Annotated in this window: 116 protein-coding genes (1 of these 116 cut by a window edge); 63 read left to right on the top strand and 53 right to left on the bottom strand. The window is 62.4% G+C overall.

Going from position 1 to position 111932, the window contains the following annotated elements; all coding sequences use genetic code 11:
• Positions 1-10, top strand: the 3' end of a protein-coding gene (locus O0882_RS09725; protein ID WP_289947427.1) for a 6,7-dimethyl-8-ribityllumazine synthase. The gene continues 494 nt to the left of window position 1, outside the view; only the last 10 of its 504 coding nucleotides appear in the window; its start codon lies beyond the left edge, outside the window; its stop codon occupies positions 8-10.
• A gap of 68 nt (positions 11-78) precedes the next feature.
• Here the strand turns inward: O0882_RS09725 and O0882_RS09720 are convergent, their stop codons facing one another.
• Complete coding sequence (locus O0882_RS09720; protein WP_289947425.1) at positions 79-1131, bottom strand: ABC transporter substrate-binding protein; 1053 nt, start codon at positions 1129-1131, stop codon at positions 79-81.
• Positions 1132-1356: 225 nt separating this feature from the next.
• Here O0882_RS09720 and O0882_RS09715 point away from each other — a divergent pair, with 225 nt between their 5' ends.
• The 8 genes from O0882_RS09715 to O0882_RS09680 are packed head-to-tail and all read left to right on the top strand — an operon-like array spanning position 1357 to position 9134.
• Positions 1357-2106, top strand: a complete 750-nt coding sequence (locus O0882_RS09715) for a class II aldolase/adducin family protein (RefSeq protein WP_289947423.1) — start codon at positions 1357-1359, stop codon at positions 2104-2106.
• Between the two features lie 22 nt (positions 2107-2128).
• Positions 2129-3202: a PhnD/SsuA/transferrin family substrate-binding protein gene (locus O0882_RS09710; RefSeq protein ID WP_289947420.1), complete on the top strand. Its 1074-nt coding sequence runs from the start codon at positions 2129-2131 to the stop codon at positions 3200-3202.
• Entirely contained in the window at positions 3199-4035 is an 837-nt protein-coding gene (locus O0882_RS09705) for an ABC transporter permease (RefSeq protein WP_289947418.1), read from the top strand. Before O0882_RS09710 ends, O0882_RS09705 begins: the two co-directional genes overlap by 4 nt.
• Positions 4032-4796, top strand: a complete 765-nt coding sequence (locus tag O0882_RS09700; RefSeq protein WP_289947417.1) for an ABC transporter permease subunit — start codon at positions 4032-4034, stop codon at positions 4794-4796. Before O0882_RS09705 ends, O0882_RS09700 begins: the two co-directional genes overlap by 4 nt.
• Before the next feature lie 4 nt (positions 4797-4800).
• Positions 4801-6054: an MFS transporter gene (locus tag O0882_RS09695; RefSeq protein ID WP_289947416.1), complete on the top strand. Its 1254-nt coding sequence runs from the start codon at positions 4801-4803 to the stop codon at positions 6052-6054.
• On the top strand, positions 6051-6932 hold the full coding sequence (locus O0882_RS09690) for an ABC transporter ATP-binding protein (RefSeq protein ID WP_289947415.1): 882 nt from the start codon (positions 6051-6053) through the stop codon (positions 6930-6932). The genes O0882_RS09695 and O0882_RS09690 overlap by 4 nt, the downstream gene beginning before the upstream one ends.
• Positions 6933-6971: 39 nt before the next feature.
• A complete protein-coding gene (locus O0882_RS09685) occupies positions 6972-8033 on the top strand; it encodes an ABC transporter substrate-binding protein (RefSeq protein ID WP_289947414.1) in 1062 nt (353 codons plus the stop codon).
• A gap of 48 nt (positions 8034-8081) precedes the next feature.
• Positions 8082-9134 carry an ABC transporter substrate-binding protein gene (locus tag O0882_RS09680; RefSeq protein ID WP_289947413.1) on the top strand — a complete coding sequence of 351 codons (1053 nt, stop codon included), beginning with the start codon at positions 8082-8084 and terminating at the stop codon, positions 9132-9134.
• Between the two features lie 18 nt (positions 9135-9152).
• Here O0882_RS09680 and O0882_RS09675 read toward each other — a convergent pair whose 3' ends face one another.
• Positions 9153-9275: a hypothetical protein gene (locus tag O0882_RS09675; RefSeq protein ID WP_289947412.1), complete on the bottom strand. Its 123-nt coding sequence runs from the start codon at positions 9273-9275 to the stop codon at positions 9153-9155.
• A gap of 161 nt (positions 9276-9436) precedes the next feature.
• Here O0882_RS09675 and O0882_RS09670 point away from each other — a divergent pair, with 161 nt between their 5' ends.
• Complete coding sequence (locus tag O0882_RS09670) at positions 9437-12130, top strand: polysaccharide deacetylase family protein (protein WP_289947411.1); 2694 nt, start codon at positions 9437-9439, stop codon at positions 12128-12130.
• Between the two features lie 2 nt (positions 12131-12132).
• On the top strand, positions 12133-12513 hold the full coding sequence (locus O0882_RS09665) for an immunity 22 family protein (RefSeq protein ID WP_289947410.1): 381 nt from the start codon (positions 12133-12135) through the stop codon (positions 12511-12513).
• On the opposite strand, the gene O0882_RS09660 is transcribed toward O0882_RS09665, so the two are convergent.
• Positions 12498-13712: a response regulator gene (locus O0882_RS09660; protein ID WP_289947409.1), complete on the bottom strand. Its 1215-nt coding sequence runs from the start codon at positions 13710-13712 to the stop codon at positions 12498-12500. The two genes, O0882_RS09665 and O0882_RS09660, sit on opposite strands and share 16 nt — an antisense overlap.
• A gap of 95 nt (positions 13713-13807) precedes the next feature.
• Between O0882_RS09660 and O0882_RS09655 the strand changes: the two genes are divergently transcribed.
• Positions 13808-13960, top strand: coding sequence for a hypothetical protein (locus O0882_RS09655; RefSeq protein WP_289947407.1), 153 nt, complete (start codon positions 13808-13810; stop codon positions 13958-13960).
• Between the two features lie 303 nt (positions 13961-14263).
• Entirely contained in the window at positions 14264-15217 is a 954-nt protein-coding gene (locus O0882_RS09650; protein WP_289947406.1) for a hypothetical protein, read from the top strand.
• A 296-nt stretch (positions 15218-15513) separates the two neighbouring features.
• Here the strand turns inward: O0882_RS09650 and O0882_RS09645 are convergent, their stop codons facing one another.
• A complete protein-coding gene (locus O0882_RS09645; protein WP_289947405.1) occupies positions 15514-16404 on the bottom strand; it encodes a LysR substrate-binding domain-containing protein in 891 nt (296 codons plus the stop codon).
• Positions 16405-16531: 127 nt separating this feature from the next.
• On the opposite strand from O0882_RS09645, the gene O0882_RS09640 reads away from it, so the two are divergent.
• Positions 16532-17929: an MFS transporter gene (locus O0882_RS09640; protein ID WP_289947403.1), complete on the top strand. Its 1398-nt coding sequence runs from the start codon at positions 16532-16534 to the stop codon at positions 17927-17929.
• Positions 17926-18549, top strand: a complete 624-nt coding sequence (locus O0882_RS09635; RefSeq protein WP_289947402.1) for a glutathione S-transferase family protein — start codon at positions 17926-17928, stop codon at positions 18547-18549. Before O0882_RS09640 ends, O0882_RS09635 begins: the two co-directional genes overlap by 4 nt.
• Positions 18550-18930: 381 nt before the next feature.
• On the opposite strand, the gene O0882_RS09630 is transcribed toward O0882_RS09635, so the two are convergent.
• The 6 genes from O0882_RS09630 to O0882_RS09605 all read right to left on the bottom strand — a co-directional run bounded on the left by O0882_RS09630 (position 18931) and on the right by O0882_RS09605 (position 24458).
• Positions 18931-20067: a HupE/UreJ family protein gene (locus O0882_RS09630; protein WP_289947400.1), complete on the bottom strand. Its 1137-nt coding sequence runs from the start codon at positions 20065-20067 to the stop codon at positions 18931-18933.
• Positions 20064-21275, bottom strand: a complete 1212-nt coding sequence (locus tag O0882_RS09625; RefSeq protein WP_289947397.1) for a hypothetical protein — start codon at positions 21273-21275, stop codon at positions 20064-20066. Before O0882_RS09625 ends, O0882_RS09630 begins: the two co-directional genes overlap by 4 nt.
• A gap of 68 nt (positions 21276-21343) precedes the next feature.
• Complete coding sequence (locus O0882_RS09620; RefSeq protein WP_289947396.1) at positions 21344-21592, bottom strand: hypothetical protein; 249 nt, start codon at positions 21590-21592, stop codon at positions 21344-21346.
• A 13-nt stretch (positions 21593-21605) separates the two neighbouring features.
• On the bottom strand, positions 21606-23105 hold the full coding sequence (locus tag O0882_RS09615; RefSeq protein WP_289947394.1) for a DUF4331 domain-containing protein: 1500 nt from the start codon (positions 23103-23105) through the stop codon (positions 21606-21608).
• Positions 23106-23223: 118 nt separating this feature from the next.
• Positions 23224-23871 carry a DUF1109 domain-containing protein gene (locus O0882_RS09610; RefSeq protein WP_289947393.1) on the bottom strand — a complete coding sequence of 216 codons (648 nt, stop codon included), beginning with the start codon at positions 23869-23871 and terminating at the stop codon, positions 23224-23226.
• Positions 23868-24458, bottom strand: coding sequence for a sigma-70 family RNA polymerase sigma factor (locus tag O0882_RS09605; protein ID WP_289947389.1), 591 nt, complete (start codon positions 24456-24458; stop codon positions 23868-23870). The genes O0882_RS09610 and O0882_RS09605 overlap by 4 nt, the downstream gene beginning before the upstream one ends.
• A 145-nt stretch (positions 24459-24603) precedes the next feature.
• On the opposite strand from O0882_RS09605, the gene O0882_RS09600 reads away from it, so the two are divergent.
• The 4 genes from O0882_RS09600 (at position 24604) to O0882_RS09585 (ending at position 27142) form a co-directional block, all read left to right on the top strand.
• Positions 24604-25386, top strand: coding sequence for a DUF1223 domain-containing protein (locus O0882_RS09600; RefSeq protein WP_289947388.1), 783 nt, complete (start codon positions 24604-24606; stop codon positions 25384-25386).
• On the top strand, positions 25386-25982 hold the full coding sequence (locus O0882_RS09595; protein ID WP_289947386.1) for a cytochrome b/b6 domain-containing protein: 597 nt from the start codon (positions 25386-25388) through the stop codon (positions 25980-25982). Before O0882_RS09600 ends, O0882_RS09595 begins: the two co-directional genes overlap by 1 nt.
• An 11-nt stretch (positions 25983-25993) precedes the next feature.
• The gene (locus O0882_RS09590; protein ID WP_289947384.1) at positions 25994-26764 is read left to right on the top strand and encodes a molybdopterin-dependent oxidoreductase; all 771 of its coding nucleotides are present in this window, start codon (positions 25994-25996) and stop codon (positions 26762-26764) included.
• 81 nt (positions 26765-26845) lie between these two features.
• Complete coding sequence (locus O0882_RS09585) at positions 26846-27142, top strand: pentapeptide MXKDX repeat protein (protein WP_289947382.1); 297 nt, start codon at positions 26846-26848, stop codon at positions 27140-27142.
• A 33-nt stretch (positions 27143-27175) separates the two neighbouring features.
• Here O0882_RS09585 and O0882_RS09580 read toward each other — a convergent pair whose 3' ends face one another.
• Positions 27176-27955 (bottom strand): EAL domain-containing protein, encoded by a 780-nt coding sequence (locus O0882_RS09580; protein ID WP_289947380.1) that lies wholly within the window; start codon positions 27953-27955, stop codon positions 27176-27178.
• Positions 27956-28445: 490 nt separating this feature from the next.
• On the opposite strand from O0882_RS09580, the gene O0882_RS09575 reads away from it, so the two are divergent.
• From O0882_RS09575 to O0882_RS09555, 5 genes are all read left to right on the top strand, one after another.
• Positions 28446-29471: an ice-binding family protein gene (locus O0882_RS09575; RefSeq protein WP_289947378.1), complete on the top strand. Its 1026-nt coding sequence runs from the start codon at positions 28446-28448 to the stop codon at positions 29469-29471.
• A 77-nt stretch (positions 29472-29548) separates the two neighbouring features.
• Complete coding sequence (locus O0882_RS09570; protein ID WP_289947376.1) at positions 29549-30769, top strand: MFS transporter; 1221 nt, start codon at positions 29549-29551, stop codon at positions 30767-30769.
• Between the two features lie 234 nt (positions 30770-31003).
• A complete protein-coding gene (locus O0882_RS09565) occupies positions 31004-31876 on the top strand; it encodes a hypothetical protein (protein WP_289947374.1) in 873 nt (290 codons plus the stop codon).
• A 79-nt stretch (positions 31877-31955) separates the two neighbouring features.
• Positions 31956-32285 (top strand): hypothetical protein, encoded by a 330-nt coding sequence (locus tag O0882_RS09560; RefSeq protein WP_289947373.1) that lies wholly within the window; start codon positions 31956-31958, stop codon positions 32283-32285.
• 73 nt (positions 32286-32358) lie between these two features.
• On the top strand, positions 32359-33003 hold the full coding sequence (locus O0882_RS09555; RefSeq protein WP_289947371.1) for a CatA-like O-acetyltransferase: 645 nt from the start codon (positions 32359-32361) through the stop codon (positions 33001-33003).
• Between the two features lie 25 nt (positions 33004-33028).
• Here the strand turns inward: O0882_RS09555 and O0882_RS09550 are convergent, their stop codons facing one another.
• Complete coding sequence (locus O0882_RS09550; protein WP_289947369.1) at positions 33029-35536, bottom strand: UvrD-helicase domain-containing protein; 2508 nt, start codon at positions 35534-35536, stop codon at positions 33029-33031.
• A 199-nt stretch (positions 35537-35735) separates the two neighbouring features.
• Positions 35736-36503, bottom strand: coding sequence for a helix-turn-helix transcriptional regulator (locus O0882_RS09545; protein WP_289947368.1), 768 nt, complete (start codon positions 36501-36503; stop codon positions 35736-35738).
• 86 nt (positions 36504-36589) lie between these two features.
• Here O0882_RS09545 and O0882_RS09540 point away from each other — a divergent pair, with 86 nt between their 5' ends.
• Positions 36590-37354 (top strand): alpha/beta hydrolase, encoded by a 765-nt coding sequence (locus tag O0882_RS09540; protein ID WP_289947367.1) that lies wholly within the window; start codon positions 36590-36592, stop codon positions 37352-37354.
• Between the two features lie 2 nt (positions 37355-37356).
• Here O0882_RS09540 and O0882_RS09535 read toward each other — a convergent pair whose 3' ends face one another.
• Together O0882_RS09535 and O0882_RS09530 are read right to left on the bottom strand one after the other, a co-directional pair.
• Positions 37357-37998 carry a LysE family translocator gene (locus O0882_RS09535; RefSeq protein ID WP_289947366.1) on the bottom strand — a complete coding sequence of 214 codons (642 nt, stop codon included), beginning with the start codon at positions 37996-37998 and terminating at the stop codon, positions 37357-37359.
• A 106-nt stretch (positions 37999-38104) separates the two neighbouring features.
• Positions 38105-39181: a YeiH family protein gene (locus tag O0882_RS09530; RefSeq protein WP_289947365.1), complete on the bottom strand. Its 1077-nt coding sequence runs from the start codon at positions 39179-39181 to the stop codon at positions 38105-38107.
• 105 nt (positions 39182-39286) lie between these two features.
• Here O0882_RS09530 and O0882_RS09525 point away from each other — a divergent pair, with 105 nt between their 5' ends.
• From O0882_RS09525 to O0882_RS09510, 4 genes are all read left to right on the top strand, one after another.
• Positions 39287-40189, top strand: coding sequence for a LysR family transcriptional regulator (locus tag O0882_RS09525; RefSeq protein WP_289947363.1), 903 nt, complete (start codon positions 39287-39289; stop codon positions 40187-40189).
• Between the two features lie 73 nt (positions 40190-40262).
• Complete coding sequence (locus O0882_RS09520) at positions 40263-40637, top strand: hypothetical protein (RefSeq protein ID WP_289947361.1); 375 nt, start codon at positions 40263-40265, stop codon at positions 40635-40637.
• 139 nt (positions 40638-40776) lie between these two features.
• Complete coding sequence (locus O0882_RS09515; protein WP_289947359.1) at positions 40777-41349, top strand: helix-turn-helix transcriptional regulator; 573 nt, start codon at positions 40777-40779, stop codon at positions 41347-41349.
• Positions 41350-41356: 7 nt separating this feature from the next.
• The gene (locus tag O0882_RS09510; protein ID WP_289947357.1) at positions 41357-41881 is read left to right on the top strand and encodes a GNAT family N-acetyltransferase; all 525 of its coding nucleotides are present in this window, start codon (positions 41357-41359) and stop codon (positions 41879-41881) included.
• Between the two features lie 21 nt (positions 41882-41902).
• Here the strand turns inward: O0882_RS09510 and O0882_RS09505 are convergent, their stop codons facing one another.
• Positions 41903-43312 carry a methyl-accepting chemotaxis protein gene (locus O0882_RS09505; protein WP_289947354.1) on the bottom strand — a complete coding sequence of 470 codons (1410 nt, stop codon included), beginning with the start codon at positions 43310-43312 and terminating at the stop codon, positions 41903-41905.
• 329 nt (positions 43313-43641) lie between these two features.
• Between O0882_RS09505 and O0882_RS09500 the strand changes: the two genes are divergently transcribed.
• The gene (locus tag O0882_RS09500) at positions 43642-43905 is read left to right on the top strand and encodes a DUF378 domain-containing protein (RefSeq protein ID WP_197678713.1); all 264 of its coding nucleotides are present in this window, start codon (positions 43642-43644) and stop codon (positions 43903-43905) included.
• A 221-nt stretch (positions 43906-44126) separates the two neighbouring features.
• On the opposite strand, the gene O0882_RS09495 is transcribed toward O0882_RS09500, so the two are convergent.
• Both O0882_RS09495 and O0882_RS09490 read right to left on the bottom strand, forming a co-directional pair.
• Positions 44127-44432, bottom strand: a complete 306-nt coding sequence (locus tag O0882_RS09495; protein ID WP_289947343.1) for a cytochrome c family protein — start codon at positions 44430-44432, stop codon at positions 44127-44129.
• Positions 44433-44681: 249 nt separating this feature from the next.
• Positions 44682-45560, bottom strand: coding sequence for an EamA family transporter (locus O0882_RS09490; protein WP_289947342.1), 879 nt, complete (start codon positions 45558-45560; stop codon positions 44682-44684).
• Positions 45561-45759: 199 nt separating this feature from the next.
• Between O0882_RS09490 and O0882_RS09485 the strand changes: the two genes are divergently transcribed.
• From O0882_RS09485 to O0882_RS09475, 3 genes are all read left to right on the top strand, one after another.
• On the top strand, positions 45760-46260 hold the full coding sequence (locus tag O0882_RS09485) for a hypothetical protein (RefSeq protein WP_289947340.1): 501 nt from the start codon (positions 45760-45762) through the stop codon (positions 46258-46260).
• Between the two features lie 80 nt (positions 46261-46340).
• Positions 46341-47021, top strand: coding sequence for a hypothetical protein (locus tag O0882_RS09480; protein ID WP_289947338.1), 681 nt, complete (start codon positions 46341-46343; stop codon positions 47019-47021).
• Positions 47022-47045: 24 nt separating this feature from the next.
• On the top strand, positions 47046-47462 hold the full coding sequence (locus tag O0882_RS09475; protein WP_289947336.1) for a hypothetical protein: 417 nt from the start codon (positions 47046-47048) through the stop codon (positions 47460-47462).
• A 54-nt stretch (positions 47463-47516) separates the two neighbouring features.
• On the opposite strand, the gene O0882_RS09470 is transcribed toward O0882_RS09475, so the two are convergent.
• Positions 47517-49379: a phytase gene (locus tag O0882_RS09470; RefSeq protein ID WP_289947335.1), complete on the bottom strand. Its 1863-nt coding sequence runs from the start codon at positions 49377-49379 to the stop codon at positions 47517-47519.
• A gap of 17 nt (positions 49380-49396) precedes the next feature.
• Positions 49397-51925, bottom strand: coding sequence for a TonB-dependent receptor (locus O0882_RS09465; protein ID WP_289947332.1), 2529 nt, complete (start codon positions 51923-51925; stop codon positions 49397-49399).
• A gap of 315 nt (positions 51926-52240) precedes the next feature.
• Here O0882_RS09465 and O0882_RS09460 point away from each other — a divergent pair, with 315 nt between their 5' ends.
• The 6 genes from O0882_RS09460 to O0882_RS09435 all read left to right on the top strand — a co-directional run bounded on the left by O0882_RS09460 (position 52241) and on the right by O0882_RS09435 (position 59228).
• The gene (locus tag O0882_RS09460) at positions 52241-53143 is read left to right on the top strand and encodes a GGDEF domain-containing protein (RefSeq protein WP_141169429.1); all 903 of its coding nucleotides are present in this window, start codon (positions 52241-52243) and stop codon (positions 53141-53143) included.
• Positions 53143-54168 carry an AraC family transcriptional regulator gene (locus tag O0882_RS09455; RefSeq protein ID WP_289947327.1) on the top strand — a complete coding sequence of 342 codons (1026 nt, stop codon included), beginning with the start codon at positions 53143-53145 and terminating at the stop codon, positions 54166-54168. The genes O0882_RS09460 and O0882_RS09455 overlap by 1 nt, the downstream gene beginning before the upstream one ends.
• A 219-nt stretch (positions 54169-54387) precedes the next feature.
• A complete protein-coding gene (locus O0882_RS09450; RefSeq protein WP_289947326.1) occupies positions 54388-55782 on the top strand; it encodes a class I SAM-dependent methyltransferase in 1395 nt (464 codons plus the stop codon).
• Complete coding sequence (locus tag O0882_RS09445) at positions 55782-57125, top strand: HAMP domain-containing sensor histidine kinase (RefSeq protein WP_289947324.1); 1344 nt, start codon at positions 55782-55784, stop codon at positions 57123-57125. The genes O0882_RS09450 and O0882_RS09445 overlap by 1 nt, the downstream gene beginning before the upstream one ends.
• Positions 57125-58222 carry a hybrid sensor histidine kinase/response regulator gene (locus tag O0882_RS09440; RefSeq protein WP_289947323.1) on the top strand — a complete coding sequence of 366 codons (1098 nt, stop codon included), beginning with the start codon at positions 57125-57127 and terminating at the stop codon, positions 58220-58222. The genes O0882_RS09445 and O0882_RS09440 overlap by 1 nt, the downstream gene beginning before the upstream one ends.
• Complete coding sequence (locus O0882_RS09435; RefSeq protein ID WP_289947320.1) at positions 58215-59228, top strand: response regulator; 1014 nt, start codon at positions 58215-58217, stop codon at positions 59226-59228. Before O0882_RS09440 ends, O0882_RS09435 begins: the two co-directional genes overlap by 8 nt.
• An 11-nt stretch (positions 59229-59239) precedes the next feature.
• On the opposite strand, the gene O0882_RS09430 is transcribed toward O0882_RS09435, so the two are convergent.
• Together O0882_RS09430 and O0882_RS09425 are read right to left on the bottom strand one after the other, a co-directional pair.
• Entirely contained in the window at positions 59240-59653 is a 414-nt protein-coding gene (locus tag O0882_RS09430) for an energy transducer TonB (protein WP_289947319.1), read from the bottom strand.
• A gap of 72 nt (positions 59654-59725) precedes the next feature.
• The gene (locus tag O0882_RS09425; RefSeq protein ID WP_289947317.1) at positions 59726-60253 is read right to left on the bottom strand and encodes an SRPBCC family protein; all 528 of its coding nucleotides are present in this window, start codon (positions 60251-60253) and stop codon (positions 59726-59728) included.
• Positions 60254-60437: 184 nt separating this feature from the next.
• Between O0882_RS09425 and O0882_RS09420 the strand changes: the two genes are divergently transcribed.
• Both O0882_RS09420 and O0882_RS09415 read left to right on the top strand, forming a co-directional pair.
• Positions 60438-61223: a DNA/RNA non-specific endonuclease gene (locus O0882_RS09420; protein ID WP_289947315.1), complete on the top strand. Its 786-nt coding sequence runs from the start codon at positions 60438-60440 to the stop codon at positions 61221-61223.
• Between the two features lie 21 nt (positions 61224-61244).
• On the top strand, positions 61245-61499 hold the full coding sequence (locus O0882_RS09415) for a hypothetical protein (protein ID WP_289947313.1): 255 nt from the start codon (positions 61245-61247) through the stop codon (positions 61497-61499).
• A 15-nt stretch (positions 61500-61514) separates the two neighbouring features.
• Here O0882_RS09415 and O0882_RS09410 read toward each other — a convergent pair whose 3' ends face one another.
• The 6 genes from O0882_RS09410 to O0882_RS09385 all read right to left on the bottom strand — a co-directional run bounded on the left by O0882_RS09410 (position 61515) and on the right by O0882_RS09385 (position 69703).
• On the bottom strand, positions 61515-63869 hold the full coding sequence (locus O0882_RS09410; protein WP_289947312.1) for a M20/M25/M40 family metallo-hydrolase: 2355 nt from the start codon (positions 63867-63869) through the stop codon (positions 61515-61517).
• Positions 63870-64054: 185 nt separating this feature from the next.
• Positions 64055-66919: a pitrilysin family protein gene (locus O0882_RS09405; RefSeq protein ID WP_289947311.1), complete on the bottom strand. Its 2865-nt coding sequence runs from the start codon at positions 66917-66919 to the stop codon at positions 64055-64057.
• A 114-nt stretch (positions 66920-67033) separates the two neighbouring features.
• Positions 67034-67408, bottom strand: a complete 375-nt coding sequence (locus O0882_RS09400) for a type II toxin-antitoxin system RelE/ParE family toxin (RefSeq protein WP_289947310.1) — start codon at positions 67406-67408, stop codon at positions 67034-67036.
• Complete coding sequence (locus tag O0882_RS09395) at positions 67368-67655, bottom strand: type II toxin-antitoxin system Phd/YefM family antitoxin (RefSeq protein WP_289947308.1); 288 nt, start codon at positions 67653-67655, stop codon at positions 67368-67370. Before O0882_RS09395 ends, O0882_RS09400 begins: the two co-directional genes overlap by 41 nt.
• 77 nt (positions 67656-67732) lie before the next feature.
• Entirely contained in the window at positions 67733-68719 is a 987-nt protein-coding gene (locus O0882_RS09390) for a diguanylate cyclase (RefSeq protein ID WP_289947306.1), read from the bottom strand.
• A gap of 93 nt (positions 68720-68812) precedes the next feature.
• On the bottom strand, positions 68813-69703 hold the full coding sequence (locus O0882_RS09385) for a sensor histidine kinase (RefSeq protein WP_289947304.1): 891 nt from the start codon (positions 69701-69703) through the stop codon (positions 68813-68815).
• A gap of 289 nt (positions 69704-69992) precedes the next feature.
• On the opposite strand from O0882_RS09385, the gene queE reads away from it, so the two are divergent.
• The 8 genes from queE (at position 69993) to O0882_RS09345 (ending at position 78586) form a co-directional block, all read left to right on the top strand.
• Positions 69993-70628: a 7-carboxy-7-deazaguanine synthase gene (gene queE / locus O0882_RS09380; RefSeq protein WP_289947302.1), complete on the top strand. Its 636-nt coding sequence runs from the start codon at positions 69993-69995 to the stop codon at positions 70626-70628.
• 9 nt (positions 70629-70637) lie between these two features.
• Positions 70638-71084 (top strand): 6-carboxytetrahydropterin synthase QueD, encoded by a 447-nt coding sequence (gene queD, locus O0882_RS09375; protein WP_035819191.1) that lies wholly within the window; start codon positions 70638-70640, stop codon positions 71082-71084.
• Positions 71077-71586: a tRNA adenosine(34) deaminase TadA gene (gene tadA, locus O0882_RS09370; protein ID WP_289947300.1), complete on the top strand. Its 510-nt coding sequence runs from the start codon at positions 71077-71079 to the stop codon at positions 71584-71586. The genes queD and tadA overlap by 8 nt, the downstream gene beginning before the upstream one ends.
• A gap of 196 nt (positions 71587-71782) precedes the next feature.
• Complete coding sequence (locus tag O0882_RS09365) at positions 71783-74143, top strand: TonB-dependent hemoglobin/transferrin/lactoferrin family receptor (RefSeq protein ID WP_289947298.1); 2361 nt, start codon at positions 71783-71785, stop codon at positions 74141-74143.
• Positions 74144-74204: 61 nt separating this feature from the next.
• Positions 74205-75362 carry a ChuX/HutX family heme-like substrate-binding protein gene (locus O0882_RS09360; RefSeq protein ID WP_289947296.1) on the top strand — a complete coding sequence of 386 codons (1158 nt, stop codon included), beginning with the start codon at positions 74205-74207 and terminating at the stop codon, positions 75360-75362.
• 152 nt (positions 75363-75514) lie between these two features.
• Entirely contained in the window at positions 75515-76432 is a 918-nt protein-coding gene (locus O0882_RS09355) for an alpha/beta hydrolase (protein ID WP_289947295.1), read from the top strand.
• Positions 76433-76475: 43 nt separating this feature from the next.
• Positions 76476-77393, top strand: coding sequence for a muramoyltetrapeptide carboxypeptidase (ldcA, locus tag O0882_RS09350; RefSeq protein ID WP_289947293.1), 918 nt, complete (start codon positions 76476-76478; stop codon positions 77391-77393).
• A gap of 14 nt (positions 77394-77407) precedes the next feature.
• Positions 77408-78586, top strand: a complete 1179-nt coding sequence (locus tag O0882_RS09345; RefSeq protein WP_289947291.1) for a DUF418 domain-containing protein — start codon at positions 77408-77410, stop codon at positions 78584-78586.
• On the opposite strand, the gene O0882_RS09340 is transcribed toward O0882_RS09345, so the two are convergent.
• Complete coding sequence (locus O0882_RS09340; protein WP_289947289.1) at positions 78583-79299, bottom strand: SOS response-associated peptidase family protein; 717 nt, start codon at positions 79297-79299, stop codon at positions 78583-78585. The two genes, O0882_RS09345 and O0882_RS09340, sit on opposite strands and share 4 nt — an antisense overlap.
• A 142-nt stretch (positions 79300-79441) precedes the next feature.
• Here O0882_RS09340 and O0882_RS09335 point away from each other — a divergent pair, with 142 nt between their 5' ends.
• Complete coding sequence (locus O0882_RS09335) at positions 79442-79663, top strand: hypothetical protein (protein ID WP_096235591.1); 222 nt, start codon at positions 79442-79444, stop codon at positions 79661-79663.
• A 13-nt stretch (positions 79664-79676) separates the two neighbouring features.
• On the opposite strand, the gene O0882_RS09330 is transcribed toward O0882_RS09335, so the two are convergent.
• The 10 genes from O0882_RS09330 to O0882_RS09285 all read right to left on the bottom strand — a co-directional run bounded on the left by O0882_RS09330 (position 79677) and on the right by O0882_RS09285 (position 86902).
• On the bottom strand, positions 79677-79922 hold the full coding sequence (locus O0882_RS09330) for a hypothetical protein (protein ID WP_289947285.1): 246 nt from the start codon (positions 79920-79922) through the stop codon (positions 79677-79679).
• A gap of 73 nt (positions 79923-79995) precedes the next feature.
• A complete protein-coding gene (locus tag O0882_RS09325) occupies positions 79996-80301 on the bottom strand; it encodes a hypothetical protein (RefSeq protein ID WP_289947283.1) in 306 nt (101 codons plus the stop codon).
• Between the two features lie 232 nt (positions 80302-80533).
• Entirely contained in the window at positions 80534-80740 is a 207-nt protein-coding gene (locus tag O0882_RS09320; RefSeq protein ID WP_096235588.1) for a hypothetical protein, read from the bottom strand.
• Positions 80741-80846: 106 nt separating this feature from the next.
• Positions 80847-81416, bottom strand: a complete 570-nt coding sequence (mntP, locus tag O0882_RS09315; RefSeq protein WP_289947280.1) for a manganese efflux pump MntP — start codon at positions 81414-81416, stop codon at positions 80847-80849.
• A 58-nt stretch (positions 81417-81474) separates the two neighbouring features.
• Entirely contained in the window at positions 81475-82329 is an 855-nt protein-coding gene (locus O0882_RS09310; protein ID WP_289947278.1) for an undecaprenyl-diphosphate phosphatase, read from the bottom strand.
• A gap of 94 nt (positions 82330-82423) precedes the next feature.
• On the bottom strand, positions 82424-83284 hold the full coding sequence (locus tag O0882_RS09305; protein WP_289947277.1) for an alpha/beta hydrolase-fold protein: 861 nt from the start codon (positions 83282-83284) through the stop codon (positions 82424-82426).
• An 85-nt stretch (positions 83285-83369) separates the two neighbouring features.
• A complete protein-coding gene (locus tag O0882_RS09300) occupies positions 83370-84011 on the bottom strand; it encodes a hypothetical protein (protein ID WP_289947276.1) in 642 nt (213 codons plus the stop codon).
• An 84-nt stretch (positions 84012-84095) separates the two neighbouring features.
• Positions 84096-84422: a hypothetical protein gene (locus tag O0882_RS09295; protein ID WP_289947274.1), complete on the bottom strand. Its 327-nt coding sequence runs from the start codon at positions 84420-84422 to the stop codon at positions 84096-84098.
• Between the two features lie 25 nt (positions 84423-84447).
• A complete protein-coding gene (locus tag O0882_RS09290; RefSeq protein ID WP_289947273.1) occupies positions 84448-85134 on the bottom strand; it encodes a hypothetical protein in 687 nt (228 codons plus the stop codon).
• 97 nt (positions 85135-85231) lie between these two features.
• Positions 85232-86902, bottom strand: coding sequence for a DUF6138 family protein (locus O0882_RS09285; RefSeq protein WP_289947271.1), 1671 nt, complete (start codon positions 86900-86902; stop codon positions 85232-85234).
• A gap of 408 nt (positions 86903-87310) precedes the next feature.
• Here O0882_RS09285 and O0882_RS09280 point away from each other — a divergent pair, with 408 nt between their 5' ends.
• Together O0882_RS09280 and O0882_RS09275 are read left to right on the top strand one after the other, a co-directional pair.
• Positions 87311-87568, top strand: a complete 258-nt coding sequence (locus tag O0882_RS09280; RefSeq protein WP_289947270.1) for a DUF1488 family protein — start codon at positions 87311-87313, stop codon at positions 87566-87568.
• Positions 87569-87868: 300 nt separating this feature from the next.
• Positions 87869-88561, top strand: a complete 693-nt coding sequence (locus O0882_RS09275; protein ID WP_289947268.1) for a DUF3334 family protein — start codon at positions 87869-87871, stop codon at positions 88559-88561.
• A gap of 103 nt (positions 88562-88664) precedes the next feature.
• Here the strand turns inward: O0882_RS09275 and O0882_RS09270 are convergent, their stop codons facing one another.
• Together O0882_RS09270 and O0882_RS09265 are read right to left on the bottom strand one after the other, a co-directional pair.
• Positions 88665-89324 carry a hypothetical protein gene (locus tag O0882_RS09270; RefSeq protein ID WP_289947266.1) on the bottom strand — a complete coding sequence of 220 codons (660 nt, stop codon included), beginning with the start codon at positions 89322-89324 and terminating at the stop codon, positions 88665-88667.
• Positions 89325-89394: 70 nt separating this feature from the next.
• Positions 89395-89943, bottom strand: coding sequence for a DUF2939 domain-containing protein (locus tag O0882_RS09265; RefSeq protein ID WP_289947264.1), 549 nt, complete (start codon positions 89941-89943; stop codon positions 89395-89397).
• Between the two features lie 225 nt (positions 89944-90168).
• Between O0882_RS09265 and O0882_RS09260 the strand changes: the two genes are divergently transcribed.
• The 5 genes from O0882_RS09260 to O0882_RS09240 all read left to right on the top strand — a co-directional run bounded on the left by O0882_RS09260 (position 90169) and on the right by O0882_RS09240 (position 95821).
• A complete protein-coding gene (locus tag O0882_RS09260) occupies positions 90169-91767 on the top strand; it encodes an ABC-F family ATPase (protein ID WP_099763667.1) in 1599 nt (532 codons plus the stop codon).
• 111 nt (positions 91768-91878) lie between these two features.
• Complete coding sequence (gene nadA, locus O0882_RS09255) at positions 91879-93012, top strand: quinolinate synthase NadA (RefSeq protein WP_289947261.1); 1134 nt, start codon at positions 91879-91881, stop codon at positions 93010-93012.
• Positions 93009-93875 (top strand): carboxylating nicotinate-nucleotide diphosphorylase, encoded by an 867-nt coding sequence (nadC, locus tag O0882_RS09250; protein WP_289947260.1) that lies wholly within the window; start codon positions 93009-93011, stop codon positions 93873-93875. The genes nadA and nadC overlap by 4 nt, the downstream gene beginning before the upstream one ends.
• Positions 93875-94633, top strand: a complete 759-nt coding sequence (locus O0882_RS09245) for a transporter substrate-binding domain-containing protein (protein ID WP_289947259.1) — start codon at positions 93875-93877, stop codon at positions 94631-94633. The genes nadC and O0882_RS09245 overlap by 1 nt, the downstream gene beginning before the upstream one ends.
• Before the next feature lie 108 nt (positions 94634-94741).
• Positions 94742-95821, top strand: coding sequence for a TIGR03118 family protein (locus O0882_RS09240; protein WP_289947257.1), 1080 nt, complete (start codon positions 94742-94744; stop codon positions 95819-95821).
• A gap of 48 nt (positions 95822-95869) precedes the next feature.
• On the opposite strand, the gene O0882_RS09235 is transcribed toward O0882_RS09240, so the two are convergent.
• Positions 95870-96754, bottom strand: a complete 885-nt coding sequence (locus O0882_RS09235; RefSeq protein ID WP_289947255.1) for a neutral zinc metallopeptidase — start codon at positions 96752-96754, stop codon at positions 95870-95872.
• Between the two features lie 154 nt (positions 96755-96908).
• On the opposite strand from O0882_RS09235, the gene O0882_RS09230 reads away from it, so the two are divergent.
• Entirely contained in the window at positions 96909-97802 is an 894-nt protein-coding gene (locus O0882_RS09230; RefSeq protein ID WP_289947253.1) for a GNAT family N-acetyltransferase, read from the top strand.
• Between the two features lie 6 nt (positions 97803-97808).
• Here O0882_RS09230 and O0882_RS09225 read toward each other — a convergent pair whose 3' ends face one another.
• On the bottom strand, positions 97809-98507 hold the full coding sequence (locus O0882_RS09225) for a hydrolase (protein ID WP_289947251.1): 699 nt from the start codon (positions 98505-98507) through the stop codon (positions 97809-97811).
• A gap of 107 nt (positions 98508-98614) precedes the next feature.
• Here O0882_RS09225 and O0882_RS09220 point away from each other — a divergent pair, with 107 nt between their 5' ends.
• Positions 98615-99301 carry a TetR/AcrR family transcriptional regulator gene (locus O0882_RS09220; RefSeq protein WP_289947249.1) on the top strand — a complete coding sequence of 229 codons (687 nt, stop codon included), beginning with the start codon at positions 98615-98617 and terminating at the stop codon, positions 99299-99301.
• On the opposite strand, the gene O0882_RS09215 is transcribed toward O0882_RS09220, so the two are convergent.
• From O0882_RS09215 to O0882_RS09185, 7 genes are all read right to left on the bottom strand, one after another.
• Positions 99264-99944: a DNA alkylation repair protein gene (locus O0882_RS09215; RefSeq protein WP_289947248.1), complete on the bottom strand. Its 681-nt coding sequence runs from the start codon at positions 99942-99944 to the stop codon at positions 99264-99266. The two genes, O0882_RS09220 and O0882_RS09215, sit on opposite strands and share 38 nt — an antisense overlap.
• 58 nt (positions 99945-100002) lie before the next feature.
• Entirely contained in the window at positions 100003-100779 is a 777-nt protein-coding gene (locus O0882_RS09210) for a peptidylprolyl isomerase (RefSeq protein ID WP_289947246.1), read from the bottom strand.
• Positions 100780-100890: 111 nt separating this feature from the next.
• Complete coding sequence (locus O0882_RS09205) at positions 100891-101670, bottom strand: peptidyl-prolyl cis-trans isomerase (protein ID WP_289947244.1); 780 nt, start codon at positions 101668-101670, stop codon at positions 100891-100893.
• An 84-nt stretch (positions 101671-101754) separates the two neighbouring features.
• Positions 101755-102057: a BolA family protein gene (locus O0882_RS09200; RefSeq protein WP_289947242.1), complete on the bottom strand. Its 303-nt coding sequence runs from the start codon at positions 102055-102057 to the stop codon at positions 101755-101757.
• Entirely contained in the window at positions 102054-102683 is a 630-nt protein-coding gene (locus tag O0882_RS09195; RefSeq protein ID WP_046682773.1) for a septation protein A, read from the bottom strand. Before O0882_RS09195 ends, O0882_RS09200 begins: the two co-directional genes overlap by 4 nt.
• A gap of 84 nt (positions 102684-102767) precedes the next feature.
• Positions 102768-103169: a peptide-methionine (R)-S-oxide reductase MsrB gene (gene msrB / locus O0882_RS09190; RefSeq protein WP_289947238.1), complete on the bottom strand. Its 402-nt coding sequence runs from the start codon at positions 103167-103169 to the stop codon at positions 102768-102770.
• Positions 103170-103178: 9 nt separating this feature from the next.
• The gene (locus O0882_RS09185; protein ID WP_289947235.1) at positions 103179-104657 is read right to left on the bottom strand and encodes a protein adenylyltransferase SelO; all 1479 of its coding nucleotides are present in this window, start codon (positions 104655-104657) and stop codon (positions 103179-103181) included.
• Positions 104658-104870: 213 nt separating this feature from the next.
• On the opposite strand from O0882_RS09185, the gene O0882_RS09180 reads away from it, so the two are divergent.
• A complete protein-coding gene (locus tag O0882_RS09180) occupies positions 104871-106523 on the top strand; it encodes a 3-(methylthio)propionyl-CoA ligase (RefSeq protein ID WP_289947233.1) in 1653 nt (550 codons plus the stop codon).
• Positions 106524-106694: 171 nt separating this feature from the next.
• Positions 106695-108782, top strand: a complete 2088-nt coding sequence (locus O0882_RS09175; RefSeq protein WP_289947231.1) for a 3-hydroxyacyl-CoA dehydrogenase NAD-binding domain-containing protein — start codon at positions 106695-106697, stop codon at positions 108780-108782.
• A 45-nt stretch (positions 108783-108827) separates the two neighbouring features.
• On the opposite strand, the gene O0882_RS09170 is transcribed toward O0882_RS09175, so the two are convergent.
• The 3 genes from O0882_RS09170 to O0882_RS09160 form a co-directional block, all read right to left on the bottom strand.
• Positions 108828-109676 carry an alpha/beta fold hydrolase gene (locus O0882_RS09170; RefSeq protein WP_289947230.1) on the bottom strand — a complete coding sequence of 283 codons (849 nt, stop codon included), beginning with the start codon at positions 109674-109676 and terminating at the stop codon, positions 108828-108830.
• A 107-nt stretch (positions 109677-109783) separates the two neighbouring features.
• Entirely contained in the window at positions 109784-110188 is a 405-nt protein-coding gene (locus O0882_RS09165) for a VOC family protein (RefSeq protein WP_207781011.1), read from the bottom strand.
• A 95-nt stretch (positions 110189-110283) separates the two neighbouring features.
• A complete protein-coding gene (locus tag O0882_RS09160; protein WP_289947225.1) occupies positions 110284-110523 on the bottom strand; it encodes a DUF2798 domain-containing protein in 240 nt (79 codons plus the stop codon).
• A gap of 111 nt (positions 110524-110634) precedes the next feature.
• Here O0882_RS09160 and O0882_RS09155 point away from each other — a divergent pair, with 111 nt between their 5' ends.
• Positions 110635-111558 (top strand): LysR family transcriptional regulator, encoded by a 924-nt coding sequence (locus O0882_RS09155; RefSeq protein ID WP_289947223.1) that lies wholly within the window; start codon positions 110635-110637, stop codon positions 111556-111558.
• Between the two features lie 127 nt (positions 111559-111685).
• Complete coding sequence (locus tag O0882_RS09150) at positions 111686-111886, top strand: hypothetical protein (RefSeq protein ID WP_289947222.1); 201 nt, start codon at positions 111686-111688, stop codon at positions 111884-111886.
• Positions 111887-111932 lie beyond the last annotated feature (46 nt).

Raw genomic sequence — 111932 nt, 5'->3', positions numbered from 1 at the left:
GGCCGCCTAGGGCGCCGTTTGCCTTGATGCCGTAGTACCCGGGGCCAGCACATGTTGCCATGTGCTGGCCCCGTTTCTTTATGCGGCTTGCCGCAGCAGCGCGTCGAGGCGTCGCTGCGCTTCCTCCAGCGGCCGGCGGTCGATCCAGGCGTCGATATCCACGTCGCGGTCCAGGAAACCGTGCTGCAGCTGGAAATCCTTTTGCTGACGGAACAGCGCCACTTTTTCCTCTGACAGGTCGGGCGCCAGGGTCAAATGAAAACCGTCGCGGTAGGCTTCGGCCACGGCGTCGGCGCCGGCCCGCGTTTCGCCCTGCAGGATGGCCAGCACGTCGGCCTGGTGGCTGAGCGCCCAGTGGGCGGCGCGCAGCGTTTGCGTCAAAAAGCGCACGACCAGCTCGAAATGCTGTTCCAGCATCGTTTCATGCACGGTGATCGGGCGTGGCGTGCCGTTATTCACGCGGAAGCGCCGGTCGGGCAGGGCGTCGATGTCTATGCCCACTTCCAGCCCCGCCGCGCGGGCCGCTTCGGCCGCCGCCGCGCCTTTCACGTAGACGGCATCGACTTCGCCGCGCAAGAGCGGCGCGATGCCTTGCCACAGGCCCGCGCCCAGATTTGCCTGCGTTGGCGCCTCGCCCCCCACTTCCACCAGCCGCACATCGTCCAGCGTCAAGCCGGCCGACGCCAGCACGCCCTTGTAACCGGCAAGGCTCATGCCGCGCGCGATGCTGCGCCCGCGCCGGTTCTCGCGCAAGTCATCGGCGCGGAACACGGGCAGCGCCAGCCGCTTGCCCTGCAGCTGCGCGGGCGTGGTGATGCCGGAACCGGGGCGCACGAGGATGGCTTGCCACTCGTCGATCCAGGTCAGGCCGATCAGGCGCGTGGGCGCCCCTTGCGCGCGGGCGGGCAGGGCAAGCAGGTTGCCCCCTTCGCGCACGAGCGTGGACAGGCCGTGGTCGTAATGGTGGCGCGCCAGTTCGCCAGCAACTTCCTGCAGGGTTTTCAGGGCGATGCCGTCGCGGGCGAATTCCTCGTCCAGCCAGCCCAGTTTATACGCGAGGCCCGTGGCCGTGGGCACGGGGCAGCGCGTGAACCAGACGGTATCGACTTCAGGGGATGGTGCGGTAGTCATGGGATTCCTTCGTGGTGGGTGGAGCCTTGAACTGTGCAGGAAACGTGCCCGCGCCGCTTGCTGGCTTGGCGACAGCGCCTGCGTCCAGCGCTGCTGCCACGCCAGCAGCCGCTGTTGCGCAGGCAGCAGCCTTCCACCATTTCTGCGGCCCCGGCGCTGGCACGCGTCTTGCGAAAGTAGAGGCATGACTGATTCGTACCTCAACCTCAAAGAATGGAGCATGACATGACGGACGTGGCACAAGCGCAAGCACAACAAGTACAGGTGCAGGAGTTGACGGTAGCCGAACTGGCCTTCGTGGAACAGGTGCGGCGCGATGCGCAGACGGCCTTCGACGGCTTGCGCGAGACAGGCAGCCTGACGGCCAACGGCACGGTGGGCTTTGTCGAGCGCACCCCTGCCGGCGACAAGGTGGTGGTGGTCAACGACCCGGGCCCGTTCCGCCGCGGCCAGCCCTTGAAGGCGGCCGTGCTGGCGCTCGATGGCACGGTGATTGTGGGCGACGCGAACAACGGCGGCGCGCGCTATCTGAAACTGTTCCGCGAGCGGTCCGAGGTCACGTCGATCTCGCATGTGCATTCGCCGTCCCTGGGCGCGTGGGCGCAGACGCACCGCACCCTGCCCATCCGCTACGTGCCCGTGCAGCGCTTCCAGCTGATCCGCGAAATTCCCATCTATATCGACCGCCGCCAGCCGGAAGTTGATTTCATCCTCGGTGAAATCGCCCGCAACACGCACGCCACGGCCATCCTGGAAGCGAATGGCGGCGCCACCGTGTGGGGCAAGCAGGGCTTGCTGAAGCTGGCCGAGTTCATCCTGCTGCTGGAAGAGGGCGCCAAGATCCAGATCGCGGCCGAAGCCATCGGCGGTTCGCGCGACTTCGGTCCCGGCGTGCTGCTGCAGCAATGGAAGATGAGCAAGCTGATCGACACGGCGCGCGCGCTGTCGTTATTGCCTGCCACCGATTTGATTTAAATCTTTCAAGAACAGGCCCGAGATGTCATTGAAATTCTTACGTTTGACCTGGCGCAAAGTCGTCTTCACCGCCCTGGCGGTCAGCCTGCTGGCGCCAGCCATCGCGGCCGCCGCCGATCCCTTGCCGGCCGCCGTGCGCATCGCCGTCGTGGCCCGCACGGCGCCATCCGGCAAGACCGTGTTTGCCGGTTCGGCCGCCCAGGTGGCCGCGCAGGGCTGGCTGGCGGCCGAACTGGGCAAGCTGGGCGTGAAGCTGGAATGGGTGCCCGTCACCACCAATTCCGTGGCGACGCAAGTCAACGAGGCGTTTGCCAACCACTCGATCGACCTGGCCCAGTATGGCGATTTGCCGTCGATAATCGCCAATGCCTCGGGCTTGCAGACGCGGCTGATCTTGCCGGGCGGCAGTTTCAGCAACACTTACCTGGTGGTGCCGAACGGTTCCACGGCCCGCTCGATCAGGGACTTGAAGGGCAAGAAGATCGCTCTGCACCGTGGGCGGCCGTGGGAATATCCATTTGCGCGCCTGCTGGAAGCGAATGGCATGACCTTGCGCGACGTCAAGATCCTCAACCTCAATCCGCAGGCGGGCGCGGCGGCCGTGGCCACGGGTGGCGCGGACGCCTTCTTCACCCTCAGCGATGCCTTCCTGCTGGAAGATAAAAAAGTGGGCAAGATCATCTGGTCCAGCAAGGCACCGCCGCAGGATTGGAAGATGCGCGCGGAACTGTGGGCCGACAGCGGCTTCCTGCAACGCTGGCCGCAGCTGGCCCAGCTGGTGGTGACGGCGTATGTGCGCGAGCACCACCGGGCCGCCGGCGCCGGTGGCGAAGACGAATACGTGCGCACCGAGGCGGCCGCGGGCCAGGTGGAAAGCGTGGTGCGGCGCGAACTGGCGGGTGACCACACGCCGTGGCAGGCGCGCTGGTCGCCGTTGTTTACGGCCAGCTTGCGCCAGCACTACATGGGAGAGGCGGCGTATGCGAAGAGCGCGGGCCTGATAGGGCGGCCCCTGCAAGTCGACAGCCTGTTCGCGCCCCAGTTCGTCAACCAGGCGCTGGCGCAGCTGAAGCTGCAAACCTACTGGTCGCCATGACTTCCCTCTCCATCGCCTTGCCGCGCGCGTCTGCGCCTGCGCGCGCAGCCTCTGTCCCCTGGCTGCAACGCTTCGTGCGCTCGCGCTGGTCCGTGTGGGCATCGCCGCTCGCCTTGCTGCTGTTGTGGACGGCCGCCACCACGTTCGAATGGATGCCTGCGCACATCTTGATGTCGCCATGGCAAGTACTGCTGACGGCCCGCGACCTGGCCGAAAGCGGCGAACTGGGCCAGCACCTGGGCATCAGCCTGTTCCGCCTGCTGGCCGGCTTTGGCCTGGGCGCCAGCGCGGGCCTGGCGTTTGGCGTCGTGCTGGGCCTGTCGCCGGCCTTGCGCAGCTACGTCGACCCCACGTTCAACGTCTTGCGCCAGCTGCCCACGGTGGCGCTGATCCCTTTGTTTATCTTGCTGTTCGGCATAGGCGAGAGTTTTAAAGTGTTTATCGTGGCCAAGGCCAGCTTCTTCATCGTCGCGCTGGCCGTGCATGACGCCATCCGCAACCTGTCGCCGCGCTACTTTGAGGTGGCGCACGTGTATTGTTTCTCGCGCTGGCGGCGCATCCGCCTGATCGTCTTGCCCGCCATCGTGCCGGCCGCGCTGACGGGCATGCGCATCGCCCTGTCGCGCTCGTGGATGGTGCTGGTGGGCGCGGAATTGCTGGCCGCCGACAGCGGCCTGGGCCAGATGATGGAAATGGGCAGGCAAATGTTCCGCCTCGACGTGGTGATGGTAGGCGTGGTGCTGACGGGCGTGATCGGCTTCGGCCTGGACCGGGCTTGTCATGCGCTGGAATCGCGGCTGATGCGCTGGAAGCGTAATGGGGAGTCCACATGAAACAACGTTTGATCCAGATCATCAAGGGCGCGCTGTTGCCACTGGCCTTGCTGGGCGCCTGGCAATGGGCCTCCGGCCAGGGTGCGGCGGCTGCCTACATCTTCGTCTCGCTGGGTGACCTGGCGCACAGCTTGCGCGACCTGCTCGTCACGGGCGAACTATGGGTGCATTTGCGCGCCAGCCTGGGCCGCACGTTGGCGGGCTTGCTGCTGGGCGGCAGCGCCGGCATCCTCACGGGCGCGCTGATGGCGCAGTCGCCGCTGGCTGACCGATTGATTGGCCCGCTGTTCCACAGCATCCGGCAAGTACCGTTGCTGGGCCTGATTCCTCTGCTGGGCCTGTGGGTGGGCAATGGCGATGGCGCCAAGCTGCTGGTGATCGCCATCGCCGCCTTTTATCCTACCGTGCTCAACACGCAGGCGGGCATGCGCCAGGTGGAAGGAAGATTGCGCGAAGTGGGGCAGGTGCTGACCCTGACGCGCTGGCAAACCTTGCGCCAGATTTTGCTGCCGGGCGCCATGCCGGCCATCGTCACGGGTATCACGCATGCGCTGGCGTTCGCCTGGCTCGCGTGCCTGGGCGGCGAACTGCTGTTTGCGGCCGGGCCCGGCATGGGTTCATTGCTGCTCAACGGCGAAGTGTCGGGCCGCATGGACGTCGTCTTGCTGGCTGTGCTCGTGATCGCCTTGCTGGCGCAAGCGATGAACGTGGCGTTCGCGCGGCTGGCGCGTTTGCTGGTGAAGGGGCGCAGCAGTGAGTGACTCGATGCCTTTACAATCGGATGCGGCTGTCAGCGCCCGCGACGGCGAGCTGCGCGCCTTCCTGCTGCGCTTCATCGGCCTGACTTTGCTGTCGGGCGTGACCATCGGCATGAACAAGGTGCTGGCCACCTTGCTGGGTTTACATTTGCACGTGAGCAATTTCCAGCTGGCAGCGATCAGCAGCGCGGAAACCCTGGCCATGGCGCTGGGCACCATACCGGCCGGCTACATCTTGTCGCGCGGCAATCCGAAGCACTTGTACGCGGGCGTCAGCCTGAGCCTGGCGCTGGCTTTTTGCGTGCTGCCGTGGCTGCCCGGCTGGCAGTGGGTGGCCTTGCTGATGTTCCTCGTCGGCCTGTGCATCTCGCTGCGTATCGTGGCCATGAGCACCGTGTTTCTCGTGCGCTTGCCGGAACTGGGGCAGGGCAAGGCGGGCTGGTACAAGGGAACGTTGATCCTTGGCATGCAGTTCCTCGGGCCTTTGTGCGGCAATTATCTGATCGCGCAACTGGGGCTGAAGGCAGGCTTTTTGATTTCCGCCCTGATGTTCGCCATGTTGGCCGTGCTGGGCTGGCAAGTGTTGCCTGACAACACGGCGCCGCCCAAGCAGGCCGGACCTGCTGCGCTGCCCGGCGCGGCCAGCCTGCGCGAGCTGCTGCGCCTGCCCGTCGTGCGCGTCACTTACCTGTTTGAGATCCTGGCCAGCTTCACGGCGTCCAGCGTGGGCGTGTTTTCCATCTTGCTGGCCATCCGCGTGCTGCACTGGCCTGCGCATCACTCCGTCTGGCTGATGGCCGTGCAGGGACTCAGCTGCGTGCTGGTGCTGTTGTTCCTGGGGCGCTTCGTGCTGGCCAGCCGTCACCGCGAGCAACTGTATGGCGGCGCCCACCTGGCCATCATGGCCGCCTTGCTGATCCTGGGCTTGTGGCCCTCCAGCATCGCTTACCTGGGCGCGTCCGTGCTGCTGGGCCTGGGCCTGGGCGTGAATAACCTCGTCAATACGGACAATATCGCCCGCGCGCCCGTCGACAAGGCCCGCGTTTCCGCCCATTTGACCCTGTTCGGCATGGTGGGCGGCACGGCTGGCGCGCTGGCGGCGGGCCGCCTGGCTGACCTGACGGGCTTGCGCAATGTCTTCCTGATCTGGCTGGCTCCATGGCTGGCCGCCTGGCTGGTTTTCCACGGCAGCCGCTGGCTGCGCCGGGCGCCGCCCGCCGCCATTCCTTCCTTCGATCACACTGCAGAGAGTGCGCCATGAATGATTTCGTTTCCCCTTCGACCTTGCTGCCGCAGCGGCAGCACCTGAGCGGCGGCTTGCAAGTGCAGCATGTGAGCAAGTCGTTTTCGCTGAAAGGCGCACCGCTGCTGGTGCTCGACGATATTTCCCTGACAATTGCGCCCGGTGAATTCGTCGCCATCGTGGGCGCGTCCGGTTGCGGCAAGTCAACCCTGCTGCGCCTGCTGGCGGGCCTCGATACGGAATACACGGGCTTGCTGCTGCACGATGGCGTACCGATACGCGGCACGGATTTGCACCGGGGCCTCGTGTTCCAGGACCACCGCCTGTTTCCGTGGCTGACGGTGCAGCAGAACGTGGCCGTGGCGTTCAGCAATACCCGTGTGCCGCTGGCCGAGCGCACCGCCCGCGTGGCGGCGGAAATCGCGCGCGTGGGCCTCGATGGCTATGCAGATGCGTATCCGCATCAGTTGTCGGGTGGCATGTCGCAGCGGGCGGCGATTGCCCGCGCCCTTGTGGGGCGGCCCGACGTGCTGTTGCTGGACGAACCGCTGGGTGCGCTCGATGCGCTGACCCGCTTGCGTTTGCAGCAAGAGCTGCGCCGCCTGTGGCAAGACGAGGGCATCACCATGGTGATGGTCACGCATGACATCGATGAAGCCGTCTACCTGGCCGACCGCATCGTCGTGCTCGATGCGCGCCCGGGCAAGGTGCGCCGCGTGCAGGACGTGCCGCTGGCCCACCCGCGCCAGCGCGGTTCGGCCGGCTTTGTCGCCATCCGCGATGGCTTGCATGCGGATTTCAGCGACCTTGACGACACGCACGCGCCCGTGGCGCAGGATGTAGATCCCAGCAGCTCATGGGATGGCAATGAATGGGCGCGCAGGATGGCGCTGTAGTTTCCTTTTTGAACGGTCCACCCACCCTGGAGAAAAAAGATGAGTAATGAAAACCAAGCACTCGACACCCTGTGGTACACGCGCTGCCCCGTCCCGACGGGGTTGGGGATAGCCCTGCAGCAAGGCTGGCTGGAAGAAGCCTTGCGCGCCGACGGCACCAGCTTGCGCTCGCTGCGCGAATCGGACCAGGAAGCCGTGCGCGAATCGCATTTCGACCATACCCTGCAAAATTCCGTGCGCCACGGCGGCAACATCCCCGCCCTGTGGGCGCGCGCGGCGGGGCGCGATACGCGCGTGATCGGCCTGTCGTGGTCGGACGAGACGCAGTTGATCCTGACTCTGCCCGGCAGCGGCATCCAGACGGTGCGCGACTTGAAGGGACGGCGCTTCGGCCTGCCATTGTGGGCCAAGGCGCAGATCGACTTTGCGCGCGCGCAAGCCTTGCGGGGGCTGGAAAATGCGCTGAGCCTGGAAGGGCTGGCTGTTGCCGACGTGGAACTGGTCGATTATGTGGTCAACACGGGCCAGAGCGAAGCGCCGCCGGAACAGGGCGCGGCAACGAATCTGTTCAGCGGCGCGCGGCGCGGCGGACAGAGTCCGGAGCTGCTGGGACTGCTGCGGGGCGAGGTGGATGCCATTTTCCTGAAGGGCGCTTCGGCCGCCCAGCTGGCGCAGCAGTTCGGCTTGCACACGGTGATCGACACGGGCAACCATCCGGAACCCTTGATCCGCGCCAACAACGGCACGCCGCGCACCTTGAGCGTCGATGCGCACTTGCTCGACAACCATTTCAGCTCGGCCGTGACCCTGGTCGAGCAGGTGCTGCGGGCCGAAGCGTGGGCGCGTGGTCATGCGGATGAGACGCGGCGTTTCCTCGCGCGCGAATCGAATGCCAGCGAGCACTGGGTGCAAGTGGCTTACGGCAAGGATGCCCATCTGCGCCTGGACACGGACCTGGCGGAAACGTCGATCGCGGGATTGCAGGATTTCAGTGACTTTTTGTTCCGCTGGAACTTCCTGCCCAGCAAGGTCGATGTGCGCGCGTGGATCGACCCCCGTCCTTTCGAAGCGGCGCTGGCGCAAACGCGCCGGGCGGCTTGAGCGGGAAGCGCGTCAACGGTGGCCATGTTCGATGATGAGGAGAATGCGATGCGGCGACGCACGGTGATGGGCGGGCTGGCGCTGCTGCCCCTGGCGGGACAGGCGGTGTCGGCGGCGAAAGCGGGGGCACTACCGGCGGCCCTGCGCATCGCCTCGACGGGTTTTGCGGAAAACGGCAGGGCGGAACTGGGCGGTATCGCTTACCGGGTGCAGCAGGAAGGCTGGCTGGCGCGCGAACTCAGGCAGCGCGGCGTGCGGCTGGAATGGCTGCCCGTCACGGGTGACACGGGCGCGACCATGAACGAGGCGTTCGCCAGCGGGCGCATCGACATGGCCGCGTATGGCGACTTGCCCTCCGTCATACTCAACGCGGGCGGCGTGCGCACGCAGGTGATCGTGCCGGCGGGGCGGGGCACGGACCAGTTCTTGCTGGTGCCCACCAGTTCGCGCGCCACGTCATTGGCCGACCTGAAGGGCAAGCGCATCAGCGTGCACCGGGGCCGGCCGTGGGAACTGGGCTTGCGCCAGCTGATCGCGGACCAGCGCATGTCGCCCACGGATTTTCGCCTGATTAATATGGATTTGAAGCCGGGCACGGCCGCGCTCGCCACGGGCGCCGTGGACGCCTTGTTCATGATCAATGGCTATCCGCTGGAAGACAAGGGCATCGGCCGCATCATCTGGTCCAGCAAGGGCTTGCCGGAACGCAAGATGCGCGCGGAACTGTGGGCGCGGCGCGATTTTACGCAAGCCCATCCCGATATCGCGGAACTCGTGGCCACGGCCTGGTTGCGGGCCCAGCACTGGGCGGCGCTGGACGGCAACCGCGAAGCCGTGATCAAGGATGGCACGCGCAATGGCACGCCCGACAGCGTGGTGCGGCGCAGCTACGACGATCCTGGCTTGCAGTGGAAGGAGCGCTGGTCACCCCTGTACGATGATGCCGTGTACCGGCATTACCGCAGGGTGCTGGCGTTTGCGCAGGAACAAAAGCTGATCCGTCTACCGTTGACGGCGGAGGAATTGCTGGAGCCGCGTTTCGTCGCGGCCGGCCTGAAAAAGCTGGGCCTGGCCAATTACTGGGAACCGGCCAAGGTGTAGTGGTGGCTGGGGCGCGCTTCAGTGCGGCAGGCACACGCGCCCGACCAGCTTTGCCACGCCATCGCCCGCATGCGCGCGCAATTGCAGCAGCATCAGCGCCACGCCCAGCATCAGCGCCGCCGCGCAGAGTTTCTTGTGCATCGTCTTTTCCGTTTTCACTATCTATGAATGTGTGCAGCGATATTATTGCCGAAATTCAGCGTGCGGGCTGAGCTTGTGCTGAGCGTGCTTTACAATTATGCATCGTGCGCATCCGCGCCATCTGAATGTTATGCATAGTATGTGAAGGGAATGACAAGCCTGTGACTTCCAAACCGATCAAGATCGCCGCCACCGTCGTCGTGGCTCTCGCCGCTGGGGCCGGCATTTATACCTATACCCGTCCCGCCGCCACCGCCACGCCGGGCGCTCCCGCCTCGGGCAGTCCGGCCGCCGCGTCCCAATCCACCGTTGACACGGCCGCCGTGGCCGCCCAGTTCCGCGACTTGCTGGGCAATTTCCGCAAGATCATCGTGCTGCTGGCCGACGAGCAAAGCTTGCCGGAAGGCGCGCGCGACGAAGCGAGAAAAGTGGGGCAGGCGCTGTTCCATGAAAACCAGGAACGCATCGCCAAGCTCGATCTTGCGCTGGATCAATTGACGGCGCCCACGAATCCGGGCCGCTTCGAAGCGCTCGACAGTCTGCTGACGTATATCGAATCCGACCCCGGCCTGTACGACGCGGACCGCCTGGCCTTCCGCGAGCTGCTGCAAGGCATGCTGGCCGACGTGGCCAAGGATTCCTCCTTGCCGGCGATCAAGCTGCACAAACGCATTTCGGAAGACCTCGATGCGCTGGGCGAGATCGAGCGCAACTACGAGAAGGAAATCCGGCAAATCTTCGGCAACCTGGGCCAGCGGTCCATCGAACTCAAGCGCGAACGCTGGGACGATTACGTGGCGCAGCTGAAAAAGCTCTACAGCCGCGAGCAGATTCTGAAGGAAAACGGCATCGTCGTGCCGTATGCGGTACCGCCAGCAGGTTCCGTCCCGGAAGCCAAGCCGGCGCCAAAAAAAGATGAGGCGGAAATCTTTGGCCTGGGCTTGCCGAAGAAGACCATCGTGCTGACCTTCGACGACGGCCCGCACCGCCGCTACACGGAAGAGATCAGCGCCATCCTGAAACAGTATGGCGTGCCGGCCGTGTTCTTCAACGTGGGGCGCAACCTGGGTTCGCTGGATGCGGAAGGCCACGCCAAGCTGGGTGCGGGCGCGGAAGTGAGCCGCAAGCTGATGAAAGAGGGCTATGCCGTGGGCAACCACAGTTTCAGCCATGCACAGTTGTCGAAACAGACGGGCGACAAGCTGAAAGGCGAAATCCTCGGCACCGATACCTTGTTGAAAGCCATCAGCCCCGAGCGGGCCGCGCTGTTCCGCTTTCCGTATGGCGCGCGCAATAGCGAAGGCATGGCCGCGCTGGCCGATGCGCATTTGAAGTCCGTGATGTGGAATATCGATTCGCTGGACTGGGCCGACCCCGTGCCCAGCTCGATCACGAACCGTGTGCTGGCCTCCGTCGACAAGGCGGGGCGCGGCATCGTCCTGTTCCACGACATCCATGAGCGCACGGTCAAAGCCTTGCCGGCCGTGCTCGACAAGCTGATCGCCGAAGGCTACCAATTCGCGGGCTGGGATGGCACAAGCTTCCAGGTGGCGAAAAGCACGGCGCCAGCACCGGAAAAAGTGCCCGTCACCACGGGCTATGCGAATTCCTGGGCCGTGGTGATCGGCATCGACGATTACGCGAAATGGCCGAAATTGCAATATGCGGTGCGCGACGCGCAAGGCATCCGCGAAACCCTGATCGAAAAATTCGCGTTTGCGCCCGAACGTGTCGTGACCCTGAAAAATGGCGAAGCGACGCGCAACAACATCCTGGCCGCCTTCCACGACAAGCTGGCGCATGGCGGCGTGCAAAAGAATGACCGCATCTTCGTCTTTTTTGCCGGTCACGGCGCCACGCGCAAGCTCAGTTCGGGGCGCGACCTGGGCTATATCGTGCCCGTCGATTCCGACCCGGCGCAATTCGCCACGGACGCGATTCCAATGACGGAAATCCAGAATATCGCGGAAAGCCTGACGGCCAAGCATGCGTTCTTCGTCATGGATGCCTGCTACAGCGGCCTGGGCCTGACCCGCGGCGCCGGTTCCAGCTCTTTCCTGCGCGACAACGCCAGGCGCATCGGCCGGCAAATGCTGACGGCCGGCGGCGGCGACCAGCTGGTGGCCGACGGCGGACCGAACGGGCACTCCGTGTTCACCTGGACCCTGCTGCAAGGCTTGGCGGGCAAGGGCGACCTGAACGGCGACGGCTTGATTACTGCCACGGAACTGGCGGCGTATGTGGCGCCGGCCGTCTCCAGCGTATCGAACCAGACGCCCGCGTTTGGCAGCCTGCCCGGCTCGGAAGGGGGTGATTTCGTCTTTGAATTGCCGGGAGAAACAGAATTCCTCAGCCCGAACACGACGCAGTTGTCGACGGAAGCCATCGCCCTGAACAGCAAGCTCGACGCCAAGCCGCAAGCGGCCAGCGTCACGGTGAAGGATTTGCAGGGCGGCGAACAGAAGATCGTCACGCCGGGCGCCGTGCCCACCTCCACGCGCCAGCTGGCACAACGCGCCAACGACCGTGGCTTGCAGCTGTACAAGGAGAAACAGTATGCGGCGGCGGAAGCGCAATTTACGGAAGCGCTGAAATTGCGTCCCGACTTCGCGCTGGCGGCCAACAACCTGGGCTTTGTCTTCTACAAGCAGGAAAAATACCGCGAAGCGGCGCGCTGGTTTGAAAACACGGTCAGGATGGACCCGTCGCGCGCCATCGCCTATTTGAACCTGGGCGACGCGTATGCCAAGGCTGGCGATGCCGCCAAGGCCAAGGCCGCGTACAAAACTTATCTGGAACTGGCGCCAACGGCCTCGATGGCGCCGGCCGTGCGGCAAAAGATGGAGAAACTGTAAGCGTGTCCGACAGCGAGCCCATCGTCCACGTGTTTGCCTGCAGCGGTCGCTTCCCCAGTTGGGAAGCGCTACAGGTCTACCTGGCGCCCACGTACACGGAGGATGGCGATGAAGTACCGTCGCCATTCTTCCTGGAAACGGGCCTCACGCAGTACGAGCCAGCCTGTTTTGAAAGCGTGCTGTTGCCGTCGCCCGCGCCGCTGGCGCGGTTGCTCGACGGCGTGTCATATGGCGACAGCTGGCTGGCGCAGGCCTGCGCGGATGCGGATGCGCAGGGTGTGCAGGCCGATACTTGTGTGTGCGTGTTTGCGCCGAATCAACTGGCGCACCCTCAGCGCAGTTTGCTCCATTACGTGGGCAGCTACGCCTACGGCGGTGGCTGAGCGTCATCTTCGCGTTCTTCGTGCAATAGCTTGTTGATTGCCGCCAGCAAGCTGGTGCCCGAGGTGGTGATGAAACGGGCGCCCGCCGCTTCCGCTTCCGTGCCGTAGCTGGCGACCGTATCCTTACTGCAATACACGATGATGGGCAGCGCCGGCTGCACTTGCCGAACCTCGCGCACCGTGCGCACGCCCGCATCCTTGATGCGGCGGCGGTTTTCCACCCGTGCCATGTCCGTGATCAGCAGCGCATAGTGTCTCTGTTGCAGCATGGCCAGCGCCTGCCGCATCGACACGGCCTGGTCCACCTTGATGTTTTCCCGTTCCAGTTGTTCCACCAACAAGGTATTGTTGCGCGGATGGTCATCCAGCCACAGCACCAGGCTGGACGGCTTTTGCGCCGTCGGCATGCCGGCCAGGGCCGTGACGGCGGCGCGGCCATCGGGCGGGTGGGCCAGCAGCAGCTGCGTGATGGCTTCCTGCATGTCGTCGAGCGACTTTTGCTGCAAACGGCTCAGCTCCGTCACTTCGATTTCCTTGCCGCTTTCCAGGCGCACGGATTCATTTTTGACGAGACTGTCGGCGCGCTTGATCATGATGGACAGGTAAATGCGCGTGAGCAGGTAGCCGATCAGGAAACCATGCACGGAAAAGAACAGCATGATGCCGCCCACCACCGCCATCGCCGTGGGCGTGTCCGTGGCCAGGCTGGGCGCAATGAAGGCGGCCATGCTGCGCGCGCTGCCGGGCAGGCTTTTGAGCTCGATCAAACCCACGCCCACGATGATTTTCGTCAGCCAGTCCGACACTTCCACCAGATTCGAATTGATTTCCATGGGCGTGGGCGTGCCCAAAAACAGGGTATTGCTGGCCACCGTATCGGCCCCCGCGGCCGGTGGCTCGTCCGTGGGGCGGCCCTTGCTATTGGCCCGCTCGTCGGCCGGCGCGGCGTTGACGGTGCCCGATGGCAGGCTGCGCGGGATGCCGAACAGAAAGCCCAGCAGCATGCCGCTGACGCAAAAGCCCAGGCTCCACAGCATGGCAGGCACGGCGTGGTAGTACGGCGGCAGGAGGGCGCCCGCCAGCACGGCCAGCAAGCCCGCCAGCAAGATGAACAGCAGGATATACGGCAGCACGTCGCGCTTGCGCACGGCCGCCGTGGCGTTTTTGCTCGCCTTGCCGGTGCTGTCGCTCAGGTCCACGGACGCTCCTTGAAAATTGCTGAATCCAGGCAGCCTGTCAGCCGCGTATATATCCCGCAGGAGCCTGTACGGACATCATAAAAAGGGGAGACGCCATGCCATTGATAAAACGCAAACAGCTGGCAGCTTGTGTGCTGGCATTGTTGAGCATGGGGCGCCAGGCGCCGATAGCGCTAGCCGAGGCAGTCACCGTGCGCACCGTGCGCGTGACGGGCTACTGCGACAGAGCAGGACGGAGTTTTTCGTGAACTCTGCAAAAGGATTCCATGGCAATGATGCCCGGGGCGCGACGCAGATGCGCTTGCCCGATGGCGTGGCCGCCACGTCCGTGACGCCATGGTACCGGCCCGTGGCATTTGGTTGCATCCGGTAGAAATTTCCATTCGCCATTTGAGGAATATCATCTCTTCCTATTTAATTTTTATTGCCTAATTAATAGCGCTTGCCAACAATGCAATTCTGGATAAAGATGAATTGATGACAATCTTCAGGGGCTGAATTGATTTTTAAATTCATAAATTTCATAACCAAAAAATTGAAAGGGATTTGCCATGAGCAACGATTGTGAAAAACTTATCCAGTTTGATACGACAATTATTCAAAATGACATTACCTCAAGGTATTCTTTGTTCAGTTATATTAATCGTGATAATTATGATGAAATGAAGAAAAATTATTCTGCATCGATTCCTGAATATTTCACTGGTGACTATGATGAGTTCAAGCAAAAACGGAGTGTATTCACATCACTTTTTGTTTCCTCTGGACTCAGTGAACAGAGTCAAAGCTACTATCATCATGCCTTGTCACATGAAAGTTCGCAAAATTATGCGGCTTGCCTGGCCAAGGTCGGCTCCAAGCCCATCAGTCTTTGGGTCGATTCTTTCGGTGAGGAGACGATAAATATTTCCTTCCGGAGCGGCTTATTGGGCGCGGCCAAACTGAACTACACTGTGACAGGCGCGGAAGCAGTTTTGGATGCCTCCGGAAAAAAACAGGAGTTTGGCGAGTTGGTCGGCGCTGGCAGCGAAACAGTGATGTTCAAGTATGATAAAACCAAGAAGTTTAGTATCGTGGTCAATGCAAAGACGGAAAATCAAGGCAAGGATTCCATGAGTCTTGAAGTTCCCGTCGTTAGAAACCTGGTGATCAAATCCGAATTCAGAGACATCGATATCACTCTGTGGTGCGCAGCGGGTGCTGATGGAAATACAGCGGGGCGGCCTACGTGGGCGGACGGAGAATTTGTTGCACCCGCCGGTTTTGTCTTGCTGCCCGATACGATTTGCGAACTTTCACGCGAAATGAGCTGGCCGGGCATTGCTCATTTCCAAGTTTCAAAGACCCCCAATGCCGCAGCGCCGATCACGCGAGTACTCATGCATCCCTACGATTTTGAGGGAACCAACGGTGATACGCAGGGAAAGGTGACGTTGAGATACAGAATTACGGCAGAGCGAAAATATTTGGTCGATGCATCCGCGACGGCTGCGGCGGCGGGTTAGTAGTGTGCTGGGGGGCGGCAGGTTTTCCTGCCTGTCGTAGATCATGCCGGTCCTGGAAATGGCTATCCTCACAAAGCGTGTGCCAGAGAAACAGACGTCTCCGTAGGCGGTCAAGTCCGCCTGATATCGTTTTCGATGGTCGATCCCATGGCCAAAGCACTTCTTCCTGTTCGCTGTGGGCGCTCATTAAACTAATTCCATCGCTTTATAGCGAGGGGTGTTGCATAAAAGATCTCGAATACTTTTGGCGCGGCAGCAAAAAGGCATTGCATGGGCGAAAGGCCAGCAAGGTTTTGTCATCCCAGGTCTTGTGCCTCTTCCGTGATCCATTCCACGAACGCATTCACCGCTGGCCTCTGCATGGCATCCGGCTTCGTCAACACATAGTAGGCAAATCGCGCAGGCCAGGGCTTGTCCAGAACCTGCACCAGACGCCCTGCAACGATTTCTGCTTGCGCGTATTCGATCGGCACCAGCGCTATCCCCTGACCGGCTTCGGCTGCGCGTATCAACAGAAAGTCATCTTCAAACGCAGACCCGCGTTCGGCGCGCGGGTCTGCGGCATCCCCATGCGCCGTGAACCACAGCGGCCAATCCGCGCGCTCACAGTCGTGCAGCAGCGGGTAATTCAGGCAATCTTCAGGTTCCTGAAGTACGGCGCCGGCGGCAACTAAGCCAGGACAAGCCACCGGGACCAGCACGGGCGCCATCAAGCGGGTAACGTTCAAGCCAGGATAGACACCCAGCCCATGCCGTAGCGCCACATCAATCCGATCCCGACGTATGTCCACCAGGGCTGACGTTGCCTCGACCCGTATCTCGATGTGCGGATGCCGCAGATTGAACCGCCCCAGGCGTGGAACCAGCCAGGAAGCGGCGAAAGTCGCGACGGTGCTGACCGTCAAGGTCTGCCTGCCTTTGATGTCTTCCAAGGTCTGCACGGTCCTTTCGATCTGCTCGAAAGCCTGACGCAATGAGGGGTGAACGCTGGTTCCTGCCGCGGTCAAGCGCAGGCCATGCCGTTCCCGGGTAAAGAGCGCGACGCCAATCCGGTCTTCCAGCAACCGTATCTGCTGGCTGACCGCGCCGGAGGTGACGTTTAGCGCTTCAGCTGCGGACTTGATACTACCCCGTTGCCCGACCTCGACGAAAGTGCGCAGAGCCAGCAAGGGGAGTGATGTCGTCATTGTATTTAGTTTTTCTAAATTATATTGGAAGAAATGATCGTTTCCGATGCCAGATATTTATAGGCATCATACACATTGTTTAGTCGTTCAACACATTTAGATAAACTATATCAACCGAGGTGACCATATGAATGCTCCGCGCTGGCGGCTTTGCCTGATTTTGCTTTGCACGACGCAATTCGTCGCCTTGCTCGATTTCTCCATCACCATGATTCCCTTACCCCAGATACAGGAAAGCCTGGGCTTCACGCCAGGAGCCTTGCAATGGGTTATCAATGCCTATGGCGTCGCTATCGCGGGATTCTTGTTGCTGGGCGGTCGCGCCGCCGATATGTTTGGCCGCCGACGCGTGTTCCTGACCGGACTAATGCTGTTTACCGCAGGATCATTGCTCGGAGGCTTCTCGCAGAGTCCTGCCATGCTGATCGCCACGCGGGCCGTACAGGGTTTTGGTGCTGCGCTGTTTTCCCCCGCAGCCTTTTCATTGTTGCTGACCGTGTTTCCCGAGCAAAAGGAGCGCAACCGAGCACTCGGTGCGTGGACTGCTGTGGCCGCCAGCGGTTTTGTCGGCGGCCTGATTCTGGGCGGCATGATCACCGACTTGATGGGCTGGCGCTGGGTATTGTGGATCAACGTGCCGGTTGGCGTACTGGTCATGGTTTCGGCCGGGCACTTGCCTCATGGCCGGCCCGATACCAAGACTGCGGCTCGACGCCTTGACGTATGGGGGGCACTGCTGGTGGCCGCGGGCGCCGCGATACTGGTCTTCGCTTTTGCCAATAGCGAGCATGTGGGCCTGTCTTCTCCCACCACATTCGCGTTGGTCGCCCTGGCCATCGGCCTGCTGGCCTTGTTTGTCTGGGTAGAAAGCATGGTGGAGTCACCGTTGATGCCCATTCCCATCTTCTGGCGGCGCATGACAGGTGGTGCCAACCTGGTCTCGCTGCTGGCCAATACGGCCCTGGGCCCAACCTTCGTCGTCGTGTCGCTGTATATGCAGGAAATCCTTGGCTTCACCGCCACGCAGACAGGATGGGGGCTGTTGCCAATGGCTACGGCCTTCACGCTGTCCAGTGCCTGGCTGGGGCCGTTCCTGATTGCCAGGATAGGCACCAAACCAGTCATCCTGGGTGGCATGGCGCTGTTTGTCGTGGGACTGGCCATGCTGGGAATATCCCTGACGTCGGACGCCTCATGGGCCGCATCTATCCTGCCGGGCACCCTGATCGCCGGGATGGGTTACGGGGCAGCTTTTCCAGCATGGACCGTGGCTGGCATCGAGGGAATCGATGCTGCCGATCATGGCCTGGCCGGCGGCATGCTCACGACGACCCAGGAAGTTGGCTCCGCAGTTGGCCTGGCTGCCGGTGTCGCCGTCAGCATCGCTGTAGTCGCTGGCGGAGGAAGCGCGGCGCAAGGCTTCAGCTACGCCATTTTGGTTTCCACTTGTATGGTGGCGGCTGGGCTGGCATGTGCTGCGCTAATCCTGCCGGGAAAGGCGCCTGTCGTGGAGATCGCGCCATGATCCAGCTCCATACCGATAGTTCGCCCAATGGCTTCAAGATCACCATTGCATTGGAAGAACTGGGCCTGCCGTACACGCTGCGGCACGTTCGGATCGACAAAGGAGAGAACCTGCAAGCAGGTTTCCTGCGCCTCAACCCACACGGACGCATTCCAGTGCTGGTGGACGACAGCACAGGCATCACGCTGTTTGAGTCCGCCGCCATCCTGCTCTACCTGGCGGAAAAGACCGATCGGCTTCTTCCGAACGCCCCCAAGGCTCGGTGGCAGGCGATTCAATGGCTGGTGTTCCATGCGTCGAGCGTTGGGCCGCTCATTGGCCAACTCGTGCATTTCGAGCTTTTCTCCGCGAACAAGAATCTTGACGCCATCGAGCACTACCGCCGCCTGACGAAAGAGGCCTTTACCACTTTGGACAAGCGCCTGGCCGGGCATCCCTATCTGGCGGGCGATGACTATTCTATTGCCGATATTGCGCATTTCGGCTGGACTCACATCGCGCGCCTCATTGGCGTCGATTTCAGCGCACACCAACACATGAGCGCCTGGCACGAGCGCGTAGCGGCAAGGCCGGCAGTGCAGCGGGGTATCGCTCTGCCGGCTCCCGCGACTGGCGCTTGATCCGGACGCTTGATCGGGAATATCACAGGAGATGAAAGTGGAATATACAACACAGCACGCCTGCGGAGCATCGTCGCCAGCCTTCGCCTCTCACCCAGGCTCGATACTTCCGGCGTGCCCAGCTGGTGGCGGCCCGTGGGGGTAGCGTATTCGTTTGTCATGGATCCCCCCTCAGATAGCTAGCTTGCGTTCGGCCATCCACTGGACGATGGCCGCGTCGCGGTGCGAAAAGAAGCTGCTGCCCGTTTCCAAGGGGCGATGACGTCGATCACGCTGGGTTCCTTCAGTCATAGACAGGAGCTACTCTAAGCCGCCATCGACCCTGTGATAAGCCGCTGGAATCGGCATGGTCTTGTTAACCGGGCGAATGAATGCCTGCGCTCATGCGCTGATGAGCTTGATATCGGCTAGCCGTTCGACCAGCCACACGCACGCCACCAGGGCAATCGCCAGCGAACCGAGCGTCAGCACTTGCCGGTACAGCCAGGTCTTGCGCAGCAGCCAGGCGACGGGTAAAAAGGCGGCGACGATGGCCAGCTGGCCGATTTCAACGCCGACGTTGAAGCCCAGCAGGCTGGCCAGCAAGGAACCTTGCGGCAAGCCCAGGTCGCGCAGCACGCTGGCAAAGCCGAAGCCGTGGATCAGGCCGAAGGCAAAGGCAGCCACAGGGCGCTTGCCGGGGAACAGCGGCAGCAGATTGTTCAGCGCGGCCAGGATCACGGACGCGGCGATGGCCGACTCCACCCAGCGCGAGGGCAGGGACACGAGCGACAGGCTGGCCAGGCTCAGTGTGAGGGAATGCGCCAGGGTAAACGCCGTGACGACTTTCAGCACATCGACAAACGCCGCCTTCAAGCCGTGCTGCTGCTCGCGCAAGCCGGGCAGCAGCACGGCCGGCAGCAGCACGGCCGGCAGCAGCAGGGACAGCAGAAATAAAATATGGTCGTAGCCGATCCAGATATGCCAGATGCCGTGTTTCACGTAGGCGCCGAACTGCGCCAGGCGGTCCGGCGCGGCCAGCGAAATCGTCTGGCGGGGGCTGTCCGGGTCGAAGATGGCCGTTTGCGTGGTGCCGCCGCTATTGATTTTTACTAGGCCCTTGTGCTGCGGGTCGAGGTCGGCGAACAGGGTGTAGCCGATGGTCACACTGGCTGGCGCGGCGCCGCCGGGACAGTCGGCGCGAAAGCGCAGCACGTTGTAGGCGCCGTCCGTGTGGCTGTCGATCAGCTGTTCGACGGCCTTCAAGGGGCAGACGCCCTGGTCGCTGGCCACCTGCAGGCGCTGCAGCGCATAGGCGACAATCGCCGCGTGGCGCGCGCGGATTTCATCCCAGGTCAGCTCGCCGTCGCCATTGCCATCGAGGCCGATGGCAAAATCGAGGTCGCGTAGGGCGATATCCCATTGTCCCTCGATCTGCCGGTCGTGCACCGCCAGGCTCAGATAACTGTCGCTGGGCTTGTGCGCCTGCGCGGGGGCCAGCCAGGCGCACAGCAGCAGGATGAAAAGGCAGCGCTTCACAGTACTCCCGCTTTCCTGATAAAACTGACTTTCTGCCCATTCTGCGGCCCCAGCTGCCTGACGAGCCGTTGCAGGACCACGTCCTCCACGCCATTGGCCGCGATCCAGGCCAGCACCGGCTGCGCGGCGCCGTCATTGCGTGCGGCCAGGGCCGCTTCGAGCACGATGCGCATGTCGGGCACTTCCTTCTGGATGGCCCAGTTCTGCTGCGCCAGTTGCAGGGCCGCGGGCGCATCCTGTTGCAAGAACAGGGCGAAACGCGCTTGCTCGCGCTGGTGTACGGTGTCGCCCCGTTGCATGGCGGCGTGGAAGCGGGCCGCCAGTTCCGCTTTGGCCGCCTGGAATGCCGTCTGCTGGCCGGGCAGCGATTGCAGGGCCAGCGCGTAACGCAGCAGAAGGGCGTCGATGCGCTGCTGCTCTTTGAGTAACTTGACGACTTCCTGCGGGCGCTGCCGGTCGAGCAGGAAATCCGCGTAGGCGCCCAGCAGGTAGCTGTCGCGCGGCTGCCGCGCCAGCGCTGTTTTGTAGCGCGCCTCGGCCAGCGTCAATTCTCCGCGCCGCGTGGCCATTTCCGCCAGCAGGGTCAGGGCCCAGCTATCGAGTTCGGGCGCCGCGCCGGCGCTCCTTTGCCGTGTCAGTTCCAGCAAGCGCTCGCTGCTGGCGGCGCGGCCCGTGACGCTGGCCACGTTCGCGATGCAGGTGACGGTGACCAGCTGCGTCGTCAGGGTGGAGAGGCGGGCGCAGGCCGCGGTTGCTTTTGTGTAGTCGCCCTGCACCGTGAGCACTGTGGCGCGCGTCAGCCAGGCCTGGGCGTTTTGCGGCTGCTGGATGATGACGGCATCGAGATCCTGCAAGGCGGGACCAAACTGGTGGATGCTTTGCAGGATGGTGGCGCGCAGCAGGCGCACGGGGACGGGCGCCGCCGTTTGCCGCCACCAGGGCGCCAGCGCCGCCTGCGCATAGCCCAGGTAGCGCGGGTCCGTGTCGCTGCGTGCCAGTGCAATGTAGCGCTGCGCCAAGCCGGTGGCCAGGGCCAGGTCGTCCGGCGTGGCGTTGAGTTGCTGGCGCAGGCCGCGCAAGGCGAGCTGCGTGGCGTCGGCGCGGCGCGGCAGCTGTTCGATGACGGCGCCGCCGTCTTTCGGCGTGTAGGGTGCGGCCCATGCCAGCAGGGGCAGGCAGGCGCACAGCAGGGAAAACGGTGTTTTCATCGTGGATGCCCATCAACAGTCATTGATACGGGCGCCGGAGAGCTGACTCCCAGGCGCTCGCAGGGGGCTTACAGCGGCACCGGTTCCGTGTCTTCCGGCGACGTCGCCATGATGGCGTCGATGCCCACGCCATCCTTGTCATCGCTGGTGGTCACGATGACGTTGCTGACGGCTACATAAAACGCATCGAGCAAGACCACGGGCGGCGGCGTGGTGCCGCCGTTGCCGTTATCGTCGCCGTGGCTGCTGCTACCGCCACCGCAGCCGGCCAGCAAGGCCGTGAGCGCCAGGGCGCTGCATGCATAGAGCTTTTTCATCGCGTTCTCCTCGTTACAGCTGCGGCGAACCGGCCACGGGCGTTTTCAGGTAGGGGAAACCCGCCGTGAAGAAGGTTTCATCCAGGAAAGCGCCATCCGTGAAGTGCAGGGCGCCGGCGGGCGCGTCGGCCGGGGCGCAGCCGATGTTCAGCGTGCACAGCGTGCCCATGGCCACGCGCAGCACCACGTCGACCACGTCGTCCCCAGGGCGGCGGCCGTTCGGGAAGCCCGCGTTGTCGCCATCGATCACGCCCAGGCGCTTTTGCGATCCAACTGCGGTGGGCGCGATGGAGGTATTCAGACGCAGCATTTCAGAGGCGACGACCGTCGCTGGCTGGTTCACGCCCTTGATGCCCGTCAAGAAGGTGGCCACCAGGTCGTTGCGGGGGAAGTTGGTGGGCGCCTTGGCGCCTGCCGAGCCGAACAGCACTTCCACCAGCGCAGGCGCCGTTGGGTTGGTAACGTAGTCGGCAAATTGCGCATCGCCGGACGGCTTGCTTGCATTGAAGCGGTCCTTGTCCTTCAGGCCGATGACCAGTTCATTCACCAGCGGCATGCCCAAACGCGACACCTGCACCCACGCGCCGCCTTCCTTCGACGCCGTGGTGGCCGTGCCCGGTGCCGGGTTCAGCAAGCGTCCCTGGCGCAGGCTGGCCGTGGTCCAGCCGCCGATGACGGGATCGCTACCCGCCGTCAGGCAGGCGGTCGGCACTTCCATCTCGATGGCCGTGACGTTTTTGCGCGCAAGGTCATCCCGGGCAGCGGATTCCGCATTCGCGGCAAACTCCGTGGCGGGCGCCTTGATGTTGATCAAATCGAACGTTTCGCCCAGATTCACGACGAACGGGTCCTTGCGCTGGCCGACGAACAGGCGCGCCGGCGTGGCGCAGCCGGGAATGTTGACGGCGTACACGTGCTGCGCGGCATACGCGGCGTAGTTGGGGATGGACTTGGTGCCGATATTGTCCACGGGCTTGTCGAAGGTCGTGCCGCCGCCCGTGGCATTGGTCACGCTGCTGCGCGTACCCGTGCGGCGGTCGCCCCGCACCACCGTCACGCTATAGGTTTCGCGCACGTTCAGGCCGGCCGGGTTGACGCTATCGATGGCGCCGCCGTTGATGACGAGCGGAATCGAGACTTTCTTGCCGCCCACGGTGAACTGGCCATCCTTGATGGTGTTGCTGAAGCGGAACTGGAAGGTGAGGTCTTCCTTGCCGTCGCCATTGTTGTCGATATGGATTTCATACAGGGCATTGGGGTCCATGGCGAAATAATTCGGGCCGCCGTAGGCGTCTTGCAGGGGAATATAGTCGGCCACCAGGGTAGTGTAGGCGCCGCGGCCCATTTCATAGCTGCGGAACATATAGAAGTCGGTGGCGTCGACTTTGGGGTTTTGCGTGATGAACGGCGCTTCGCGGTGGCTGGAAGCAAAAGCGGGCGGGGCAATGGCCGCCGCCAGAAAATTGCCCAGGATGGCCGCGCCAAGCGCGGTTTTCGATATTGACAAAGACATTTCGATTCTCCCGATTTTTGTTAGCGTTGACAGACAAGTCCAGGAAACTGCAGGCTGCCTGACTTATACGCACGGGAGAAGAAAACGGATTCACTGCTTCAAAAAGGATGATATCGGCTTACCAGGCCAGCACTTTAGGGCCAAGGGCCGCGCCGATGGCGGTCGGCACCAGCATGCCCAGCACGTACCAGAAGCCGACGAAGCTGGCCGCCAGTTCCGGGCAGTGCAGGCAGTACACGAGCGCGGCCATGGCGCCGGCGGCAAAGCCGGCGGCCGCGCCCGCCAGGCGCAGGCGCGTGGGTGCCAGCTGGCGCATCAGGCGCAGCACGGCGGCCAGGATGGGCAAGGAGAGGGTGGCGATCAGCAAGGGGCAGCTGCGCCAGGTGGCGCCCCAGAACAGTTCGACCCGCTGTTCGGGCGGCGCTTCGTTCAGGATGATGGCGCCCAGCGCCCACATCAGCAGCAGGGGCATGGCGATCAGCAGGGGCAGGGTGCGTGTGCTGGCGCCCGGCACGCACAGGCGGCGGCTGACGTGCCAGGCCGCCAGGCACAGGCACACGACAAAGCCCACCTTGATCCAGAAGTCGGGCAGCAGGGCCAGCTGTTCCAGGTTGGGGCGCACGCCCAGCAGCATGGCCATCAGGGCCACGCTGGCCACCAGGCCGGCGCCCACAGTGCCTGCGGCGCGCCAGTGCGTGCCGGGCGGGGCCGCGGCGGCCACGTCGGGGCCACTGGCCAGCATGGTGATCAAGTCATCGGTTTTCATGGTGTGTTTCCTTCCATCCTTAAATTGGCCGCCAGCGCCTTCAAGCCACGATGCACGGCCACCTTGACGCTGGCTTCCGAAATGTCCATGGCGGCGGCCGTGTCGCGCACGGACCAGCCGTCGAGCTTGGTATGCACGATGGCGTCGCGCTGCTGCGCCGGCAAGGTGGCCAGCAGCTTGCCCAGGTCGCGGCTGGCTTCGGCCGCCTCGGCATCGGCGCTGGAAAACAGTTCCTGCGCACTATCTTCTTCGTCGTACGGCAAGTGCTGCGCCTCGCGCCGCCCATGCCGGCGCAGCCAGTCGATCCATTTGTAGCGCGCGATCGCATGAATCCACGACGTCAGCGGCACGCCCGTGTCATACGTCAGGCGCTGGTTGTGGATGGCCAACAAACATTCCTGCACCAGGTCTTCCACCTCGTCCGGCCAGCGTTGCAGGCGTCGCCGGAAAAACGCGCGCAAATGGCTGCTGGTGGCCTGCAAGAAACTGCGATACGCCGTCGCATCGCCATCGAGCCCGCGCAACATCAAGCCGTGCAGCCGCAATTCCGTGCCATGCAGGTGTTCGCTTACAGGTATTCGTTGCATGCAGGCCTTTGGTGACAGGCGTTGAAAAAAATAAATCTTAAATTATTTGATGGTGGCTGTAACCAATCCGCATGCTGCGGCGAATTGACAGGCAAGCACGCTTCTTCATTCAACGCTTCTTAATTTAATATACCGGTGAAAGACCATGGACATCAAGCACCGCCTTGCAATACTTCTACTTCCCGTCCTGAGCATGAGCGTGGCAGCGGGCCAGCGCTGCGCCGTGCAAAGCGGTCCGCAGACGGCGGCGCTGGTGGAACTGTACAGCAGCGAAGGCTGCTCCAGCTGCCCGCCCGCCGACCAGCGTCTGAACGCCTTGCGCAAGGAAGCGGGCGCGGCCAGCCTGATCGTGCCGCTGGCCTTGCACGTCACTTACTGGGACCAGATTGGCTGGACGGACCCGCTGGCGCAGCCGCAATTCGATGCGCGCCAGGCCGAGCTGCTGCGCCTCCAGCCGCGCCATGTGGCTTACACGCCCCAATTCTTTGTGGGTGGCACGGAGTTGCGCAGCTGGGATACGCAACTGCCGGCCGCCATCCGCCGCATCAATGCGACCGCCGCGCCCGTCGCTATCGGCCTGTCCGCCACGCCGGGGCCGGGCGGAAAACTAGTGATTGAAGCCGATGCCAGCGCACCGGACGCGCAGACGAGCGGCCAGCTGTATGTGGCCATCAGCGAAAGCGCCATCGTCTCGACCGTCCTGCGCGGCGAAAACCGGGGCGCCACCCTGCATCACGATGCGGCCGTGCGCCTGTGGCTGGGGCCGGTTGCGCTGGCGCAAGGCAGCGCCCGGCTGCGCCGCGAAGTCAAGCTGCCCGTTAGCTGGCGCCCCGAGCAGCTGCAAGTGGTGGCCTTCGTGCAGCGGGCCGACAGCAGCGCCATCCTGCAAGCCGTCAGCACGGCATCGTGCGCGAAAGGAGTGATGTGATGAGCCGACCAGCGAGCGTGATCCACCCCGCCTGGCTGCGCCTGACGCACTGGCTCAATGCCGTGGCCGTGGTGGTGCTGGCCACCAGCGGCTGGCGCATCTACAACGCGGCGCCCTTCTTCCCCTTCGAGCTGCCGCGCGCGCTGACCCTGGGCGGCTGGCTGGGCGGCGCCTTGCAATGGCATTTCGCCGCCATGTGGCTGCTGGTGGGCAATGGTTTGCTGTATCTCATCATCAATATCGTCTCGGGACGGCTGCGGCGCCAGTTCTTTCCCCTCTCGCCGCGCCTGCTGCTGGCCGATTTCCTTGCCGCGCTGAAGGGCAAGCTGGCCCATGCGGACCCGCGCCGCTACAACATGGTGCAGCGCGCCGCCTATCTGTTCGTCATGCTCGACTGCATCGTGCTGGTGCTGTCCGGTCTGGTGCTGTGGAAATCCGTGCAGTTTCCCATCTTGCGCGAGCTGCTGGGCGGCTACGAAAGCGCGCGCAGAGTCCACTTCATCGCCATGGCGCTGCTGACGGGCTTTGTCGGCGTGCACCTGCTGATGGTGGCGCTGGTGCCGCGCACACTGCTCGCCATGCTGCGCGGACGTTAAAGGAGAGCATCATGAAAAAAACCATCATCGTGCCAGAGCAGGGCCAGGCCATGCTGGCCGACGCCTTGCGCCAGATCAAACAGCCGTCGCGGCGCCTGTTCCTGCAGCGCGGCCTGACCCTGGGCGGCCTGTCGCTGCTGACCGGTTGCAACATCAATGACCCATCCAGCATTGAAACGGCGCTGACGGCCGTCTCGCGCTTCAACGACCGGGTACAGGGCTGGCTGTTTGACCCGAATAAACTGGCGCCCACGTATCCCGATTCCATGATCACGCGGCCGTTTCCCTTCAACGCGTATTACGGCGAGGACGAGGTGGAAGAGGTCGATGGTGACGCCTGGCGCCTGGAATTGAGTGGCTTGATCGCCGACAAGAAGCCGTGGACCTTGCCGCAGCTGCGCGCCCTGCCACAGGAAACGCAGGTCACGCGCCACATCTGCGTGGAAGGCTGGAGCGCCATCGGCAAGTGGGGCGGCGTGCCGTTTTCCCACTTCCTCAAGCGGGTGGGCGCCGACACGACGGCCAGATACATCGGCTTCAAGTGCGCCGACGATTATTTTACAAGCATCGACATGGCCACGGCCCTGCATCCGCAAACCATCATGGCCCTCACGTATGACGGCCAGGAATTGCCGCCGAAATACGGCTACCCGATGAAACTGCGCATGCCGACCAAGCTGGGCTACAAGAATCCCAAGCACATCCAGGCCATTTTCGTCACGAATACGTATCCGGGAGGGTATTGGGAGAATCAGGGATATAACTGGTTCGGCGGTTCCTGAACATTTTTAGCAACACCTGCAGCACCGTAGTCGCTTTTACACCGGGCACTTGCCCATTTAACCTAGAGACAAGGACATATCATGAAAACCACCATCACCACCTTCGCCGCCATCCTCGCTTCCGCCATCCTCATGTCGGGCGCCGCGTTTGCCCAGGACGCCATGAAGAAAGACCCGATGGCCAAGGACGCTTCGGCCGACGCCATGCACAAGGATGCGATGGACAAGGACGGCATGCACAAGCCGATGGCCAAGAAACACATGAAAAAGGATCACATGGCCAAGGATGGCATGGCAAAAGATGCCATGGCGAAAGACGGCATGAAGAAGGATGAAATGAAAAAGGACGAGATGAAGAAGGATGCGATGGGCAAGTAAGGCCGGAGCAGAATGGTGCGTGGTGACTGCCGGTCACCACGCTGCCGGATTGATCACGCCGATGGCCATCAGTGCCGGTTTGCAAAATAGGTATCCCTGCATCAAGTCGATACCCATCCCCTTCAAGCAATCGCGCTCGGCGGCCGTTTCGATGCCTTCTGCCAGGACTTGAATGTCGAGTTCCTTGCACATGGCGACGATGCCCTTGACGATCGCCTGCCTGGGTGCGCTGGCTTCGATGCCGCGCACCAGTTCCATGTCGATCTTGATGATATGCGGCTGATATTCCGCCAGCAGGGTCAGTCCCGCGTAGCCGGCGCCGAAATCGTCGATGGCCGTCTGGAAGCCGAAGCGGCGATATTCATGAAAGATGTTGACGAGGTGGGGCCGGTCGCGCACTTCTTCGCCCTCGGTCACCTCGAAGATGATGCGGCGAATGGGGAAATTGCATGCGCGCGCCGCCGCTAAAGTGGCCTGGATGCACGCTTCCGGGCGGTACACGGCATTCGGCAGAAAATTGATGGACAGATATTCCTCGATGCCCAGCCGGGCCGCGCCCTCGATGGCGCGCACGCGGCAGGCCTGATCGAACACATAGCGGTTTTCGTCATTCACCTGCGACAAGATCGAGTATGCCGATTCGCCGTTCGGGCCGCGCACCAGTGCTTCATGGCCAAAGATCGAGCGCGTGGACAGGTCGACGATCGGTTGGTAGGCAAAAGTGAAGTCGAAGCCCAGTGGCGCGGCATCCCGGCACTGGCTGCAGCCTGCCTTTTTCCCGGACTGGTCCGGGGTATCGCTGGAGGACGTCATGGTCGCGCTGGCCTCTGATGAAAGGTACAAGGTGTACATGGCAGTTATACCACGGCCCTGTGCCTGTGGAGCTATATTTATGGTGCGCCAAAACAGGGGGAAGGTTGTGCCAGGGGAGAAATGAGACAGAAAATAATACAAATTTCCTCATAGTAATAATTGACTGGCTAATCGCCGACAGGCGCTGTACTATTTCCATTAAGCAATTTACCAGTTCCGATGCGTCATGTTGTCAGTGTGACCCGCCCATCGGAACAGCTGAACGCCCGCCGCCCATGCCCCCGCGGTACTTCCCCGCCTACCGGCCCGTATTCGCGGTCGTACTGGCTTGCTGCATTCGACGATATCGTTTCAGGTGTTTCACCTCTGCTGCCTGCCGCTAGTCGCGACACGACCGTGCATTCTCAAGTTGGCCATGATGGCCCGGGATAGGCACGTAACTCCATTGCACGTCACTCCATTCATGCGCAAGCTGCGCAAAAAGAAACCCATGAAATTGCCTCCATCGACACTGGCGCTGCTCGTCACGCTGGCCTGCACTGCCGCGCAAGTCCATGCCGAAGGCGTGCCCCTGTTTGGCCAGTCGCTAGCCGGTTCCTCCGTGTTTGCGCTCACCTATGCGACCACGGGCGCGAACTCGACCGTCACGGGCGATATCGTCTCGGGCGATGTCGCCACCATGGGCGCCGCGTCGCGGCTCAGCGGCAATCTGCTGTCCCTGGGCGCGTCCACCATCGGCGCCGATGCCGTCGTGAGCGGCAATATGCTCAGTGGCGGCGCCGCCACCGTCGGCGCCAATGCCAGCGTGGCCGGCAAGGTGGCGGCGCTGGGCGCGGTCACCTTGTCCGCCAGTAGCACCACCCATGGTGCAGGCACGCTTTCCGCGCCGCCGGTGAACGTGCAGAGCGATGCGCAGCAGGTCGGCGCCGCGCAGGCCGCCTTGAAGAACATGGGGCGGGGGACCGCCCTGGGCACGACCATGACGCTCGACACCACGCTGTATCCGGGCGTGTTTTCGGCGGCCAATCTGTCGACCACGGCCGGCATCACGCTGACCCTGGACGGACAGAACCGCTCCAATCAATCCTGGGTGTTCAATATCGACGATTACCTGGTCACCGGAGCGGCCATGAAAATTGTCCTGATCAATGCCGATGCCAGCAACAGCGTCATCTGGAATAGTGGCGGCTACACGAGCCTGGGCGCCAGCGGGGAGTTCATCGGCACCGTCCTGGCAAAGAATTACGTCAGCGTGGGCGCGGGCACCAGCGTGACGGGCGTGGGTGGCGCGTGCGGCGGGCTCTTTTCCGCCACATCGTATGTGTCAACGGGCGACGGCGCGCGCATCGGCGGCAAGGGCTGCAGCGGCATAGGCAGCGGTTTCGATATCGTGGACGGTACCGCTGTTCGCCGCATCGACATACCGGCAGTGCCGGAACCGTCCAGCTACGCCATGCTGGTGGGTGGTCTTGCCCTGCTTGGCCTGATGCGGCAGCGCAAGCAGGCGCGCCTGTAAGGGGACGCAAGGCGAGCAAGATGCTATTTGCAATTTGTAGTAAGCTGGTCGCCTCCTGATTTCTTGCATGCACAGTCATGACCGAACCTTCCGTCGCCGCGCTTCCTGCCGTTTCCCCTGATTCCGACAAATCCCTGCGCCGCCGCTCGCTGTTCGCCGCCTGCAGCGCGCATGCCGTGCATGACGGCTTGACGGACGTGATCTATGTGCTGCTACCCATCTGGCAAGCGCAGTTTGCCATCAGCTACGCCATGGTGGGCCTGTTGCGCGGGTCCTACTCGGGCATGATGGCCGGTTTCCAGTTGCTGGCCAGCCGCATGGCCAGGCGCTGGGGACGCGAACGCATGCTGGTGGGCGGCACGACCCTGGCTGGCATCGCCTACCTGATCGCCGGGCAGGCGGGCGGCCTGGCCGTGCTGCTGGTGGCCTTGCTGCTGGGCGGCCTGGGCGCCAGCACCCAGCATCCGCTGGCCTCGTCCATCGTCACCGACACGCACGAGGCGGGCGGCGGCGTGAAGGAGGCGCTGTCGCAATACAATTTCGCCGGCGATATCGGCAAGACCCTGATTCCTGCACTGATGGGCTTGCTGCTGCTGGTGTGCAGCTGGCAAGCCAGCGTCTCGCTGCTGGGACTGCTGGGCCTGGGCGCGGCCGGCTTGCTGTGGTGGCTATTGCCGAAACCGGGCGAGCTGCGTGCCGGCGCGAAAACGGCGGGCAAGACCATTGCCGGCAGCGGCTCGAAAGGGGGCTTTCGCGCGCTGCTGGCCACGGGCACGCTGGACAGCGCCGTGCGCATGGGTTTTCTGACCTTTTTGCCATTTCTGCTGAAAAGCAAGGGCGCGGGCACGGCCGGCATCGGCGTGGCCCTGTCTCTGCTGTTCGTGGGCGGCGCCTTCGGCAAGCTGCTGTGCGGCTACCTGGGCGCGCGCATCGGCATGATGAAAACCGTGTGGCTGACGGAATCGATGACTTCCGTGCTGATCGTCGCGGCCCTGTGGCTGCCGCTGGCCGGCGTCATGGCCATGCTGCCCTTGCTGGGGCTGGCGCTGAATGGCACTTCGTCCGTGCTGTACGGCGCGGTGCCGGAACTGGCGGAACAGGGCAAGCGCGAGCACGCGTTCGCCCTGTTCTACACGGGCACCATCGGCGGCGGCGCGCTGGCTCCCGTACTGTTCGGCGCGCTGGGCGACCATACCAGCGTGCCCACAGCCTTGCTGGCGCTGGCGGCCATATTGCTGCTGACCTTGCCGCTGGCGTGGAAGGTGCAGCGGGGCCTGGCGCACGCTGCTTCCACATGACACGGCCGCGCATAATTGCCGAGCTGGAGGACGACGTGGCCGACGTGGCCCGGGAAATCCTGCAATGCCAGATAATAAAGTGCTCAGCCAATAATCAGCTTCATGATTGACGAAGCTTAGTATTGAGTGCGCTTGCGTGTGGCCATTCCTGCAATAGATAGGAGACAATCCGGTCCGACTATATGTCGGCATCCGGGTTTTGAAAACCCTCCTATCATTTAACAGGAAGATTACATGGGCAATTTTAGTATCCCGCAAACCAATAAAGCACTCGCCGTGTATTTGCATGGCAAGACAGTACCTATGCTCTTTGCGGTATTTGCGGCGATCCTGGCGGCAGTGGCGGGTTTGGTGCTGTACCTGAGCACGACCCTGCCCCAGAAGACACTGACTGAATCGCAGGCCATGACGCTGCGTAACGGCGCCAAACTGGGCACGCACAGCAATTTGACGATTCTTTATGGCACGGCGGCTTTTCTATTGCTGCTCGCATTGCTGGTGCTGGTCATGCGCGCGGTAATGCTCAAGCGGCGGAAGAGCCGTTTTGAATTGCATGAAGACGGCGTGGTACATGAATTGGACGGCATTCGCAGCTACGCTGCCTTTGCCGATATCGAAGACCTGTATCTGTTCGCCGGCGGCTCCACCGCCATGACAGGCATGATCAATAATCTTGCCTACCGCACGGGCGCCGACCAGCCCTGGATATGGGCTACCGGAGAACTCAAGCGCTTTGACGAGTTCATGGACGCGTTTCGTTCCCGTTACCTGGAATACCGCATGCCCGTCTTGAAGCAGAAGCTTGCAGACGGTGAGCGCGTGAATTTCCGTTACATCAGCAGTGGCGACGTGTACAAGAAGCGCTTGTTCGGCAATTTCCTGAATGTCAAGACACAGGAACTGGCCTTATCGGCGCAGGGCTTGCATGTGGATGGCGTCACCTGGCCTGGCGCCAGCCTGAAGTGCATGAACCTGAATGACTGGACCGAGAAACTGACGATCAAGGATGCGGCGGGCACCACGGTGTTTTCATGCATTGGCACGGGTATCCTGAGTTTCGACCTGTTCGCCCATATGATAGACGACGAAATCAATCAGGCCGGGTAAATTCCGACGCAACATGCCTCCCGATACAGGGAGGTTGGCGACCGGGCTATCCCGGTCGGTGGTCAAATGCAGATTAAAAATGAAAACACATTTACTGTCGAATGACGAATACCAAAAAACGTTTCATGCGCCTATGCTGAAGGTGACTGAAACCGCCAGGGAAGTCGTCGATCTTTGGGCATATGCCGATCTGGTTATCGGCAGTGACTTTGGCGACGCCGCGCACTGGAATTGGCAGGTCGCGCATATTTATGAATCGCCGGATGGAAAGTTTCAACACATCGGCATTCCCGTTCCCCTCGATGATACCTATCTGACTGTGATCGTCGATATACACGGCAGAAAAATCCTGGGGCATGTTTTTCTTGATCTGCGCGCCAGACAGTCAAGTCGCAGTGACATGCAGTGATGAAATCCTGGCAACTTGCTGGCGGATACTGCATGACTTGCCCGCCAGCACCGCCATCGTCTACACTCGCCGCATGAAAAATTTTGCAAAGCGGCGCGACCGCTACGACTTGTTCCGGGCGTTTGAGAATCCCCTTGTCAACATCGACTTCCAGCTCGACGTGCCGGACTTTCGGCCCTGGTGCAAGGAACGGAACATCCCCGTGTTCCATTTTTTCCTGTTTTGCCTGCTCAATACGGTCAAGGGCATCGATAATTTCATGTACCGCATTTGCCAGGGCGAGGTGATCAGGATTGACGATTTTCCCGCTTCCTACACCGTCATCAACGGCGACGAGAACCTCAATTACACGCGTTTCACGATGACGGACCAGCTTGACCTGTTCATCGAACGCAGCCTGGAAGCGAAACGCCTCGCCGAAGCGAGTTCCGCGCTGATCAACACGGGCGAGGGAGAGAGCGAGCGTGAGCAGCGCAACAATATCTACATCACCTGCCTGCCATGGCTGGAGCTGGCGGCCATCGAACACCCGATTTACCGCCACCGCGACGCCGATATCCCGACCTTTACCTGGGGCAAGTTCGGCCCTGCGCAGGACGATGGCCGCATGCGGGTGCCGTTTTCCGCGCAGGCGCACCATGGCTTTGTCGATGGTTATCATGTGCAGAAGCTGGCGCAGGCGCTGGGCCAGCGCATCGCCGCCATCATTGCAGCCTAGCGTACCGGCCTGTCCTTCGATACGTTCAGACAGTGTTCGCCTGCTTGGCATCGATAGTGGCGTATGTGACATAGGGACGGGAAGCAGGCAGGCTGGCGATTGCGCCATTGTCTTTCCTGACGGCGAACCAGCGACACTTTTCCATTGCCCGCGTGATGCCGACATAGGCCAGTCGGCGCGCTTCCGCTCGCTGCGCATCGTCATAGCTGCCCAGGCCTGCTTTTTCGTACAAGAAATTTTTCGAGGGCGTGGAACCGGTGTAGTGGCAATCGCCGAGCAATACGACGGATTGTGCTTCCAATCCCTTGGCGCCATGGAAGGTCATGCACCTGACTGCCTTGCCCCAATCGTGGCGTGACACCCTTTTGAGCTTTTCGAGGTGTCTTCTCTCGCGTGAGAGTACCAGCATGGGGCGCTCCTCGCAGGCTTCGGTGCGCGCAACTTCCATGCCGATATATTGTCGGATTGCCTCAAATGGCAGCTCGCCTTTCACGCCATGAATCTGTACCGGAAGGTTGGCATCGGCCCATTTTCCCTCGGCCACGCAGGTTTTCGGCTCCATGCCAGGCACGCCGACCAGCACCGACTCGGCGCAGCGGATCAGGTAGTCGCTGCTGCGGAAATTCTCCTTCAATATGACTTTGCCATGCTTGGCGGCAGGGAAGTGCTGTTTGAACTGGACGAAGAAGTCCGGCGAACTGCCGCGCCAGCCATAGATTGATTGCCAGTCGTCACCGACGCAGGTGAGGGAGCCAGCCATGTCACGTCTGACTAGTTCTCGTTGGCAACCTCTAATCCATTTGACAATCTGTGGAGATACATCTTGGAACTCATCCACCATCAGATGCCGCATGGCGCCGAGCACATGCAGTGGCACCGCAGCAAAATTTTCTGGATGATCTTCGGAATAGTGCGCGAACAGCTGATTGAATGAGCAGATGCCGCGCTCCTTCAGCACGGCTTCGAAATAGGGCCAGAAACGCGCCGTGGCCTGCATGAACACGGCATCGCCGCCAAGCTTGTTTTGCTGGCTGGCGATGGCGCTGGAGAGCGTAGCAGCTACCGGCAAGCCCAGATTTTCCACAAACTGCGCCATGCCATGAAAACACTTGGTGATCGGCTTTCTCTTGAAGTCACCTGGTGCGATCATCTTGAACGTGAGTTTGTCGGCGCGTCTTTCCGCATGTGCGGCTAGCCAGCTCAGCTGGATTTTCAGCTCCTGCAACTGTTCAAGCGTATCAATCCAGAGCAAGGGCTTGTCGCTGATACCCGCCAGCACTTTGCGTTTGGTGTAGATCGCGGCGGCGCAAGGAATGCTGTTGTAGCTCGCCCCGGCATAAAATTTGGCCCCGCCCAGAATAATGTAGGCGCCGATTTGCGGCACGTAGCCATTCACCCAGAAGGGCTTGTTTGTCTGCGACGATACGTCGATGGCGGCGAGACGGACATTGATACCGTCCAGCGGCCAGATGCCGGGGGCGATGTCGTGGCGCCAGGCGTGTTCAAGGGCGGCTGTCATCCTCTGGTCGATATCGTTGATCCACTTGATGTTGCCTTGCGTCTTGCCATCGGTCGGTTGGCGAGCCTGGGTCAGGCTGAGTTTGTATAGCTGGATCGCCATAGCGTAAAAGACTTGATCTCGATTGAAGGCCCGTTCGTAGGCGATGCCGAGCAGGTCGTCAAGCGTTGGCGTGTCGTCCGACTCTTCGGTCAGCATAGCGGGGGAGGCATCCTCACTGTCGCTCTCGTCTTGCAGGTCGTCCGATTCTGCCAGCTCCAGCATGTTTTCAACATCGAGTGCGTCGACTTCGCCTTTTTTCTCCCGATCCAGCAACTCAAGCACTTTGGGGCGTACCGGCATACTTTCGCGTGCCATCGTCAGCACCATGGAATGGAAGGTACGCACGATGCGCTTTGCCTCCTGTTCCGATAACTGAATTTGCCATTTTGACAGGCTCGCCTGTAGCTTTTCGATGAAATCGAAGCGAGATGCCTTGGTGAAGGTGAACACGGAGAGCTGGTTGCGGTCTATGCCCAGGTAAAGGTTGAGCGCGATCACGCGCAAGACCAGCGATGTAGACTTGCCGGAGCCGGCACCGGCAATGACGCAGGTGGCAGGGTCGTCGGCCAGGATCATCTTCCACTGGTCCGCTGTGGGCGGATGCGGGAAGCGCGCGGTCACCTCCGTCTTGAATTCACGGCTGACACGCGGTGTAAATCCCAGGGACATGGCGCTCACCAGCCAGTTTTTGCGCGCCTCCTCGGCTTGGCGTTGGCGTTGCGCTTGGTGCGCTTTCTCTGCTGCCAGCGTCGCCGCTTGCGCGTCAGCTTCATACGCTCGTCCCGCTTCAAAGCCATGCTGATAGGCCACAGCCTTGGCTTCAGCCAAAGCCGTGCCATGCTCGCGTTCAACGGTTCTCTGTTCCTGTGAACGCCGCGCCGCCTGCTCCTTTTTTTCCTGTGTTAATAAGGTGGTGTGATGCCCGATAGTCATCAGGCCCAGGAAGTCCAGTATTGCATTGAGTTTGTTCATGCTGGGCGCGAAGGTGGATATGCCGGGATCATATGATAAAAATCCACAAATATTTCCTTGCGGGAATATTTATGTTTATTTTCGTGATTTATTGATGCAGCAATGGAAGCTTTCTTGCTTGCCATGTTGCTTAGTCCCTCTTTGAGACAGCGAGTTCAGCTCAGCCATGTAGAAATTTTCTGCGTTGGTCTCGCTTTTTCTATGTGGCGCGCTCCAGATAGTCGCTGGGCGCCCGCCCCAGCACGCGGCGGAAGGCGGCCGTGAAGGCGCTGGGGCTGGCATAACCGAGATCGAGCGCGACCCTGGTGACGGCTTGCCCTTCGGCCAGGCGCGTAATGGCCGCCAGCAGACACGCCTGCTGGCGCCATTGGGCAAAGGCCAGCCCCGTCTGGGCGCGGAACTGCCGCGTAAAGGTGCGCCGGCTCATGCCCGCCTGCGCCGCCATCGCGTCCAGGCTGCTGTCCAGGCTGGGATGTTCGAGCAATTCCATGCACAGCCGCGCCAGCCTGGCGTCCTGGGGCAGGGGCGCACTCAGGGGCAGGGCTGCCATGGCGGCGATTTCATCGAGCAGCAAGGCCATCAGCCGTCCGGCACGCGATTGTTCCGCATACAAGGCCTCCACGGTCACGGCCTCGGCCAGCAACTGGCGCAGCAGCGGCGAGGCGTCCAGCACCTGGCAATCGGGTGACAAGCCCATCCTGGCGATGGCGGCCTCGTCAATGAAGACATTGTGCATGGTCACGGCGCCCTGCATGCGCATGCCGTGGGATAGCCGGGCCGGGACCCAGCAAGCGCGTTGTGGCGGCACCAGCCAGTTGCCTTGCGGCGTGTGCACGCTGATGACGCCGCGCGCCGCATAGGCGAATTGCCCGCGTGCGTGACTGTGGCTGGGGAACATCGTGCCGGCGGCATGGTCGCGCGCGGTGGCGATCAAGGGACGTGGCACTTCCGTATAAAAATCATCCATGGCCCGTACTCTATAGTATTTGACCTGACATCGAAAGCGGGCCGCCTGCTGGGCGCCTACCATGCACTCTTTTTTCAGGAGTCTGCATGCACAATAGCTATCATCGGGTGGGTCTTGGCCCCCATGCCGTCATCGTCCTGCACGGCTGGTTTGGCGACGCGCACGCATTCGCGCCGATGGAAGCGGCCCTCGATGGCGGCGCTTTCAGCTATGTCTTCATGGACAATCGCGGCTATGGCGGCATGCGCGGCGCGCAAGGCGACTACTCGATGGACGAAGTGGCCCGCGACGCGCTGGCGCTGGCCGATGCGCTGGGCTTGGCCACTTTCAGCGTGGTCGGTCACTCGATGGGCGGCATGGCGCTGGAACGGCTGGCCTTGCTGGCTCCCTTGCGCTTGCGCAAACTGGTGGCCGTGGCGCCCGTGCCCAGTTGCGGCGTGATGTTCGACGGGGCGGCGCGGCAACTGTTTCTCGACGCCAGCGGCAACAAGCAAGCGCGGCGCACCATCATCGATCGCAGCACGGGCGGGCGCTTGTCCGCCACCTGGCTGGACTGGAAGGCGCAGTATTCGTGGGAAAGGTCGGATCCGACAGCGTTCGCACGCTACTTCCTCGCGTGGAGCGGGACGGATTTCAGTGAAGAAATCAAGGCGGCGTGCGTGGAACTGCCCTTGCTGGCGCTGGTGGGGGAGCACGACCCCCGTTTCGATGCGGCCCTGATGCGCCGCACCTATCTGGCGTGGTACCCGCAAGCCCGGCTGGAAGTGCTGGGCAATGCGGGACACTATCCGATGAATGAAACGCCGCTGGCCCTGGCGGCCAGCATCGAGGCGTTTTTATCGGCGCAGTGACTTTACGCCGTCTTGGCGCGCAGGCGCAGCAGGCTCAGGCCCAGCAGCACGAAGGCGCCGCCCGAAATGCGGTTGAACAACTTGGCGCGCCCTGGCGTGGCCAGCTGGGTTTTCAGCAGGCGCGCCAGGTTGGCGTAGAACAAGTGGGCCAGCATGGCGCAGGCGACAAACGAGGTCGTCAGCACGGTGAACTGGATGGCCACCGGTTCGCCCGGCGTGATGAATTGCGGGAACAGGGCCGAAAAGAACAGGATGGCCTTGGGATTGGTCAGCGCGACCGTCAAGCCCTGGCGGAAGAGTTTCCAAAAGGAATTTGGATTCGCCGCGCCAAGCGCCACGGGCGCAGCGGCCACGATGCTGGTCTTGCTGCGCCATTGCTTGATGCCCAGGAACACCAGATACAGGGCGCCAGCCAGTTTCAGCAGCATGAAGGCGGTGGCCGAGGTGGCCAGCACGACGCCCATGCCGGCCATGGCCACGCCGGAAATGATGAACAGGCCAAAACCATTGCCCATGCTGCTGATCATCGCGCGGCGCGGGCCGACGGCGATGGCATTCGAGATGGCCAGCAGGACGGCCGGACCGGGAGAAAACGTGACGAGCAGGGCGACGCTGCAGAAAAGCAGCCAGTTCGAGAGATGCATGGGTATTCCTGGGTGGGGCCGAAGCCGGATTGAGAGTCAAAACACGCTTATTGTACGAAGTTTTCGACTCCTGCGTCAGCGGCCCCCGCCTGAATCAGGCCCAGCTTCAGGCAAACAGGCTGGCGACCACGTGGTTGATGGCGGCGCCACCGGCGATCAGCCAGCAGAACAGCAGGCCGGCCAGCAGCAGGGGCTTGATGCCGGCGCGGCGGATGGCCGACATATGCGTCGTCAAGCCCAGGGCCGCCATGGCCATGGCCAGCAAGACCGTGTCGAGATCGGTGATGGTGGCCACTGTGGCGGCTGGCAGCAAGCCCAGCGAATTGAAGGCCACCACGCCGATAAAAATGAAGGCGAACCAGGGAATGGCCAGCTTGGTGGCCTTGTCGTGGCTGCCACCTTTGGCCTTGCCGCGCGCCAGCACCGCCGACAGGATGACGAGAAACGGCGCCAGCATCATCACGCGCACCATCTTGGCAATCACGGCCGCATTCGCCGCTTCCTGCCCGATGGACTTGCCGGCCGCCACCACTTGCGCCACCTCATGCACGGTCGAACCGATGTACACGCCAAAGGCGGTGGGCGTGGCGCCCAGCACCTGCCAGCCCAGGTTCAACTGGTACAGCAGCGGATACAGAAAGATGGCGATGGTGCCGAACACGACGACGGTGGAGACCGCCACGGTGACATCCTCGCTGCGGCCCTTGACGACGGGCTCGGTCGCCATCACGGCCGCCGCGCCACAGATCGAACTGCCCGCGCCGATCAGAATGGCGCAGTTGCGTTCCAGCTTGAACACCTTGGTGCCGAGGAACATGGCCAGCCCAAACGTGGAGGTCAGCACCAGCGCGTCGATGGCGATGCCGGCCAGGCCCACTTGCCCGATATCCTGGAACGTCAAACGGAAGCCGTACAGGATGATGCCCAAGCGCAATAACGTCTGTTTGGAAAAGGCCACGCCCGCGCCGCAGCTGGGCGCCAGGCGGCCATACACGCTGTTGCCCAGCACAATGCCCAGCATGATGGCCAGGGTCAGGGCGCTCATGCCATGGCTTTGCATCCATTCCAGCTTGCCCAGCGCGATGGCGCCCCAGGCGATGGCGCCGCTCAGCATCAGGCCCGGCAGCAAGCGGCCATAGCGGTCGCTGAAACTTGTTGTGTTGCTTGTTGAGAGGGAAGACATGCCGTACTCCATGTTTTTATGCGTATGGCATGACTGTACAGTTGGTCGATTAAATGGTAAAACGGATTGTTTTTGTATGTTTAACCAATTAAATAGGTAGATTTGATGGCCTTAACCTTGCGGCAACTGCAGATTTTCCTCGCCGTGGCGGACACGGGCAGCACCAGTGCGGCCGGCGAACAGATTGCGCTGTCGCAGTCGGCCACCAGCGCGGCCCTGAATGAACTGGAAGCCTTGCTGGGCGCGCAATTGTTCGACCGCGTGGGCAAGCGATTGCTGCTCAATGACAATGGCCGCCTGCTGTTGCCGCAGGCGCGGCAGATGCGCGACGGGGCCGCCAGCATCGAGCGCCAGTTCGCGGGCGCCGACCCGTCCGTGCCCGTCAGCCTGCAAATCGGCGCCAGTACGACGATAGGCATCTATCTGCTGCCGCAGATCCTGGCGCAGGCGGCGCAGCAATACGGGCGCAGCATTCCCCAGGTGACGATTGCCAACACGGCCGACATCGCCGCCGCCGTGGCGGAGTTCCGCGTCGATATCGGCCTGATCGAGGGGCCGTGCCATGAAGCGGGTTTGCTGGTGGAACCGTGGCTGACGGACCAGATGCTGATCGTGGCCGCGCCCACGCATCCGCTGGCGCAGCTGCATCATCTGCTCAGCTTTGCGGAGCTGAACCAGGCGGGCTGGCTGCTGCGCGAAGCGGGCTCGGGCACGCGCGAAGCGGTGGAGCAGGCACTGGTGCCGTATCTGCACTATCTGCGCGCCGCAGGCGAATTCAGCAACTCGGAAGCGATCAAATATGGCGCCGCGGCCGGTCTCGGCATCGCCTGCCTGTCGCGCGTGGTGGTGGCCGATCTGCTGGCCAGCGGGCAACTGGTGGAATTGGACACCATGCTGCCGCCCCTGGAGCGCAATTTTTATCTGATCCGCCAGTCCAAGAAGATCCTGTCGCCCCGCTTGACGGGATTTTTGGAACTGTGCCGCCACGCTACACGCATGGCGGGGTAATGAAGCCAGGTTTCTCGGATATTTGTCCTTCTGCCATATCAATTGCCACTATTTCGAAACGAAGGAAGTAAACATGGAATTATCTGATGGAAATAAAATCTATCGGCTCACGGCTGATCTTTTGATGGCTATCCAAAATGCGGAGATGGTCGCCTTAGCGGATTTTGGAATCACCCCGGCGATTTACGAAGAAATTCAGGAAGAGCTGGAAAGATCCGGGGAAAATGTTGAAAATTTAACGATGCCTCCCTATGCCATCGCATTTCAAGCTGACAGGACGGGCAGGATTCCCCTCTACAGCTACGAGACGCAAGCCGATCCGCAGTCCAGAAGAGTTGCCTGTCAATTTTGGGCCGAAGGGCTAAAGACGGACCTTACCTTGATTGCCGACTATAAGGAGAGGCAGGGAGAGGCGTCTTTGATTTTCAGGCTGCTTGAGACACAGTAGTGGCCGTGCATGGGAGCGTGCAGCATGCGCGTGATAACAATCCCCTCAACTCACGCTAACGTCCCGGTGCTGTTCAGTGCATGGAGCAACCGTACGCGGCCGCTTGCTATATTTCCTTTTATGGGATAAATTCCCATATATGGAAAACACGACATCAAACGAAGACAGCACCGAACAGCGGCTGGCCGTGCGCCTGAAACAGTTGCGCATGGAGCGGGGCTGGTCGCTGGACCAGTTGGCGAACCTGAGCCAGGTCAGCCGCGCGACATTATCTCGCCTGGAAAATGGCGAGGTCAGCCCGACGACGGTCGTGCTGGGCAAGCTGTGCGCCGCGTATGGCCTGGCCATGTCGCGCCTGCTGCGCATGGTGGAAGACGATTTTCCGCCTCTGCTGCGGCGGGCACAGCAAAGCGTGTGGACGGACCCGGACAGCGGTTTTATCCGCCGTTCCGTTTCGCCCCCGTCGCGCGCCCTGGCCGGCGAAGCGCTCGAATGCGAACTGGGTGCGGGCGTGACGATCATCTACGCGGCGTCGCCCCGTCCCGGCATGGAACACCATCTATTGTTGCAGGAGGGCCAGCTGAACGTGACCGTCGACGGCCGCTCGCACGATTTGCTGCCTGGCGATTGCCTGCGCTACCAGTTGCAGGGCGCCAGCGCGTTTGCGACGCCGCCGGATAGCGGCGCCCGCTATTTTCTCTTTCTTGTCTGAGGTCGCCATGTCCGCATCGCTACGCCATTTTTCGCCCACCGATATTCTCGAAAGCTTACCGGAACTGGGCGCGCTGCTGCAGGCGTGCGTGCACGACGGCGCCAGCATCGGTTTTATTCTGCCCTTCGACGTGGCGGCCAGCCAGGCGTTCTGGACGGACAATGTGCTGCCCGCCGTGACGCGTGGCGTGCGCCTGCTGCTGGTGGCCGAGGTGGAAGGGAAGGTGGCCGGCGCCGTGCAGCTGGACTGGGACACCAATCCCAACCAGGCGCACCGGGCCGAAGTGCGCAAGCTGCTGGTCGCGCCCGCTTACCGCCGCCTCGGCCTCGCGCGCCAGTTGATGCTGGCGCTGGAAGAACAGGCGCGCCTCTTGCCGCGTAGCCTGCTGACCCTGGACACGCGCAGCGGCGACCATGCCGAACCGCTGTATTTGTCGCTCGGTTACGTGGTGGCCGGCAGCATCCCCGCCTATGCGCTGGCGCCTGCCGGCGACCGGCTGGACGCCACGACCATCATGTACAAGCAGCTATAGCGGGGAACTCAGGCGGGGAACTCAGGCTTTCAGGCGCGCTCTAACGGCAGGGACGCGTGATGGCGCGCGTGAATGTGTCAGGGCCGGTGCCGCCTTGTCATGCGTTGCGTATTGTGCCGCGACAAGGCTGATGGCCGGCGCCGCGTGCGGGGGCGCCACCTCATTGCCCAAGGTGAAGATGCCCACCGTGCCCGATAGCTGCTGGGCGCGCTGCTGCATGCTGGCCGCCGCCATTGACGCCTGTTCCACCAGCGCGGCATTTTGTTGCGTCACATGCTCCATCTGCACGATGGCGGCATTGACTTGCTCGATGCCGGACAATTGTTCGCCGCTGGCCATGCTGATCTCGCCCATGATGTCCGTCACGCGGTGCACGCTGGCCACGATTTCGCGCATGGTGGCGCCCGCCGTATCGACCAGGCGCGCGCCCGCGTCGACCCGTTCGACGGAGTCGCCGATCAGCTGCTTGATTTCCCGTGCCGCGCCGGCCGATCGCTGGGCCAGGGTGCGCACTTCGGCGGCCACGACGGCAAAGCCGCGTCCCTGTTCGCCGGCCCGCGCCGCTTCCACGGCCGCATTCAGGGCCAGGATATTCGTCTGGAAGGCGATGGCGTCAATGACGCCGATGATATCGACGATCTTTTTCGACGACGCATTGATCGAGCTCATGGTATCGACCACTTCCGCCACCACCTTGCCCCCTTTGCCGGCCACGTCGGCGGCCGATTGCGCCAGTTGGTTGGCTTGCCGCGCATTGTCCGCATTTTGCTTGACGGTGCCCGTCAGCTCTTCCATCGAGGCGGCCGTCTGCTCCAGCGAACTGGCTTGCGCCTGCGTGCGCTGCGACAGGTCCAGGTTGCCTGCGGCAATCTCGCCTGACGCGCCCGCGATGTCCAGCGTGCCGCCGCGCACATCGCCCACGATAGTGATCAAGCTGGCATTCATGTCTTTCAGCGCCTGCAGCAACTGGCCCACCTCATCGCCGGATTCGACGCGGATATTGCCGCTCAGGTCGCCGCTGGCCACCTTGCGCGCCACCTTGACGGCGTGCCGCAGGGGCCGCACGATGCCGCTGCTGATGAACCAGGCCGTGACCAGGCTCAGCACACCGCCGATCAGGCCCAGCGCGATGATCAGCACGCTGGTATCGTGCGCGCGTGCCATGGCGGCCTCGGCCGACGCGCGCATCTGCGCCGATTGCGTGGCGATCTGCTGGTCGATGTCGCGCAGGGCGGGCTGTTCCTGCGTGCGGTTGCGCGTGGCCTGCAATTGCTCGATGCGCGCATAGCGCTGGTGTACGCTGCTGTCGATTTCCCCGCTCACCGTGGCCAGCTGCCACGTGCTGATGCCGACGACCACGGCCAGCAACAGCGATGCCAGCAAGAAACCCGTTGTCAGGCGTACACCGATGCGTATGTTTGAAATATTCATGTCCCCTCAGCTGTTGTCCCATGGTGGCCGCAGCCCATGCGGGCGGCACGGCGCGGCGCTGTTGCCCCTGACGTTGCTGGGGTGAAATGAGTGTAGCAGTGCAATACTAAGTAATCTATAAATATTTCCATATTGGAATTTGTCACTGCTTGTTTAGCAACAACGGGCAACGATTGTCGAAATTGTTGCCGGATAAAATCACCCTCCTTATTACAGACTCGTCCTACCTCGAACCCCGGCATCATCCGACTGGCATATGCCGGTGTCGCGCCTACACTGATCTTTGCACAGACCCGGCGGCGGGTCGTATCTTCTTACAGGAGGCTGAGATGGCGAATATTCAGGCAGGATCGGACGGTGCGGCAAACGAGGAAATGACGGCAAAGCGCCTGAACGTGGTCGACTGGATCTCCATGATCCTGCTGATCGTGGGCGGCTTGAACTGGGCGCTGGTGGGCTTGTTCGACATCGACATCGTGGCCCGCATCCTCGGCGCCATGACGACGGCGTCGCGCGGCGTATATGTGCTGGTGGGGTTGGCGGCGGTGTATTCCATTTACCTGTGCGTGCGCAAGCTGCCAGCCAAGTCCTAGGAGAAGCTATGCCTGTCGGTGCCCATCCCCGACGCAAACGCGAATTCAAGCAGCTGTAACGGGACTTCAAGCAGGAAGGGCGTTACCCGGGCGGCGCACAAGAAGCGTAAGGGCTTGCTGCAAGCGCTGGAGGCTTGAGCTGCTGTCGTGGCTTGACGGGCCGTGTCTGCTTGTCCGCGTACGTGCGTGCGTGCGCGCAGGCCCGTGCGTGACCTGCTTACTTACTGCGTGCGCAGGTAGGCCAGCAGATCTGCCACTTGCTGCGCATTGCCGATGCCCCAGAAGCGCATGTTATTGCCGGGAATGAAATCGCTGGGTGCCTTGAGGAAGCCGGCCAGGTTTTGCTCGGTCCAGACGATGTTCGCGTTTTTCATGGCTGCCGAATACTTGTAATCGGTGGTGGCACCGGCTTTGCGGCCAATCACGCCCGTCAGCTTGGGGCCGAAGCCGCCGCGCGCCGATGGCCCCACCTGGTGGCAGGAGGCGCACTTGCGAAACGCGGTCTTGCCCGCTTCGGCATTGCCCATGAGAGGAGCGGGAGCTGCGGCTGCGTGCGTAATGGCGGCGTGCGTCAGCAGCAGACCTGCGGAGGCAAGAGAGAAGAGAGAGCGAAAGGTGGATGTCATCGGTGAGGCGGGCATGCAATGCGTGGCAATGTGTGGCAAGCGATGACGCATTTTACAGGCGCACGTCAAAACCTGCCCGCCTGCACGGACCTGCACGGACATGGATGCGAGGAAGTGGCGCAGGCAGCGGTGCAGGAGGGGTGAATGCCGCTAGCGCTTGCCGCCCTGGGCGCCCAGCGCCGCCATGGCGGACGCGAACACGATGCAGGCGATGGCCAGCCACTGGATCAGGCTCAGCAGTTCTCCCAGCACGGCCATGGCGGCCAGCGCGCTGACGGCGGGCGCCGCGCTGCTGAACATGCCGAACACGCCTTGCGGCAAACGGCGCAAGGCAAAGATTTCCAGCGAGTACGGCAGGGCGCTGGACAGCATGGCGATTGCCAGGCCCATCAGCGCAATCGACGGCGCCAGCAGGGCCGTGCCCGAATACGCGACGCCGATGGGCACCGTCACCATGGCTGCCACCGTCATGCCCCAGGCCACGGCTTGCCCACCCTGCAAGGTCGAGGCGCGCTTGCCGAAGATGATGTACAGCGCCCAGCATAGGGCCGCCCCCAGCGCGTATGCCACTCCGACCGGGTCCAGGCTACCTGGACTGCCTTGCAGCGGCAACAGCAAATACAGGCCGAACACGGCGCACGCCACGGCCAGCAAATCGCGCGGCCGGCGCGATGACAGCATGGCCACGGCCAGCGGCCCCGTCACCTCGATGGCGACGGCAATGCCGATCGGTATCAACGCAAACGCCCGGTAAATCAGCAAGTTCATCAACCCCAGCACGGAACCGTAGACCAGCAAGTTCAGTACATCCTTGCGCGTCAGCCGGAAACGCCACGGCCGGAAAATGGTCAGTAAAATCAAGGCCGAAAACCCCACCCGGTACGCCGTAATCCCCTCGACGCCGATGACAGGAAACAGGTTCTTCGCAATCGCCGCCCCCAGATTGACGGAAATCTGCCCTCCCAATACGGCCAGGGACGGGAGCAAAATGCTGTCGGGGAGGGAAGAGGTCGAGGCGGGGGAGGTCATGGGGCGCCATTTTAATACGCAACAGGCCGCCAGTCGCTGGCAGATCTGCAACAGACGGCATTTATCCGCCCGTACTGGCTGCAAAGCGGAGCGGACACTGTTGTAATAGTGCAAGTATTTTCTGATAATGTTATTCTGCCAGTACCCCACTGATCAGTGGGGTGCCGCCAACGATTCTTTGTCTCTATGGAGCCGCTCTATGAATTGCAAAAGCATTGCAGTGACCGTCGCCTTGGTGTTTGCCGCCGGCATGGCTGGAGCACAGGCCTTGCCGCCGCAGGCGCAATTGCCGGCCTGGGCAACGCAACAGCTCGATAGTCTGGCCAAACGCGAAGCGATCGAAGTGAGTGCGCGCATGAACCCGTTTGTCCTGCACGGCGATTTCGATGGCGATGGCAAGGGTGATCTGGCCGTGTTCGTCAAGAACAAGGATAGCAAGAAGGAGGGCATCGCCTTCCTGTTCAGGCAAAAGACGGCGCCCCTCATCGTCGGTGCCGGACATGCCTTGTCCAACGGCGGCGACGATTTCGCCTGGCTGGAAGTGTGGCAGGTGGAAGACAAGGGATCGTTGCAGCACAGCTATCATGAAAAATCCCTCAAGCTGAAAACGGATGGAATCGTGGTGGCGAAAGAGGGTTCTGCCAGTGCCTTGATCTATATCAAGGGCGGCAAGGCGTTTTGGCAACAGCAGGGCGATTGATGGATTGCCCGCGCATGTCCGCTGGCTGGCAAGCAGTCCACGGAAATGGGCAATAGCCTGAATCGGCATGAATTGAGAATATGACAGCACTGGCAGTGGATTTCGTTGCATCCTATACCCCCTCATCCGAAGCGAAAATTGCCTTTGCCTGGAATGGCAGGCATGGGGCCGATTTCGACGATGCCAACATGGCGTTTCGCACGGTCGTAGGCGCGCCAATGATGGTGTACCGTCGGCAATTCCAATGCGCGATCCTGGCGCTCGCCTTGGCTGCCAGTTGCGGCGTCCGCGCGGCAGAGCCTGAAACCGTTGAAACATTGGCGATGCAGTTATTCCTCGGCGTTTGCGTGCCTTCCCAAGGGGATGTGCAGCAGATCGAAACGGCAGTCAGGCGTGTGAAGCTGGTCGAGGTGACGTCAAAAGAGGCGCGGGAACTGCCGGATAGTGTGCCTGGCAAGTCCTGGTCCACGAGCGAAACAGGCGGCCGCTTTACGGTAGTTGCCACGCAGCCGCAAACCTGCGCCGTTGTGGTGAAACAGATAGCTCCAGCCGACTTGAAGCGCGAGTTTGAACGGTGGCTTCCTCCGGCGAGCACCGGCTACACCGTGATGCAGAAAGCCGAGGACAGGCAGGGCGATATGGCGACCTCGTCTTACGCCATTTTGCGCGAGGGGCGGCTCAAGTACAGCTGGGTGCTGCGGATGTCCTTGACCCAGCCGGGCGCGACGGGAACGCTTTCCGTGCGTGCCGCCGTGCCCTGACTTGTTACGATGGAGTAGTGTTGAATGCATGTATTTAGTATCGGCGACACCAATTTTGCCGTGGATGCCGCGAAATCCAGTATCAGTGTGGCGGCACTTGCCAATGGCATGCGGGAAATTAATATCACGGTCGAGGCCGACGACGAGGAGTTCATGCGGCTGACGGAAGACGACGACGCTCCGTGGTCGTGGGCGCTGTATCCGCCGTCATTCTCTTTGCATGGTTTGCTCGTGGCGGGAACGGATGCCGCGCCCCTGCACGGGCTGGCCGTCGATGCCAGCAGTACGGACTGTGAATGCAGTCTCTACATGATGGAGTACCGCGATGTGGCGGACCTGTGCCTGGTGGAACTGTCGGCGCAGCGGCTGGCGCTGACGGGCAAGGTGGATTTTTTTGGCGAAAGCCTGCCCTTCGCCATCGATCTGCCGCGCGCGGCCTAGCACCTGTCTGTCGCGCGGCGGCAAGGGCGGCCTGTGCGGGCCGCCCCCGTGTCACTAGTCCAGCTTCAAGGCCTTCGCCACATCTCCCCACGCCACATACTTGAAGTTCTGCGGCCCGTCGGGCAAGCGCTTGTAGCCGTCCTGGATCACCAGCATGCCTTGTGCATATGCGCCGCCCAGGTTGGCGGAGGTGACGTCGAGGCCGTCCGTTTCCGAGGTGCCGTCTATACCGGCGGGCAAGTTGAAGCCTACCTTGAAGCGGCCGCGCACCTTGTACGGCGCTTGGGCGTCGAGTACCACGTAGCTGCTGTCGCCCTGGCTGGAGACGATCAGGTAGCCAGAGTCAGCCTTGCTGCCCGGCTGGCGGTAGATGGCCATGCCTTCCACGTCGGCCGTCAATTGTGCGCCGACGGGCAGGACCATGGTGAGGGAGTCCGGCTTGGCGGCATCGGTCGAGGTGGTCCAGATGCCGCGTGTTTCTTCGCCCAGGAACAATCTGGCATTGGCGTCGTCGGCCACGCAGCCTTCCGGTTGGGTGGCAACCTTGAAGCTGCGCAAGAGGGTGGCGCTGAACTTGCCACCGCTCAAGCCGCTCATTTCGATCTTGTACTGCTGGAAAGTGCCGTCCTTGTCGTTGATGAACGCTTGCACGCCGCCGCTGGCCGGCTGGTACAAACACATGCCGTAGATGCTTTTCAGGCCGGTAGGAAAACGGCCCGCTTCCGCCACGACGCCATCGGCATTGATGGTGAACAGCATCATGCTGTTGTCGTCGCGCTGGGTGGCCACGGCCAGGTCGACCTTGTTGCCATTCAATTGGATATTCTGCCGCACGTCGACGTTGTTCAGGCGGCCCACTTCCAGCAGCTGCGTCTGCTTGCCTTGCAGGTCGTAGACGAGCAATCCCTGCTTTTTGTTCGTGCCGAGGATGCGCGCGTTGGCAGGATCGCTGGACAGCCAGATGGCCGGGTCGTCGGCCGCGTCGCCCTGGCGCGCCATCGGCTCTGTCTGCGCCTGCGGGGCGATGATGGCTACCGCAGGCACCGTTTCCGCTTTGCCATTCCATTTCAAGGGCCGCGCTTGCCAACCGTTCTTGCCGCGCAGCAGTAGCGAATCCTTGTCCAGCGCCAGTTGGCTGTCGCCCTTGCGCACGTTCAAGGCGACGGCTTGGGCTGGCTGCGCCGTCCATTTACCTTCCTGATGGGCGACCAAGTGCAGCTTTTCCGCCTTGCCGTCGAGCACGGCCACGCCACCGGGCAGCACGGCCAGCGCGCCGGCACCGCCGTCCAGCTGGCCATACGGCTTGCGCAGGGCCACCACTTCGCGCTTGCCCATGCCTTCGGACTCGGCGTCATACGCCCACACGCCCATGTTCGCTTCGCTTACCAGCAGGCGCCGGGCGCCATCGTCGACTCTGCAATGCTTGGCGTGCGGCGGCAAGGCGAGTTTACGCACCAGGCTGCGCTGCTCGCCCTGCATCACCCACTGTTCCGCCTGCCCATCCTTGCCGATCAAGAACAGATGAGCTAGCTGCTGGGCGTCGCGGTACAAACACGATGCTTCCACGGAAAAGGTGGGGACGGGAAACGGCGCCAGCTTGACCAGCTTGCCGGCTTGCACGTCGACGGACACGGGCAGCGGGCGCTGCGTATCCGCTTCCAGGAACACGGCCAGCACGCGATTGCCATCGATGCGCGTGTCGAGCTGCTTGGCGCGCACGGCGATGCGGTCCTGCTCCTGGCCAGCAGCGTTGAACAAACGCAAGCCGTGTTTGTCCAACGTCAGCCAGCCGCCGCCGGGGAGGCGCGCCAGCTCTTCCGATTCCTGCGTGAAGGAAGGAACAGCTTGGACAGGCGCGGCTTGCGCTGTAGCCGAGAGGCAAGCCAGCAAAGCGCTGCAGAGTACGGTTTTTTTCATGGTAGGTAAAATCATCATCAGAAGGCGCTGGCTTTCAGGCTCACTTTGAAAGTGCGGCCGTATTGTTCATTCTGCACGTTGTATTGCTTCGTGCCCTGGTAGACATAGTATTTCTCGTTGTTCAGGTTGGCCGCTTCAAAGACCACCTGGAACTGCTTGTTGATCTGGTAGGACAGCGAGAAATCGAGCTGCTTCTGGCTGGCGACGATGTGGTCCTGGCTTTGATCGAGGATGTCGCTGCCCATTTCCAGCAGATACGGCGACTTGTAGTTGAGGGCCAGGCGGGCGCTGACGGGGCCCGTTTCATAGCCCAGCATCAAGTTCATGACCTGGTTCGACTGGCCCGGCAGGCGGATGTCGCGGGTGAGCTGCTGCTTGCTGGCCTTGTCGTAGCGGCCGATTTGCGCGCTTGAGGTGCTCAGGGTGCCGTTGACGCCCACGAGGAACTTGTTGAACGGCGCCGGCAGCATGCGCAGCGGCTGCATGTAGGCCAGTTCGATGCCTTTCACCTTGGCCGCGTCGCCGTTCGCATACGAGGTGGCCGAGGTGTAATTGGCCCACTGACCCGTGCCGGCCAGGTTCGTCGTGTAGGTAAAATTCTTGATGTCCTTGTAGAAACCGTAGGCCGACATTACGCCGTCGTTGCCCAGCACGCGCTCGATACCGAGGTCCAGGTTGTTGGCTTTCAGCGGTTTCAAGTCCGGGTTGCCGATCACGGCTTCCGTGTTGCTGGCCAGGCTGATGCCCGGTGCCAGCTGGCTGAAGTTGGCGCGCACCACGGCTTGCGTCCAGGCGGCCCGCACGCTGGTCTTTTGATCGACGTCATAACGGGTTTGCAGGTTGGGCAGCCAGTTGGTATACGAGCGTTCGCGCGTCAAGGGCGTGGACAAGCCGGCGCTGTCCACTTGCGAGCCGGCCGCTTCAAAGCTGGTGCGCTCAAGACGCACGCCGCCGAGGATGTGCCAGGCGTCGAAGTCGTAGCTGTTTTGCACATACATGGCGTTGATGTCTTCATGCATGCGGTAATCGTTGATGATGGACTCGGTGGCCAGGCGCGCCTTGTCGCGGTCGAGGCCGGCCACTCGGGCGCGGATGAGAAGCGGGTCCAGCGCCACGCCGATGTTGCCCAGGTCGTAGTCGAGGGTGTGGCCCTGCACGAAGTTGCTCATCGAGGTCGAGCCGGCGCCCCAGTAATTGCCGCTGCTGGCCTTGCTGCTGTTATACGCCCATTGATCCGTGTCATTGGTCTTTTCGCGGCGGCTGAGCTTGGCGCCGAATTTCAGGGTGGCGATATCGAACTTGCGCGCCAGGTCGATGCGTGCATGGTGTTCATTGTCCTTCGAGTAGCGCTTTTGCAGGGTGATGGCGTTCAGTGCATAGCTGGCCGGATCGTACAGCGAGGCGGGGCCGCTCAATTTCGGCTCCTGCGTATCCGTGAAACTGATGCCGGAAAAATTGCTGGTGCCACGGAAACGGCCGTCGTTCAAGGACTCCGGCGTGTCTTCCGTGGCGCGGCTCATGCCGCCTTTCACGTCCAGCGTCCAGTCGCCCGATTTCTGCTGCGTGCCCAGCACGAGCGAGCGCACTTGCTGCGTGTACTTGCGCTGGCGGATGCGGCGCTCGGCGCGCGCGCTGGCCGTCTGGCCTTCGGCCAGGCTGCCGCCCGCGATATTGCTGATGGTCAGGCGGTCGCGTACTTCATCGTCGGAAAATTCGCTCACAAAAGAGCGCAAAAACCAGCTGTTGCCCGCTTCCGGGCGGTAATCGAGGTTGACGGCCAGCGCGCCGCGCTTGCGCACGGGCAGGTAGTCGCGCAATTCCAGGCCCGACAATTTACCCTTGCTCCAGGCGCCACCCGTTTCCACGTCATCGGAACCGAACGAGCGCTTTTCCGCGCTCAGGCCGGCAGCCACGCCCAGTTTGCCGTCGAGGAAGCGCTGGGCCCACAGGGCGCCGCCGCTGGGACTGGTCTTGCCCGTCTTTTCATCATGGCTGGCACCCACGTTGGCCGACAGCAGCGTGCCCGGCAAGTCGAAGGCGGACAGCGATTTGACTTCGATGGTGGCGCCCAGCGAATTGGCGTCCATTTCCGGTAATAAAGTCTTCGAGACTTCCAGGGTACGGATCAGGCCGGCCGGCAGGATATCCAGGGCCACGGCGCGGCGGCCCGCTTCCGGCGACGGTACCAGCGCGCCGTTGATGGTCACCGCATTCAAGTCCGGGCCCAGGCCACGCACCGTGATGTAGCGGCCTTCGCCCTGGTCGCGCTGCACGGACACGCCTGGCAAGCGGGCCAGCGCCTCGGCCGCGTTTTTATCGGGCAAGCCGCCGATATCGTCGCTGCTGATGACGCTGATGATGTTGTCGGCTTTCTCTTGGGCTGCGATGGCGTTGCGCAGGCTGGCGCGCTGGCCGCTGACGACCACGGTGGCGGCCGGCAAGCCATCCGCATCTTGCGCTTGCGCATGGCTTTGACCGCTGAAGACGGCCATGATGCCGAGGGCCAGGGCCGTCAGGCGCAGCGGGGAGGGGGGCGAAGTGTGCATGGTTTTCATGAAGAGCTCGGTTAGGGGGAGGGAACCGGGCGGATTCTAGGCAGCAAATATGACGGTTGCGTGACAGGCAAGGGCTTGCCACCCTGAAAACAAGGGCTTGTGAACGCTTTCCGGCCGGAAATGACCCATGGTGAGCTGAAATGACCTGCCAGCGCAGGGCGCACGGGCAATGGCTTGCCGGATTTGCATCAGTTGCGTTGCTCATGTTGAGCCGTTTGCACCTGCCGCACGGGCGCGGGGTATGTCATCGTGCCGTCATGGGCGGGCGCTATCGTGGCGACAGCACCACTTTTAAAGGTTTCCCACATGCTGCCGTTGCACCGTAACAGCCTGATTGCCGCCGCGCTGGCATTGCCCCTGTTCTTTTTCCTGTACGCTACACTGGGCCACCTTAAACCGTTCGCCATCTGGAAGTGGATGGATATCGTTTGCGAAGGCGGCACGGCCGTCATGGCGGGCATCTGGTTCTTGTTTACCCTCAGCAGCCGTCCGCGCGGCCGGGTGACGAGCCTGATCGCCGGCGGCCTGTGCGCCATCATGCTGGGGTCCTGGGCAGATTGCCTCGATGAATTCTTTGCCGTCGACAAGAGCGCCGTGTGGGATAACTGGCTGGAAGCCCTGATTCCATTTGGCATGCTGGTGTTGACGATCGGCATGTATTACTGGCGCCAGGAACAGTTCCGACTGAACGAACATCTGCAAAAGCGCGAACGCCTGTTCCGCGACCACCGCGCCTTCGACCGCATCACGCAGCTGGCCGACGCCAGCTATCTGCGCACGCAGATGCGCCTGGAACAGGAACGCCGGCCCGGCCTCGATTGCGCGCTGGTCTTGCTCGATATCGACAGCTTTCACCTGATTAACCGCGAATACGGCCACCGCGAAGGCGACCGCGTGCTGCAAGCCGTGGGCCACATGTTGCTGCTGAACTTGCGCAATGACGATTTGCTGTGCCGCTATGCGGGCGACCGCTTCGCCGTGCTGATGCCAGGCGTGTCGCGCGAGGATGCGGCCGTGAAGGCGCGCCACCTGTGCGCCATGGTGGGGCAGATGCGCCACCACGCCAACGACAACCGCGAAATCCGCTTGAGCCTGCGACATGCCTGCTCGCTCACCGATGGCGTGCCGGAAGTGGTATTGGCCGAGCTGAGCCGTGCCGTGGAAACGCCGCGCTCCGGTGCCGGGATCAGTTCCGCCGCGCCTGCCTGATGCCGCTGAACCAGCAAGGCGACCCCAGCATCGCGGCCCATCACCAGCCGGCGCTGGTGCTCGACTACGCGCGCAGCCGCGAACTGGCTGTGGCGCCGCTGCTCAAGGGCACGGGCCTCGACGGCGGTGCGCTGCCCTGTGCGGAAAGCCAGGTCAGCGCCGCGCAATACCTGCAATTGCTGGCCAATGTGGCGCGCGGCCTGGACTGTGCCGACACCAGCTTCATGCTGGGCCAGCAAATGCTGCCCGGCCATTACGGCGCGGCCAGCCATGCCTTGCTGCAGGCGCAGAATCTGCGCCAGGCCTTGACCATCCTGTGCGATTTTCATCCCTTGCTGTGTCCGCTGCTGCAACCGCGCTTGCGCGAGGCGGGCGAGCTGCATGTGCTGTACTGGGTCGATGCGTTCGGCGCGCCCAGCCAGCTGCCGTTTCTGGTGGAAATGCACATGACGGCGCTGGCGGCCATGTGCCGCTGGCTGGCCGGCGAAGCGCTGCCGTGGCGCTTCTGCTTCAACCGCGCGCGGCCCCGCCACGTGGAGCAGCACGAAGTGCACCTGGGCCAGGCGCTGCGCTTCGATTGCCAGGTCGACGCCATGCTCATCGATTCCAGCTGGCTGGACAAGCCCTGGCCGCGCGGCAATGCCACGGCGGCCGCGCTGGCCTTGCGGGCGGCCGCGCTGGCACCCGTGCCCGCCGCCAGCCTGCTCGGCGCGCTGTACGACTACCTGCTGGCGAACATCCGCTGCGCGCCCACGCTGGAGCGCACGGCGCAGGAATTCGGCGTCAGTCCCGCCACGTTCAAGCGCCACCTGGCACGCCATGGCACGCATTTCCAGGCTGAGCTGGACCAGGTGCGCGCGCACAAGGCCATCTACCTGTTCCAGGCGCATGGTTACGACAACGACGCCGTGGCCGCCTACCTCGGCTTTCATGATGCCACCAACTTTCGCCGCTCGTTCAAGCGCTGGACGGGGCAAACGCCGCAGCTGTTGCGTCATGCGTTGGCACTGTTCGTGGCCGGTTGAATGGCGGCGTTGCGCGCCAGCGCCACGGACAGTCATTCCAGTAGGAACAATTGCCCGTTCTGCTACATCCATAGTACACTCGATCAGAGAGCGAACAGACACGCTTTGAGGCGCTCCGGTACGGCGGCGACGACCGGTGTGCCGTGCCTTAACCCAGCCTGGAAACTGGCGCGCCCAGCGTGGTGCGCCGGCAGCCGGGCAACTTGATAATGCCCAATCGTGTATTCACAATCGCAGATCGATCCAGTCGTCAGTTTCCGTAACACCCAGGGTGAGGCGGTGCGCGGCACGATTTTCAACTTGCAGCGCAATTCGCTGGTTATGGAAATCTACAATCCCTACTCGATTGTGCAGGTCAGCGAGGTACTCAATGACCTGACGGTGCGCATGGGGGCAAAGAATGCCTATGTGGGCAAGGCCGTCGTCATCAGCAGCGTCAACACGGGCTTGACCGCCATCGTTTCCGTCACCCTGATCGACGAGTGGCGCGAGCTGAGCGACGTGGTGGTGGTCAAGGGCGCCGTGGCGAAAGAGTCCAGCGCCTTTGTCGCGGGCTGGGGCGAGCGCTTCCGTATCCGTCGCGATTACCAGATCGTCGTCAACGAAATGCGCGCCTTTTTGTCGGAAGTGGCGCGCTGGGTCGAGCAAGTCGATTTGTCCGATTCGCTGCCGAAGGAAAATGGCCGCCTGCGCGCCGACATCTTCGACGAGCTGGCCTTGCCGCTGATGGAGCAAACCCAGCTGTACTTGCGCCAGCTCGAGGTGGAAGCCTCGCTGGTCGAGGAAGAACGGGCGCCGGCCCACCGCGCGTTCGCCCAAGCGGCGCTGCACCCGCTGATCCTGCGCGCGCCGTTCGTCTTCCGCACGTTTACCAAACCGCTCGGCTATGCGGGCGATTACCAGATGGTCAACCAGCTGCTCGACGACCCGCGCCAGGGCCCGAGCACGTATTTTCAGATTGTCAATGCGGCCTTTTTGCAGGCGGCTGTCGCCACGGCGCACCGCAACCGCATCGATATCCTGACGGAATTTTTGGCGCACAAGGCGGCCGAGGCACGGGCGGCAGGGCGCGTGTATAAAGTGCTCAACGTGGGCTGCGGCCCCGCCATCGAGGTGCAGCGTTTCCTTGAAACGTGCCCGGATGCGCAGTGGCTGGCCTTTGAACTGGTCGACTTCAGCGGCGAGACGCTGGACTGGACACGCGCGCGCCTGACCACCATCATGCAGCGCACGGGAAGAGTGGTGGAAATCGAGTATGTGCACGATTCCGTGCACAACCTGCTCAAGCGCCGCCACGGCTCGGGCGCCGCGGGCTTGCCCGGCAGTTTCGACGCCGTGTATTGCGCCGGCCTGTTCGACTACCTGTCCGACAAGGTGTGCGCGCGCCTGCTGCTGCACTTCGCCTCGCGCGTGGGGCCGGGCGGGCGCCTGCTGGTGACGAATGTGCACGCCGACAATCCGGGCAAGTTCGGCATGGAGCATTTGCTGGAGTGGCATTTGATCTATCGCAATGAAGCGGGCTTGTCGGCCTTGCTGCCCGAACATGCGACGGCGCCGAAAATCTATGTCGACGTCACGGGCGTGAATGTGTTCGCGGAAGTGAGCATTCCTTGATGGATACTCCAGGCCTGCACGCCGGCTACACGGCCGTTTTGCGCGACTTCCGCCTGGAATTCAGCCGCGGCGGCGCTTACACGGGCATCGTGCTGATCCTGCTGGGCATGGGCCTCGATTCGGCCCTGTATCCGGACAAGCAGTCGGCGTTTACCAGCGCGCGCATTCTCGTGTCCGTGCTGATCTTTTGCGTCGTGCTGGCCATGCGCACGCGCTGGGCGCAAGACCGCATCCAGGGGCTGACCTTCGTCTGGCTGATCCTGCCACAAATCATGATCGCCTGGATGATCGCCGTCACGGAAGGCGCCACCTCGATCTATTACGTGGGCATGACCTTGGCCATTTATTCGTCGGGCATCGTGCTGGCCTTCGGCCTGTGGCAAAACATGGTCTTCGGCGCCATTTCCTGCCTGCTGTACGTGGCCGCCTGCGCCTGGCATGCGGGCGGCTTCGACTTGCCTGCCACGTTTGTCGTCAACTGCCTGTTCCTCATCATGTCGGCCAGCATCAGCGCCGTGTTTACCTATTTCAATGAGCGCGCCCGCTTCATGCTGTTCCAGCTGAAGGCGGAAGTGGCGCAAAAGAACACGCAGCTGGAAGAAACCAACAAAAGCCTGGCCGATATCAAGGGGCAGATGCTGCAGCAGGAGAAAATGGCCGCCATCGGCACCCTGGCCGCCGGCATGCTGCATGAAGTCAATAACCCCGTGAATTTCTGCATGATGGCCATCGAGGTGGCCATTGAAGACCCGGCCGCCAAGCAAAGCGCGCTGGTGAGCGAATGCCTGGCCGACGCCAAGCAGGGCATGCTGCGCGTGCAGCACATCGTGTCCGATTTAAAAACCTTTGCCTACCGCAAGAGCGGCAACCAGCTGGAAACGGGGCACTTCCAGTTCCGCAGCGCGCTCGACGCGGCCATCCGCCTGGTGGGGCATGAAACGAAGAATGTCAGCATCAGCCACGACTTGCCGGTCGACACCCTGGTGCGCGGCGACGAGGCGGCCATCGTGGGCGTGCTGATCAATTTGCTGGGCAATGCCGTGCTGTCCATGCGCAAGGGCAATGCGCCGCCGTTCGAGATCCGCATCACGGCTCACTGGGACGAGAACCGCCTGCGCATCAGCGTGCGCGACAACGGCCCCGGCATCGCCCCGGAAAATCTGGCGCGCGTGTTCGAACCGTTCTTCACCACGCGCGAAGTGGGGCAGGGGCTGGGCCTGGGCCTGAGCATCAGCTATGGCGTGATCGAGCGCCACGGCGGCACCCTCTCCGCCGAAAGCGAGCTGGGTGTATGGGCCAGCATGAATTTTGACTTGCAGCGCTCCGACTGGGAGGGCCGTTAATGGACAACGATAGCCGTGCCAGCGTGCTGTACGTGGACGATGAAGCGCTCGCCTGCAAGTACTTCGCGCGCGCCGTCGGTGCGCGCTACCGCGTGCTGACGGCGCAGAGCGTCGATGCGGCGCTGGCCATGCTGAAAGATGAGGCCGCCAACATCGATGTGCTCGTCACCGATTACCGCATGCCGGACCGCCTGGGCAGCGAGCTGCTGCAGGAGGTGGCGCAGCGCTATCCGCATATCGTCTGCATGCTGGTCACCGCGTATGCGGACAAGGATGTGCTGCTGGAACTGATCAACGGCGGCTCGCTGTTCCGCCTGCTGGAAAAACCGCTCGACCTGGTCGCCATGCAAACGGCGCTGCAGCTGGCCGTGCAGACGGGACGCGAGCGCGCCGCGCGCCGCCAGGGCCTGGTGGCGATGGAGGAATCGCTGGCCTTCCTGGCGCACGAATTGAACACGCCGCTGGCGGCCATCGCCAATTTTGCGCGCGGCATCGCACGCCGCGCGCAGGCGGACGCCGCAGCACAGGCCGAGATCGGCGAAGCGGCCGCCTTGATGCACGACAATGCGCGCTATTGTTTGTCCGTGCTGGCCAGCTTTGTCGACACGGTGCGCCTGGCCAGCGCCGGGCCGGGCATGCAGGGCGGACGCAGCGCCGGCAGCGCGCGCCAACTGCTGGCCGCCTTGCTCGACAGCTATCCCTTGAGCACGGCCCAGCGCGCTTCCATCACGGTGGAGCTGGGCGAGGATTTCGCCATTGCCGAGTCGCCCAATTGCGTCGCGCTGATTTTATCGTCCGTGCTGGCGAACGCCTTGCGCTCGGCCGGTGAGCAAGACCATCCTGCGATCGGCATCCGCATCGATGCGGGCCGCATCACGGTGCGCGACAATGGCGCCGGCATCGCCCCCGAGATTGTTGCGCAGCTGTTGCTCGACCCCGTGAGTGCCAGCGGCAACGAAGGCAAGGGCTGGGGCATGGTATTTTGCCACCGCATGATGCAATCGTTCGGCGGCAACATCGACATCGCCACCGAATTTGGCAGTGCCACCACGGTCACCCTGAATTTTCCAGTACATATAAGGAACGAGCATGATTGACGCCAATCTGCGTTTGCCGGCTCAGCGTGAGCCGGCGCAAGGCTTGCCGACGATACTCTATGTCGATGACGAGGCCAACGCCCTCAAATATTTCCAGCGCGCCATCGCGCCGCTGGCCAACGTGCTGACGGCCACCTCGGTCGAGGAGGGCAAGCGCATCCTCGACGAGCAAGCCGAGCGCATCGCCGTGCTGGTGTCGGACCAGCGCATGCCGGGTGCCTACGGCAATGAGCTGCTGTCGTATTGCTGGGACCGCCATCCGCACATCGTGCGCATTTTGACCACCGCGTATTCCGAACTGGAGCACACGGTGGAAGCCGTCAACCAGGGGCAGATCCACCGCTACATCCAGAAGCCGTGGGATATCGCGGCGCTGCGCATGGAACTCAAGCAGGCTTTGGAATTGGCGCGGCTGCGCAATGAACACGCCCAGCTGCTGCGCGAAAAGCTGATGGTGCGCCAGCGGCAAGCCGTCGCCAACCGCATCGGCACCCTGTACGCCTTGTGTGCCAGCCTGGCCGGTCCGGAACAGCAGCTGCCCGTGGAAGCGTATCTGTCGGCGGCCCTGACGGCCGGCGTCACGCCGCCCGAGCCGGACTGGCTGCTGATGGATTATGCCGACCTGGTCAGTTCGGAAGCCTTCCGCGGCACCGCCTTTGCCGCCGCCGTGCGCCAGCAGCTCGACACGATCGAGCGCGAGCATCCGGGGCGCGGCGTGGAGCAGGCGATCGACATGCTGCTGCCCGTGTTTGGCGCGGCGCTGCAAAGCCAGGGCGGCACGGCCCTGTTCCTCGATGGACGCCTGCTGACGGAATTCCTGGAAACGCCGACCACCACGCCAGTCTCGTCCATCCACGCATTCTGGCTGGCCAGCTTGCTGTGGCTGGCGCGGCGCGGATGGTCCCTGCAGCTGAGCAAGACGGAACTGGGCTTGCAGGGCAAGGTGGTGCAGGCTGAACCGGCGCTCACGCCGGACCACCTGGCGGCGTGGATCGAGCAGTTCTGAGCTGACGTCGCCTATTTGGCTTCTGGTTCCCATACGTAAGCGACGGTGGCCCATTGCTGTACTGGCTGGCCGTTCTGTTGCGCTGGCGTGAAATGGCAAATGCTGAGGGCTGCGCGCGCTGCTTCGTCCAGTTGGGGGTGGCCGCTACTACGTTCCAGCTGCGATTCCAGCACCGCACCATCGGTGCCGATCAGCAAGGACAGGAAAGTCGTGCCTTGCGCCACCTCTGGCAGCGTGCCCGGTGGGTATTTCGCCTTGCTGCAGTTGCGCATGTCTACCACGGCCGCTTTGACAAGCCCCATTGCGTCAGCGGCAACGGGAGGCATTGTGGCGGGCGCATCATGGGCATGGGCGGTGCCGGCGCCGGCGCAGGCCGCGAGCATGAGAGGGGCCAGCAGGCGGCCGCTTGGGATGAGACGTTTCACGGGGACTCCAGCAATGAAATCGCAAAGAAAACAGGGCCTTGCAGGCCCTGTGTCTGGTGGCGGTGAGCAGCCTTAGCGCTCCGCAGCCGCCTTCAGGTTGCTCAAGCCTTTTTCAAAATCCTTGCCGATCATCCGGTCCATGCTGACAAACACTGTCATCACTTTGCTGACGTAAGGGCTGGGACCCGTCATGGTCCAGTTCACCTTGGTGCCGTCACCCTCGGGTGTCATGGTGAACGTGGTGGTGTTATGGCTTTCGAACGGTTTCAGGAAGTCCAGCTTGATGACGGTGCGCTCGGGCTGGGCCGCTTCCGTGATTTCCATGCGGCCGGCGCCCACCTTGTCATTGCCTTGCCACGCATATTGCGCGCCCAGGCCATTGGCCGGGCCCGCAAAGGTGCGGCGCATGGCGGGATCGAGCTTTTCCCACGGCGACCAGGCGGCCCAGTAATGGAAGTCCGTGATCAGGGCAGCGATTTTCTCGGGCGGGGCCTTGATGGTGATTTCGCGCTGGACACTGAAGGTGTCTGGCTTGGTGGTGGCATAGCCGAGGATGGCGGCGACGACAACGACGATCAGCAGCAGGGTTTTTTTGATCATATGCTCTCCAGATCTTGAATGGTCGATGCGAACGAATCAAGGCAATCTTAGCAGATATGAATGGCTGTGCGCAGCCGCTTGGCCTTTATTTGCGCCAGCTCTGCGCAGGGCCGCACGGCAGGACTGTGGCACGGGGCCGGCGTCCGCTAGAATGTTGGCCTGCAACGATTTCACTTAGGGAAATATGATTCAACGATCGATCGCCAGGCTGACCCTGGCGTGCGGCTTGCTGGCGTCCGCCTTTGCCGCGAACCTGGCGCATGCCGATGCCTGTCCCGCCCATTACGTCGATGGCCGCAAGCCGGAAATCACCAACCCCAAGCTGGATGTGGCGACCAAGGAGCTGTGCTACAACGTGTTTGGCGTGATGCACTCGGGGATCACCCGCACGCCCCTGTGGTCGGCTGAGCACTTGACGGCGAACAACCTGGAAGCGGCACAGGACTTGTCGCGCGAAAACTCCTTCCATGCCGAACGCAAGCTGCCCGCCGCTCAGCGCGCGGAACTGGCCGATTATGCGCGCAGCGGCTTCGACCGTGGCCACATGGCACCGAACGGCGACATGCCGGACCGCCAGAGCCAGCGCGACAGCTTTACCCTGGCCAACATGGTGCCGCAGGATGCGCGCAACAACCGCTATGTGTGGGCCGGCATCGAAGGCGCCGTGCGCAAGATGGCGAAGAAGGAGGGCGATTTGTACGTGATCACGGGGCCGGCTTTTATTGGCGGCAATCTGCGCAAGGTGGGAAGAGTCATTGTGCCCAGCCACCTGTACAAGGCCGTGTACAGCCCGCGCCAGCGCGCCGGTGCCGCCTACTTTATCGAAAACGTCGATACCAAGGCGTATGAAGTGCTGAGCATTGCGCAACTGGAAGACAGGATAGGCATCGATCTGTTACCGTCGCTGACGCGGCAGCAAAAGCTGCGCATGCTGAGTTTGCCCAAGATCAATAGCAAGTCCAAAAAATAATCCCCCTTGAGAGGAAAAACCATGTGCGCAAAGAAATTCGTCCCCTACGCCAATGAAAGCGATGTGCTGGAAATCGGCGGCCTGACCATCGAAAACCGCATCGACCGCATCAGCCTCAGCGGCGACATCGACCTGACCCTGGACAAGCCGGGCCTGGTCCTGGCGAAACAACTGCAAAAGCTGCTGGCCGACGTGGTGGCGCAGCTGGAAAAGCAGGAACTGCCCGACCAGTTGCCGCCGCCCGAGGTGACGTCGGTGGCCAATCCCTTCGAGTGACGCTGGCGTGGACGTCTACTGTACCGCTTTGGCGGCGCGGTAATAGCCGTTCCTGCTGATCTCCTCCGGCGCATTCGCGACTTCGTACGCGGTCAGGGCAATGGCGATGGCCGAATATTGCTGCGCCGCGCTGAAAGGCAGCACCTTGTCATACGTGTCCAGCATCGTGTGATGCACGCGCGCATAATCGAAATCGCCGAGCACGGTAAATTTCGGCGTCGGCACGCCATGCAGGCTGAAGACGGCGTCATCGCTGCCTGCCCGCGCGTTCATCGCCTTGCTGGCATCGCGCGGCACATCGTTGATGGTCGTGGCGAAGCCGAACACGGGGTGGATGTCTTGCAGGGCCTGTTCCACCCGGCCAAACGCGGGCCGCCAAGCCGAGGGAATCGCGATGCCGTCGATGGCGCCAGGCCGGCCGTCGCGGTTGAGCATCATGACGATATTGTTCAATTCACCCGCATGCCGCTCGGCGAACGCGAACGAACCCTTGCGGCCGATTTCTTCCGCGCCAAAGGCCACCAGCATGATGCTGCGGCGCGGCTTCGCTTCGGATAGCGCCAGCAGGCGCATCGCTTCCAGCATGGTGGCCACGCCACCGCCATTGTCGGCCGCGCCCGTGCCGCCATCGTAGCTGTCGAGGTGGGCGCCGATCAGCACGACTTCTTCCGGCTTTTCCGAGCCGGGAATGCGGGCGACGACGTTGTGATATGGCACCGGACCCGGATAGAACCAGTTGCGGATGTCAAACTCCAGGGTGACGGCTTCACCGCGCGCCAGGCGCTGGCGGATGTCCGCGTATTGTGGCGCGGCCAGCTTGATGTCGGGCAGGGTGGGCAGGGTCGCCCAGGTGGCGGGCGCCGCGCTGGCGGCATACAGCGGTTCTTCGCCGGCCTGGATGGTGCCCAGGGCGCCCGCCTCCATCAACACCCGGGTGATGGCCCTGGGCTTGTGGATAGTCTTGCCATCGCGCCCGCCACCGCCGCTTTCACCACCCGTCAGCACCCATTTGTCCTTGAATTGCGCGAGGCGCTGTTGCGCCTCTTCCAGGGTGGCCGGTCCCAGGGTGGCCAGGCCCTGCTGCACGCCACGCGTGCCGGCCGTGTAGGCGGGCGTCGCCATGCGCAAGGGCAGCTCCTGGGGCGCCAGCATCTTGCCCGACCAGGGGCCGCGGTTGAAGCCGACGGGCATGTCACCGGCTTCTTCCAATTCGGCCTGCACGCCCCATTGCCGCAGTTGCATGCGCGCCCATTGTGCCGCATGCGTGTAGGCGTCGCTGCCGGCCATGCGGCCGCCGAAGCGGTTGCTCAGGATGTCGAGCCAGTCCATCGCGCGCGGGTCGCTGGTGCCTAGTGCCACAATCCGGCGCGCCGTGGCGTCGCCGGACGGCGACGATGTGGCCTTGATGCCGGCCTCGATGCGGGCATCCCTGCCGGACAGCGTAGCCAGGAAGGCGGGCAGCCTGTCTTGCTGGCGCGCCGCCAGCGCCGCGTCCAGCTTGGCGGAACGGTTCAGCTTATCCTGTCGCAGCAGGGTGTCGTAGGCGCGCAGCACCCCCTGCATGCCCGCCATGTCGCTGGCGCTTTGCTGCCCCGCCTGGTCCGGGTGTTCGATCTGGAAGGCCATCACGCTGGCCAGGTACTGGAAGCGCAGCGCCTCGCGCGTGGCCGGCGTGGGGGCGATGTTCAGCCAGTCATCGGGCATGCTGGCGCCAAACGCGAGGTCGGGAATGGCATCGATCCATGCGCTGAGCCAGACGCCATCGCGCTGCTGCAGCGCCAGCGGATCGTGCTGCGCCGCTTGCGCCATTTGCACCACGCGCGCGCGTTCGGCCGGGGTAGACGGGCCGCGCGCGGTGGCGCTTGCCGCAGTTCCTGGCAGCGCGGCCGGCAGCGCCGGCGGCACATAGCGTTCCCTGAGCCGCGTTCCCGTGACGGGCTTGGGTTCGTTCTCATCGGTTTCGACCAGGCGTTCGCCGCCCAGCACGTTGCCTTTGGCTTGCAAGGTCCAGCGGATCGTCACGTCGGTGCTCACTTCCTTGCCGCTTCTCCCTGTGCTGACGCGCTTGCCGCCATGCCGGAAGACGGTGCCGGCGGGGCCGACGGTCCCGTTGACGGTGCGCGGTGGCGTGAGCTGGCCCCGTTCGTCAAGCCACGAGATTGTCGCGTGCATGCCGCCTTGCTCTTCGGTGATGTCGAGTATGCCTGTGTCGATCAGGTCGACTTCGACGCCATTCGTTGTTGTCGTGCCCGTCGTCGTCTGGAATTGCCAATGCCCCGCAAGGACCGGTGTTTGGGCGTACAGGGCGCCAGGCAGCGCGGCAACGGCGAGGACGCAACTGGCGTAAAGGTGGGGAGGGAACAGGTGCATGGATATCCTTGTCATGGTTTTCACTCGGGAAGAGTCGAAAAACAGTATGCAGATAACCAGATTGCCAAGATGATACTTTCCGACCAAGGCCGGGATTGGCGGACTGAAGGCGGGTTTGGCCGCGCCGAAGCACAGATCAACCTCATCCGGCAAGCTGCGTCGGATGAGGTTGATCTGGCACAAACTTACCTGGCGAACGCCTGCGCCGCCGGCGTCACGGTGATGGCTGCTGGTTTGATGTGCAGCTGCATCGCGCCGATGACCTTGTCTTCATCGAGCAGCGCCTGCGGCTTGTTGCCGTCGTACTTGATGGGAGAAAACGCGTCGCTGACGAGCTTTTCCTTCAAGCCGGCCGCATCCTTGGCGACGATCACCACCGACAGGTTCTTCGCCGACAAATGCTGTTTGATGGCGCGGTTGACGTCAAGCACCGTCAGTTTCGCCAGGCCATCACGCATCAGCTTGGTAAATTCCGGCGTGCCATACCATTGCGAATCGAGCGCATAACCGAGTTGCTGGTCTTGCGTCGAGGTCATGACGAAGACGTTCTTCATCAGGTAATCGCGCGTGGTGGCGAAGTCGTCCTGCGTCAGGCCGTTGTCGATGAGCTTGCCTAATTCCGTCAGCGCCACGCGCAGCGCGAAATGGGCGTTGTCCGGCGCCACGGGGCGGATCCAGATTTCGAACAGCTGCGCCTTGCGGCCCAGGTTCGGATTCGGGAAGAACTGGACCATGCCGCGCGGGAAGGCTTCGATGTACGCGTAATCGCCATAGTTCATGCCGCGCAGCTCGCGGATGCGCTGGTACAGGTAGGAACTCGAGGCGCGGTGCTCGCCCAGCCACGTTTTCGCCAGCCACAGGGCGGGGAAGTCCGGGTGCGTGCGCGTCACCTCCAAAGGCAGGCCGAAGGAAATCGCCGTGGCGCGCGTGTTCTTCTCGATGATTTCCACTTCCAGGCCATTCGCCTTGCGGCCCGCGGGTTTGACGGTGGCCGGCAAGCCTGGACCGGCCGGCAGTTTACCGAGTGCCTGTGTCAGCGAGGCCGTCATGGCGTCGGACACATCGCCGGAAATGCCCACCTTGACGGCGCCTTGCGCATACGCGCTCTTCCAGAACTGTTTCACGTCGTCGAGGGTGATGGCGTCGATGCCGGCAACCGTGCCCAGGACCGGGTGACCATATGGCGTGCCCGCATACACGTTCGTCTGCAGGCGTTCCTTGGCGAATTCCTCTTCGTTATTGTCCTTCAGGTCCAGCAGCAGCGCGTTCTTTTGCGCATCCTTCAGGCGGCGGAAGTCGTCTTCGCGAAAACCCGGCGAGAGCAGCAGGGGCAGGGCGATGGCGTTGAACTGGGTCCAGTTATCCCGGTGGATGGAACCCGTAAACGTCGTCATTTCCTTGTCCGTTTGCTGGCTGAAACTGCCGGCCAGCGGGAACAGGGCCTGGTTGACTTCATCGATCTTGCGCTCGGACGAACCACCGGACGCCACCATGGCGGCCGCCAGCGCGGCCAGGCCTTCCTTGCCTTGCGGGTCTTGCGCGGAACCGGCCGTAAATAGCAGCTTGTAGCGGATTTGCGGCAGCGCCGACTTTTGCACCAGCACGTCGAACTTCGCGTTCGAGGCGGCCGGCAGCAGGCTGGCCAGTGTCGGCGTGGTGGCGATGGCGGCGGCCATCGGCTGGTGCGACAGGGTCGTCACCACCAGGCCATCGTCCGTCAGGTATTTGCGCGCGGCCGCCTGCAAGTCTGCCGGCGTGAGCGTATCGATCAGGCGGTAGTACTGGTTGATGGTGGCGTAGGAGCGGTCGAAATGCACGAAGGAGGCCAGGGTGCCGGCGATCTGCTCCGTGTTGTCGAGCGAGCGGATCAAGCCGTATTTTTCCGCCGACTTGGCGTCCGCCAGGTCTTTGTCGCTCACCGGCGTGTCGCGCAGCTGCGCCACCGTGGCCAGGATGGCATCGCGCACGTAGACGGCGTCATCGATATTTTTCACGCGCGCGCCCAGCACGGCCAGGGTCGGGTCGACCCGGTCCGGTGTCATCTCGAATAACTGATCGACCTTTTGCTCGTTTTGCACCAGGCGTTTATACAGCGGCGAGGTGCGGCCGAACGACAGCGACAGCAACGTTGCCAGCGCCGCCTGGTCCTTGTCCTTCACGGAAAACGCGGGCGCGTGGAAACCCACGGCCACCCACGGCAGGGTCGGCGTGGGCCAGGCCACGTGCTTGTAGACAGGGCCGCGCGGGGCCGGTTCCACGGGCACGGCCGCCTGCTGTTTGCCGCGCTGCCAGGCGCTCCAGTATTTTTCCACCAGCGCGATGGCTTGCTGCGGCTCCACGTCGCCGGCGATGATGATGGTGGTGCGCTCGGGACGGTACCAGCGGTCGAAGAAGAGCTTCGAATACGCGTACTGGTTCGGCATGTCTTCGATGTCCTGGATAAAACCCATCGTCGTGTGCTTGTAGGTATGCGTGGTATAGGCGCTGTCGCGCATCACTTCGAACAGTTTCGACACAGGATTGGCGCTGTTCTTGTTGTATTCGCCCAGCACGGCCCGCGATTCCGTCTTGAACGCGTCTTCCGCGTAATCGAGGTGCTGGAAGCGGTCCGCCTCCACCTTCAGCACGGTTTCCAGGTCCTGCTTGGCAAACGTCGTGTGGTAATTGGTCAGGTCGTCGCTCGTGTAGGCGTTCTGGCGCGCACCGGCGCGGGTGATGACTTCCTGGTATTTTTCGGGCGGATAGGCCTTGGTGCCGCGGAACATCATGTGCTCGAAGAAGTGGGCAAAGCCGGACTTTCCCGGCTCGACTTCATTGCGCGAACCCGTCTGCACGGGAATCTGCAGCGAGACCAGGTTCGGAAAGCCGGTCGGCACGATGATGATCTTCAAGCCATTGGCCAGGGTTTTTTCGGTGGCCTTGAATGGCAGCAAATCTGCCTTGCTGGCAGTGGCGCTGTGGGTGGCAGCTGGTTTGACGGGCGCGGCGCCCAGGTTCGACGAGGCCATGGCCGACAAGGCCAAGGCGAAAGCGGGTAATAAAGCGGGCATGATTCTTGACACGGGGGCTCCTTCTTTTCTTGGAATGTGGAAAGTGCAACGCCGCAGCATAGAATATTCGTGCCGCCGTGCATAGGGACTTTTGAACGGCGGCCACGGGACAAATTAAAAATCGGGCCGCAGGATGCGTGCCGTCAGGTGGGCCAGGAAGTCGCGTTTGGTGGGCAGGAACATGCGGATATACACGGCATCGTGCGCGGCGTCATGGTGGTATATGACGCGGATCTCAGCGCACAGACGTTGCCGCACATCCATGCCGATTTCGCGGGCGGCCTCGATGGGGGCCCCGCTGTCGGGAAAGGTCTTGAGATCAGAGAATAATTGCCGGAAAGCGGACAGGAACTGTGCATGGGCAGCGGCCGTGTGGCGCGCCTTGAAGTCGCTGCGCAATTCCCTGAAATCGGCCTCGGCGCTTTTCAGCACGACGATGCGCGCCACGTCAGCCCTTGTCGAGGCTGGCCAGGAAGTCTTCTTCGGCAATCACGTCGCCGCGCGCGATTTCCTGGTTGCCCATGGCGATCAGCTTCATGAACGCGTGCTGTTCCTGCATGTGCCGCGCTTGCCGCTTGCCTTCCTGATACGCATGCATGGACAGCACCACCATCTTCGCTTCACCATTTTGCGTGATGATGATGGGTTCGTCCTGGCCCGCGTCAAAGCTGTTGACGATGTCCGTGGTATTGGCCTTGAGGTAGGAAATCGGCTTGATGCGTTCCTTGAGGTCCATGGCGGCTCCGAATGGAAAAAATGTAACAGGACTAAATATACACCAAATTTGGTCGTGCTTCGTGCTGCCAGTAGTCCTTATGTCAGCGTCGTTTCCGGCAGACTGATGCGGTTGCGGCCCAGGTGCTTGGCGCGGTACAGGGCACAGTCGGCCGTATGGATCAGCTGCCCCAGTTCCGTGCCGGGGCCGGGCAGGGCCGTGGCGGCGCCGATGCTGACGGTGACGCAGGCGCCGTCGGGACGCTTGCGCGGCAGTTGCAGCCGCTCCACGCGCTGACGGATGCGTTCGGCCACGATGGCCGCGCCCTTGAGCGACTGGTTCGGCAGGATGACGGCAAACTCTTCGCCGCCATAGCGGGCCACCATGTCGTTTACGCGCATTTCGCTGGCCACGGCGCCGGCCACCTTGCGCAGGCACAGGTCGCCGCCCTGGTGGCCGTGGCTGTCGTTGTATTCCTTGAAATTGTCGACATCGACCATCAGCAGCGACAGGGGCTGGCCCTGCCGCTGGGCGCGCTGCCATTCGGCCAGGATGGTGTCGTCGAAGCAGCGCCGGTTCGCCAGCCCCGTCAAGCCATCGCGCGTGGCCAGGCGTTGCAGTTCCACCTGCGCGCGCTTTTCATCGGTCATGTCGCGCAGGGTTTCCACCACGGCCACCAGTTCACCCACATTGCCGTGGATGGGGCTGGCATCGACGGCCAGGTAGCGGCGCCGCCCCGTGCGCGGCATGTCGCACCAGTTTTCCGCACACAGGTTGCTGCCCGTGCTGCTGCGGTATTGCTGCTGGGCATGCAGCGCGCGCATGTCGCCGCCGCGTCCGGCCAGCAGCAGGTCGGCCAGGGTGGGGCGCTCGTCATTGTAAAAGCAGCGGCCCGGCTCGCACGTGCCCAGTACTTCGGCCGCCGGCACGCCCGTCAACTGCTCGCAGGCGCGGTTCCAGATCATCACCCGCCCATGCACATCGAGGACAAAGGTGGGCACCACCAGCAATTCCATCATCTTGACGGCGAAACCCTGGGCTGCATCGCAGGGCGATGCGCTGGCATGTGCATGGCTATCCGGCATGTAAGCATCCTTCCTGGGCGTGAATGGGGGGAGCTGGCTCCTTGGCCATGATGCAGCGTGGAGTAGCGATGGTGTTGATATAGAGCAATATTTTCAGCGATGCACCATCGCTTCATCGTGGTGGCAGCTCGGCAGGGGCAGCGACAGGTGCAAGGTGGTGCCGGCGCCGCTGTGGCTGGCGATGTGCAGGCTGCCGCCGGCGGCGGCCACGCGCTCATGCATGCCGGACAGGCCACAACCGAGGCGCGGCGGCGAACCCGACAGCCCGATGCCGTCGTCGCTGATGCGGCAGGCGAGGGTGTCGCCCGCCTGTTGCAGGCACAGCTGGACATGCGTGGCGTGCGCATGGCGGGCGATATTGGCCAGCGCTTCCTGCAGCGCGTGGTACAGCAGGGGGCCGTGCGCGCTGCCGGCGGCGGCGTCGAGCCGGTAATCGCAGCGGCATTCGATGCCCGTGCTGCGCTGGAAGTCCGCCAGCAAACCGTCGCACGCCGCTTGCAGGCCGGCATCGAGGGCGGGCGGGCGCAGGTCGTGGATGACGCGGCGCAGCGCCGCGATGCTGAGGTCGACATTACGCGCCATCACGGCCAGTTGCCGCGCCAACTGGGGCGTCGCGCCATGCGTGCTGGCCTGTAGCATGGACAGGTCGATTTTCAGGGTCAGCAAATGCTGGCCAAGGTCGTCGTGGATATCGCGCCCGATGCGCAGGCGTTCCTGTTCGCGCGCCTTGCGCTGTCCGCTGGCCAGGCGCGTCTGCTCGGCGTCGGCGCGCAGCTGTTCCAGCGCCTCCATGCGCAGCGCCAGGCGGTGCTGGCGCCACAGCAACAGGGTCAGCGCGCCCAGCAGGATGTCACATGCCGCCATCAAGGTGGCGGGTGTGTCTGCCGGCAGCATCGGCACGGTGTGCACGGAAGTGATTGCGCCGGCCGTCAGGCAGGCCAGAATGCTCAGGCGGTACGGCAGGCGTATCCAGCGTTGCAGCATGTCCTTGCTCCCTAAATGTTTTCCGACAAGCAATGTTCTTACAGAAAATATATTAACTTTGGGCTATTTATATTGTCTAAACGCAAAAGCTACGCAGTTATGCCTGCCGCTGTGGCTTTCTTGCCCGTTGACACCGCGGCGCCAGGTGGCGGCCACGGCATTTGCACGGGAAGTGTCGCGGCGACATATAATAGAGGGTTGTCAATCGGCATTTGCGGTTCCGGCGCTGTGCGCGGGCATCGCTGCGGTCGCCCTGCGCGAGGACGCCAGCCAGCTCTTAGGAAATACAGTGACTTATAGCATCAAAGAGATTTTTTATACCCTGCAGGGCGAAGGTGCGCACGCGGGCCGTCCGGCCGTGTTTTGCCGCTTTTCCGGCTGCAACCTGTGGACAGGCCGCGAAAGCGACCGCGCCACGGCCGTGTGCCAGTTCTGCGACACGGATTTCGTCGGCACCGATGGCGAACGGGGCGGCAAGTTCAAGACGCCCGAGGAACTGGCCGCGCTGATCGACAGCCTGTGGCCGGCCAGCTACGCGCCCAGCAAATACGTGGTGTTTACGGGCGGCGAACCACTGCTGCAGCTCGATGCCGCCCTGATCGACGCCATGCACGCGGTGGGCTTCACCATCGCCATCGAAACCAACGGCACCTTGCCCGTGCCGCCTGGCGTGGACTGGATCTGCGTCAGCCCGAAGATGGGTTCGACACTGGTCGTACACAAAGGCAATGAAATCAAGGTGGTCATTCCCCAGTTCCAGCAAGACCTGGCCGCCTACGAACAACTGGACTTCGAGAACTTCTTCGTGCAGGCGATGGACGGCCCCCTGGCCGCGCACAACATGCAGCTGGCCATCGAGACGTGCAAAAGCAACCCGAAGTGGAAGCTGAGCCTGCAAACCCATAAACTCCTGCAAATACCTTAACAAAACAATATGCTGACTATCACACGCAAGCTCGAATTCGATGCGGGCCACCGCATTCCCGACCATAAAAGCCAGTGCCGCAACTTGCACGGCCACCGCTACACGGTGGAAATCACGCTGGTCGGCAAGGTCATCGAAGCGGAAGGCAATTCCGACAATGGCATGATCATGGACTTTTCCGACGTGAAAACCCTGGCCAAGCAGCACCTGGTCGACGTCTGGGACCACGCCTTCCTCGTGTATGAAAAAGACACGGCCGTGCGCGACTTCCTGGCCAGCCTGCCCGACCATAAAACCGTCGTCATCGACCGCATCCCGACGGTGGAAAACCTGGCGCGCATCGCCTTCGAGATCCTGAAAGCGGCATTTACCGACCATTTCGGCACCGGCTTGCATCTGCATAAACTGGTGCTGCATGAAACGCCGAATTGCTGGGCAGAAGTGACCGATGACTGAAACGCAGGATAGCGCGCAGGACGCGCGCTATATGCAGCTGGCCCTGGAGCAGGCCCGGCACGCGTGGGACCTGGGCGAAGTGCCGGTGGGCGCCGTCGTCGTCAAGGATGGCGAAGTCATCGCTGTGGGCTACAACCAGCCCATCGGTCGCCACGACCCCACGGCGCACGCGGAAGTGATGGCGCTGCGCGCGGCCGCTGAAAAGCTGGGCAACTACCGCTTGCCCGGCTGCGAGCTGTACGTGACCCTGGAACCGTGCGTGATGTGCTCGGGCGCCATGCTGCATGCGCGCCTGGCGCGCGTGGTGTATGGCGCGGGCGACCCGAAGACGGGCGCCTGCGGTTCCGTGCTGAATCTGTTCGAGCAGCCGGCGCTGAATCACCAGACGGCGATCATTGGCGGCGTGCTGGCCGACGAGTGCGGCGCCTTCCTCAAGCGTTTCTTTGTCGAGCGCCGCCGCGCGCAGGCGGAAGCGCGCAAGCTGGCCAATCCTCCGGCCTGACCATGCCAGCCATCGTGGCTGGCATTTTTTATAACTGTTGCGAAATAACATCTGTCTAGACCACTTTGCCATTCTCAAATGAGAATGATTCGTGTTACAGTATTGTTTTCGCCAGCAAACTTTCCTTATACATCGTTAACACTTTCGTTATCGATCCGGGTTCAAGAGCCAGCCTTTACTCTTCCACCGGATCATCATGACTACTGTGCCTACGCAGCGCCTCGCTGCACCCGTCGTATCCCCAGCTCACCTGCCTGTCCGCCGCCATAACCTGATGCTGCGCGCCACTTTGCTGGGCCTGTTCGCTGCGCCGCTGCTGCCCGTGGCCGCGCAAAACGCCGCCATCAATGCGGGCACGGCCGCGCAGGAACCGGCCAAGCTGCCTGTCTTCCCGGAAATCGTCGTGAACGCCAAACAGGATTACGAGCGCCGCGCGGGCACCAAGACGGTGATCCGCAGCGACGACCTGGAACGCCGCAACGTGACGGACATGGCCGGTGTCGTGCGCTATCAGCCGCTGATCAGCACGTCAATGGCGGCCTCGGGCGGCGGCGGCATGTGGGATGGCGCGGGCAATACCGGTTACAACATCCGCGGCCTGGAAGGCAACCGGGTCAGCCTGGAACTCGACGGCATTTCCCTGCCCGACGCGGCACCCAAGCCGGACAGCAGTAACATGAACGCCTTCGGCATGGGCCGCGATTATTTTGATCCGGAAACTTTCCGCGAAGTGCGCATCGATTCGGGCACGACGGCCGTCAGCGGCGCCAATCCCGGCCTGGGCGGCGGCGTGGCTTTCATCACCAAGTCGCCCGAGGATTACCTGGGCGACGGGGTGGACCATTACGTGGCGTATAAATACGGCCGCGCCACGGTGGACCGCAGCAATGCGCACACCCTGACGGGCGCCGCCAGGATCGGCGCCAGTCTGCAAGGCCTGGCCGTGTACGTGCACCGCGACGGCGAGCAGCTCGATAGCCGTGGCAGCGCGCCCGTCAACCCGGACGACTGGCATTCGAACGCCTTGCTGTCGAAGCTGGTATGGGCCTTGCCGGGCGAACAAAAGCTGGACTTGACGGTCGACATGTTCGAGCGCAAGAACAAGCGCGATCTGCGCAACAAGGTCAGCGCCCTGTATCCGGACGGCGTGCAGCAGGATTCCACCACCAAGCGTACCCGCGTCAGCCTGGGCCACGACGTGGTGCTGAAAGATTTCGCCCTGTTCGATCGCCTGACCTCGAAAGTCTATCTGCAGAACGCGAAGATCGACGACAAGAGCAAGGGACGCTATACCTACCGCGGCAACTTCCAGCGCGCCATCGACACCAGCTTCAAGAATGACAGCATCGGCCTGACGTCGGAAGCCTTCAAGCAGCTCAACGCCGACAACGCACTGCTGTATGGCGTGCAGCTGGAGCAGGCCAAATCGCGCCGTCCCTGGATGGAGGACCGTACGGCGGTCGCCACGGGCGCGCACGAGATCACGCGCAAGAACCGCATGGCCGACATGGACAGCACCAAGCTGGCGCTGTATGTGCGCGACGACTACAGTTTCAATGTGGCCGGCAAGAAGGCGGTCCTGACGCCGGGCTTGCGCGCCGACTACCGCAAGAATGAGCCGAAAAACCTGCAAAACTATGTGATCGCCGTGCCGAATGCGGCCAAGGAAGTGCGCAAGGACAGCGACACCTACTTCACGCCGAGCCTGAGCCTGTCCGTGGAAGTACTGCCGCAAATCAATGCTTATGCCACCTTTACCCGCGGCACGCGCTTGCCGACGCCAGTCGAGCGCACGGGCACCTACGATTCCTTCAGCTACACGAGCACGAATGGCTATGCCATCCTGGGCAATGCCAATTTACGCAAGGAAACCAGCAAGGCCTACGAGCTGGGCTTGAAGGGCGATGTCGCCAAGGGCTTGAGCATGCATGCCTCCGTCTACCAGACGGAATACAAGGGCATGATCGAGTATGTGATGCAGGAAGATGATCCGGTCAACTATCCCACCATCACCCAGGGCTTGTACCGTCCCGAAAACATCGGCAATGCGCGCACCTGGGGCGCCGAGCTGAGCCTGCGCGCGGAGCTGGGCGCCTGGTCGCCGGCCATGCAGGGCTACCGCGTCGACCTGGCCACGGGCGTGGCCAAGGGCCGCTCCTTCAATACCCTGACGGGCGAGAGCGGCGGCCTGGCCTCGGTGGCGCCGGCCAAGACGGCGCTGACCTTCGGCTATGACCATACGAACAAGTTGTTCGGCCTGGAACTGACGGCGCTGCATGCCGGCGAGAAACAGGCGCCGAACGATTTGCTGATGGGCGGGACCGCGCCGCTCTTCAAGGTGCCGTCGTACACCACCTTCGACCTGTCGACCTACTGGAACGTACACAAGAACGCCAAGATCGTCGTCGGCGTGTACAACTTGACGGATCGCAAGTACTGGGATTACGCCGCTTCGCGCAGCCTGTCCGCCGGCACCACGGCCGCCAGCCGCGCCGAGATCGAGCGCTACGCCAAGCCTGGCCGCAACGTCGCCGCCAGCCTCAGCGTCAATTTCTGATTTTTACCGGGGAGGGGTGCTTGCCCCTCTTATTTTCCATGTTTGATTGAATGGTCTCTCTATGAAGTTATCCAAACTCGTTCTATCCCTGCTAGGCAGCCTGCTGATTGCAAACGCAACCGCGGCCCCAGCCACCCTGGCGGAACGCTGGTCCACCTTGCGCACGGAGCAGCCCAAGCTGCAGATCCGCGACGCGGCACGCGCGCTGGGTACGTCGGAAGCGCAATTGCTGGCAACCAACCTCGGCAAGGGCGTGACGCGCTTGCAGGCCGATGGCAACCAGCCGCGTGAAATCATGCGCGCCGCGCTGGACCTGGGCATCGTGCAAGCGATCACGCGCAATGAAAATGGCGTGATCGAAACGACGGGCGTTGCCAGCAAGTTCAAGCAGGCGGGCGACAAGTCGGAACAGGCCGACGCCAAGCAGGATCCGGAAACGGAAGCGCGCCAGCGCAATATCGCCGGCGGCTACCTGGGCGGCCAGATCGACCTGCGTTTCCACTTTGAAAACTGGAAATACGCATTTGCCGTGGAACAGGCGGGCCGCGATGGCAAGCCGACGCGCAGCCTGCAGTTTTTTGACGCCAACGGCACGGCCGTGCACAAGATCTACCTGCGCAACGAACCGGGCGTGGCCGTGTACGATAAATTGGTGGCCACCTTCCGCCTGCCCCAGCAAAGCGTGGAGCTGAACGTGCTGGCCGTGGCGCCGAAAGCGGCGGAAAAGCCGGATGCCGAGATCGACGTCAAGGAATTCCAGCTGGCCTGGAAAGACATGACGGACGTGCACCAGTTTGCGCAAATCATGCGCGAATTCCACCTGTCGCGCGAACAGGCCCTGCGCCTGGCGCCGGCCGGCGTGGTCGAGCGCGTGACGCCAGCGGCGCTGCGCACCCTGCTGGAAAACGCGGCCAAGGACAAGGTCGCCATCATGGTGTTCCTGGGCAATGAAGGCTTGACGCAGATCTACAGCGGCAAGATCGAAAAAACCATGGCCGCCGGCGGTTTCTTCAACGTGCTGGACCCGGATTTCAACCTGCACATCCGCGACACGACCCTGCGCAGCGGCTGGGTCGTCAAGCGCGGCGGCGTCACTTCCGTCGAGTTCTTCGACAACGACGGCACGCAAGTGGTCTCCTTCTTCGGCGTGCGCGAGCGGGGCAAGCCGCAGCCGCAAAGCTGGGTGGATCTGGCCGATTCCTTGCCAAAGGCCAAGTAAGTTGCAGTAATGTTGCCGCGCGCCGTACCGGCGCGGCAACACTTCAGTTTGGGTGCCGCGTGCCGGTCTCATGTCTGAAGCACAATAGTGGTATGCTGAGTCCAAGGCCGCAGCGATCGTGCCTGCGTGCTGGTTCCTGAAGAGAGGCAATCATGGCAACCATCATGGCGAACGGCCTCAACATAGCTTATGAAAGCCACGGCAACCCCAACGATCCGTGCGTGCTGCTGGTCATGGGCCTGGGCATGCAACTGATCGCCTGGCCGGCGGACTTCGTCGAAGGCATCGTCGAGCAAGGTTTTCGGGTGGTGCGTTTCGACAACCGCGACAGCGGCCTGTCGAGCAAGATGGCGCTGGCGGGTAAACCGTATCTGCCGCTGGCCTACGTAAAAAACCTCATCGGCTGGCCCCTGAAAACTTCCTACACCCTCAATGACATGGCGGACGATGCGCTGGACTTGCTGACGGCGCTGCGTATTGCTCAGGCACACGTGATCGGCGTGTCGATGGGCGGCATGATTGCGCAAGTGATGGCGGCGCGCGCGCCGCAGCAGGTGCTCAGCCTGACTTCCATCATGTCGAGCAGCGGCCGGCGCGGCTTGCCCGGCCCCACGCGGGCCGCGCGCAATGCTTTATTGCAACGTCCGAAACGCAATGCCAGCCGCGCCGAACTGATGGCGCACATGGCGGCCACCGTGCGCGTCATCGGCAGTCCCGCCTATCCCGTCTCGGAAAAATTGCTGTACCAACGCATCGAAGCGACGTTGCAGCGGGGCAGTTGCCCCGAAGGCGTGGCGCGGCAAATGGTGGCGATTGCCGCCTCGGGCGAACGCACGGCGTTGTTGCCAAGCATCAGCTGTCCGGCGCTGGTGATCCATGGCGCGGCCGACCCGCTGATCCCCGTCGCCTGCGGCATCGATACGGCGGCGCTGATTCCGGGCGCCCGGCTGGAAGTGATCGAAGGCATGGGGCACGACATGCCGCCCCAGCTGATCGAGCGCCTGCTCGCCTTGATCGATGTGCATCTGCAAGGTAAGATGGCGCCCCAGATGCGCTCCCAGCCAGCTTGAAAAGTTACTTGGCGCGCCCACCATTTTTGAAGGCACGGGCATTTTGAAGACACCTGAAATTGGCATCGCCATCGTGGCGCCAGGCGGTTGCGCGCCCGATGACGCGGCCGTGGCGCGCGGCATCGCCCGCTTGCAGGCGCAAGGCGCCACCGTCCACAATTACTACGACCCCGAACACACCTTCCAGCGCTTCGGCGGCACGGATGCGGGCCGCCTGGCGCAGCTCAACGCGGCGGCCGCCGACCCGGACGTGCAGGTGGTGCTCGCCTTGCGCGGCAGCTACGGCCTCAGCCGCATCCTGCCCGACATCGACTTTAGCACCATGGCGGCCAGCCGTAAATTGTTTGTCGGCTACAGCGATTTTACGGCCTTCCACATGGGCTTGCTGGCGAAAACGGGCCGCGCCAGCTTTGCCGGCCCCATGATCTGCGACGATTTTACGCGCGACGAGCCCGAACAGTTTACGCTCGATCAACTGTGGTCCTGCCTGACCGGCCCCACGCATCAGGTAGAGGGCAGGGCAGCGGGCAATCCGCAGGTCGAGCTGACGGGCACCTTGTGGGGCGGCAACCTGGCCATGCTGGTCCACTTGCTGGGCACGCCATATTTCCCCCAGGTCGACGGCGGCATTTTGTTCCTCGAAGATGTCAACGAACACCCGTACCGCGTCGAGCGCATGTTGCTGCAATTGCTGTACGCGGGCGTGCTCCAACGCCAGCAGGCGATCGTGCTCGGTGACTTTTCCGGCTACAAATTGAGTCCGATGGACAAGGGCTACGATGCTGACGCCATGCTGGCCTACGTGCGCCAGCGTTTGCCCGTGCCCGTGCTGACGGGGCTGGAGTTCGGCCACATCCGTCGCCGGGTCACCTTGCCGTTCGGCGGCCAGGCGCGCCTGCAATCGGATGCGTCCGGCTTCAGCCTGCAGGTGAGCGATTACCCGACCCTGGCGCGGCCCTGAACTCCCTACACTCCATGCACGCCAAACCTGGCAGGCTGCTGCAGCTCGATGTGCTGCGCGGCATCGCCGTGTTTGGCATCTTGCTGGTGAATATCTGGGGCTTTGCCTGGGGCATGCTTTCCTTACGTTACGGCACCTTGCCGGCGCAGCCGCCCGTGCTGGACCAGCTTGTCATTTTTTTGGTCGCGGCGCTGGCGCAATTCAAGTTCTATCCCATCTTTGCGTTTCTGTTTGGCGCCGGCTTTGCCTTGCAGACACGCTCCCTGAAACGCCAGCTGGGCGGCTGGGAAGCGGCGCAAGCGGCTTATAAACGCCGTTTGCGCTGGCTGCTCGTGTTTGGCCTGCTGCACGGTTTTTGCATCTGGAGCGGCGACGTGCTGACCTCGTATGCCGTCGCCGGCATGCTGGTCCTGCCGCTGGCATCCGCCAGGCTCAGCCGCGTGCGCAACCGCGCCTGGCTGGTGGCGGCCGGTTTTCTACTATTCATGTGCTTGTTGATTCCCGTGGGCCAGCAGGGCGGCGCGCCGGACATCGCGCGCGACCTGCAAGGCTTTGCGGACCGCTACGCGATTTACACGCAGGGCGGCGCGTGGACGGTGGCCAAGCTGCGCGCCAACGATTTCCTCGTCTCCTTGCTGTACGCCGTCGTCATGCTGCCGCATATCATCATGCTGTTCCTGCTGGGCATCTTGTTCGTGCGTTTCGGTTGGCTGACGCAGCCGCAGCGCCACCAGCGCCTGTGGCGCCGCGTGCGCGCCGTGGGACTGGGCGTGGGCTTGCCGTTCAATCTGCTGGCGGCGGGCGCCATCGCGTGGCAGGTAGCTGATCCGTATCAAACTTTGCTGGACGCTGCCCTGTTCGAAGTGGGCCTGTTCGCCGGTGGCCCCTTGCTGGCAGCCGGCTACGTGGCCGCGCTGATGCTGGCCGGCCCGTTCATGCTGCGCTGGCTGGGCGCCTGGCTGGCGCCCGTGGGACGCATGGCGCTGAGCAATTATTTGCTGCAATCCGTGATCGGCACCTGGCTGCTGCAGGGGCCGGGCCTGGGCTGGGGCGCCCGTTTGCGTCCGGCCGAGATGCTGGGCCTGGCGGTAGCGATCATGGCGGGGCAGGTGATACTCAGCCGCTACTGGCTGCAGACCTTCCGCCAGGGGCCGATGGAGGCGCTGTGGCGCCGCCTGGCGCGCCTGCCTTAATCCGTTCCCCAGTCAAACGCACCTTGCGCCGCAGGCGGTGAGGCTGCCTTAGGTTTGGCGGAGGGCACGAGCGGGTTGTCGACGGCATGCCATTCGAACAAGTCCACGTCCAGCATGCAGCTGCGCCCCAGGTGCAGTGCTTGCTCGGGGGGAAGCTCGGGGGCTAGCCAGCGGTGCGCGTCTTCCCGGCTGACGGCCACGGGGCGGCGGTCGTGGATATCGACCATGCCACCGAGGCTGTCGGCCGTCACCAGCACGAAGCCCGCTTCCTCGCGGCTGTGCTTCCAGGGGCCGAACTGGGCCAGCGCCAGCAGGAACAGGGGCGCGCGGTCGCGGCGGTGGATGTGCCACAGCTGCTTCGTGCCTTTTTCCCCAGTCCATTCATACCAGCCGGAAACGCAGACGATGCCGCGCCCCGCGCGCAGCAAGGGCTTCCAGTAGGCGCCGGCCAGTTTTTCCAGTCGCGCATTGATGGCGATGGGGATTTTTTTCTTGCCGGGCGCGGGCACGGCCTGTGCGGCCCAGGCAGGGCGGTAGCCCCAGAAGACATCGTCGACCCGGCGCACGCCATCCTCGATATGCAGCACGGGCCGGTAGGTGCCGGGCGAGAGGTTCAGGTGTGGTTCGGCCTCGCTGTCGAACACCGCGTCGGTCCAGCCGAAAGACGACGCCAGCACGCGCGCCGTGTCATTTTGATCGAATCGTCCACACATGGCGAAATCATACCTGATCGCCATGGTGCGCGCGCGCCATGGCACGCAGGCGTGGGTGTGGGCCAGCGTACAGACCGCGGGCGGGATATGGCGCACAGTGGAAGCCAGTCAGGTGGCTGACGCTTCTTGCATCGGAGGAATTATGTCGTTTGAAAATCCCACCATCCACAAAGGTTTTACCATCAGCGCCACAGCTTGCCAGCGCCGCGATGGCCGGTGGGTCGGCTCGTATGTCAGTCAGAATCAGGCGCGCGGCGCGTATGCGGATACCTGCGACTACGACGATTGCAGCAATGAAAAAGAGGCGCAGCAATTGGCGCTATCCGTCGGCTGGCGCCTTGCCGATGGCATGCAGGCACGTTAAGCTGCGCGCTACGTCAGCTTTGGCGCCGCAAGGCCAGCAGCAGGCCTGCGAACGGGAAGAGCAGGGCCGTGCCCAGACGTACGGAGGTCAGCGAAGCGGTCTCCGCGCCCAGCACATGCGGCAAGGCCAGCAGTAACAGGGGCGCCGGCACGGCGATGGCAAAGAAAAACAGGTACCACGAGTAGCCATTCTTCTTGGCCAGCAAGGCAATCAGCGCGCAGCCGATCAGGAAGACCAGCGGTAGATTCACAAATTCCATGGTGTTGAGTTTTCATCCGGGAAAGCGCGTCATTATACGCGCCACCCTCGGTGACTGGATGGGCGTGCCAGCGTCAGTTGCTGACGAAATCTGGCGGCTGTGGCGCCTGCTTACCGCCGGCCGGCGCATCGGCCGGCAGCAGCGCCTTGATGGCGCCGTTATAGATAAGTTCCTGGGCGTACGCCGATGCCTCGATCAAGGCCGCATGCGCGGACTTGAAGCTGCTGGGCGTTTCTATCAGTACGGGCTTGGCATACACCTGCTGCGTATCGCCGCGCTTGCTGATCAAAATCATGCCCCGATAGCGGCCATCCTTCTCCAGCGCCCCCGCCACATGAAATTCGTAACCCCTGATCCGGTGTTTTTGTTGCTGATCCATGTCTCCCGCCTCCAGACCTGATTGTCCCGGCTTTGGACCATCAATTCGATTGGAACAGCTGAGTGTTTGATCTAAGTCAATACGTTCACTGAAGAGCTTAACGAATGTATCGACGCTTGCCACAAGCGTAGCGAGCGGCGGTGATTTGTGGCTAAGAAGCGCAACCGTACATAAGTACGGTGAGCATCGCAGGCCGCAAAGCCCCCCGCGCAGTAGCTTGCGGCAGCCGTCATCATCCAGCGCGAATGGCGCGGATCTGTTGGGCGGTTTCTTCGATCTCCCGATACGCTTCCTGGACATAACCATTGATCGGGTGCCCGTCCATCCACTCGAAGTAGGCGCGCTCGTCGTGCTTGATGGCAAAGGGGACATGGTGGTCGCGTATCGACACGGCTGTTTCGCGCACCAGCGCGGCAAAAAGCAGCTCCAGAGTTTCCATGATGGTCACCTTGCGAGACAGGAATGCAGAGTACTGAATGTAGCACAAAGCGCGCCGCCGGCCACGCCGGCACCTGTGGCGTGCGCGCCCGTTGGTCGGCCCATCGTCAGGCCGGATGGCCGATATGCTCGTATAAGATCACGCAGCCGATGATGATCAGCACCAGGCCGCCCACCAGTTCGGCGCGCCGGCCTGCCACCGTGCCCAGCACGCGGCCCAGCATCACGCCCAGGGTGACCATGACGAAGGTGGAAAAGCCGATGGCGGCAGCCGTCACGACGATGTTTGCGCCCAGCAAGGCCAGGCCCGCGCCCACCACCATGGCATCGATGCTGGTGGCCAGGCCGGTGATGGCCAGCACCCAGAACGAGTGCGACTGGGCCGGCGCTTCGTCCTCGTCGGCGTCGGACAGGGCATTGCGTATCATCAACAGGCCGATGATGCCCAGCAGGCTGAAGGCGATCCAGTGGTCCCATGCTTCCACGTAGGGCGCTGCCACGCTGCCCAGGGCCCAGCCGATGATGGGCGTGATGGCTTCGATGACGCCAAAGATCAGGCCCGTGCGCAGCGCCTCGCGCCATTGCGGCTTGTGCAGGGCGGCGCCCTTGCCCACGGCGGCCGCGAAGGCATCGGTGGACATGGCGAGGGAGAGGGCGGCGGTGGCGGCGAAATTCATCGTTGGCTTTCAGTAAAACCTGGCTGGGATGTGTGTATAAACTGGAAACCCGGCGATTTTACCCTACGTACAGCACCACCAAGGAGGCCAGCAGGCAATACGCGCCAAAGAAATGCCAGCGGCCCTGTTCCAGCCAGCGCGACAGCCAGCGCAGGGCCAGCAAGCCGGCCAGGAACGATAGCAGCATGCCCAGCAGGCTGGGACCTAGCAGGTGCAGCAGGCTGTTGCCGTGTTCCAGATGGTCCAGGCTGCCATTTGCCACGGCCTGGTAGAAACGCCAGCCTTCCTTGATCAGCACGGCTGGCGTCAGCACCACGGCCAGGGCAAAGCTGAATTCCTCGGCGCGGCGCTGCGGCACGCCCATGGCGATGCCGGCCGAAATGGTGGCGCCCGAGCGGGAAAAACCCCGGAAGGGCAGGCACAGGCCTTGCACGGCACCGATCACCATGGCCTTGCCGATGGATAAGGTGCCATGCTGGCGCGCTTGCAGGCGCGAGGAAACGATGATCAGCACGCCGGCGGCGGCCAGCGCGGCGGCCATCAGTTTCGCGTTGCCGAACAGGTGCTCGATTTCAAAGCCGGGCGCATCCTTGCTCATGAAATGGGTTATGCCCTTGAGCAAGCCGAAGCCGACGATGCCCGTCAGCGCCGTGGCGGCCGCGAGCAGCAGCACATTGCTGCGGAAGGCTGCGGTCGAACTGAAATACGTGGCGCGCCAGGATGCCCAGAAATACACGATGACGGCGAACATGGTGCCGGTGTGTAACATCACCAGCAGCATGGTCAGTTCCGGCGAGGTGGGGTCCAGGCCCATCCACTTTTCCGCCATGATGACGTGGGCGGAGCTGGACACGGGCAGCAATTCGGCGAAGCCCTGGACGATGGAAAGAATAAATAATTGCAAAAAGCTCATGGGGACGGGACTCGGGCGGGGAAAGGTGATCCGCCGATTTTACCCGCCAGTGGCGGCGGGCACGTCCCGCGGCAGATTACAGTTTGTCCATGTTTTATTGGCTGACCGGCAACTGCGGCTTGAACACGGCCCGGAACGCTTTCAAGGCGGCCGGATGGTAGATCGTGCCATGGGTTTCTTCTGGCATCTTTTCCTGGTGCCATTGCAAGCCCGGCGGCGCCTGTTTTTCCAGCACCTGGGCCAGGCGCTGCACTTCGACGGCGACGCCCGCTTCGCTGCTGGACGCCAGGTACAGACTGCGCTTGCCCGGCTTGCCCTTGGCCAGCAGGGCTGCCGCCTGGCGCGGCAAGGCACCATGATTCCACCACAGGCTGGGATCGAACGCCAGGTAATGGTCGAACAGCTGCGGTTCCAGCAGATACGTTTCCACCACGAACAGGCCCGCCAGCGATTCGCCGACGATGGCCGTTTCGCCCGTCGTGCGGTAGCGCCGTGTGACTTCCGGCATCAGTTCATCGCGGATGAAGGCCCGGTAGGCTGGCGCGCCACCCACCACGGGGGCGATCTTGCGGTCTTCCGCGCTCTGCGTCGGGCCGGTCAAGTCGCGCCGGCGCTGCGTGTTTTGCATGCCGACCAGCATGAAGGGGCGCATCGTGCCATTCGCCACCGACACTTGCAGCAAGCCGGCCACGTGCAAAAAATCTTCCGCCACGCCGCCGTCCGGCATGTACAGCACGGGCAGCGGCGCGTCGGGCGGCGTATCCCAGGCGCGCGCCTGGTAGACATTGATGTGGCGCTGTTCCTGCAGCGCCTGCGAATCGATACTGAAACTTTCGCCGATGACGAGCGGGGTGGCCGCGCTGGCGGCAGCGGCCGGTACGGCATGGGCGAGGTGGAAGGGGCTGGACAGCAGCAGGGCGGCGGTGAGGTACAGTGCAAGGCAAGAGCGGCGCATGTTTTCCTGTGATAAGTAGTGGATAGATGGCATGTACACGTATAGACATGCCATCGGGCAATTCTATCTTATCCTTGAGGCAGCCTTACTTGATCGTCAAGAGTTCCCGCTCAAGCACGACGCCCGCTTTGTCGAGCGTATAGGCGACCAGCAGCGCGCCATCGTCGGCGCAGGCATGGCAGCTCTTCAGGGGCGTGGAAAACAGCAGGCGCTGGCCGCCATCGTCGGTGGCCGTGCTGCCGACGAAATCGGCGGGGGCGAACGGTACAGAGTCTGGATGGGCGGCGGCAAACGCGCGCCAGGCCGGTGTGGCGCGGTCTTCCTCGCGCACGGAGTCTTCGTCGACGTCGATGGCGGCGCCATCGCTGCCGATCAGCAAGCTGCCTTCATTCGTGTTGGCGCGAAACGGATAGGTGACGGTGGCCAGGGCCGCCTTGCCCAGCGGGCGCCAGGCGGAGATGAAGCCCGCCTTGTTCGCCTTCACCAGCATCCTGGCGGCGGCGACGGCTTGCGGGCGCGCGCCGGAGCGCTGCATGGTGCGCAGCAGGCAGACGTCGGGCGCAGTTTGGGATTGTTCGCTGCGGCAGGCCGACAGCGAGCGTTCCTGCCATACGGCGCGCGCGTCGATGGCGCCTGTCTCCAGGGCATGGGCCGTCTGCATGGCGGTTATGCCGGAGACAGCAAGCACGGCGCAGCCGGCTACGTGGCGGAAAAAGCGTGTGGGCATGGGGAGTCCTTTCAGTGCGGAAAACAATGTATCGTCACCGATTATAGAAGGAGGGGCGTGCCCGCCCGCGCACCGCAGACCCGTTCAGCGCTTCTTTGCCGCCGCCTGGCGCAAGGCCTTGGCTTCCTGCTTGTTGGGCAGGTGCGGGCGCGTGGCCAGCTCCGCCTTGACGGCGGCGATGGCGGCGCCGAACAGCTGTTCTGCCTGCTTGGCGCTGGCGCCCGCATAGTGCTGCTGGTTGGATTGCGCGGCACACAGCCGGCGCAGCAGCGCCAGCAATTGCTTGCCGTGCAGGGCAGGCAAGTCTTGCGCCAGCGCTTGCTGGACCACCGCGCCTTCCACATGGTCGGGGTCGAGCAGGCGCAGCAGGGCTAGGCCCGCGGGCTGTGGTGCCGGTGTTAATTTGTCCATCTAGCCATTCTAAACGACGCCAGGATTACAGGTAGTCCCAGATTTCATCGAAGGTTTCGCGCGCGAAATCGTTGCGCCAGGCTTCCGAGTCCTTTTCGCGGCTGACGGCAAACACGGCGCGCCAGGTCTGCTTCGGCGAACTGGTATAGGTGGCGGCGATCTTTTGCAGGCCGGCCTTGCATTGCTCGACCTTGCAGCCGCTCTTCGCCAGTTGCTGGGCCGCCGCCGCCCATGCCACAGGCACCTTGACAACCTGGCATTCGAAGCTGACGGCGGCCGTCTGCATGCCGTTTTCCGTCGTCACCGGGTCGGCCTTGGTGGCCTGGCACACGGCGCCATTCTTGGCGGCGATGATGTTCGCGGTCAGCTGTTCGGCGGCCGGCGTGACGGCCGCGCGCATGGCGGCGGGAAACAGGTCGGCGATCAGCTTCCCGGTTTCTTTCGGGAATTTCGCATCCGTCTCCTTCAAGCCGCTGTACGACGCGTATTCGGCGCTCTGGTGGCCCGCCAGGCGCGTGGGGCGCAAATAGGCGTTGAGCTGGGCGACGCTGGCTTCATCGTGGTTGATGATGGTCTTGATGTACAGGTTGGCGACGGCTAGCGGCGCCAGTTCCACGGCGGTTTCCGCGGCGATGGCGGGCTGCGCCAGCGCCACGGCGGCAAAGGCTGCCGCCAGCAGGGCGCTACGTGATGTTGCTACTGTTTGGTGCATGTCTATTCTCCATGAGTCGATGTCAGGTGCCAAAAAATGCTTTATAGCAACTATGGCGCCCGCATTATAAATGGTGAAAGTCATAACGTTGCGCACTTCAGGCGTCTGTCTTGCTGGCCGCTTCCAGCAAGGCCAGCAGCAGCTCCTTGCGCCGGCCATCCGCCTTGCGCGCCAGGGTGGCCAGTTTTTCCAGCTTGCCCCAGACCGGATACAGCATGTGTTCGACCAGATAGCCTTCCAGCCCTTGCAGTTGCTGGCAGAACAGTTCCAGCTTCTCCACCTCTTCCAGTTCCGCCTGGATTTTCACCTTGGCGTTATCCGTGCAGGCGCGCAGGCACGCCGCCAGCACGGGGATGGACTCCGTCGTCAGGCCATGCTTTTCAGCAAAGGCCGCCGTGAACTGGTCCTGCACGCACTGGTGTTCCTCGTCGACGTTCTGCATGTAGTGCTGCACCAGGGGGAAGTGACGCGCATCGAGCAAGCCCAGGCCGAACGTGGCGTAGCTGCCGGGCATGCAATTCTTTTCCCCTTCCGTGTCCGCATAGAATTCGAATTCTTCAATGGCGGCGCGCGCATACGCTTCCAGCTGCGGCTGCAGGGATGCATGGGCGAGGGCGTTGGCAAAGAAGCGGTGCGTGTCGGATTTCGCCAGTCCCTTGATGGGCAGATATTCCTTGACCTTCGATTTGAGCTTGATCTGGTAGCTTTTCGGAAAACCGTTTTGCAGCAAATGCGTGACGAACGCCAGCGCCTGCGCATACGCGTCTGCCTCTTCCTGGACAATCGTGATGCTGATCGTGGCAAACACATCGTTGGCGCGGCATTCCAGCAGCGCGTTTTTCAGGTGGATGTCGGCATCGGGAAAGGTGCCGCTGCCTTCCTTGAGCATGCGCACGGCCCGTTCGCTGCCCAGTTCGCGCGCGATTTCCAGGAATTTCAGGCCCTTGGATTTGGCGTAGCTGGCGTCATGGCGCAAGATCATCACCGCGCCATACAGCAGCAGGTCGATCGGCTGCAGTGCCTGTGCATCGGGCGCCGCGCCCGCTTTCAGCGTGTATTCGGTGGCGCGGTAGGCGGATAGCGCGCGGTCATAAAATTGCGGCAGGAAAACGTTTTCTGCCCATTGCGTGATGGCGCGGATGATGTCGGCGCGGTGCTTGGCCAAGGCCTCCGGCTGGCTCTTGTTCAAGGCCTGGATGCGTTCGTATTGGGCGATGCTCCAGGCTACGTCGAGCTGCGGGAACAGCTGCGGGTCGAGCAGGTGGCGCGCCAGGAAGAACGTTTCCAGCGGTTTCGTCGGATGCTTGCCATGCGTGAGCTTTTGCCCGATGTACGCGCGTATGTTTTCCAGCAAGGCCAGGCGTTTATCCTCGTTGACGTATTCCAGCAACGTCAGGTGCAGCTTGCCCTGCGCCGTCTGGAACTTGCCGCGGCAGGTGAAGCGATAGTCGATCATCGGCGTGTCCACCAGCGGCGCCAGGCGGGCCTGGACCACGGCCGTCAGTTGTGGCACGACACCCTCGCGCATTTGCGCATCGTCAAGGCGCGCCGCCGTGCCGGGGCGCGCGTCGTCGTCGAAGCCCAGGTCGATATTGGAGGCGATCGCGCACCCTGGCTTGTAGTCGAGCATGAAGTCATTGAAAATGCCCGCTTGCAAGGTCGTGCGCTTGACGGATTGCTCCAGGTCGTTGCGCTGCAGGCGTTCATCGAACCAGGCGTGGATGGCCGCCGTCATTTCCTGTGTTACCAGCTCTACAAGAGTACTCATCAGTGTCGTCGTCTTTCCTTGCGTGTGACAGCGCCACAGGCTGCCGTCACGGTCATGTTTAATTTTTAATATAAGGCACTATTTTAGGTGACCGGGCCTGGCCGCGACAAGGGCCGCACGGGCGTCAGGACGGGGCAGTGTGCGCGCCCACGGTAATCGCGGTGTGCCAGCCGGACGGCTTGTCGTTGCCATCAGCGCGCAAGTAAGTGTGTGTACGGTAGCAGACGGTGTTTGACGGGGCATCGCGCTAGGCTGGCTTGTTCTTAATCATTGAGATTGCCGAAAATGCCATGATGCATTTATTTCTAGCGGAAAATCGCGCCTGGCCATGGCTGCGTCTTTATCCTCGACTTGCCACGGCATGCCGCTGCTGCGGCCACCTTCGCCACATGAACGGGGGCGGCGGCCATGCCCTATGAGATTCTGCGCGACAGCATCGCCCTCGAACCGGCGGGCGACACCATCCGCTTTCATCTGACCGTCTTCGGCGTGCAAAAGACTTGTCGCATCAGCGTGACGGCATTGCGCCGCCTGGACCAGGGCCAGGGCGGCGACTGGCTGCTTATCTTCGACACCCACCGCCTGCGCATCGGCCAGCGCGCCTTCGCTTATCTGAGCCGCGATCTGCTGGTCAGCAGCGTGGTCTTGCGTGCACTTGATTTTTAGTTACTATTTCTTGTGCCGGTGCCCAGGCCAGATATGGCATTTCCGCACAGATCGTCAAGTAAATGCAGGTATGGCTGGACGGAAATGTTACATCTGGGTATTCTGCGCATCTGATACTTATTTCTATACAGAAAAAGGTAACAGGGCGGTTCGTGCCAGCGGCAACGCGGCGCGCGCAGCCAGGCAAGGTCAGGCATGCAAAGGTGAAGTCGTCCGCTTGCTGAGCGAAATGGTCGTGTTTCGGCTCGCGGCGGGCAGGGAACAGTGCTGTCATCTTTAAAATAGTAAGAGAGGTTGCTCATGGATGCAGAAAAGGATGTTGTGTACGGTACAGAAGATTTGTTGATGAGTTTGTGCAACTCGGTGGTTCGGGTGCTCAACGTTGCAACGCAAAGCAGAGTCAATTATTCAGGCATGGTGCAGCGCATCACCAAGACCGGCCTGAAGCCGGACATCGGTTGTTTCGTGATGTTCGATGGTGGTTTCACGGGCCTGGTGGTGCTCAATTTTGCCGCCGATACGGCGATGGAAATCTACGAGCGCTACATGTTGCACATGGGTATGCCGAAGTCGGAACTGGCCAATTTCTACACGTCGGACGAAGTGTCGAACATCATGGGCGAGCTGATGAACCAGATCGTGGGCGACTTCACGGGCAAGGTGCGACGCGAACTGCAAACGAACATCACCCAGAGCCAGCCGAAGATGCTGGTGCTGAACAAGCAGGTGATGCTCAGCGTCGACACGCCGCTGGACCGCCCGGAAATGCGCCGCGTCACCTTCTACACGGAAAAGAACAATATTTTCTATCTGGAACTGGCAATCGACCGTACCGAGTTCATCAAGTTGCATGATTTCGATTCGCGCGAAGTCGATGCCGACTCGCTGATGGATACGGAATACGCGAACCGCGAACGCAACGCCGCCCCGGCGCCGGCAGCGGAACCGGAAGACGACGACAACGCCGACCTGCTCAAGTCCCTGGGCATGTAAGCAGCGGTGTCTGAACGTGGCCGGCGGCATGTTTGCCGCCGGCCACTGCCGTTTACAGCCGACAAGGCTTTGCTCCGGGCTCGTGCCTGCAAGATAACTTCCCCTATTGTTGTGGCAACGTCAATGTTTCCATGCGGCGCATGCCGACCATGCCGCTCTGCTGGCTGTCATCGAGCGACCAGTATTCAAGCGCATACACATAACTGCCATCGACGATGGTCAGCGTTTCCTTCTGGCGGCCGTTGGGCGCCTTGTAATACCGGCGCCGCGCGGGCTTGCCATCCACCGTCTGGTTGAATGACTGCGGCGAAATCGTGACGCGCTTGCCAGTCTTGCCCGCCATCGACATCGCCGTGATCGTCACATAGGCCCTGTCCGGGCAGCGCGCCAGCAGGTGCGCGCCGCTCAGCACGGTGGGCTGCGTTTGCTCCAGCGGGACGCCATACGCTTGCACGCCGACGATATCCATGCATTCCATCTGCCGCGCCAGGGCCGTCAGCACCGCCGGGTCGAGCGCGCTGCTGAAGTGTTTTTCGGCGGCTTGCGCCTGTGCCAGCGCCCAGCGGCGCTCCAGTTCGGCCAGCGAAATGTCGCTGGGCACGGGCAGCGGCGCGGGGGCGTCGGGATCGGCGGCGCTGGACGTTTCCGCCTGCATGCGCGCGGTGACAGAGTGGCTGCTCCCGGCTGTGCCATCGAGGGCGAGGGCGAATGACGTGGCGCAGGCAACGGTCATGGCCAGCGATAAAGCCGTGTGTTTCAGCATGAAATCTCCTGCAATTTGCTACAAGTGACAGGCATTGTGGCCCGGATTGCTTGCGCATGCGCGCACCTTGCTACCGTACGGCCATCGCCGACGCAATTTCAATCGAACTCAGTTTCCAGTCCCACACGCCATGGCGCTGCAAGACCAGTGCGCTTTCCTGCGCATTGCCATCCTTGGCGCGCACGACGAAGGTGTTCACGCCGGCATAGCTTGCCGAATAGCCGGCCTTTTTCTGAGTGCCATCGGCCGGGGCATCCGCACTTGCATCGGCTCCCGCTTGCGGGCTGACGGCGCTTTTGTTGACCAGCGCGACGACACCGGCGGGCGAGACCATGGTGTCGACCATCTTGCCCAGCATGGCGCTGGCGATCGACTGGCCCAGGGCGGCCAATGGGTTGCCGCTGCCGGCAGTCGCCTCGATGCTGCGGGCCATGCTGGCTTCCAGCTGCGCCTTGACGCTGGCGCGCAGGGCGGGAAAGTCCACGTGTGTGGCCAGAGCATCGGCGTTGCGTTCGGCCAGGGCGGTCTTGATCTGGTGCAAGGCGTAGTACGGCGAAGCGTAGGCGGTGACGGCGACGGCAATGACGGCCACGGCGGCGGCGATGGTGATTTTTTTCAAGGGATGCCTGCGAGGTAAAGAGTGGAAAACGGATGCCACGCAGGGTATCTGCAAAATGGAACTGCGGCAATGGTATTTTCTTGTCATCATCTGCCGCCAGTAGTTCTCCACATTTGCTCAGGGTGCGCTCGCCGGGGGCACTATGGAGTGGAAGGGGGTGGGTGCTGTATAATGGGAGAAAAGTACTTAACTAGCTGTTTTAACTGAATAAAGACCTAATATCACATGCTTTCAACCGCAAATATTACGATGCAGTTTGGCGCCAAGCCATTGTTTGAGAATATCTCCGTCAAGTTCGGCGACGGCAACCGCTATGGCTTGATCGGCGCCAACGGCTGCGGCAAGTCGACGTTCATGAAGATCCTGGGCGGCGACCTGGACCCGTCGGGCGGCAATGTCATGCTCGATACCAACGAGCGCCTGGGCAAGCTGCGCCAGGACCAGTTTGCGTTTGAAGATATGCGCGTGCTCGACGTGGTCATGATGGGCCACACGGAAATGTGGGCCGCCATCCAGCAACGCGACGCCATCTACGCGAACCCGGAAGCGACCGACGACGACTACATGCAGGCGGCCGACCTGGAAGGCAAAGTGTCCGAATACGACGGCTACACGGCCGAATCGCGCGCGGGCGAACTGCTGCTGGGCGCCGGTGTCGCCATTGAGCTGCATCAAGGCCCGATGAGCAATGTCTCGCCAGGCTGGAAGCTGCGCGTGCTGCTGGCGCAGGCGCTGTTCTCGAATCCGGACATCCTGCTGCTCGACGAGCCGACGAATAACCTGGACATCAACACGATTCGCTGGCTGGAAGACGTGCTCAACGAGCGCAACTCCACCATGATCATCATTTCCCATGATCGCCACTTCCTGAACCAGGTCTGCACCCACGTGGCCGACATGGACTACGGCACCCTGAAGATTTACCCGGGTAACTACGACGAATACATGTTCGCCTCGACCCAGGCGCGCAACCAGCAGCTGGCCAACAACGCGAAAGCGAAAGACAAGGTTGCCGAGCTGCAGGAATTCGTGCGCCGCTTCGCCGCCAACAAATCCAAGGCCCGCCAGGCGACATCGCGCGCCAAGCAGATTGAAAAGATCAAGGTCGACGACATCAAGCCATCGTCGCGTGCCTATCCGTTCGTGCGTTTCGACGGCGAAAAGAAATTGCACCGCCTGGCCGTGGAAGTCGAGAATATCTCGAAAGGCTTTGACCGCCAGCTGTTCAAGAATTTCAGCATCATGGTCGAAGCGGGCGAGCGCATCGCCATCATCGGCGCCAACGGCGCCGGCAAGACCACCATGCTGCGTTGCATCGCGGGCGACATCGCCGGCTTGCAGCCAGACCAGGGCCGCGTGAAGTGGGCGGAAAACGCCAACGTGGGCTACATGCCGCAAGACCCGACGGAAGATTTCGCCAAGGACACGAACCTGACCGACTGGATCGGTCAGTGGACGAAAGAGGGCGACGACGACCAGGCTGTGCGTTCCATCCTGGGCCGCTTGCTGTTCGGCGGCGACGATGTCAAAAAGGCCGTCAAGGTGCTGTCCGGTGGTGAAAAGGGCCGCATGATGTACGGCAAGCTGATGCTGGGCCGCCACAACGTGCTGATGCTCGATGAGCCGACCAACCACATGGACATGGAATCGATCGAATCCTTGAACATCGCGCTGGAAAAATACGCGGGCACCCTGATCTTCGTGTCGCATGACCGCGAATTCGTGTCTTCGCTGGCCAACCGCATCATCGAGATCAAGGAAGACGGCATTGTCGATTACAACGGCAATTACGAAGATTACTTGAAGAGCCAAGGCATCGATTAATTCGATGGGTTGCCGGATGGCGCATGCAGCGCTTCCGGCATGCAGTGTCGCAGGCTGGGCAATCGGCCTGTCGATATGCCATCGTGTATTCTCACCCAGCTACCCTACACCATGCAAACTTTAGCCATCAAATCCGTCGAGTATGAACATCCACAAGACGGAGCCAGCTGCACTGCCCACGCCTGGGCACGCACGCCAGCGACGCCTTCCCCGGCTGAAAAAGCCGAATTGATCACGCGCATCAAGCGCCTGCTGATCGAGCGCGAGGCCGTGCTCGTTGCCCATTACTACGTTGATGCCGACCTGCAAGACCTGGCCGAAGCCACGGGCGGCTGCGTCTCCGATTCGCTGGAAATGGCCCGTTTCGGGCGCGACCATCCGGCCAAGACCCTGGTCGTGGCCGGCGTGCGCTTCATGGGCGAAACGGCGAAGATCCTCAGTCCCGAAAAAACCGTCTTGATGCCCGATCTCGACGCGACCTGTTCGCTCGACCTCGGTTGCCCGGTGGACGAATTCACGGCCTTCTGCGACGCCCATCCGGACCGCACGGTGGTGGTGTACGCCAACACCAGCGCGGCCGTCAAGGCGCGCGCCGACTGGATGGTGACGTCGTCGATCGGCCTCGACATCGTTGCCCACTTGCATGCGCAGGGCAAGAAAATCCTCTGGGCACCCGATAAACACCTGGGTTCGTATATCCAGAAGGAAACGGGCGCCGACATGTTGCTGTGGCAGGGTAGCTGCCTCGTGCACGACGAATTCAAGGGCATCGAACTCGATTTGCTCAAGGAAGAGTATCCGCAAGCTAAGGTGCTCGTGCACCCGGAGTCGCCCGCCAACGTGGTGGCGCTGGCCGACATGGTGGGCTCGACGTCGCAAATGATTGCGGCAGCGCAAACCATGGATACGGACACTTTTATTGTCGCCACCGACAATGGCATTCTGCACAAGATGCGCGCGGCCGCGCCGGGAAAACGCTTCATCGAAGCGCCCACGGCCGGCAACAGCGCCACCTGCAAAAGCTGCGCGCACTGCCCGTGGATGGCCATGAATGGCTTGCTGAACCTGGCGCAAACGCTGGAAAACATGCACAACGAAATTCACGTCGATCCCGCAGTCGGCCAGTTGGCCGTGCGCTCGATCAATCGCATGCTCGACTTCGCCGCCGCCAGGAAGGCAGGCCTCAAGCCGGGCGCGGACCTGGCAAAAGAAACCACATTGTTCCAAGGAATCGGTCCAGCATGAGTACCCTTGTTAATTCTTTCGCTCCCTTCGATCCGGCCCTGGCGCGCGCGTTCGAGGGCAATCTGCTGGCCGCCTTGCTGGAAGACGTGGGTCAGTGCGACCTGACGGGCGAGCTGGTGCCGCCCGACCACATCGTCACGGCCCGTGTCATCGTGCGTGAAGCGGCCGTGCTGTGCGGTGCGCCGTGGTTCGAAGGCATCATGAAAAGCCTGGACCGCGGCATCGACATCGTTTGGCATTATGCCGAAGGCGACATGATGACGGCCGACAGCGTCGTTTGCACGATCGAAGCGCCGGCGCGCGCCTTGCTCACGGCCGAGCGCAGCGCCCTCAATTTCCTGCAACTGCTGTCGGCCGTGGCCACGGCCACGCGCCGGTATGTCGACGTGATCGCCGGCACCAGGGCGTCCATTCTCGATACGCGCAAGACCTTGCCGGGCCTGCGCCTGGCGCAAAAGTATGCGGTGCGCGTCGGCGGCGGCAAGAACCAGCGCCTGGCCCTGTACGATGGCATCCTGATCAAGGAAAACCATATCGCGGCCGCCGGTGGCGTCAGCCAGGCCCTGGAAAACGCGCGCAACCTCGACGCGGGCGTGCCCGTGCAAATCGAGGTGGAAACCCTGGCGCAATTGCGCGAAGCGCTGGACGCGGGCGCCATCTCGGTACTGCTGGATAACTTCAGCAACGACATGCTGCGCGACGCCGTGGCCCTCACCAACGGCCGCGCCTTGCTGGAAGCGTCGGGTGGCGTCAACTTCGACACCGTGCGGGCCATTGCCGAAACGGGCGTGGACCGCATCTCGATCGGCAGCCTGACGAAGGACGTGCGGGCCACCGATTACTCCTTGCGCATCGTCGGCTGATGAGGGAAGCAGGGCGGCGCCTGCTGGCCCTGGCGCTGCTGTGGCCGGTCTTCGCCGTGCCACTGCAGGCGCGCGAGCTGCTGGCCGTGGGCGCGCAGTTCGAGCACGTGTTCGAATACCAGGACGGTGGCGAGTATGGCGGACTGGGCGCGGAACTGCTGCGCCTGATGGCGGCGCGCACGGGTAACACCGTGCGTTTTCGCATGGTGCCGTGGGCGCGCGCGCAAGCCATGCTGGTGCAGGGCCAGGCCGATATCTTGATCGGCCCCTACAAGACGCCCGAGCGCATCGCCAGCATGGGGTTTTCCGACAAGCCGTTCTACCAGGACCAGATGGTCTTTTATACGCGCCAGGACGCCAGTTTCGGCTGGGATGGCGATTACGCGGCGCTGAAGAACCGCAGGGTGGTGCTGCTCAATGGCTGGGCGTATGGCGCGGACTGGGAGCGCGTGCGGCCCGGCTTGCAGGTCAGCGTGGCCAACAATGTGGAAAATGGCTTGAAGATGCTGGTGCACAACCATGTCGATGTGTTCGTCAGCAACCGCCGCAATACCGACCCCGTCATCGCCCGCCTGGGCTATGCGCGCCAGGTGAAACCCCAGCCCAAGGTCATCGACATACAAAACGGCTATTTCGCCTTCCCCCGTTCTCCCGCCTTCGACAAGCTGCGCCTGCAGTTCGACCAGGAATTGAATAATCTGATCGAGACGGGTGAACTGAAACGGCTGGGCAAGCGCTACGACGTCGGCATGCCCTGATACTGCCTATTTTCGTCGTGTTTGACGCGCCTCAAGCATTCGGCAGGGCCAGGTCCTACCCTGAAAACAGGCAGCACAACACTGCCCATCACGCCGAGGGGGAATGCCATGGAGACGCACCGCATCAAGCAACTGATCTGCACCGGTTTCGCCATCGCGCTGGCCGCTGCCCTGTTTGCCTGCGGGGGAGGCCATCATCACCGCCCGCCGGCCGCGAGCACCTATGCGGCCACCAGCCTCGTGTCCGATACGCCCGCCTTGCCCGCCGCACACACGGACACCAACCTCGTCAACGCTTGGGGCGTGGCCTTCAATCCACGCGGTTTCGTCTGGGTGGTGGCGAATGGCACGGCGAAGTCCACCTTGTATGATGGCAACGGCGTGCCGCAATCGCTGGTGGTCAGCACGCCGCCAGGGCCGACCGGCATCGTGTTCAACGGCACGCAGGATTTCAAACTGAGCCAGAACGGCGTGACGGCGCCCAGTCCCTTCATCTTCGCCAGCGAAAGCGGCAGCATTTCCGCCTGGTCGCCCACGGTCAGCCCGACGACGGCCGTGGTCGTGTTCGACGGCAGCGCGGGCGGCAGCGTCTACAAGGGCCTGGCCATCTCGCGCTATGCGAACGCCAACTACCTGTATGCGACCGATTTCCACAACGGACGCGTCGACGTCTTCGATGCCAGTTTCGCCAAAGTCGCCTTGCCCGGCGCGTTCAGCGACCCCAGCTTGCCGGCCGGCTATGCGCCGTTCGGCATCCAGGCTATCGGCGAGCGCATCTACGTCGCGTACGCGAAGCGGGAAGCCAGCGGCGACGATGAAGAGGCTGGCGCCGGCCTCGGTATCGTCAATGTGTATGACACGGGCGGCACACTGATCAAGCGGCTGGTGAGCGGCGGCGCTCTGAATGCGCCCTGGGGCATGGCGCTGGCGCCGGCCGGTTTCGGCACGGCCAGCAATATGTTGTTGATAGGTAATTTTGGCGATGGCAAGATCAATGTCTATGATACTGACACGGGTAGCGCTGGCGGTGCGCTGCTCAAGACGGACGGCACGCCGCTGGTGATCGATGGCTTGTGGGGCATCGCCTTCGGTAATGGCCTCAACAGCCAGCCCGTCAATACGCTGTTCTATGCGGCCGGGCCGGATGACGAGACGCATGGGCAATACGGGCGCATCGATTTGAAGTAGAGGGAACGTCCCCGTGCGCCCGCAGGGCTGCACGGGGGCTGGGCATGCTTACAGCTGGCGCGCCTCAAACGTGTTGCACTGGGAAATCTGGCCGCTCTCGATGCCCTTGCTGAACCAGCGCACGCGCTGTTCCGAGGTGCCGTGCGTAAATGAGTCGGGCACGACATGGCCTTGCGACTGGCGCTGCAACGCATCGTCACCGATGGCCGTGGCTGCTTTCAGGGCCGCTTCCACATCGCCCTGTTCCAGGATCTTACGGTCGGCGTTCGCGTGGAATGCCCATACGCCGGCAAAGCAGTCGGCTTGCAATTCCAGGCGCACGGACATGGCGTTGGCCTGGCGCTCCGATTGCGTGCGGCGCGCCTTGTCGACCTTTTCGGACAAGCCCAGCAGGTTTTGCACATGGTGGCCCACTTCATGCGCGATCACATACGCTTCGGCAAATTCGCCCGAGACCTTGAAGCGCTGCTGCATCAGATTGAAGAAATCGAGGTCCAGGTAGACTTTCTGGTCGCCGGGGCAATAAAAGGGGCCGCTGGCGCTCTGGCCCGTGCCGCAGGCTGTGGGGATGCTGCCCGAAAACAGCGCCAGCTTGGGGCGCACATAGGTGCCACCTTCGGCCTTGAACAGGGCGCCCCACGTGTCTTCCGTATCGGCCAGCACGGTTTTCACGAAGCGGGCCATGTCGTCCGATTCCGGGGGCGGGCGCGCGGGCGACTGGCTTTGCTGGGTGCTGACCTGGCCGCCACCGCCGCTGAGCAGATTCAGCAAGGTCAAAGGATTGACGCCCAGCACATACGAGCCGACGAGGGCGATGACGATGGTACCGATGCCGATCGAGCGCCCGCCAAAGCCGCCACCACCGCCGCCACTGCCTCCTTCGCCACGGTGGTCTTCCACATTGTCGCTTTCGCGATTGCCTTCCCATTTCATGATCTTTACTCCTGCTGCGATTGTGCGATTGATTGGTGACGCCTCAACATGCTGCTTGAGGCGAATCTTGTTATTATCGCAGTAAACCGCGCCGCGACAGGGGCGACAATGTTACGCTTTGCAACTTTCCAACTACATTAAAACAGGTGCACGCATGGTGCTTGCCAACGATACACGCATTTCGCCCACGGCGGTGGTTCAGGCCCAATTGGACGCCTACAACGAACACGACGTGCCCGCCTTGCTGGCCATCTACGCCGATGATGCGCAACAATTCCAGCACCCCGATACCTTGCTGGCCACGGGCAGTGCGCAGATCGGCCCCCGCTTCACGGCTCGTTTCGCCGCTAGCCGGCCGCAGGCGCAGTTGCTCAACCGCATCGCCTGCGGCAAGCTGGTGATCGATCATGAAATCGTCCATGGCGACACGGACGATGGCATGTCGGCACAGGAACTGGTGGCGACGTACGAGGTGGAGCGGGGCCGCATCAGCCGCGCCTGGTTCAGCTTTGGCACTTTGACGCACCTGCGCGTGGCGCTGCCGGCCGATGTGCCCGCCATGAATGCGCTGATCGCCCGTTCCGGCGTGGAATTGAGCGCGGGCTTTTATACGCAGGAACAAGCCGAGGCCGTGACGCGCCACGTGTTTGGCGTCGATACGCAGCTCGTTGCTGACCGGACGTATTTCGTCATCGAGCGCGACGGCGCCATGCTGGCCTGCGGCGGCTGGAGCCGGCGTGCCACCCTGTACGGCGCCGACCGCGCCAAGAGCGGGCCGGACCCGTTGCTCGATCCGGCCAGCCAGCCGGGCCGCATCCGCGCCTTCTTTGTCGAGCCAAGCGCCGCGCGCCAGGGCCTGGGCAGCATGCTGATGCGCCATTGCGAACGCCAGGCGCTGGCCGCCGGTTTTACGGCACTGGAACTGGCCGCCACCTTGCCCGGCGTGCCGCTGTACCTGGCCAGCGGTTTTGCCGTCACCGAAGATTTTCACCTCGACTTGCCCGATGACATCAAACTGCCGCTGGCGCGCATGCACAAGCGGCTGTAAGGCTGCTTACCAGGGCAACGGGGCCTTTTCTCCGTTGGCATGCTCGCCGTAGTACAAGGACGGCAGGAAACGCGACAGATAGGTAAATTCGCTGTAGCAATGGCGCAGCAAATTGAGGCCCAGCACGTCGGGCACGTCGCGCACGGGATCGAGGCTGTTGCGGCCCAGCAAGAAGCGGCTGCGCAGCACGCAGCCCGTGGGCGTGTCGCGCGTCAAATGCAGCATTTCGCCGTCGAGCGGATCACCCTGCGGATCGAGCACCACGTGGTCGCCAAAGCCGATGCGCGCGCAGATGGCGGCCGACAGGGCGCCGCTGTCCTTGGCCTGCTGCAGTTGTGCCGGATCAAAGACTTCCTTCGGATCATGGAACTTCAGCTTGGCTTTCACGGGCGCAATGTCGCCCAAGGACTCCACCGCCTCGATCGAGGCGCCGTAATAATTTTCTCCCTTTTTCCACGCGCTGTTCCAGCCGTGATGGGCCACGTGGTCATGCGGATGCCACCACTTGATGTGCTGCGTCGTCTCGAAAAATGTAAACCACCAGTCCAGCATGCGTCCGCTGCAGCCGTGCAGTTCCGTGCGCGCCGCCACCAGCAGGCAACCGTCTTCCAGGCGCGTGATGCCCGTTTCCAGGTGCAGGGGAAACGGGTCGAGCAAGTCGCCCGTGTTGGTGATGCTCCATGGGAATTCAATAGGCTTCGTCATGTCGTTCTCCTTTGTTGTGGTGCGACAATTATATATTAAAGAAACGTACAACGTTTCCAAAATATGTTTCAGTGTAAAATTGCCCATCGATCAAGCCTGGAGCCGGCATGCAGGAAGAAGAGAGCAAGACAGAGAGCAAGGCTGTGCGTGGACGGGGCCGTCCTGCGCGCCCGTCCGAGGAAGCGCGCGAAGCGGCCGTGCAGGCGGCCACCTGGCTGCTGCTGCACGAAGGCTATGCGGCCACGACCATGGAAGCGGTGGCGCGCCACGCGGGCATGGCCAAGAAGTCGCTGTATCAATATGCGGCCAACCGCGAGGAACTGGTCGCCCTGGTGGTGCGCGGCTGGACGGATGCCTTCCTGCCTGCCATGGCGCACGATGCGGCCGCGCCCGGCGAAGTGCTGCCCTTATTGAAAGAGATCTTGCAGGCGATGGTGGCGCGCGTGCTGACGGCGGATGCCGTCGGCCTGTTTCGCCTGCTGTGCACGGAGTTTCCCGCCCGTGCGGATTTACTGGTTGTATATCAACGCAACGGCATCGAGCGGGGCACGGCCCTGCTGGCCGAGTGGCTGGCTCGCCAGGCTGCGTGCGGCCACATGACGGTCAGCAATGCGCCTGAACTGGCCGGCTTGCTGCTGGCGATGGTGATTGCAGAACCCCTGCGGCAGATGGCGCTGGGTTTGCTGGCGCCCGTGCCCGCCTGGGATGCCGCGCCGCGCATCGATGCGGCGCTACGATTGTTGGGCGGCCAGTCGTTCAAGGTGGCTGGTGCTTCAGCGCTTCGCGGTAGCTGAGCGTGGAGAGCTGCTGGCGGTGCGCGTTGGCAAACGCCGTTACGGCTTCGGGGGCGTGGCGCGCGTAATCGCGCAAGGCCCAGCCGATGGCCTTGCGGATGAAAAACTCGTCTTCATGGGCCAGCGCCAGGGCCGCGTCGAATAGCCAGACGGCATCCGTGTCGGCGCGCCAGCCCAGCTGGTGCAGCATGGCGATGCGGCGCAGCCAGAAATCCGTGTGGCGCAAGGCGTCACTCATGTGCGCATGGCCGTCGCCGCCGCGCCTGTGTTCCGCCAGCAGCACGTCGCCCACGATGCCCGCCATGCCGTCCACGCTATCCCACCACGCGCGCTGGTGCGCCAGTGCCAGCAGGGCGGGGAGGTGAGCGATGTTCAGCTGACGCCGGTGCATATCCAGCATGTCGAGCGCCACGTGCTGGTATTCGCGTTCCGGCTGCTGCCACAGCCGCTGCACATGCTCCAGCAGCGTCCCGGCATCGATACCCTTCAAGCCCGCCAGCAAGTCCCTGGCGGCCAGCCGGCGCTGTGGCGCCGCCACGCCCAGGAACACGAACTGGTCGCGCATATAGGCCTGCATGGGCGCCGTGCGGCCCGGTTCGGCAGCCGCTTCGAGTGCGATTCTTAATTCTTCATGTAGGTTCATGGCATCTCCAGGCGTAAAAAAGGCGCTCCATGGAGCGCCTTTTCATCTTCATCCGATATTACTGGACTTTTGCCTTCTTCATGAGTTCGTCGCGGTAGGCGGCGAGTTTCTTCTGTTGCAGCGATTCAGCCACTTGGCCCTTGACTTCTTCCAGTGACGGCAGCTTCGTCGGACGGGTTTCTTCCAGCTTGATCACGTGGAAGCCGAATTGCGATTGCACGGGCGTTTGCGTGATCTGGCCTGGTTTCAGGGCGACCATGGCGTCGGAGAATGGCTTCACGTACGAAGCTGGGCTAGCCCAGTCCAGGTCGCCGCCATTGGCTGCGGAACCGTCTTTCGATACTTTCGCCAGTTCTTCGAACTTGGCGCCGCCTTTCAGCTTGGCGATGATGTCTTTCGCTTCCGCTTCGGTGGCCACCAGGATGTGGCGTGCATGGTATTCCTTGTCGCCCGCCTGTGCCTTGAACTTGTCGTACTCGGCCTTGATTTCAGCGTCCTTGACAGGGTTCTTCTTGACGTAGTCGGCCAGCAGGGCGTTGATGATGATGCTTTGACGGGCATTGTCGATCTGCGACTTGACTTCCGCACGCGTGCCGTAGCCTTGCTTGTCGGCTTCCTGGATCAGCACTTCACGGCCGATCAGGTCTTTCTTGATGGCTTCGCGCAATTGCGGCGAATCGGCTTGCTTGCCTTGGGCGACGACTTGCTTGACGACCTGGTCAACGCGCGACGATGGGATGGCCTTGCCATTCACGGTGGCGACGTTTTGCGCGAATGCAGGGATCGCGACGACGGCGACCAGGGCTAAGATCAGGCGGGCTGGCTTCAAAATCATGTTTATTCCTAATAAATATACTAAAAATCGATACGCGCGACTGTCGCGCAGTGCGCATTCAGGCGCAGAATACACGACCGGCGCCGAAAAGGGCGCCGGGGAGGTCAGTTCTTACTGAACTTTCGCTTTTTTGATCATTTCTTCCTGATACGCTTGCAGTTTCTTTTGTTGCAGCGCCTCGGCGATCTGTGGCTTGACTTCTTCCAGGGTCGGCAGCTTGGCCGCGCGGGTGTCGTCCAGCTTGATCACGTGGAAGCCGTTAGGCGTTTGCACCGGGGTGTCGGTGACTTGGCCTTTTTGCAGCTTCACGAAGGCGTCGGAGAACACTTTCGGGAAGGACGATGGGGCTGCCCAGTCCAGGTCGCCGCCATTGTCGGCCGAACCGGCATCTTTCGATTGCTTGGCCAGGTCCTCGAACTTGGCGCCGCCTTTCACCTTGGCGATGATGTCTTTCGCTTCCGCTTCGGTGGCCACCAGGATGTGGCGCACGTGGTATTCCTTGTCGCCCGTCTGGGCTACGAACTTGTCGTATTCGGCCTTGATTTCAGCGTCGTTGACGGGGTTCTTTTTCAGGTAGTCGCCGACCAGGGCGTTGATGACGATGGCTTGCCGTGCGTTCTCGATTTGCTGCTTGACGGCTGCATCTTTACCGAAACCTTTGTTTTCCGCTTCTTGCATCAGCACTTCACGGCCGATCAAGTCCTTCTTGATCATTTCGCGCAATTGCGGCGAATCCGGTTGCTGGCCTTGGGCGACGACTTGCTTGACGACTGCATCAACGCGCGACGATGGGATAGGCTTGCCATTAACAACGGCAATATTTTGCGCAAAAACAGGTACCGCGACAACGGCGAGTAGTGCGATCAGCAAGCGGGCTGGCTTAAAAGTCATTATTAAATCCTGTTAGGGAAAGTTTCGTAAAAAACGCATGGAAAGAAATTGATAACATGGCTCGGGTACACCAAAACGCCATCCTTACACTACTTCGGACGGCGCCAGGGCCACAATCGCCAATGCATGTATCTCATTATGCATCATATCGTGCACGGAATCATACACCAGTCGATGGCGCATGACGAGCCTGAGCCCCTCAAATTGACTAGAAATAATGCGTAGATTGTAATGACCTCCGCCCGAGGCGGCGCCCGCATGGCCCCGGTGGCGCGCCGAGTCGTCTTCCAGCACGCATTCCAGAGGTGAAAGTGCCGTTTCCAGGCGGGTACGAATGCGCTGCATGCGCGTCTCCGGCGAAGTATTCTCGGTGGTGGTATTCATCATGCGTCTTCCTTGATATGTTTGGCGAGGAACAGGGTTTGCGCCACGATGAAGGCAAAGAAGATGCCCGTCGCGCCAAACGCTTTAAAACTGACCCAGGCGGCCATGTCGCCCTTGTACAGCACGAAGGCGACGAACAAATTGAGCGCGCCGATGGCGCCAAAGAAAATGATCCATGCCGCCAGCAACTGGTTCCAGACGGCATCAGGCAATTGCACTTGCGCTTCCATGGTCTTGCGGATCAGGTTTTTCTTGAAGCCCACATGGGCGATCAGCAGGGCCAGGCCGGACAGCCAGTAGATCAGGGTCGGCTTCCATTTCAGGAAGAAATCGTCATGCAGATAAATGCTGGCGCCGCCGAACACGACAAAGATGAACAGCGACAGCCACAGCATGCCGTCCACCTTGCGCCCGCGCAGCAGCAGATAGCTGACCTGGCAGGCGGTGGCGACGATGCCGACGAGGGTGGCGAGTATCCATGGCGCCTGGTCAGCCTTGATCAGGCCGCCAGACACGAAGCCGGACAAATATTGCTGCACGAAATCGTGCGTGGCCGCTTCATACATGCCGCCCAGTTTGAAGGCGGCGAAGAAGGCGATCAGGGGGAATAGGTCGAATAGAAATTTCATGGCGAGACTTTACACTGGTCTTATTAAAATCATCTTAGGAATGGCTTAGGAGCAACCGTGGCGCTCCCAGGCCATACTGGCGTCTCAAGGCTGCGGATCGAAGCGCAACGATGCCGAGTTGATGCAATAGCGCAAGCCGGTCGGCGGCGGGCCGTCCGGGAAGACGTGGCCCAGGTGGGCGTCGCAGACGGCGCAGACGATTTCCGTGCGCAGCATGCCGTGGGTACGGTCGACAATCTCCGTCACATTCTCCGGGTCCAGGGCCTGGAAATAGCTGGGCCAGCCGCAGCCGGAATCGAACTTCGTGTCCGAGGCAAATAAGGGCGTGTTGCAGCAGACGCAGGTGTAGATGCCATGTGCATGGTGGTCCCAGAACTTGCCCGTGAAGGCCCGTTCCGTGGCCGCATGGCGCGTGACTTCGTATTGCATGGAATCGAGCATGGCGCGCCATTCGGCGTCGGTTTTCTTGACTTTATTCGTGGTCATGGTAGTACCTCAGGATGAGCAACTGACTTCAAGGTGGCTGGCCCAGTCGGGCGGCAGGGCCGCATAGTGCTGGTGTTCGGGCTGTTCGTCAAATGGCTTTTGCAATATTTCCAGCAATTTCGCCACTTCCGTGTAGTCCTGCTGCTGGGCTTTTTCGATGGCCACTTGCGCCAGGTAGTTGCGCAGCACGTATTTCGGGTTGACGCCGTTCATGGCCGCTTGCCGTTCGGCATCGACGCTATGCTCTTGCAACAGGCGCGCGCGGTACGTGACGGCCCAGGCATCGAAGGCGGGGCGGTCGATGAACAGGTCGCGCAGCGCCGTGTCGTGCTCGGGGGCGGCCACCTGCAGTGTCGCCAGGGCGCGGAAGAAGTTGGTGAAATCCACGTGATTGGCTTGCATCAGCGCAAACATGCTGTCGAACAGCGCCGTATCGTCGTCCTGGCTCGTCTGCAAGCCCAGCTTGGCGCGCAGCAAGGCATTCATCTTCTCCGCAAAGGCGGGTTGGTAGCTGTCCAGCGCCGCCTGCGCCAGTTCCACTTCGCCGATCAGCGGCAGCAGCGCCTGGCCCAGCGCATAGCAATTCCAGTGGCCCACTTGTGGCTGATTGGCGTAGGAATAGCGGCCCTGCTGGTCCGTATGGTTGCAGATGTGCTCGGTATCGAACGCTTCCATGAAGCCGAACGGGCCGTAATCGAGCGTCAGGCCCAGGATCGACATATTGTCCGTGTTCATCACGCCATGCATGAAGCCCACGGCTTGCCATTGCGCGATCATGTGCGCCGTGCGCACGCACACCTCGGCCAGCAAGGCTTGATACGGATTTGATGCGGCGCGCAAATGGGGATAAAAGCCGTCGATGACGTAATCGGCGAGGATTTTCAACTCGTCCGGCTTCTTGCGGTAAAACCAGTGCTCGAAGGAGCCGAAGCGCACGAAACTGTGCGCCATGCGCGTGACGACAGCCGCCGTTTCCACCGTTTCGCGCATGATGCCTTGCTGCGAACCCATGATGGACAGCGCGCGCGAGGTGGGAATGCCCAGCGCGGCCATGGCTTCCGAGCACAGGAATTCGCGGATGGACGAGCGCAGCACGGCGCGTCCGTCGCCCATGCGCGAATACGGCGTGGCGCCGGCGCCTTTCAGCTGCAGCTCCATCGGGCCGTGTTCGGTGGCGATATCGCCCAGCAGGATGGCGCGCCCATCGCCCAGCTGGCCGGCCCAGACGCCGAACTGGTGGCCCGAATACACGGCCGACAGGGGCAGCGAGCGCTCGGCGACGGTATTGCCGATCAGCAGCTCCACATAATCGGCTTGCGCCAGGCGCGCGGCATCGAGGCCGATCAGGCTTGCCGCCGGCGCGCTGGCGGCGACGAAGTAGGGCGCGGGCAAGGGCGTGGGCATCAGCCGCGTATAGAACGCGGGCGGCAAGGCCGCAAAGGCATTGTCCAGTGGTAAGGTATGAGCGGTGATGGCGATTCCATTCAAGTAGATGCGCCGGCAAGGTGCGCCAGGCTGGAACACGATTTTACCGCACGGCGCGAAGGTCCGTACCGGACGCCGGCACCGCAAAAAACGGAATCAAAAATTCCATGCTGCAATGCAATATCGAAATGCGTTGACGATTTCCGCACGACCGTACGAAACTAGGGAAAATCTTTAAATTCCTACAATAACCGAGTAGCCACCCCAGGAGACACGATGTCGGCATTTCCCTTGAGTCCAGTGATGGGCCAGATGATGAATCAGCCCCTGCTGATTTCCAGCATTATCGAGTTTGCAGCGCGTCATTATGCAGGCAGCGAAATCATTTCGCGGCGGGTGGAGGGCGATATGCACCGCTACACCTACCGCGATTGCCATCAGCGCGCGCGCCGTCTGGCCAATGCCTTGCATGGCCTCGGTGTCGGCATGGGCGACCGGGTCGCCACGCTGGCCTGGAATGGCTATCGCCACCTGGAAGCCTATTATGCCGTGTCCGGCTCTGGTGCCGTGCTGCACACCATCAATCCGCGCCTGTTTCCCGACCAGATCGCCTATATCTCGAACCATGCCGAAGACCAGGTACTGCTGTTCGACCTGACCTTCTTGCCCGTGGTGGAAAAGATCGCCGCCGACTGCACCTTTGTGCGTCATTTCGTGCTGATGTGCGACCGCGAGCGGATGCCCGCCAGCAGCAGCATCCCCGACCTGCTGTGCTATGAAGACTTGATCGCCACGCATTCCGACGATTACACGTGGCCCCTGTTCGACGAGAATGCGGCCGCCACCCTGTGCTATACGTCCGGCACGACGGGCAACCCGAAGGGCGCCCTGTATTCGCACCGCTCGACCGTGCTGCACGCGTATGCCTCGGCCATGCCCAGCGGCCTGAACGTGCGCGCTTCCGATACCGTGCTGCCCGTGGTGCCCATGTTTCACGTGAATGCCTGGGGCTTGCCGTATTCCGTGCCCCTGTCCGGCGCGCGCATGGTCTTTCCCGGCGCGGCGCTCGATGGCAAGTCGCTGTATGAATTGTTCGAGGCGGAAAAAGTGACGTTCTCGGCCGGCGTACCCACCGTCTGGCTGGGTTTGCTGAACCATGCGCTGCAGAATGACTTGAAATTTTCCAGCTTCCGCCGCACGGTGATCGGCGGTGCCGCGTGCCCGCCGGCCATGATGGATACCCTGATCGACAAGTTCGACATCGAAGTCATCCACGCCTGGGGCATGACGGAAATGTCGCCGCTGGGCACGGCGGGCGGCTTGCAGACCAAGCATCTGGACTTGCCGAAGGACGAACAGCGCAAGATCCTGCAAAAGCAGGGCCATGCGATCTACGGCGTGGACATGAAGATCGTCGATGACGACGGCAAGGAATTGCCGTGGGATGGCATCAGTTACGGCCATTTGCTGGTGAAAGGGCCGTGGATCATCTCGTCGTACTACAAGAACGAGGGCGGCGACGTGCTGCAGGATGGCTGGTTCCCCACGGGCGACGTGGCCACCATCGATGCCGATGGCTACATGCAGATCACGGACCGCAGCAAGGATGTGATCAAGTCGGGTGGCGAGTGGATCGGCACCATCGACCTGGAAAACCTGGCCATGGCCCATCCGGCCGTGCTGCAGGCCGCCTGCATCGGCGTGTTCCACCCGAAATGGGATGAACGGCCCGTGCTGGTGGTGGTGTTGCGCCCCGGCATGGCGGTCACGCGCGAGGTTTTGTTGCAGTTCTTCGAGGGCAAGATCGCCAAGTGGTGGACGCCGGACGACGTGCTGTTCATCGACGCCTTGCCCATGGGCGCCACGGGCAAGATCCAGAAGAACAAGTTGCGCGAGCAGTTCAAGGGCCACCAACTGCCCGGCATGTAATCGAGGCGGCGCGCAAGGAGGGAGCGCTGTTATACCATGATGGTCGGCCCCGGCGCTGCGCGCGCCGCGACAAAAATAATACGAGCGTTCTTTTATGCGGTATAGTGAAGCTTCATCCCTTGCAACCACCTCATCGCCAAGTAAACACCAATACACCAGTAAGGAAGAGACATGAGTGCTGAATATCAAGTGAACGGCGCTGTTGCCGTCATTACCCTCGCCAATCCGCCCGTCAATGGACTGGGCCTGGCTACGCGCACGGCCGCCGTGGCGGGCATCCGCCAGGCGCTGGCGGACGAGGCCGTCAAAGCCATCGTCATCACGGGCGCCGGCAAGGCCTTTTCGGGCGGCGCCGATATCAAGGAATTCAATTCGCCCAAGGCGCTCACGGAACCGACCCTGCACACCCTGATCAACGTCGTCGAGCAATCGACCAAGCCGGTGGTGGCGGCCATCCACAGCGTCTGCATGGGCGGCGGCCTGGAGCTGGCGCTGGGCTGCAACTACCGCGTGGCCGCGCCGGGCGCGCAGATGGCCTTGCCGGAAGTCAAGCTCGGCATCTTGCCGGGCGCGGGCGGCACGCAGCGCCTGCCGCGCGTGCTGGGCCTGGAAATGGCCCTCAACATGATCGTCTCGGGCACGCCCGTGGCGTCCGAGAAACTGGCCGGCACGGCCCTGTTCGACGAAGTCATCGCCCCCGGCGCCGACTTGTTGCAAGCCGCCGTGGCCTTCGCCACGAAAGTGGCCGATGTGCGCCCGCTGCCGAAAGTGCGCGAACGCAAGGTCGATTACCCGAACCACGAAGCGTTCCTGCAGTTTTCGCGCAATACCGTCAAAGCCATGTCCGGCCCGTTCCCCGCACCGCTGAAATGCGTCGATGCCGTGGCGGCCGCCGTGACGATGAAATTCGACGATGGCTTGAAGTACGAGCGCGAACTGTTCATGCAGCTGGTGCAGTCGCCCGAGTCGAAAGCCTTGCGCCATGCCTTCTTTGCCGAGAGGATCGCCAGCAAGGTGCCCGACGTGCCGGCCGACACGCCCGTGCGCAGCATCGCCAGCGCGGCCATCGTGGGCGCCGGCACCATGGGCGGCGGTATCGCCATGAACTTTGCCAACGCGGGCATTCCCGTGATGCTGCTGGAAACAAAGCAGGAAGCGCTGGACAAGGGCCTGGCCACCATCCGCAAGAATTACGAGAACACGGTGAAAAAGGGCAAGCTCACGCAAGAGAAGGCCGAGCAGCGCATCGCCCTGGTCAGCGGCACGCTGGCGTATGCCGACATCGCGCAAGCCGACATCGTCATCGAAGCCGTCTTCGAAGAACTGGGCGTCAAGGAGACCGTGTTCAGGCAGCTCGACGCCGTCATGAAGCCGGGCGCCATCCTCGCCTCGAACACGTCCACGTTGGACCTGGACAAGATCGCCGCGTTCACCCAGCGCCCGCAAGACGTGATCGGTACGCATTTCTTCAGCCCCGCGAACGTCATGAAACTGCTGGAAATCGTCCGTGGCAAGGAAACGGGCAAGGATGTGCTGGCCACGGCGCTGGCGCTGTCGAAAAAACTGAAGAAGACGGGCGTCGTCTCGGGCGTGTGCGACGGTTTCATCGGCAACCGCATGATCGAGCAATACAGCCGGCAAGCCGGTTTCCTGCTGGAAGAAGGCTGCTTGCCGGAGCAAGTCGACAAGGCGGTGGAGAAATTCGGCTTCGCCATGGGCCCGTTCCGCATGGGCGACCTGGCCGGCAACGACATCGGCTGGGCCATCCGCAAGCGCCGCTACGTGGAAAAACCGGAAGTGACGTATTCAAAGACGGCCGATTTGCTGTGCGAATTGGGTCGCTACGGCCAGAAGACGGGCGCCGGCTGGTATGACTACAAGCCGGGCGACCGCAAGGCGTATCCGTCGGAGCAGGTCAACGCTATGGTTGTGCAGCATTCGCAGGACATCGGCGTGGCGCGGCGCAAAATCAGCGACCAGGAAATCGTCGAACGCCTCGTGTATGCGCTGGTCAATGAAGGCGCGCGCATCCTGGAAGAGGGCATCGCCCTGCGCGCCTCGGACATCGACATGGTGTATCTGACGGGATACGGCTTCCCTCTGTTCCGCGGCGGCCCCATGTTCTATGCGGACACGGTGGGCTTGCCGAACGTGCTCGATACGATTGCCGGCTACGAGAAAGGCCGCCACGGCGAAGCGTGGACGCCGGCGCCGCTGCTGGTGAAACTGGCGGGCGAAGGCAAGGGTTTCAATAGCTGATGACGGACTGCTGAAAAGCAAAGGGCAGATTTCTCTGCCCTTTTTTTATTTCTTCTTTGCCACCATCTTGACCGCCTCGTTGACGATGACGGGGTTGTCTTTCTGGATGTAGTAGCCGGCGCCCGTGATGCGCTCGATGGCTGGCGCGCCGGACAGGCGCTGCCAATCCTTTTCCTGGGCCCGCACCACGTTCTCAAACGAGCCCATTTCCTCGATGCCGAACTTGTCGCGCACCAGCAGCATGGCGGGCACGCGCAGGGGACTGGCCATGTCGACGTGCTGCAGGCATTGCGTCTGGGCATCGAATTCGGCCGATTCCGTACTGTTGAACATGAGTTTGCGCCGCGTCTTCACGAGCATGGCGTAGGTGGACGCATCCGTTTGCATGCGGTTCCATTGCTGCGGGTGCGTGGGGTCGAGCAAGACCAGGCCGGCCACGTCCTGCGGGTACAGCCTGGCATACACATACTGGTACAGCCCGCCCAAACCGTGGCCCACCAGCACATACGGCGGTTTCAGGCCCGCTTGCGCCAGCAGGGCGCGCTGCTGGGCGGCAATGGTGCACGGGTCGCGCGGCGTGGTGGTTTTCTTGCTGTCGCCATAGCCGGGACGGTCGTAGACGAGCACGCGGTGCTGTTTGGCCACTTCGGGCACCACCTTGGCCCACACATCCTTGCCGTCACCCATGGCTGACTGAAATACCACGGGCAAGCCGCCCTGGCCACTCAAGGCATAGGCGATGCTGGCGTCGGGCAGGGCGGCCGTGGCGGGCACGCCTGGCGTGGCCGGCGACGACGGCAGCAGGGAGCAGCCGGAAAAACAGCCGGCCAGCAGCAAGCCGGCGCTGGAGAGGAGCATGGTGCGCGCGGGGCGGCCGACGAATAGATGATGCATGAATTTCCTTCTTGGTGCTCGGAACGGGGACCGGTATGGCGTGCCAGCCATTATAGGCAAATCGCAGGGAAGTGGAAACGCCGAACAGAGGCGGATTTCCCGTGCTGTCAGCCAGCGTCGGCGCGATGGCAGACGGCTTCGATGCGGTTGCCGTCCGGATCGAACAGGAAGGCCGCGTAATAGCTGGCGTGATAGTGGCGCAGGCCGGGCGCACCCAGGTCGATGCCGCCATGCGCTAGACCCGCATGCCAGAACGCTTCCACGGCCGCGCGGGAGGCGGCCTTGAAGCAGCAGTGGCGGCGTGGCGCGTCGTCGGGCCTGGGGCCCAGGCGCACGGAAAAATAGCTGCGTTCGGGGTGCTCGGCATCGCTGCGCTCGCCGTAGCCTATCCACGCATGGGCATGGTCGCTGCCCACCTTGGGCACGCCCAGCGCGGCGAAGATGGCATCGTAGAAGCGCTCGGCGCGCTCCAGGTCGGCAACGGTAAGGGAAACGTGATCGAGCATGGGCATTCCACTGTAAAAACAAGGACGGCCATAGCATAGCCCGGATCAGGACGGCCGTGGGCCGAAGTAACCGAGTGATACAGGCGGCGGACGACTGCCGGTTAAGGCTGGCTGGCGAGCCGGGCCACGATACTGCGGCTCATCAGCTGCACGCGCGGCGCGAACAGCATCACGGCGCAGAAGGCCACGGGCCAGGCGGCAAAAAACGCATGGCGCCAGCGGGGCAGGAAGTCCGCCTGCAGGCCGATATTGAGCCAGGTGACCCAGGCGCTCATCAGCAGGGTCATCACCAGCGACATCAGGAAGGCGAACGTGCAGCGCAGGCGCAGGGCATCGGACATGGCGTGCTTTCAAAATAGTGGAAAGATGCCAGCGTAACGACTTGCAGCAATCTATACTAGAGCCATATTTTTAATTTCAAATTCCGAAAATGCAATCATGTTCGACGAATCATGCTCGATGATCTAGCCCTGTTTGTCGCCATCGTGGAGGCGGGCAGCCTGCATGCGGCGGCCGTCAAGGAAGACTTGCCCGCCGCTACCGTCACGCGCCGGCTGCAAAAGCTGGAAAGCCAGCTGGGCTACCGCTTGCTCAACCGCAGCGCGCGCCGCTTGCAGCCGACGGCGGAAGGCTGGCAATACTACGAGCAGTGCCGTCCCCTGGTACACGCCTTGCGGCAAGCGACGCAGCAGCTCGACGCCAGCCTGTCGGCCGTCTCGGGCAGCATCCGCGTGCTGGCGCCCGTGAACTTCGCCAGCGGCTTGCTGACGCCAGCCTGGGTCAGCTTCATGCAGCAGTATCCGGACATCCGCCTGGAGCTGGAACTGTCGAACCTGCTGCAAGACCTGGTGGGCAGCGGCGCCGACCTGGCCATCCGCGTGGGCGCGCTCGACGATTCCTCGCTGATGCAGCGCCGGCTGGGCAGCGCCGCGCTGGTAATGGTGGCCGCGCCCGCCTACCTGGCGCGCGCCGGCGTGCCGCGCGACTTGCAGGAATTGGAAAGGCACGAGCTGATCGTGGCCGAACCGCTGCGCAGCTGGCGCTTGCGGCGGCCCGGCGACGGCGCCGAAATGGTGATCGAGCCGCAGGCGCGCCTGCGCGTCAATGAAATGCGCCTGGCCGTGGAGATGGCGGACGCGGGCATCGGCATTTTGCTGTGTCCGCTCTTGCAATGCCGCGACGAAGTGGCGCGTGGTTCGCTGGTGCGCGTGCTGCCCGACTGGATGCCGCAGCCGCGCCATGTGTATGCCGTCTGGACGCAGCGGCGCTACCTGCCGGCCCGTGTGCGCGTGCTGCTGGAACACCTGGCGGCGTTTGCGGCCGGCAATCCGCTGTTGAACGACGCGTTGGACGGGCAGGGCGCCGCACTGCCCTGATCTCTTCCACTAATACCGAGCGCTTGTACTTTCCGTCAGGATCGCGTTAAGATAAAGCTTGCTCGCTTATCCAGTGGGCAATATGGTGTTTTTTCGCGCAATTTCGTCCCTATCCATGAGAGTAGCAATGAAATATCTGATCGTTCCCTTCTTGCTGGCCATGACCGGCTGCGAAGTCTTGTATGACGCGAACCGGGACAAGATCGGTGAGTATTGCAATAGCCTGAACAATTTCGACGACCGCAATGCCTGCCGCAAGCGCAACCAGACCAGCTACCAGGAATACGTGCAGCAGCGCGACCAGCTGAAAAAGAAAAACGACAAGTAAGCCTGCCGCCATATACGCCACATAAAAAAACGCCGCTGACCAGTCA

The organism is Janthinobacterium sp. SUN073, assembly GCF_030397665.1.
Classification (GTDB): domain Bacteria; phylum Pseudomonadota; class Gammaproteobacteria; order Burkholderiales; family Burkholderiaceae_D; genus Janthinobacterium.
This window is presented reverse-complemented; position numbering and strand designations above follow the sequence as displayed.

Coding starts and splice junctions, on each gene's coding strand:
- O0882_RS09365 (WP_289947298.1), top strand. CDS start 71,783: ATGACTACTGTGCCTACGCAGCGCCTCGCTGCACCCGTCGTATCCCCA.
- O0882_RS09565 (WP_289947374.1), top strand. CDS start 31,004: ATGGGCAATTTTAGTATCCCGCAAACCAATAAAGCACTCGCCGTGTAT.
- O0882_RS09175 (WP_289947231.1), top strand. CDS start 106,695: ATGAGTGCTGAATATCAAGTGAACGGCGCTGTTGCCGTCATTACCCTC.
- O0882_RS09525 (WP_289947363.1), top strand. CDS start 39,287: ATGGCCTTAACCTTGCGGCAACTGCAGATTTTCCTCGCCGTGGCGGAC.
- O0882_RS09345 (WP_289947291.1), top strand. CDS start 77,408: ATGCACGCCAAACCTGGCAGGCTGCTGCAGCTCGATGTGCTGCGCGGC.
- O0882_RS09580 (WP_289947380.1), bottom strand. CDS start 27,955: ATGACGTCCTCCAGCGATACCCCGGACCAGTCCGGGAAAAAGGCAGGC.
- O0882_RS09710 (WP_289947420.1), top strand. CDS start 2,129: ATGTCATTGAAATTCTTACGTTTGACCTGGCGCAAAGTCGTCTTCACC.
- O0882_RS09515 (WP_289947359.1), top strand. CDS start 40,777: ATGGAAAACACGACATCAAACGAAGACAGCACCGAACAGCGGCTGGCC.
- O0882_RS09655 (WP_289947407.1), top strand. CDS start 13,808: ATGCCATTGATAAAACGCAAACAGCTGGCAGCTTGTGTGCTGGCATTG.
- O0882_RS09500 (WP_197678713.1), top strand. CDS start 43,642: ATGGCGAATATTCAGGCAGGATCGGACGGTGCGGCAAACGAGGAAATG.
- O0882_RS09705 (WP_289947418.1), top strand. CDS start 3,199: ATGACTTCCCTCTCCATCGCCTTGCCGCGCGCGTCTGCGCCTGCGCGC.
- O0882_RS09550 (WP_289947369.1), bottom strand. CDS start 35,536: ATGAACAAACTCAATGCAATACTGGACTTCCTGGGCCTGATGACTATC.
- O0882_RS09165 (WP_207781011.1), bottom strand. CDS start 110,188: ATGCCCATGCTCGATCACGTTTCCCTTACCGTTGCCGACCTGGAGCGC.
- O0882_RS09675 (WP_289947412.1), bottom strand. CDS start 9,275: ATGCACAAGAAACTCTGCGCGGCGGCGCTGATGCTGGGCGTGGCGCTG.
- O0882_RS09280 (WP_289947270.1), top strand. CDS start 87,311: ATGCCCTATGAGATTCTGCGCGACAGCATCGCCCTCGAACCGGCGGGC.
- O0882_RS09610 (WP_289947393.1), bottom strand. CDS start 23,871: ATGAAAACCGATGACTTGATCACCATGCTGGCCAGTGGCCCCGACGTG.
- O0882_RS09700 (WP_289947417.1), top strand. CDS start 4,032: ATGAAACAACGTTTGATCCAGATCATCAAGGGCGCGCTGTTGCCACTG.
- O0882_RS09695 (WP_289947416.1), top strand. CDS start 4,801: ATGCCTTTACAATCGGATGCGGCTGTCAGCGCCCGCGACGGCGAGCTG.
- O0882_RS09480 (WP_289947338.1), top strand. CDS start 46,341: ATGACAGCACTGGCAGTGGATTTCGTTGCATCCTATACCCCCTCATCC.
- O0882_RS09395 (WP_289947308.1), bottom strand. CDS start 67,655: ATGGACCTCAAGGAACGCATCAAGCCGATTTCCTACCTCAAGGCCAAT.
- O0882_RS09240 (WP_289947257.1), top strand. CDS start 94,742: ATGGAGACGCACCGCATCAAGCAACTGATCTGCACCGGTTTCGCCATC.
- O0882_RS09605 (WP_289947389.1), bottom strand. CDS start 24,458: ATGCAACGAATACCTGTAAGCGAACACCTGCATGGCACGGAATTGCGG.
- O0882_RS09170 (WP_289947230.1), bottom strand. CDS start 109,676: ATGCATCATCTATTCGTCGGCCGCCCCGCGCGCACCATGCTCCTCTCC.
- O0882_RS09530 (WP_289947365.1), bottom strand. CDS start 39,181: ATGTCTTCCCTCTCAACAAGCAACACAACAAGTTTCAGCGACCGCTAT.
- O0882_RS09235 (WP_289947255.1), bottom strand. CDS start 96,754: ATGAAATGGGAAGGCAATCGCGAAAGCGACAATGTGGAAGACCACCGT.
- O0882_RS09340 (WP_289947289.1), bottom strand. CDS start 79,299: ATGTGTGGACGATTCGATCAAAATGACACGGCGCGCGTGCTGGCGTCG.
- O0882_RS09715 (WP_289947423.1), top strand. CDS start 1,357: ATGACGGACGTGGCACAAGCGCAAGCACAACAAGTACAGGTGCAGGAG.
- O0882_RS09355 (WP_289947295.1), top strand. CDS start 75,515: ATGGCAACCATCATGGCGAACGGCCTCAACATAGCTTATGAAAGCCAC.
- O0882_RS09325 (WP_289947283.1), bottom strand. CDS start 80,301: ATGGATCAGCAACAAAAACACCGGATCAGGGGTTACGAATTTCATGTG.
- mntP (WP_289947280.1), bottom strand. CDS start 81,416: ATGAATTTCGCCGCCACCGCCGCCCTCTCCCTCGCCATGTCCACCGAT.
- O0882_RS09445 (WP_289947324.1), top strand. CDS start 55,782: ATGGATACTCCAGGCCTGCACGCCGGCTACACGGCCGTTTTGCGCGAC.
- O0882_RS09290 (WP_289947273.1), bottom strand. CDS start 85,134: ATGCACCAAACAGTAGCAACATCACGTAGCGCCCTGCTGGCGGCAGCC.
- O0882_RS09485 (WP_289947340.1), top strand. CDS start 45,760: ATGAATTGCAAAAGCATTGCAGTGACCGTCGCCTTGGTGTTTGCCGCC.
- O0882_RS09245 (WP_289947259.1), top strand. CDS start 93,875: ATGAGGGAAGCAGGGCGGCGCCTGCTGGCCCTGGCGCTGCTGTGGCCG.
- O0882_RS09300 (WP_289947276.1), bottom strand. CDS start 84,011: ATGCCCACACGCTTTTTCCGCCACGTAGCCGGCTGCGCCGTGCTTGCT.
- O0882_RS09415 (WP_289947313.1), top strand. CDS start 61,245: ATGTGCGCAAAGAAATTCGTCCCCTACGCCAATGAAAGCGATGTGCTG.
- O0882_RS09575 (WP_289947378.1), top strand. CDS start 28,446: ATGAAATTGCCTCCATCGACACTGGCGCTGCTCGTCACGCTGGCCTGC.
- O0882_RS09330 (WP_289947285.1), bottom strand. CDS start 79,922: ATGGAATTTGTGAATCTACCGCTGGTCTTCCTGATCGGCTGCGCGCTG.
- O0882_RS09425 (WP_289947317.1), bottom strand. CDS start 60,253: ATGATCAAAAAAACCCTGCTGCTGATCGTCGTTGTCGTCGCCGCCATC.
- O0882_RS09420 (WP_289947315.1), top strand. CDS start 60,438: ATGATTCAACGATCGATCGCCAGGCTGACCCTGGCGTGCGGCTTGCTG.
- O0882_RS09310 (WP_289947278.1), bottom strand. CDS start 82,329: ATGAGCTTTTTGCAATTATTTATTCTTTCCATCGTCCAGGGCTTCGCC.
- O0882_RS09540 (WP_289947367.1), top strand. CDS start 36,590: ATGCACAATAGCTATCATCGGGTGGGTCTTGGCCCCCATGCCGTCATC.
- O0882_RS09690 (WP_289947415.1), top strand. CDS start 6,051: ATGAATGATTTCGTTTCCCCTTCGACCTTGCTGCCGCAGCGGCAGCAC.
- O0882_RS09205 (WP_289947244.1), bottom strand. CDS start 101,670: ATGACTTTTAAGCCAGCCCGCTTGCTGATCGCACTACTCGCCGTTGTC.
- O0882_RS09640 (WP_289947403.1), top strand. CDS start 16,532: ATGAATGCTCCGCGCTGGCGGCTTTGCCTGATTTTGCTTTGCACGACG.
- O0882_RS09200 (WP_289947242.1), bottom strand. CDS start 102,057: ATGATGAATACCACCACCGAGAATACTTCGCCGGAGACGCGCATGCAG.
- nadA (WP_289947261.1), top strand. CDS start 91,879: ATGCAAACTTTAGCCATCAAATCCGTCGAGTATGAACATCCACAAGAC.
- O0882_RS09180 (WP_289947233.1), top strand. CDS start 104,871: ATGTCGGCATTTCCCTTGAGTCCAGTGATGGGCCAGATGATGAATCAG.
- O0882_RS09560 (WP_289947373.1), top strand. CDS start 31,956: ATGAAAACACATTTACTGTCGAATGACGAATACCAAAAAACGTTTCAT.
- O0882_RS09160 (WP_289947225.1), bottom strand. CDS start 110,523: ATGTCCGATGCCCTGCGCCTGCGCTGCACGTTCGCCTTCCTGATGTCG.
- O0882_RS09590 (WP_289947384.1), top strand. CDS start 25,994: ATGAAAAAAACCATCATCGTGCCAGAGCAGGGCCAGGCCATGCTGGCC.
- O0882_RS09635 (WP_289947402.1), top strand. CDS start 17,926: ATGATCCAGCTCCATACCGATAGTTCGCCCAATGGCTTCAAGATCACC.
- O0882_RS09210 (WP_289947246.1), bottom strand. CDS start 100,779: ATGATTTTGAAGCCAGCCCGCCTGATCTTAGCCCTGGTCGCCGTCGTC.
- O0882_RS09470 (WP_289947335.1), bottom strand. CDS start 49,379: ATGAAAAAAACCGTACTCTGCAGCGCTTTGCTGGCTTGCCTCTCGGCT.
- O0882_RS09285 (WP_289947271.1), bottom strand. CDS start 86,902: ATGAGTACTCTTGTAGAGCTGGTAACACAGGAAATGACGGCGGCCATC.
- O0882_RS09360 (WP_289947296.1), top strand. CDS start 74,205: ATGAAGTTATCCAAACTCGTTCTATCCCTGCTAGGCAGCCTGCTGATT.
- O0882_RS09555 (WP_289947371.1), top strand. CDS start 32,359: ATGAAAAATTTTGCAAAGCGGCGCGACCGCTACGACTTGTTCCGGGCG.
- queD (WP_035819191.1), top strand. CDS start 70,638: ATGCTGACTATCACACGCAAGCTCGAATTCGATGCGGGCCACCGCATT.
- O0882_RS09320 (WP_096235588.1), bottom strand. CDS start 80,740: ATGGAAACTCTGGAGCTGCTTTTTGCCGCGCTGGTGCGCGAAACAGCC.
- O0882_RS09305 (WP_289947277.1), bottom strand. CDS start 83,284: ATGCGCCGCTCTTGCCTTGCACTGTACCTCACCGCCGCCCTGCTGCTG.
- O0882_RS09225 (WP_289947251.1), bottom strand. CDS start 98,507: ATGACGAAGCCTATTGAATTCCCATGGAGCATCACCAACACGGGCGAC.
- O0882_RS09385 (WP_289947304.1), bottom strand. CDS start 69,703: ATGCTGCAACGCTGGATACGCCTGCCGTACCGCCTGAGCATTCTGGCC.
- O0882_RS09650 (WP_289947406.1), top strand. CDS start 14,264: ATGAGCAACGATTGTGAAAAACTTATCCAGTTTGATACGACAATTATT.
- O0882_RS09405 (WP_289947311.1), bottom strand. CDS start 66,919: ATGCCCGCTTTATTACCCGCTTTCGCCTTGGCCTTGTCGGCCATGGCC.
- O0882_RS09270 (WP_289947266.1), bottom strand. CDS start 89,324: ATGCTGAAACACACGGCTTTATCGCTGGCCATGACCGTTGCCTGCGCC.
- O0882_RS09510 (WP_289947357.1), top strand. CDS start 41,357: ATGTCCGCATCGCTACGCCATTTTTCGCCCACCGATATTCTCGAAAGC.
- O0882_RS09155 (WP_289947223.1), top strand. CDS start 110,635: ATGCTCGATGATCTAGCCCTGTTTGTCGCCATCGTGGAGGCGGGCAGC.
- O0882_RS09535 (WP_289947366.1), bottom strand. CDS start 37,998: ATGCATCTCTCGAACTGGCTGCTTTTCTGCAGCGTCGCCCTGCTCGTC.
- O0882_RS09275 (WP_289947268.1), top strand. CDS start 87,869: ATGGATGCAGAAAAGGATGTTGTGTACGGTACAGAAGATTTGTTGATG.
- O0882_RS09585 (WP_289947382.1), top strand. CDS start 26,846: ATGAAAACCACCATCACCACCTTCGCCGCCATCCTCGCTTCCGCCATC.
- nadC (WP_289947260.1), top strand. CDS start 93,009: ATGAGTACCCTTGTTAATTCTTTCGCTCCCTTCGATCCGGCCCTGGCG.
- O0882_RS09600 (WP_289947388.1), top strand. CDS start 24,604: ATGGACATCAAGCACCGCCTTGCAATACTTCTACTTCCCGTCCTGAGC.
- O0882_RS09495 (WP_289947343.1), bottom strand. CDS start 44,432: ATGGGCAATGCCGAAGCGGGCAAGACCGCGTTTCGCAAGTGCGCCTCC.
- O0882_RS09440 (WP_289947323.1), top strand. CDS start 57,125: ATGGACAACGATAGCCGTGCCAGCGTGCTGTACGTGGACGATGAAGCG.
- msrB (WP_289947238.1), bottom strand. CDS start 103,169: ATGACCACGAATAAAGTCAAGAAAACCGACGCCGAATGGCGCGCCATG.
- O0882_RS09150 (WP_289947222.1), top strand. CDS start 111,686: ATGAAATATCTGATCGTTCCCTTCTTGCTGGCCATGACCGGCTGCGAA.
- O0882_RS09625 (WP_289947397.1), bottom strand. CDS start 21,275: ATGAAAACACCGTTTTCCCTGCTGTGCGCCTGCCTGCCCCTGCTGGCA.
- O0882_RS09615 (WP_289947394.1), bottom strand. CDS start 23,105: ATGTCTTTGTCAATATCGAAAACCGCGCTTGGCGCGGCCATCCTGGGC.
- O0882_RS09490 (WP_289947342.1), bottom strand. CDS start 45,560: ATGACCTCCCCCGCCTCGACCTCTTCCCTCCCCGACAGCATTTTGCTC.
- O0882_RS09455 (WP_289947327.1), top strand. CDS start 53,143: ATGCCGCTGAACCAGCAAGGCGACCCCAGCATCGCGGCCCATCACCAG.
- O0882_RS09295 (WP_289947274.1), bottom strand. CDS start 84,422: ATGGACAAATTAACACCGGCACCACAGCCCGCGGGCCTAGCCCTGCTG.
- O0882_RS09505 (WP_289947354.1), bottom strand. CDS start 43,312: ATGAATATTTCAAACATACGCATCGGTGTACGCCTGACAACGGGTTTC.
- O0882_RS09685 (WP_289947414.1), top strand. CDS start 6,972: ATGAGTAATGAAAACCAAGCACTCGACACCCTGTGGTACACGCGCTGC.
- O0882_RS09720 (WP_289947425.1), bottom strand. CDS start 1,131: ATGACTACCGCACCATCCCCTGAAGTCGATACCGTCTGGTTCACGCGC.
- O0882_RS09645 (WP_289947405.1), bottom strand. CDS start 16,404: ATGACGACATCACTCCCCTTGCTGGCTCTGCGCACTTTCGTCGAGGTC.
- O0882_RS09570 (WP_289947376.1), top strand. CDS start 29,549: ATGACCGAACCTTCCGTCGCCGCGCTTCCTGCCGTTTCCCCTGATTCC.
- O0882_RS09620 (WP_289947396.1), bottom strand. CDS start 21,592: ATGAAAAAGCTCTATGCATGCAGCGCCCTGGCGCTCACGGCCTTGCTG.
- O0882_RS09260 (WP_099763667.1), top strand. CDS start 90,169: ATGCTTTCAACCGCAAATATTACGATGCAGTTTGGCGCCAAGCCATTG.
- tadA (WP_289947300.1), top strand. CDS start 71,077: ATGACTGAAACGCAGGATAGCGCGCAGGACGCGCGCTATATGCAGCTG.
- O0882_RS09230 (WP_289947253.1), top strand. CDS start 96,909: ATGGTGCTTGCCAACGATACACGCATTTCGCCCACGGCGGTGGTTCAG.
- O0882_RS09595 (WP_289947386.1), top strand. CDS start 25,386: ATGAGCCGACCAGCGAGCGTGATCCACCCCGCCTGGCTGCGCCTGACG.
- O0882_RS09195 (WP_046682773.1), bottom strand. CDS start 102,683: ATGAAATTTCTATTCGACCTATTCCCCCTGATCGCCTTCTTCGCCGCC.
- O0882_RS09435 (WP_289947320.1), top strand. CDS start 58,215: ATGATTGACGCCAATCTGCGTTTGCCGGCTCAGCGTGAGCCGGCGCAA.
- O0882_RS09475 (WP_289947336.1), top strand. CDS start 47,046: ATGCATGTATTTAGTATCGGCGACACCAATTTTGCCGTGGATGCCGCG.
- O0882_RS09220 (WP_289947249.1), top strand. CDS start 98,615: ATGCAGGAAGAAGAGAGCAAGACAGAGAGCAAGGCTGTGCGTGGACGG.
- O0882_RS09215 (WP_289947248.1), bottom strand. CDS start 99,944: ATGAACCTACATGAAGAATTAAGAATCGCACTCGAAGCGGCTGCCGAA.
- O0882_RS09335 (WP_096235591.1), top strand. CDS start 79,442: ATGTCGTTTGAAAATCCCACCATCCACAAAGGTTTTACCATCAGCGCC.
- O0882_RS09465 (WP_289947332.1), bottom strand. CDS start 51,925: ATGCACACTTCGCCCCCCTCCCCGCTGCGCCTGACGGCCCTGGCCCTC.
- O0882_RS09680 (WP_289947413.1), top strand. CDS start 8,082: ATGCGGCGACGCACGGTGATGGGCGGGCTGGCGCTGCTGCCCCTGGCG.
- O0882_RS09390 (WP_289947306.1), bottom strand. CDS start 68,719: ATGCCGGATAGCCATGCACATGCCAGCGCATCGCCCTGCGATGCAGCC.
- O0882_RS09460 (WP_141169429.1), top strand. CDS start 52,241: ATGCTGCCGTTGCACCGTAACAGCCTGATTGCCGCCGCGCTGGCATTG.
- O0882_RS09410 (WP_289947312.1), bottom strand. CDS start 63,869: ATGCACCTGTTCCCTCCCCACCTTTACGCCAGTTGCGTCCTCGCCGTT.
- O0882_RS09545 (WP_289947368.1), bottom strand. CDS start 36,503: ATGGATGATTTTTATACGGAAGTGCCACGTCCCTTGATCGCCACCGCG.
- O0882_RS09520 (WP_289947361.1), top strand. CDS start 40,263: ATGGAATTATCTGATGGAAATAAAATCTATCGGCTCACGGCTGATCTT.